93 protein-coding genes, 2 tRNA genes, 7 pseudogenes, 1 riboswitch and 1 other annotated feature are annotated in these 115,343 nt (G+C 31.8%); of the genes and pseudogenes, 31 read left to right on the top strand and 71 right to left on the bottom strand.

Features of this window, described 5'->3' with window-relative positions:
• Positions 1-123: 123 nt before the first annotated feature.
• The 3 genes from MHI13_RS00515 to MHI13_RS00505 all read right to left on the bottom strand — a co-directional run bounded on the left by MHI13_RS00515 (position 124) and on the right by MHI13_RS00505 (position 3,692).
• Entirely contained in the window at positions 124-657 is a 534-nt protein-coding gene (locus tag MHI13_RS00515) for a VOC family protein (protein ID WP_002449191.1), read from the bottom strand.
• 196 nt (positions 658-853) lie between these two features.
• A complete protein-coding gene (locus MHI13_RS00510) occupies positions 854-2,863 on the bottom strand; it encodes a catalase (protein ID WP_002449504.1) in 2,010 nt (669 codons plus the stop codon).
• Positions 2,864-3,071: 208 nt separating this feature from the next.
• Positions 3,072-3,692 carry a nitroreductase family protein gene (locus MHI13_RS00505; RefSeq protein ID WP_048787699.1) on the bottom strand — a complete coding sequence of 207 codons (621 nt, stop codon included), beginning with the start codon at positions 3,690-3,692 and terminating at the stop codon, positions 3,072-3,074.
• A gap of 306 nt (positions 3,693-3,998) precedes the next feature.
• Between MHI13_RS00505 and MHI13_RS00500 the strand changes: the two genes are divergently transcribed.
• Positions 3,999-5,375 (top strand): amino acid permease, encoded by a 1,377-nt coding sequence (locus tag MHI13_RS00500; protein ID WP_002488489.1) that lies wholly within the window; start codon positions 3,999-4,001, stop codon positions 5,373-5,375.
• Between the two features lie 78 nt (positions 5,376-5,453).
• Here the strand turns inward: MHI13_RS00500 and MHI13_RS00495 are convergent, their stop codons facing one another.
• From MHI13_RS00495 to MHI13_RS00470, 6 genes are all read right to left on the bottom strand, one after another.
• Positions 5,454-6,755 carry an NtaA/DmoA family FMN-dependent monooxygenase gene (locus MHI13_RS00495; protein ID WP_002449452.1) on the bottom strand — a complete coding sequence of 434 codons (1,302 nt, stop codon included), beginning with the start codon at positions 6,753-6,755 and terminating at the stop codon, positions 5,454-5,456.
• A 95-nt stretch (positions 6,756-6,850) separates the two neighbouring features.
• Positions 6,851-7,885 carry a 5-methylcytosine-specific restriction endonuclease system specificity protein McrC gene (gene mcrC / locus MHI13_RS00490; protein ID WP_049379039.1) on the bottom strand — a complete coding sequence of 345 codons (1,035 nt, stop codon included), beginning with the start codon at positions 7,883-7,885 and terminating at the stop codon, positions 6,851-6,853.
• Positions 7,882-10,002 carry an AAA family ATPase gene (locus MHI13_RS00485; RefSeq protein WP_070548111.1) on the bottom strand — a complete coding sequence of 707 codons (2,121 nt, stop codon included), beginning with the start codon at positions 10,000-10,002 and terminating at the stop codon, positions 7,882-7,884. The genes mcrC and MHI13_RS00485 overlap by 4 nt, the downstream gene beginning before the upstream one ends.
• A gap of 137 nt (positions 10,003-10,139) precedes the next feature.
• A complete protein-coding gene (gene brnQ, locus MHI13_RS00480) occupies positions 10,140-11,498 on the bottom strand; it encodes a branched-chain amino acid transport system II carrier protein (protein WP_070548114.1) in 1,359 nt (452 codons plus the stop codon).
• A 214-nt stretch (positions 11,499-11,712) separates the two neighbouring features.
• A complete protein-coding gene (locus tag MHI13_RS00475; RefSeq protein ID WP_002449204.1) occupies positions 11,713-11,937 on the bottom strand; it encodes a hypothetical protein in 225 nt (74 codons plus the stop codon).
• A 185-nt stretch (positions 11,938-12,122) separates the two neighbouring features.
• Complete coding sequence (locus tag MHI13_RS00470; RefSeq protein WP_070548117.1) at positions 12,123-13,115, bottom strand: metal ABC transporter solute-binding protein, Zn/Mn family; 993 nt, start codon at positions 13,113-13,115, stop codon at positions 12,123-12,125.
• Positions 13,116-13,254: 139 nt separating this feature from the next.
• On the opposite strand from MHI13_RS00470, the gene MHI13_RS00465 reads away from it, so the two are divergent.
• From MHI13_RS00465 to arsC (MHI13_RS00455), 3 genes are all read left to right on the top strand, one after another.
• Positions 13,255-13,386: a hypothetical protein gene (locus MHI13_RS00465; protein WP_256217923.1), complete on the top strand. Its 132-nt coding sequence runs from the start codon at positions 13,255-13,257 to the stop codon at positions 13,384-13,386.
• Positions 13,387-13,579: 193 nt separating this feature from the next.
• Positions 13,580-15,127: an SLC13 family permease gene (locus MHI13_RS00460; protein WP_049434179.1), complete on the top strand. Its 1,548-nt coding sequence runs from the start codon at positions 13,580-13,582 to the stop codon at positions 15,125-15,127.
• A 39-nt stretch (positions 15,128-15,166) separates the two neighbouring features.
• The gene (arsC, locus tag MHI13_RS00455) at positions 15,167-15,565 is read left to right on the top strand and encodes an arsenate reductase (thioredoxin) (protein ID WP_070548120.1); all 399 of its coding nucleotides are present in this window, start codon (positions 15,167-15,169) and stop codon (positions 15,563-15,565) included.
• Between the two features lie 69 nt (positions 15,566-15,634).
• Here the strand turns inward: arsC (MHI13_RS00455) and MHI13_RS00450 are convergent, their stop codons facing one another.
• The 4 genes from MHI13_RS00450 to MHI13_RS00435 form a co-directional block, all read right to left on the bottom strand.
• A complete protein-coding gene (locus tag MHI13_RS00450; RefSeq protein WP_070548123.1) occupies positions 15,635-15,835 on the bottom strand; it encodes a hypothetical protein in 201 nt (66 codons plus the stop codon).
• A gap of 194 nt (positions 15,836-16,029) precedes the next feature.
• A complete protein-coding gene (locus MHI13_RS00445; RefSeq protein WP_141744490.1) occupies positions 16,030-16,899 on the bottom strand; it encodes a mechanosensitive ion channel family protein in 870 nt (289 codons plus the stop codon).
• Between the two features lie 196 nt (positions 16,900-17,095).
• A complete protein-coding gene (locus MHI13_RS00440) occupies positions 17,096-17,608 on the bottom strand; it encodes a universal stress protein (RefSeq protein WP_017174722.1) in 513 nt (170 codons plus the stop codon).
• A gap of 85 nt (positions 17,609-17,693) precedes the next feature.
• Positions 17,694-18,158 carry a hypothetical protein gene (locus MHI13_RS00435; protein ID WP_049379049.1) on the bottom strand — a complete coding sequence of 155 codons (465 nt, stop codon included), beginning with the start codon at positions 18,156-18,158 and terminating at the stop codon, positions 17,694-17,696.
• A 191-nt stretch (positions 18,159-18,349) separates the two neighbouring features.
• On the opposite strand from MHI13_RS00435, the gene MHI13_RS00430 reads away from it, so the two are divergent.
• Complete coding sequence (locus MHI13_RS00430; RefSeq protein ID WP_017174720.1) at positions 18,350-18,682, top strand: membrane protein; 333 nt, start codon at positions 18,350-18,352, stop codon at positions 18,680-18,682.
• 320 nt (positions 18,683-19,002) lie between these two features.
• Here the strand turns inward: MHI13_RS00430 and MHI13_RS00425 are convergent, their stop codons facing one another.
• Both MHI13_RS00425 and MHI13_RS00420 read right to left on the bottom strand, forming a co-directional pair.
• The gene (locus tag MHI13_RS00425; protein WP_017174719.1) at positions 19,003-20,202 is read right to left on the bottom strand and encodes a GTP-binding protein; all 1,200 of its coding nucleotides are present in this window, start codon (positions 20,200-20,202) and stop codon (positions 19,003-19,005) included.
• Between the two features lie 286 nt (positions 20,203-20,488).
• A complete protein-coding gene (locus tag MHI13_RS00420) occupies positions 20,489-21,850 on the bottom strand; it encodes an SLC45 family MFS transporter (protein ID WP_037541663.1) in 1,362 nt (453 codons plus the stop codon).
• A gap of 417 nt (positions 21,851-22,267) precedes the next feature.
• On the opposite strand from MHI13_RS00420, the gene MHI13_RS00415 reads away from it, so the two are divergent.
• Together MHI13_RS00415 and MHI13_RS00410 are read left to right on the top strand one after the other, a co-directional pair.
• Positions 22,268-23,674, top strand: a complete 1,407-nt coding sequence (locus MHI13_RS00415) for a glycosyltransferase family 2 protein (protein WP_017174717.1) — start codon at positions 22,268-22,270, stop codon at positions 23,672-23,674.
• A gap of 303 nt (positions 23,675-23,977) precedes the next feature.
• Positions 23,978-24,178, top strand: coding sequence for a cold-shock protein (locus MHI13_RS00410; protein ID WP_017174716.1), 201 nt, complete (start codon positions 23,978-23,980; stop codon positions 24,176-24,178).
• 9 nt (positions 24,179-24,187) lie between these two features.
• Here the strand turns inward: MHI13_RS00410 and MHI13_RS00405 are convergent, their stop codons facing one another.
• A complete protein-coding gene (locus tag MHI13_RS00405; RefSeq protein ID WP_017174715.1) occupies positions 24,188-24,430 on the bottom strand; it encodes a TetR/AcrR family transcriptional regulator in 243 nt (80 codons plus the stop codon).
• Positions 24,431-24,578: 148 nt separating this feature from the next.
• On the opposite strand from MHI13_RS00405, the gene MHI13_RS00400 reads away from it, so the two are divergent.
• From MHI13_RS00400 to MHI13_RS00390, 3 genes are all read left to right on the top strand, one after another.
• A complete protein-coding gene (locus MHI13_RS00400) occupies positions 24,579-25,307 on the top strand; it encodes an ABC transporter ATP-binding protein (RefSeq protein WP_017174714.1) in 729 nt (242 codons plus the stop codon).
• Positions 25,304-26,389, top strand: a complete 1,086-nt coding sequence (locus tag MHI13_RS00395; protein WP_017174713.1) for an ABC transporter permease — start codon at positions 25,304-25,306, stop codon at positions 26,387-26,389. Before MHI13_RS00400 ends, MHI13_RS00395 begins: the two co-directional genes overlap by 4 nt.
• A 273-nt stretch (positions 26,390-26,662) precedes the next feature.
• The gene (locus MHI13_RS00390) at positions 26,663-27,610 is read left to right on the top strand and encodes a ketopantoate reductase family protein (protein ID WP_017174712.1); all 948 of its coding nucleotides are present in this window, start codon (positions 26,663-26,665) and stop codon (positions 27,608-27,610) included.
• A 460-nt stretch (positions 27,611-28,070) separates the two neighbouring features.
• On the opposite strand, the gene MHI13_RS00385 is transcribed toward MHI13_RS00390, so the two are convergent.
• From MHI13_RS00385 to MHI13_RS00355, 7 genes are all read right to left on the bottom strand, one after another.
• Entirely contained in the window at positions 28,071-28,553 is a 483-nt protein-coding gene (locus MHI13_RS00385; protein ID WP_002487267.1) for a YdhK family protein, read from the bottom strand.
• 19 nt (positions 28,554-28,572) lie between these two features.
• A complete protein-coding gene (locus tag MHI13_RS00380; RefSeq protein ID WP_019835048.1) occupies positions 28,573-30,006 on the bottom strand; it encodes a multicopper oxidase family protein in 1,434 nt (477 codons plus the stop codon).
• 14 nt (positions 30,007-30,020) lie between these two features.
• Positions 30,021-32,084, bottom strand: coding sequence for a heavy metal translocating P-type ATPase (locus MHI13_RS00375; RefSeq protein WP_070548250.1), 2,064 nt, complete (start codon positions 32,082-32,084; stop codon positions 30,021-30,023).
• Positions 32,085-32,793: 709 nt separating this feature from the next.
• On the bottom strand, positions 32,794-32,922 hold the full coding sequence (locus tag MHI13_RS00370; RefSeq protein WP_017175598.1) for a hypothetical protein: 129 nt from the start codon (positions 32,920-32,922) through the stop codon (positions 32,794-32,796).
• Positions 32,923-32,935: 13 nt separating this feature from the next.
• Entirely contained in the window at positions 32,936-33,820 is an 885-nt protein-coding gene (locus MHI13_RS00365; RefSeq protein ID WP_002454595.1) for a permease, read from the bottom strand.
• Between the two features lie 87 nt (positions 33,821-33,907).
• Positions 33,908-34,228: an ArsR/SmtB family transcription factor gene (locus MHI13_RS00360; RefSeq protein ID WP_002449352.1), complete on the bottom strand. Its 321-nt coding sequence runs from the start codon at positions 34,226-34,228 to the stop codon at positions 33,908-33,910.
• Between the two features lie 45 nt (positions 34,229-34,273).
• Positions 34,274-34,468 (bottom strand): hypothetical protein, encoded by a 195-nt coding sequence (locus tag MHI13_RS00355; protein ID WP_002441924.1) that lies wholly within the window; start codon positions 34,466-34,468, stop codon positions 34,274-34,276.
• A gap of 281 nt (positions 34,469-34,749) precedes the next feature.
• Here MHI13_RS00355 and arsD point away from each other — a divergent pair, with 281 nt between their 5' ends.
• The 6 genes from arsD to arsC (MHI13_RS00325) are packed head-to-tail and all read left to right on the top strand — an operon-like array spanning position 34,750 to position 40,486.
• The gene (gene arsD / locus MHI13_RS00350; protein ID WP_002449502.1) at positions 34,750-35,097 is read left to right on the top strand and encodes an arsenite efflux transporter metallochaperone ArsD; all 348 of its coding nucleotides are present in this window, start codon (positions 34,750-34,752) and stop codon (positions 35,095-35,097) included.
• Positions 35,084-36,805 (top strand): arsenical pump-driving ATPase, encoded by a 1,722-nt coding sequence (gene arsA / locus MHI13_RS00345; protein WP_017175596.1) that lies wholly within the window; start codon positions 35,084-35,086, stop codon positions 36,803-36,805. Before arsD ends, arsA begins: the two co-directional genes overlap by 14 nt.
• Entirely contained in the window at positions 36,805-38,469 is a 1,665-nt protein-coding gene (locus tag MHI13_RS00340; protein WP_002488499.1) for an FAD-dependent oxidoreductase, read from the top strand. The genes arsA and MHI13_RS00340 overlap by 1 nt, the downstream gene beginning before the upstream one ends.
• A complete protein-coding gene (locus tag MHI13_RS00335; RefSeq protein ID WP_001830569.1) occupies positions 38,466-38,780 on the top strand; it encodes an ArsR/SmtB family transcription factor in 315 nt (104 codons plus the stop codon). Before MHI13_RS00340 ends, MHI13_RS00335 begins: the two co-directional genes overlap by 4 nt.
• Positions 38,780-40,072 carry an arsenite efflux transporter membrane subunit ArsB gene (gene arsB, locus MHI13_RS00330; RefSeq protein WP_049415106.1) on the top strand — a complete coding sequence of 431 codons (1,293 nt, stop codon included), beginning with the start codon at positions 38,780-38,782 and terminating at the stop codon, positions 40,070-40,072. Before MHI13_RS00335 ends, arsB begins: the two co-directional genes overlap by 1 nt.
• A gap of 18 nt (positions 40,073-40,090) precedes the next feature.
• The gene (gene arsC, locus MHI13_RS00325; protein WP_017175594.1) at positions 40,091-40,486 is read left to right on the top strand and encodes an arsenate reductase (thioredoxin); all 396 of its coding nucleotides are present in this window, start codon (positions 40,091-40,093) and stop codon (positions 40,484-40,486) included.
• A gap of 138 nt (positions 40,487-40,624) precedes the next feature.
• Here arsC (MHI13_RS00325) and MHI13_RS00320 read toward each other — a convergent pair whose 3' ends face one another.
• From MHI13_RS00320 to MHI13_RS00305, 4 genes are all read right to left on the bottom strand, one after another.
• Positions 40,625-41,257, bottom strand: a complete 633-nt coding sequence (locus tag MHI13_RS00320; protein WP_049415103.1) for a hypothetical protein — start codon at positions 41,255-41,257, stop codon at positions 40,625-40,627.
• Positions 41,258-41,268: 11 nt separating this feature from the next.
• The gene (locus MHI13_RS00315; protein WP_049379373.1) at positions 41,269-41,652 is read right to left on the bottom strand and encodes a hypothetical protein; all 384 of its coding nucleotides are present in this window, start codon (positions 41,650-41,652) and stop codon (positions 41,269-41,271) included.
• Between the two features lie 355 nt (positions 41,653-42,007).
• Positions 42,008-42,781, bottom strand: a complete 774-nt coding sequence (locus MHI13_RS00310) for a hypothetical protein (protein WP_228452114.1) — start codon at positions 42,779-42,781, stop codon at positions 42,008-42,010.
• A gap of 830 nt (positions 42,782-43,611) precedes the next feature.
• On the bottom strand, positions 43,612-43,764 hold the full coding sequence (locus MHI13_RS00305; protein WP_079335331.1) for a TetR/AcrR family transcriptional regulator: 153 nt from the start codon (positions 43,762-43,764) through the stop codon (positions 43,612-43,614).
• Positions 43,765-44,198: 434 nt separating this feature from the next.
• Between MHI13_RS00305 and MHI13_RS00300 the strand changes: the two genes are divergently transcribed.
• Both MHI13_RS00300 and MHI13_RS00295 read left to right on the top strand, forming a co-directional pair.
• Positions 44,199-44,696, top strand: coding sequence for a GNAT family N-acetyltransferase (locus MHI13_RS00300; RefSeq protein WP_017175155.1), 498 nt, complete (start codon positions 44,199-44,201; stop codon positions 44,694-44,696).
• A 57-nt stretch (positions 44,697-44,753) separates the two neighbouring features.
• A pseudogene (locus MHI13_RS00295) lies at positions 44,754-44,972 on the top strand (IS5/IS1182 family transposase); the annotation flags it as partial.
• Positions 44,973-45,069: 97 nt separating this feature from the next.
• Here the strand turns inward: MHI13_RS00295 and MHI13_RS00290 are convergent.
• The 8 genes and pseudogenes from MHI13_RS00290 to cstR form a co-directional block, all read right to left on the bottom strand.
• Positions 45,070-45,255, bottom strand: a pseudogene (locus MHI13_RS00290) (SDR family oxidoreductase); the annotation flags it as partial.
• A gap of 63 nt (positions 45,256-45,318) precedes the next feature.
• On the bottom strand, positions 45,319-46,695 hold the full coding sequence (locus MHI13_RS00285; RefSeq protein ID WP_029376768.1) for an MFS transporter: 1,377 nt from the start codon (positions 46,693-46,695) through the stop codon (positions 45,319-45,321).
• Between the two features lie 24 nt (positions 46,696-46,719).
• Entirely contained in the window at positions 46,720-49,737 is a 3,018-nt protein-coding gene (locus MHI13_RS00280) for an NADH-dependent flavin oxidoreductase (RefSeq protein WP_017175153.1), read from the bottom strand.
• 82 nt (positions 49,738-49,819) lie between these two features.
• Entirely contained in the window at positions 49,820-50,725 is a 906-nt protein-coding gene (locus MHI13_RS00275) for an FAD:protein FMN transferase (protein ID WP_037541164.1), read from the bottom strand.
• 901 nt (positions 50,726-51,626) lie between these two features.
• A complete protein-coding gene (locus MHI13_RS00270) occupies positions 51,627-52,172 on the bottom strand; it encodes a YdhK family protein (protein ID WP_031869236.1) in 546 nt (181 codons plus the stop codon).
• Positions 52,173-52,189: 17 nt separating this feature from the next.
• Positions 52,190-52,387, bottom strand: a pseudogene (locus tag MHI13_RS00265) (heavy metal translocating P-type ATPase); the annotation flags it as partial.
• 169 nt (positions 52,388-52,556) lie between these two features.
• Complete coding sequence (locus MHI13_RS00260) at positions 52,557-53,315, bottom strand: sulfite exporter TauE/SafE family protein (protein WP_070548248.1); 759 nt, start codon at positions 53,313-53,315, stop codon at positions 52,557-52,559.
• Positions 53,312-53,572 carry a persulfide-sensing transcriptional repressor CstR gene (gene cstR / locus MHI13_RS00255; protein WP_049382303.1) on the bottom strand — a complete coding sequence of 87 codons (261 nt, stop codon included), beginning with the start codon at positions 53,570-53,572 and terminating at the stop codon, positions 53,312-53,314. Before cstR ends, MHI13_RS00260 begins: the two co-directional genes overlap by 4 nt.
• A gap of 138 nt (positions 53,573-53,710) precedes the next feature.
• Between cstR and MHI13_RS00250 the strand changes: the two genes are divergently transcribed.
• Both MHI13_RS00250 and cstB read left to right on the top strand, forming a co-directional pair.
• Positions 53,711-54,778, top strand: coding sequence for a DsrE/DsrF/DrsH-like family protein (locus tag MHI13_RS00250; RefSeq protein WP_070443575.1), 1,068 nt, complete (start codon positions 53,711-53,713; stop codon positions 54,776-54,778).
• An 18-nt stretch (positions 54,779-54,796) separates the two neighbouring features.
• On the top strand, positions 54,797-56,125 hold the full coding sequence (cstB, locus tag MHI13_RS00245; protein WP_145423099.1) for a persulfide dioxygenase-sulfurtransferase CstB: 1,329 nt from the start codon (positions 54,797-54,799) through the stop codon (positions 56,123-56,125).
• Between the two features lie 265 nt (positions 56,126-56,390).
• Here the strand turns inward: cstB and MHI13_RS00240 are convergent.
• The 3 genes and pseudogenes from MHI13_RS00240 to MHI13_RS00230 all read right to left on the bottom strand — a co-directional run bounded on the left by MHI13_RS00240 (position 56,391) and on the right by MHI13_RS00230 (position 60,659).
• Positions 56,391-57,200, bottom strand: a pseudogene (locus MHI13_RS00240) (Cof-type HAD-IIB family hydrolase).
• A 101-nt stretch (positions 57,201-57,301) separates the two neighbouring features.
• Positions 57,302-58,741 carry a 6-phospho-beta-glucosidase gene (locus tag MHI13_RS00235; RefSeq protein WP_070548244.1) on the bottom strand — a complete coding sequence of 480 codons (1,440 nt, stop codon included), beginning with the start codon at positions 58,739-58,741 and terminating at the stop codon, positions 57,302-57,304.
• A gap of 25 nt (positions 58,742-58,766) precedes the next feature.
• Positions 58,767-60,659 (bottom strand): beta-glucoside-specific PTS transporter subunit IIABC, encoded by a 1,893-nt coding sequence (locus MHI13_RS00230; protein WP_145423097.1) that lies wholly within the window; start codon positions 60,657-60,659, stop codon positions 58,767-58,769.
• 183 nt (positions 60,660-60,842) lie between these two features.
• Here MHI13_RS00230 and MHI13_RS00225 point away from each other — a divergent pair, with 183 nt between their 5' ends.
• The 6 genes and pseudogenes from MHI13_RS00225 (at position 60,843) to MHI13_RS00200 (ending at position 68,918) form a co-directional block, all read left to right on the top strand.
• Positions 60,843-61,547, top strand: a complete 705-nt coding sequence (locus MHI13_RS00225; protein ID WP_049437935.1) for a GntR family transcriptional regulator — start codon at positions 60,843-60,845, stop codon at positions 61,545-61,547.
• Positions 61,548-62,217: 670 nt separating this feature from the next.
• Positions 62,218-63,216, top strand: coding sequence for a substrate-binding domain-containing protein (locus MHI13_RS00220; RefSeq protein WP_049394528.1), 999 nt, complete (start codon positions 62,218-62,220; stop codon positions 63,214-63,216).
• Between the two features lie 88 nt (positions 63,217-63,304).
• A complete protein-coding gene (locus MHI13_RS00215) occupies positions 63,305-65,023 on the top strand; it encodes a glycoside hydrolase family 13 protein (protein ID WP_011274417.1) in 1,719 nt (572 codons plus the stop codon).
• Positions 65,007-66,332 (top strand): sugar porter family MFS transporter, encoded by a 1,326-nt coding sequence (locus MHI13_RS00210; protein ID WP_011274416.1) that lies wholly within the window; start codon positions 65,007-65,009, stop codon positions 66,330-66,332. Before MHI13_RS00215 ends, MHI13_RS00210 begins: the two co-directional genes overlap by 17 nt.
• A gap of 539 nt (positions 66,333-66,871) precedes the next feature.
• A pseudogene (locus MHI13_RS00205) lies at positions 66,872-67,264 on the top strand (hydroxyacid dehydrogenase); the annotation flags it as partial.
• Positions 67,265-67,499: 235 nt separating this feature from the next.
• Positions 67,500-68,918 (top strand): pyridoxal phosphate-dependent decarboxylase family protein, encoded by a 1,419-nt coding sequence (locus MHI13_RS00200; protein ID WP_340760972.1) that lies wholly within the window; start codon positions 67,500-67,502, stop codon positions 68,916-68,918.
• Between the two features lie 67 nt (positions 68,919-68,985).
• On the opposite strand, the pseudogene MHI13_RS00195 reads toward MHI13_RS00200, so the two are convergent.
• The 8 genes and pseudogenes from MHI13_RS00195 to MHI13_RS00155 all read right to left on the bottom strand — a co-directional run.
• Positions 68,986-69,168, bottom strand: a pseudogene (locus MHI13_RS00195) (MFS transporter); the annotation flags it as partial.
• A 204-nt stretch (positions 69,169-69,372) separates the two neighbouring features.
• The gene (locus MHI13_RS00190) at positions 69,373-71,127 is read right to left on the bottom strand and encodes a UvrD-helicase domain-containing protein (RefSeq protein WP_070548240.1); all 1,755 of its coding nucleotides are present in this window, start codon (positions 71,125-71,127) and stop codon (positions 69,373-69,375) included.
• Between the two features lies 1 nt (position 71,128).
• Positions 71,129-73,192 carry an ATP-dependent nuclease gene (locus tag MHI13_RS00185; protein ID WP_070548238.1) on the bottom strand — a complete coding sequence of 688 codons (2,064 nt, stop codon included), beginning with the start codon at positions 73,190-73,192 and terminating at the stop codon, positions 71,129-71,131.
• Positions 73,193-73,618: 426 nt separating this feature from the next.
• The gene (locus MHI13_RS00175; RefSeq protein WP_431978863.1) at positions 73,619-75,256 is read right to left on the bottom strand and encodes a DUF5906 domain-containing protein; all 1,638 of its coding nucleotides are present in this window, start codon (positions 75,254-75,256) and stop codon (positions 73,619-73,621) included.
• A complete protein-coding gene (locus MHI13_RS00170; RefSeq protein WP_070548236.1) occupies positions 75,249-75,623 on the bottom strand; it encodes a hypothetical protein in 375 nt (124 codons plus the stop codon). The genes MHI13_RS00175 and MHI13_RS00170 overlap by 8 nt, the downstream gene beginning before the upstream one ends.
• Entirely contained in the window at positions 75,613-76,704 is a 1,092-nt protein-coding gene (locus MHI13_RS00165) for a hypothetical protein (protein ID WP_340760971.1), read from the bottom strand. Before MHI13_RS00165 ends, MHI13_RS00170 begins: the two co-directional genes overlap by 11 nt.
• A gap of 133 nt (positions 76,705-76,837) precedes the next feature.
• Positions 76,838-77,191, bottom strand: a complete 354-nt coding sequence (locus tag MHI13_RS00160) for a hypothetical protein (RefSeq protein WP_049369696.1) — start codon at positions 77,189-77,191, stop codon at positions 76,838-76,840.
• Between the two features lie 206 nt (positions 77,192-77,397).
• Entirely contained in the window at positions 77,398-79,260 is a 1,863-nt protein-coding gene (locus MHI13_RS00155; protein WP_002504078.1) for a DUF6038 family protein, read from the bottom strand.
• Between the two features lie 614 nt (positions 79,261-79,874).
• Here MHI13_RS00155 and MHI13_RS00150 point away from each other — a divergent pair.
• From MHI13_RS00150 to MHI13_RS00135, 4 genes and pseudogenes are all read left to right on the top strand, one after another.
• A complete protein-coding gene (locus MHI13_RS00150; RefSeq protein ID WP_002484615.1) occupies positions 79,875-82,556 on the top strand; it encodes an MMPL family transporter in 2,682 nt (893 codons plus the stop codon).
• Between the two features lie 23 nt (positions 82,557-82,579).
• Positions 82,580-83,524 (top strand): glycine betaine ABC transporter substrate-binding protein, encoded by a 945-nt coding sequence (locus MHI13_RS00145; protein ID WP_002484621.1) that lies wholly within the window; start codon positions 82,580-82,582, stop codon positions 83,522-83,524.
• A gap of 349 nt (positions 83,525-83,873) precedes the next feature.
• On the top strand, positions 83,874-84,443 hold the full coding sequence (locus MHI13_RS00140; RefSeq protein ID WP_070548231.1) for a TetR/AcrR family transcriptional regulator: 570 nt from the start codon (positions 83,874-83,876) through the stop codon (positions 84,441-84,443).
• A gap of 210 nt (positions 84,444-84,653) precedes the next feature.
• Positions 84,654-85,328 (top strand): annotated as a pseudogene (locus MHI13_RS00135) (IS6 family transposase).
• Between the two features lie 100 nt (positions 85,329-85,428).
• Here the strand turns inward: MHI13_RS00135 and MHI13_RS00130 are convergent.
• From MHI13_RS00130 to serS, 19 genes are all read right to left on the bottom strand, one after another.
• Positions 85,429-86,247, bottom strand: a complete 819-nt coding sequence (locus MHI13_RS00130; protein WP_002484875.1) for a CPBP family intramembrane glutamic endopeptidase — start codon at positions 86,245-86,247, stop codon at positions 85,429-85,431.
• A 36-nt stretch (positions 86,248-86,283) separates the two neighbouring features.
• Positions 86,284-86,610: a helix-turn-helix domain-containing protein gene (locus MHI13_RS00125; protein ID WP_012085243.1), complete on the bottom strand. Its 327-nt coding sequence runs from the start codon at positions 86,608-86,610 to the stop codon at positions 86,284-86,286.
• Between the two features lie 223 nt (positions 86,611-86,833).
• On the bottom strand, positions 86,834-87,313 hold the full coding sequence (gene rlmH / locus MHI13_RS00120; protein ID WP_048760983.1) for a 23S rRNA (pseudouridine(1915)-N(3))-methyltransferase RlmH: 480 nt from the start codon (positions 87,311-87,313) through the stop codon (positions 86,834-86,836).
• A 419-nt stretch (positions 87,314-87,732) separates the two neighbouring features.
• Complete coding sequence (locus tag MHI13_RS00115) at positions 87,733-88,515, bottom strand: MBL fold metallo-hydrolase (protein WP_141744493.1); 783 nt, start codon at positions 88,513-88,515, stop codon at positions 87,733-87,735.
• Between the two features lie 273 nt (positions 88,516-88,788).
• Positions 88,789-89,580, bottom strand: a complete 792-nt coding sequence (locus tag MHI13_RS00110) for a two-component system regulatory protein YycI (protein ID WP_049382265.1) — start codon at positions 89,578-89,580, stop codon at positions 88,789-88,791.
• Positions 89,581-90,912, bottom strand: a complete 1,332-nt coding sequence (locus MHI13_RS00105; RefSeq protein WP_054105632.1) for a YycH family regulatory protein — start codon at positions 90,910-90,912, stop codon at positions 89,581-89,583.
• On the bottom strand, positions 90,902-92,728 hold the full coding sequence (gene walK, locus MHI13_RS00100) for a cell wall metabolism sensor histidine kinase WalK (RefSeq protein ID WP_048679004.1): 1,827 nt from the start codon (positions 92,726-92,728) through the stop codon (positions 90,902-90,904). Before walK ends, MHI13_RS00105 begins: the two co-directional genes overlap by 11 nt.
• Positions 92,729-92,740: 12 nt before the next feature.
• Positions 92,741-93,442: a response regulator YycF gene (gene yycF, locus MHI13_RS00095; protein ID WP_048787705.1), complete on the bottom strand. Its 702-nt coding sequence runs from the start codon at positions 93,440-93,442 to the stop codon at positions 92,741-92,743.
• A 488-nt stretch (positions 93,443-93,930) separates the two neighbouring features.
• A tRNA-Asp gene (locus MHI13_RS00090) sits at positions 93,931-94,003 on the bottom strand.
• Between the two features lie 5 nt (positions 94,004-94,008).
• Positions 94,009-94,083 (bottom strand) — tRNA-Glu (locus MHI13_RS00085).
• A 392-nt stretch (positions 94,084-94,475) separates the two neighbouring features.
• Positions 94,476-95,759, bottom strand: coding sequence for an adenylosuccinate synthase (locus tag MHI13_RS00080; RefSeq protein WP_017175614.1), 1,284 nt, complete (start codon positions 95,757-95,759; stop codon positions 94,476-94,478).
• A 277-nt stretch (positions 95,760-96,036) separates the two neighbouring features.
• Positions 96,037-97,437: a replicative DNA helicase gene (gene dnaB, locus MHI13_RS00075; protein WP_049415197.1), complete on the bottom strand. Its 1,401-nt coding sequence runs from the start codon at positions 97,435-97,437 to the stop codon at positions 96,037-96,039.
• A 108-nt stretch (positions 97,438-97,545) separates the two neighbouring features.
• Positions 97,546-97,992 carry a 50S ribosomal protein L9 gene (gene rplI / locus MHI13_RS00070; protein ID WP_002488452.1) on the bottom strand — a complete coding sequence of 149 codons (447 nt, stop codon included), beginning with the start codon at positions 97,990-97,992 and terminating at the stop codon, positions 97,546-97,548.
• A complete protein-coding gene (locus MHI13_RS00065; RefSeq protein WP_070548210.1) occupies positions 97,989-99,956 on the bottom strand; it encodes a DHH family phosphoesterase in 1,968 nt (655 codons plus the stop codon). The genes rplI and MHI13_RS00065 overlap by 4 nt, the downstream gene beginning before the upstream one ends.
• A gap of 27 nt (positions 99,957-99,983) precedes the next feature.
• Positions 99,984-100,895, bottom strand: a complete 912-nt coding sequence (locus tag MHI13_RS00060) for a YybS family protein (protein WP_054105630.1) — start codon at positions 100,893-100,895, stop codon at positions 99,984-99,986.
• Positions 100,896-100,984: 89 nt separating this feature from the next.
• Positions 100,985-101,953: a homoserine O-acetyltransferase MetX gene (gene metX / locus MHI13_RS00055; RefSeq protein ID WP_017175617.1), complete on the bottom strand. Its 969-nt coding sequence runs from the start codon at positions 101,951-101,953 to the stop codon at positions 100,985-100,987.
• A 71-nt stretch (positions 101,954-102,024) separates the two neighbouring features.
• A riboswitch (SAM riboswitch) is annotated at positions 102,025-102,125 on the bottom strand.
• A gap of 85 nt (positions 102,126-102,210) precedes the next feature.
• Positions 102,211-102,540 (bottom strand): AzlD domain-containing protein, encoded by a 330-nt coding sequence (locus MHI13_RS00050; RefSeq protein ID WP_017175618.1) that lies wholly within the window; start codon positions 102,538-102,540, stop codon positions 102,211-102,213.
• On the bottom strand, positions 102,537-103,232 hold the full coding sequence (locus MHI13_RS00045; protein ID WP_054105629.1) for an AzlC family ABC transporter permease: 696 nt from the start codon (positions 103,230-103,232) through the stop codon (positions 102,537-102,539). Before MHI13_RS00045 ends, MHI13_RS00050 begins: the two co-directional genes overlap by 4 nt.
• Positions 103,233-103,518: 286 nt before the next feature.
• Positions 103,519-104,802: a serine--tRNA ligase gene (serS, locus tag MHI13_RS00040; RefSeq protein WP_002488451.1), complete on the bottom strand. Its 1,284-nt coding sequence runs from the start codon at positions 104,800-104,802 to the stop codon at positions 103,519-103,521.
• Positions 104,803-104,878: 76 nt separating this feature from the next.
• Positions 104,879-105,082: a binding site (T-box leader), on the bottom strand.
• A gap of 270 nt (positions 105,083-105,352) precedes the next feature.
• Between serS and MHI13_RS00035 the strand changes: the two genes are divergently transcribed.
• The gene (locus MHI13_RS00035) at positions 105,353-106,165 is read left to right on the top strand and encodes an NAD(P)H-hydrate dehydratase (RefSeq protein WP_054105628.1); all 813 of its coding nucleotides are present in this window, start codon (positions 105,353-105,355) and stop codon (positions 106,163-106,165) included.
• A gap of 48 nt (positions 106,166-106,213) precedes the next feature.
• Here MHI13_RS00035 and gyrA read toward each other — a convergent pair whose 3' ends face one another.
• The 6 genes from gyrA to dnaA form a co-directional block, all read right to left on the bottom strand.
• Positions 106,214-108,868, bottom strand: coding sequence for a DNA gyrase subunit A (gene gyrA / locus MHI13_RS00030; RefSeq protein ID WP_019834693.1), 2,655 nt, complete (start codon positions 108,866-108,868; stop codon positions 106,214-106,216).
• A gap of 41 nt (positions 108,869-108,909) precedes the next feature.
• A complete protein-coding gene (gyrB, locus tag MHI13_RS00025; RefSeq protein WP_054105627.1) occupies positions 108,910-110,844 on the bottom strand; it encodes a DNA topoisomerase (ATP-hydrolyzing) subunit B in 1,935 nt (644 codons plus the stop codon).
• Positions 110,845-110,853: 9 nt separating this feature from the next.
• Positions 110,854-111,969 (bottom strand): DNA replication/repair protein RecF, encoded by a 1,116-nt coding sequence (recF, locus tag MHI13_RS00020; protein ID WP_017175622.1) that lies wholly within the window; start codon positions 111,967-111,969, stop codon positions 110,854-110,856.
• Positions 111,966-112,208 carry a S4 domain-containing protein YaaA gene (gene yaaA / locus MHI13_RS00015; RefSeq protein WP_170999996.1) on the bottom strand — a complete coding sequence of 81 codons (243 nt, stop codon included), beginning with the start codon at positions 112,206-112,208 and terminating at the stop codon, positions 111,966-111,968. The genes recF and yaaA overlap by 4 nt, the downstream gene beginning before the upstream one ends.
• 359 nt (positions 112,209-112,567) lie before the next feature.
• Complete coding sequence (dnaN, locus tag MHI13_RS00010) at positions 112,568-113,701, bottom strand: DNA polymerase III subunit beta (RefSeq protein ID WP_025987126.1); 1,134 nt, start codon at positions 113,699-113,701, stop codon at positions 112,568-112,570.
• A 289-nt stretch (positions 113,702-113,990) separates the two neighbouring features.
• Positions 113,991-115,343, bottom strand: a 1,353-nt coding sequence (gene dnaA / locus MHI13_RS00005; protein WP_049420565.1) for a chromosomal replication initiator protein DnaA, incomplete at its 5' end; no start/stop codon positions are given.

Here is a 115,343-nt window from a genome sequence, read left to right as displayed (position 1 = left end):
TTCTACTCCCTTAAACTGTCATTAAGCCATTTGATAGGCTTTCTAGTTTATTACCCTGTTTCTAGAAAATGTACACAAAATCGTCACTGTCGAAAAATGTAATGCACTACTGCGTCCATTTTATTACTCATCGTTACTTTTAGGAATAAATACCTTCGCTTCACTATCTTTTGGATAATAAAAACCATTAGGCACAGTTTGAAGTTCGATTAAGCTTCCCCATGGCGCTCGAATATAAACGGTTTTATTATTCTCTGTATTCTCATATTTTGTATTAGAATGTGGTTCAGATAGTGGCTCTCCTCCTGCCTGTTTGACACGTTCTAATACATGTTCAAATTCGTCACTTTCAATATAAAAAGAAATATGTGTAAAACCTATATCTTGTAGTGATTGTGGTTCATGTTGTTGAGCGTGTTGGAATTCAAACATTTCAATATTAGGACCACAACCAAACACCATCATGCGTTTATGAATAATTGAAGTTCCTTTTTCTAGCCCTAAGATATGCTCGACATATTCGCCACCTCTTGGTTCATCATTTTTAGTTTGACTATCATATGCAATTTTTCCATCTAGTCCCTGTTTAAAAAAAGCAGTGGCTTTTTCAATACTAGGAACCGTAAGACCAATATGATTAATACCTCGATTCATCATATCTCCTCCTTACTCAAAAGAGTGCAAGACAGCATTCATTTTGAATTTATCGTCCACTCCAGTAACGTATCTCCAACTTGTGTTGATTGAAAAGAATTTGGAACAAACGCATGTTCAATTCAATCATCGACTGCCAATATATTAAAAAAGCCTAAGACAACACATTGTGTCTCAGGCTTTTTCAAACAATCATTTCTTATTTTCTATCAAAATATCTGTAACGTTTGAATGCGTCAAGGATAGCTTGTGGTTCGCTAGATACTACAACACCAGGCGCATCTAAATCAATACGATTACTTTGTAATACATTTTTCGCTTCTTCAGTGATTACAACAGGTTTTTTATGATTATAGCTCATTTCAACAAAGTCAATCGCAGTCGGTAACATTTCTTTACCGTCTGAAAGAACGATTACACTATCAAATACTGTTGAACTTGCTGTGCTATAAGTTTCAGTAATACCAATTTCGTCATCATTAAGGTTTTTAGCTGTTTGTCCAACAAATGCATAGTTTAAGTCGTTGTTAACAAATACTTCTGCATATGATTTTAATGTTTCAGCGCTAATATCACCATTTACAAGCACTGCTACAGAGTGTCCTTTTAGTGGGATATCAAATTTTTCTAATGTTAATTGGCTATCTTTAGCATCTGATTGCACTTCTTCGTTTTCTGCCGGAACTTCTACACCTACATTATTTGCTACGTATTCAGCTAATTTACGATCAACTTTATTAATTTGATTAACAGCATTTTGCTTTACTTCTGTTGATTTACATTTACCAATTTCAAATGAAAATGCATCAGCTAAATGTTGTTGTTCTGCTTCAGTTAAGCTGTTTTTATATAATTTAGCTTGAGTATAGTAATCTTTGAAACTATCACTACGTTGACGTACTTTATAACCTTCTACTTTTTCATGATAATGCTCGAAACCACCTTGTTCTTTAGGTGTCGTATGAGGGTCATTATTGTTCAAGCCATTTTTATGGTAGGCTGTTTGACCTTGATGAATATATGATTGATGCATTGCATCGCGTTGATTATTATGAACGTCTGCAACTGGGCGGTTAATAGGAATTTGGTTAAAGTTTGGTCCGCCAAGACGAGAAATTTGTGTATCTGTGTAAGAGAATAAACGACCTTGTAATAATGGGTCATTAGAGAAATCAATACCTGGAACAATATGTGCAGGGTGGAACGCAACTTGTTCAGTTTCTGCAAAGACGTTATCTACATTACGGTTCAACGTCATTTTACCAACAATTTTCACAGGTACTTGATCTTCTGGCCATAATTTAGTTGGATCTAAAATATCAAAATCAAAGTCAAATTCTTGTTCAGGTTTGATAATTTGTAAGCCTAATTCCCATTCAGGATAGTCGCCTTTATCAATTGATTCATATAAATCTTTACGATGGAAATCAATGTCTTTACCATGTAAGATTTGTGCTTCATCCCATACTAAGCTTTCTAAACCTTGTTTAGGTTTCCAGTGGAATTTAACAAAGTAAGATTGACCTTCTTTATTTACAAGTCTAAATGTGTGTACACCAAAACCTTCTTGTTGACGGAAGTTTTTAGGAATCCCTCTATCACTCATTGCCCAGAATACTGCGTGCATAGATTCAGGGTTTTGACCAATGAAATCCCAGAATGTATCGTGCGCTGAACCACCTTGTGGCATTTCATTATGTGGCTCTGGTTTTAACGCATGTACGAAGTCAGGGAATTTAATTGCATCTTGAATAAAGAATACAGGTGCGTTGTTACCCACTAAATCGAAGTTACCTTCATCAGTATAGAATTTAGTAGCAAAACCACGAATGTCACGTACTGTATCTGGAGATCCTTTAGAACCTTGTACAGTAGAGAAACGCACAAATACAGGTGTTGTTTTTTCAGGGTGTGTTAAGAAGTCAGCACTTGTATATTCACTTAAATCTTCATACACTTGGAATTCACCATGTGCACCGAATCCACGTGCGTGTACCACACGTTCAGGAATACGTTCATGGTCAAAGTGCATCATTTTTTCACGGAAGTGGAAGTCTTCTAGTAAAGTCGGACCTCTATCCCCTACTGTCAGTGAATTTTCATCTTCACTTACTTTCATACCACTATTTGTAGTCATTGCTGTACCATCATTATTTTTTCTTAGAGCATCTAATTGTTGTTGTTTTTTGTTTTCATTTGATTGATCCATACTTATCTCTCCTAGATATAGATTGGTATCGTAAATACATTGTTATGTACATTGTTTCCTTATTACGGGATACAGTTAGTTATTCCCATTTATAAAAGAATTAATCATTTTAAAGAAAAAATATATTCCCATAAATTTTTATTTAAAGAACTTTCTTTTATAATCGTTTATGAAAATATATTTTTTGATATTTTATATTAAACTTTAATTATTGGTAATCTACTACCTTATCAACTGGCATTCTATATGATGTATGAGGTTCTTTTTCTTTCTTACCAATCGCAACGATTAACACTGGAACGTAACGTTCTAAATCATATCCGAATGCTTCGCCAATTTTGTCATGCTCAAAACCACCGATAGGGTTCGTATCATAGCCATATTGTTTTGCAACTAACATTAATTGCATCGCAGCTAAACTACTATCCACTTTTACGATGTCACTCATAACTTCACGTGAACTATTTTTGTAAGTATCCATTACAAAAGGTAACATTTGGTCTTTTACTTCTTGAGGCATATGTCCTTCCTCAACCGCTTTGTTATAGATAAACTCGCCTTCCTCATAACATTGTAAATCACCGAAAATAACAATCATCGCTGATGATGTATCATTTTGTGACGTATTAAAACGAATTAATGGACGTAATTTTGCTTTCGCTTCATCACTTTCTACAACAACAAAACGCCACGGCTGCATATTCACTGATGAAGGTGCTTTTGTTGCCTTGCTAATGATTTCATTCATTTCTTCATGTGGAATTTTATAATTTGGATCAAATCCTTTCACAGATTTTCTACTTTCCAATATTTCGTTAAAATCGTTCATTCATTTCCCTACTTTCATATTTTAATTACGTAACCTAGATTATTAAATAAATTGAAAATAAATAGAAGTAATTTGCTTATAGATTTAAAAAAACACTCAATTTAATACATTATTAATTATAGTTAATAATGTATTAACATTTATCTATTAGACTATTATTTGATTAACAATAACTAAATAGGGTATCCTTAACCTTAACAAATAAATAATTTGAAATTTAGAAAAATTATTTATGTTATAACAAAGGGTATTGGATTCAGTCATAAAGTTTCAGTCATAAGGTTACTCATGAAAGGGAAGAAAATTATGGCAGAAGATAAACTGCAAAGAGAGTTGAGTAATAGACATATTCAACTTATCGCTATTGGTGGCGCAATTGGTACAGGACTGTTCCTTGGATCAGGTGAATCTGTACATTTAGCCGGACCGTCTATTTTATTGACTTATGTTATTGTCGGTTTTGTATTATTTATGTTTATGAGAGCAATGGGTGAAATATTGTTATCAAACTTAGGATTTAAATCATTTGGCGATATCGCCCATCATTATATTGGACCAATTGCTGGATTTATGGTCGGATGGACGTATTGGTTAACTTGGATTATCTCAGGTATGGCTGAGGTAACTGCAGTAGCGAAATATGTAGGGTATTGGTATCCTACAGTACCAAACTGGCTAACAGCTGCATTTACTATCTTAGTATTAGTCGCTTTGAACTTATTCAGTGCAAAGCTATTTGGAGAGTTAGAATTCTGGCTGTCAATTATTAAAGTGATAACAATTGTAGCCTTAATCATTGTTGGTATTGTGATGATTGTGCTTGGAATGAAAACATCATATGGACAAGCAAGCGTAACGAACCTTTGGTCTAGAGGTGGATTTTTCCCGAATGGTATTCAAGGTTTCTTGATGGCATTTCAAATGGCTATCTTTTCATTTATTGGTATTGAGTTAATTGGAATTACAGCTGGGGAAACTAAGAACCCACACAAAACGATTCCTCAAGCAATTAACAATGTACCTGCGCGTATTTTAATTTTCTATATTGGCTCATTAGCAGTGATCATGTCTGTAGTACCTTGGGATAAACTAAACCCAGCAGACAGTCCTTACGTAAAATTATTCGGCCTGATTGGTATTCCATTTGCTGCCGGTATTATTAACTTTGTCGTTTTAACAGCAGCTGCTTCATCATGTAATAGTGGTATTTTCGCAAATAGTCGTACAATGTACGGTTTAGCAGGTCGTAAACAAGGCCCACCATTCTTGCATAAAACAAATAAACATGGTGTACCTCACTATGCTATTTTAGTTACATGCGGCTTATTAAGTATTTCAGTTATTTTAAATGCAGTATTTAAAGATGCAACAAAAGTGTTCGTTCAAATTACGATATTTTCAACAGTATTGAATATTTTAATTTGGACACTTATCATGATTGCCTATCTAAATTATGTCAAACGTAATCCTGAATTACACAAAGATAGTAAGTTCAAAATGCCTGGCGGAAAATATATGGCATTTGCGATTCTAGCTTTCTTCGCATTTATCTTTATTATCTTATTAATTAACAGTTCAACTAGAATTGGAGTATTATTTATACCCGTATGGGCAATTATTCTTTGGATTATGTATCAAAAATATAAAAAAGAATCAGACAAAGCGAAAGTTAAAATGGAATAATATAAAGAACATTTTAGACTTCCCCCTAATGGAGGAAGTCTTTTTTCATGATATCTATTAAATAAAAGAGAAGCTTAATTATAGTTTCTCTGTATTTATATTTAAATGGTCTTTTAACATATGACTTTCATATTCTTTTCTAAACACGCCACGCGCTTGAAGAACTGGAATGACTAAATCAATAAATTTTTCAAATGCGTTTGGATATGTTGGTGACATTAACATAAAACCATCACACGCTTCTTTTTCAAACCATTCAATCATTTCATCCGCTACTTGTTCCGGTGTCCCCACTATCGTTTTATGCCCTACCCAAGTACCAAATCGATCTAATACATCGCGTAAGGTAAGGTGTTCGGTCATAACAGCACGCTGTACAGCTTCATAAACAGATTTTATAACTTTTTTCTCTAATGCATCATAAGGTGGCAATGATGGCACAACTTCATCTAGTGTCCATTCACTTATATCTAGACCAATGGCTTTAGATAATTGTTTCTTGCGTTTTTCAAGTGGGATCATATCATCTAATTGTTGTTTAAGTTTATAAGCGTCCTTCTCATTCTCATCAACATAAACGGTGAGACCTGGTAATACAAGAGGTGGTTGACGATTTTCTTCCATGGCACGTTGATGAATGTCTTGTCTGAACTGTTGGCCATCTTGTAAATTCCATGCAATTGAAAAAATAGCATCCACGTGTCGTACTGCTAAATCACGACCTGGAATAGAAGTTCCTGCTTGAAATAAACGTGGTCGACCATATTTTGGTGTTGGAATGTTAATAGCTCCGGCAACTTGAAAATACTTTCCTTGATAATGAAGTGGATGAATATACTGATGATTTAAGCCAATTCCTGAGTTTTTGTGATTAACGATAGCCTCTACAGTAAATGATTCCCATAATTTTTTCATTACATTAATAAATTCATCTGCTCGTTCATAACGTTTTTCAAGATGTGGTAAAGCTTGCATCGAGTAGTTTTGTGCTTCTAAATCAAATTGAGATGTTACAATATTTGCCCCAATACGCCCATGAGATATTTGATGTAAACTTGAAAGCATACGTGCTGCAAGATAAGGTTCATAAAAAGAAGAAGAAATGGTACCTATCAAACCAATTGAATGTGTTTCACGTGAAATGGCAGCAAGCGCCGTTAGTGGTTCAAAATAATAAGAAATATGTCCCGTTTCTTCTCCAGATATATATTGACCATCACCTAAGAAGAATGCATCCAGTTTACCTTTTTCGGCTAATTTCGCTAACTTAATTTGAAAATCAATATCTCCAACTTCTTCAACATATGAATGTGGTAGTCTCCAAGAGGCAGGATGTAGACCTGTACTATAAGCTAAAACAGATAAATGCATGTGTTTCATTGTCATTAACCCCTTTGTTATAAGTCAAAATTGTCATTTTAATTTGCATATATCGTATATGAATTGTTGAAATTTTACAATATCTACTAACTATTTTATATCTTAAAATAATTATATACAATATCATCTAGTTGTTTAGCAATATGAATAAAATCTTGATTTAAATCCAATGTTTTGACACTAATCGTATTGCCACTCATCTGAAACGTATTATCAGGTACAAGTTGTTCATCCGTTTTCGCATACAATAACATCCCCGCAACATTTATCTGTTTCGATTTTAAGTGAAATGCTTCATTTTTTACATACGCAAATATTTGATATAAATTTCCAGAATGAATCGTTCTTGTATCAAAATACTGTTGTAACGTCGACGTATAATACTTTGTATCAATAATTAAACATTGTTTCCCATAAGTGAGCATGACATCACTTCTCATTGTCGGTAACATGTGACGATAATCATCATCAGTGGCCCATGGAATATGAGACGCGGTGACTTTTAACTGTGGAAATTCCTTTTTATAATAAGCCCTAACAAACCGTTCATATAAACGCGCCATCTGTTGTTCATCTTCGAACATCATCGTTTCTCTTGAACCGCTTCTTTCTGACTGAATTCGTCCTTGCGTAACAAGATAACAAATAGCCATTAACATACGATATGTTTCGTGATGACGATCAAATCGTAACTGCCAATCAATATGTCGATAATCTAATATATTTACTTGTTCAAAATATATCAGCAGTCGTTTTAACGCTTTTTTACGTGTGCGCGAAATATCTAATTTTAGAACATTAAGCATTGTTGTTTTTAAAATTTGATTCATATACGTATTAATTGAAAATTCATCATACGTGCAATTTAACTGTTTATGCATCATTGTTCCTTGTTGTATGGATGCTGTGACATTAATCTTTCCTCGTATCACATTAAGCGAGTCATTGTGTTCTAAATAGTCATGTTGAAGACCATATTTTAATTGACTCGATACGCCTTTAATCAAGAGCGCACTATATAAATCTGCCACATTATTAAATGATTCTGTTGCTATATGTTGATAGCCTTTCTTATTCAAAACTGTAAACGCGTAAGACAACATATAATAAATATTATGAATGTTAATCATTGAATCGCTTCCCTTAAACGTACCTTCCAACTATCCACTTTTGAAGGGTCGTCAAACCAATATTCTTTTAATAATGGTATCATTTCGAATTCAATAATATTTGATAATTCAGACTCTGTGACATCAACCATATTACTGAAATAACTATGGCCAATAACGAACCCCTCACCTAACATATCCTCATCTCGAATGTCGACATTCAGTGCTTGAATTGTATCAATTAATGCATCAAATTGTGGATTTTTTAAATTTTCTTGATAATGTTTAAATTGTATGGTTTCAAAGGCAGGATTCATATCAAAAAATGCAAATCGACGTCGTAGTGCATAATCAAGCATGGCTAAGCTTCGATCTGCTGTATTCATCATACCAATAATATAAACATTATCTGGAACACAGAATTTCTCATCTGCATAGAGTAATTCTATTTCCATTCCCCTCTTATCATTTTCAATTAACATAAACAACTCACCAAATATCTTACTTAAATTGCCACGATTAATTTCATCGATAATAAAGAAATGGTCTTTCTCATTATCTTCTTCTGCTTGCTTACAAAAATTGTAAAACGCACCGGTACGCAATTCAAAGCCAGTTTCAGTAGGACGATAACCCATCACAAAATCTTCATATGAATAGCTTTGATGGAATTGTACAAGTTTCACACGTTCTTTATCTTTAACACCTATCATTGAATAAGCCAATCGTTTAGCTGCATATGTTTTACCTACACCCGGTGGCCCTTGTAAGATGACATTCTTTTTTCTTCTAATTAATTGCACAAGCGTGTCATAGTCTTCTTCATTCATAAATACGTCGTCTAAGAATTGTTCTGCTGTATAAACAGGATAAGTCGTTTGTGTAGTAACCAAGCCATCAGAATGTTCCACTGAAAATAACTCATTAAATTTCCGAATCGTTTCACTATATGGCGTAATTTTAGTGAGCGTCTTATTTAATGTTTTGATTGGAATCTTCCAGTTTCCTTTCTCCTTCCAAACAAGCTGAATGATATTTTTATCATTTTTATATTGATGATTTGATGAAACAACACCCCATCCTACAATATCAGTCTGTCCTTTTTTCACATAAACAATATCCCCACGCTTCATTTCTTTACTAAATTCCCATATAGCATTAACCGTATGAATATAATGATGCTGATTGTGGTTCAATTGTTGTAATTTTTGATTAATCTCTTCTTTAGATGCATATTTCGAGAAATCTTCTAACTCGTTATATCCAATAGACATTTCTCCATTCTCAATAAAAGAAGCAAAATCAACATCTTGTGGTTTTGGAGAATAAATCCAATAATTCACGACTTCTAAACCCTTATCTGCATCGATATCTTTGACTTTTGAGCTTTGCTTGACTTCCTTTGATTTGCGCCATGCTTCATAACTTAAATCAATAAAATCATTCAAATAGTTATCCTCTTTTAAAAATAATTTTAATTTTTCAATCATCATTAAATACGTTGTTGCAGTTAATGATTGTTTTAAGTTAACTTCAAAATTGATATACTTTGTACTTATCTCGCTTTCTTCAAAAATATACCAAATCGCTCGAGAATCTAAATTGGCAAATGTGTCAGAATCAATCCAAAATAATCCACTGGTTAACTTACCCATACCGATTCCAGGCTGAGCCATCACTTGATTAAATTTTCTCTTAAAGTTATTTTCATTATCTTCGCTTTTATCTGATGAATACAATAAAGCAATTTCAAACAACGACCATAAATTTTCAATATCTTGTGCTTCACGATCATTCTTAAAATTATAAAATGTAGCACGTAAATTCATCACTGTCGGAATACCATCAAAATTTTGTGGTATATCTGCTTTCACATCAAATAGTTTGGCCATTTCTTCTATAATTTTAATTCTATTTTTTTTAGTCATAGAACTCTTATTAAATAATCCAAACACAGTAAATGGATCCATATCTATCATTTCATTATTAATTTCTAATTTAGGCATATTGATTTGAGTGTTAATATAAAGTTCTTGTATTTTCTCAATCAATTGATCACGACAATTTTGATATTCTAACAATTTATGAGCTAAGGCTTTATAAAAGATTGCCCATGTTTTATCTATTTTATAGTCCATCTTTATTTCTCCTCAAAATTATTATTATCTTCATTTTAATGCATTTTATAAATATATTTATACCTTTAAATATATAAAAAAATAAGCTATAAGATCGTATGATTTCAACTTCTTATAGCTTATAGTAAATGGCTTAATTATGCTTGAACTTCGTGTTTGTTGCCACGAACTTTATAGACAATAAGTCCGATAATAAATCCAATTAATGCTGGGACAATCCATCCCATACCAATATCAAAGAATGGTAAATAATTCTCAGCAAAACCGATTAATGATTGTGCGAAGTTCGTTTTCACAAAAGGTTCTGGACTCGCTTTAATACCATCAAAAAATGCAGCAATCACTGTAAATAATGTAGTAAAGCGGTACACAATTGGCGAATTATTAAATAAATGACTTACTAAGGTTAGTAAAATCAGTGTAATGGCTAATGGATAAATAAACATTAATACGGGTAATGAGTACATAATAATTTTTGTTAATCCGACATTCGCAAATATAAACGCCAATACACTAACCATAGTGGCTAATACAATGTAGTTCGTTTTAGGAAATAGTTCTGTAAATGTTTCTGAAAAAGCTGTAATTAAACCAATTGCCGTTTTTAAACACGCCACAATAATAATAAGTGATAAAACAATAATTCCGAAATTACCTAAATAATGTTGGGCAATTTGTGCAAGGGCAATGCCCCCATTTTCACTTACTTTAAATTCTCCAAGACTCATTGTTCCCATTACTGCAAGAAGTGTATAGATGACACCCATGCCAATAATGCTAATGGCCCCCGATTTCACTGTTTCTTTAGCAATATCATTAGGATTTGTAATACCTAATTTTTTAATAGTCGTTACAATAATGATGCCAAATGCTAGTGATGCCAGTGCATCCAATGTATTATACCCATCGATAAAACCTTTTAATAATACACTCTTATTGTAGTCAGGACTTATTGGTGCATGACTTATACTGCCCATTGGGTGAATCAATGCAAGTACGACCACGATACCTAATAAAATCAAAAAGACTGGATTTAAGAACTTGCCAATATAGTCTAAGATTTTAGAGGGTTTACGTGCAAAAAACCAAGCTACGATAAAGAACAACATACTAAAGACAGGTAAAATCCATTTTCCACTGCTTGGAGAAACAAATGGTGAAAAAGCAATTTCATATGATGTTGTTGCAAGTCTTGGTAAAGCAAAGAAGGGTCCAATAACAAGATAAAGACCAATCGTAAATATGTATGCATAAATTTTACTTACGCGTGAAGAAATTGCAAATACACCATTCGTCTTAGAAATACCAATCGCAATAATTCCTAAAAATGGTAAACCGATTGCTGTAATTAAAAATCCTAAATTCGCAAGTAATACGTTTGCGCCTGCCATTTGCCCTAGATGAAGTGGAAAAATTAAGTTTCCTGCTCCAAAGAACAAACCAAAAAGCATCGACCCAATAAAGAGATTCTCTTTAAATGTAAGTTTCTGTTTCATTGTCTTTCCTCGTTTCCCTCTTAAAGTCATAATAGATATTATACATTTTTTTAAAATCAATTTCTTTAGAATTTTTAAAAAAGTTAGATAATAATATAAAAAAAAACTTCTCTTTGCATGATTACATTCATTTTTTATGCAAAAAGAAGTTTTAAGTGTAACCTTATACTCATCGATATTTATCCTTAATTATATAATTTTTAGTTATACAGACTTAGCTAATATATGTATCTGCATGTTCAAGGCGATATGTTTCACCTTTTGCTTTAGCTTCTTCATAAGCTTCATATGTTGTATGTTTAACATCTTCAACTTTGTAATTTACCGTTTTCGCAAATTTCCTTACATCTTCTTCATTTTTGGCCAATACAAATACCGTTAAAATATTGTCATCTACAATGTCTTTATGGTGTTGGTAACGTAGTCTATAAATATTCATGACGCTGTCTCCTTCCAATCTATTAGTGATAAACCCTTACTTCATAAAAATAATAAATAATGCCCTACATATTATTTAAATTTAATATACCACTTTTTTTTGAAAAAGGAAGCCTATAAAAAAGAAGTAAGATAGAATTTACTTGATCTTCATATCTTACTTCTTTACTTTAATATACTTTAATTTTAAGATTCATTTTTTAAAGCTTTTTCAATAGCTTTAATATTTTTCTTCATAAATGATTGATACGTATTACTGTCATTATCTTGTTGTTTAGTATGAGAACCCATATTATAAAATGAAATTGTTTTTGCATGTGTTTCTTTTCTAACCGTGTCTGCAACTTTATTCGACACATTTTCTTCAGCTAGGATATAGTTTACCTTATCCTCTTTAATTTGTTTTACAATAGTTGTAAGATCTTTTTGACTTGGTTCTTCAGCATTCATATTTTCGATTCCTTCTTGCTTAAAACCATAGCGATCAGCTAAATAACCAATAGAATCATGTGAAATATATACTGTTTTACCTTCTTGACCTTTAACAGCACATTTCATATCTTTATCTAAATCCTTCAAATCACTAACTAATTTTTTATAATTCTTTTCATAGTCATCTTTATGTTTAGCATCTTTTTTAACTAATTCATCCTTTATATCTTTCGCAAATTGTTGACTTAATACAGGATCTAACCAAACATGAGGATCATATTTACCATGATGATGCTCATGTTCTTCGTGCTCGCCATGTTCTTCGTGTTCACCGTGTTCATGTTCATCCTCTTCGCCTTTTAACAAATCGGCTTTATTTAAAGATGATTCTAATGATAATGTTTTATTTTTATCATTCATCGCATTTGCAATTTTTTTAGCGACTGGGTCTAGATTATCCCCTGTATATACAAATAAATCTGATTTACCAATATCGACCATTTGTTTTTGACTCGGCTCATATGTATGTGGATCCATTCCATTCGGATAGACTGATTCAACATGAACGTATTTACCACCAATTTGTTGAGCAAAAGATTTCAGTGGATATACTGTCGTTTTTACCTCAAGCTTTTCATTGTTCTCTGATTTTTTATCTTTATCACTACCACTATTGGATGTTCCACAAGCTACAAGTGACAACGTTAAAATACTGATGAAGACTAACATTAAACTTTTCTTAATCATTTTCTTCTCTCCTAAATCGTAATTATTACGTTTTAATAATCGCATTTCATACCGAAATTGTCAATGGGCGATTAAAAAATAAAAATTACTAAATAATTATAATTGTTGTTTTACTACAGTCAGAAAAAGTGTTGAAACAATGAGTGGAGAATATATTGCTATAGATAAAATTAAAGATGATCAACATATCCATATTACTGAACCTAAAGAACAAACTATTAGTTTAGATCAAGTTAACAATATTAAGGAAAATGATTTCGGACGGCTTTAATATATAAGTAACAGAATGAAACAGAATTCCCATTGAATTCAGTGTTTCGCTCTTTTTCATCTCAATATTTCTATGATTATTAACTGTAATTAATAGTTTTTTGAAAATTTTGTGTATTTTAAAATGTAACTCCTAAAATAAAGCGCTTTCTTGTTAAAATAATAATGTAACTATTTTAAGGGAGACGATAATAATGACAAAGGGGAATCAAATCACTAATCAATCTAACAAAGAGAAATCAAATAAAGGATATAAACCCTTATGGATTGTGATTAGTTTTATCGTATTAGTAATTATTTTATTATTACCTACTTCAAGTAGCTTACCGGTCATGGCTAAAGCAGCACTTGCCATTCTTGCTTTTGCCGTAATCATGTGGGTTACTGAAGCAGTATCTTATCCAGTTTCAGCGACTTTAATTTTAGGTCTTATTATATTATTACTTGGCTTTAGTCCTGTTCAACATCTATCAGAACAACTTGGTCATCCTAAAAGTGGAGACACCATTCTTAAGGGAAGCGAATTATTAGGAACAAACAATGCTCTGAGTCTCGCATTTAGTGGTTTTTCTACTTCTGCAGTGGCACTTGTGACCGCCGCTTTATTCTTAGCAGTTGCCATGCAAGAAACCAATCTTCATAAACGACTAGCACTTTATGTCCTTTCAATTGTAGGAAATAAAACAAAACATATTGTTATCGGTGCAATTTTAGTATCAATTGTATTAGCCTTTTTTGTACCTTCTGCTACGGCTCGTGCCGGTGCTGTCGTACCCATTTTACTTGGAATGATTGCAGCCTTTAAAGTGAGTAAAGATAGTAAACTAGCATCACTTCTTATTATTACATCCGTACAAGCTGTATCGATTTGGAATATCGGTATCAAAACTGCGGCTGCACAAAATATCGTCGCTATCAATTTCATTAATCAAAACTTAGGCTATAACGTGTCTTGGGGTGAATGGTTTTTATACGCCGCACCATGGTCTATACTGATGTCTATTGCCTTATATTTCATTATGATGAAAGTGATGCCACCTGAACGAGATGCCATTGAAGGTGGTAAAGAATTGATTAAACATGACTTAAACGAACTAGGCCCAATGAGTGCTAGAGAATGGCGACTCATTGTCATTTCTATCTTATTACTGATCTTTTGGTCTACCGAAAAAGTACTTCACCCTATCGATTCAGCAAGTGTTACTCTAATTGCATTAGGTATGATGTTAATGCCTAAAATCGGTGTGATTACTTGGAAAGGCGTTGAAAAGAAAATTCCATGGGGAACAATTATCGTCTTTGGTGTAGGCATCTCACTTGGTAACGTTTTACTTAAAACAGGCGCTGCTCAATGGCTCAGTGATAAAACATTTGGATTAATGGGCCTAAAAGGGTTACCAATTATCGCAACGATTGCACTCATTACATTATTCAATATTTTAATTCATTTAGGCTTTGCGAGTGCAACAAGCTTATCATCTGCATTGATCCCAGTATTTATTTCATTAACTTCAACATTAGGTTTAGGCGATCATTCTATCGGTTTCGTTTTAATACAACAATTTGTGATTAGCTTTGGATTCTTATTACCAGTGAGTGCACCACAAAATATGTTGGCCTATGGTACGGATACATTTACTGTTAAAGATTTCTTAAAATCAGGTATCCCCCTCACTATTATAGGTTATATTCTTGTGATTTTATTTAGCTTAACGTATTGGAAATGGTTAGGATTAGTGTAGAATAAAGTCAGATTAATTTTATAGATAGAGAGGTTTATCATGACCAAAAAAACCATTTATTTTATTTGTACAGGGAATTCTTGTCGTAGCCAAATGGCTGAGGGTTTTGGAAAAGCAATTTTAGGTGATGAGTGGAATGTATATTCAGGAGGCATTGAAACACATGGTGTTAATCCTAAGGCAGTTGAAGCCATGAAAGAAGTGGGTATCGACATTTCCAATCATACCTCTGATTTAATTGATGATACGATTTTAAAACAGTCAGACTTAGTAGTAACATTATGCAGTCATGCTGATGCACATTGTCCTACTATTCCATCAGGTGTTAAAAAAGAACATTGGGGCTTCGATGACCCAGCCGGAAAAGATTGGTCAGAATTCCAACGTGTTCGAGATGACATTAAAAATGCAATTGAACAATTTAAATATAGAACATAATAAAACAGCAGTTTCTACGTATTTGACGTAGAAACTGCTGTTTATTGATATAGCCATGCTTACCAAAACTTACCAAAAGTCACTTTTTACAATATCTTTTCTCTCGATGTCTAAATTTGGAATGTCCCTCTCATTCGCAACCGCATCTTTATAATTTAAATTAAGTGCCTCAATAGCTTTATCAAACGTCACATTATCTTTACACATGTACTCCCATACATTTTTATTGATGTACGCATTACCATCATAATAAAAGTCTTTCACCCACATTACTTATCATCCCTTTCTATTTACTACAGTTCGATATTACACCTAAAGTGTAATGTAGGCAAATCTTAAATAATTAGAAATCATTAATTATTTATCCGTTTATATGATGATAATTAAATGAATTTTTGATCATTAAACGTTGTTATAAAGACCTTATGAAAAAATTTTAAAAACCTATGATGATAAACATTTGTTTATTTTTCTTCATCTTCTAATTTCACAAGTGTTGGTTTAGGCGTATGAATTCCTACATCATTAAAGTAACTTATGATTTCTTTTCTTAATAAACGTTGGCCTGGGAATTGCATGCCCGGTTTAACATGAGCTAATAATTTAATTACCATTTCATTACCATCAATACTATCTAAACCGAGTAGATCAGGTGCCGCAACGAACATATCGTATTTATCTTTTAATGTTGGTAAGAATGCTTTTAATTCTTTTTCAATAACGTCATAATCTTCATTTGGAGAAATTGGAATTGCAATAAGGGGTGATACATCTGTCTTAGAATAATTTACAATTTCACTAATTGTGCCATTAGGTAAGGTATACACTTCTCCAGTATCAGATTGAATACGAGTAGATCGTAATCCTATGGTTTGTACGGTTCCTTCTGCAATCGTTACACCTGATGAATTAATTTGAACATAATCGCTGACATCGAATTGTCCCTCAAAAATAACAAAAAAGCCGGTAATGATATCTTTTACAACAGTCTGGGCACCAAAACCAACGGCTAAACCAACGACACCGGCTCCAGCTAAAATAGCTGAGACGCTAATTCCAAAACGAGAGAGAACCGATGTAAGAACAATAAACCAAACAACATAACTAATTAAATTTTGAACAAGTGTTGAAAGTGTCTCACTTCTTTTAATTTTATAACGTGTCTTCTTCTTCTCATTGACTTTAAAAAATTTTGTTACTACTTTTCTAGAAATTGCAATAACAATCATACCTAATAAGATATAGGCAATAATAATTAAAATATTGGCTAGTAAATTTTGATAAAACTCTATCTTCGTTAATGGTTCAACAAATTTAATAAACAGTTGTTTCATTTGATTCACGTTGATATGATTCTCCTTTTATACTTATATTTTTAAATGATTGCGCGCCATTATTTAGAACACGACACTTAAATAAAAATGATACCATATTTTATATTTTATCTAAAATCATCACTTGATTTATACTTCCCATAAAAAACTTCATCCTCACTACTTCGTGAGAATGAAGTCATATATTAAATCATTATTATTTATGGTCTGAACTTTCAAAATATCGTCTTCTAAATTCTGGGGTTGCTACTTTTGATTCAAAGTCTTCTGGAATTTCTTCAGTACGTACGACTAATACATCACATGGCGCATGACGTACAATTGCTTCTGATACTGAACCAATCATAAAACGTTCGACTGCATTTAAGCCTGAAGCACCACACATAATTAAATCAACATTCAATTCATTTGCTAAATTTTTAGGAATAAGTAATTTCGGTGGGCCAAGTTCAAGTCGTGTTTCTACATTTGTCACGCCTTCTTTAACAGCGAGTTCTTTATAGCCTTCAAGTAATTTCTCAGAATACTCTTTAGACGGATCGAATTGAGATGCGTACACTTCATAAGCGGTATATGTTCTTGTATCAATCACATGCACAATCGTTAGCTTTGCATCATTACGTTTTGCTACATCAACGGCTTTATTAAAGGCCCATTCTGCTTCGTTTGATCCATCAACTGCAATTAAAATGTTTTTGTATGATAACATTTTAATCTCCCCCTTATCTGTTCTCATCTTTATTTTAGCACTATTTCAAAAAAATTAGTATTAATATGTAAAGCGCTTTCAAAATTTATATCATACGTTCTTCGCTATCAATTTGATACTGTAAGTAGGATAAAATAGCGCTATAACATCCTAATGATATCGTTAAAACAAATGGTAAAAGTTTGATTGATAACTCTCGGGTATGTTTAGAACTCGTTAATGTTAAATGATCAGTTAAAGCTTGCATATCTATATGACTAAAGCTTGCATAACTAATAATTACAAAAAAAGTTAACATCGCCATTAATTTCATTTTATTTACAAAGTCACTACTAAACTGAATCATTGAAAAAGCTAAAATAAGAATAATAATATTGAATATAACACTAAAAATAATCCACAACATAATAAATGTCGGATGATTTAATTTCTCCATGTTTAAAATATTTCCTTCGACCATTAAAGGTATTAAGAAACTAAATAAAATTGAAATGCTAAATGTAATGATCATTGTTAGTAATGCCCCTAACAGATTTAAAAATTCCCGCATAATATCCACCTTTTAAAAGTTAATATATTAATATTGTACAATTTAATACATTTATATGCTATATTCATCAAAATATTTAATTAACTATTTTCAACATCAACCTTATACTAACTTACAGTGTTGTAATTTTAGAATATCTTACTTACTATTTATTTTATTATATGTTTTTATAGAATTGAGGTGATCATGATATGCCAAATGAAAACTATAGAGAAAATGATATTTTAGGAGGCATTAGCTATTTAAGTGTCTTCTTTGCACCAGTATTATTTCCACTTATTGTATGGATCGTCGCACAACCACCAGCTTCGACCCATGCTAGAAATGCGTTATTCAATCACATCATGAGTTGGGTTATGGTGGTATTAGGATTAGTAACCCTATCTATTTCCCCGGCTTTTGTAAATAGTGAACGCGGTATCGGTTGGATCATTGCAATCCTCATCGCAGTTCTTTTCTTTATATGGGCACTTGTGCTATTTTTAAAAAATATCATTAGAGGTATTAAATTAATGATGCCATAAAAAAAAGAGGAAGTGACGATAATCTCGTCGTTTCCTCTTTAATTTTATTAATCTCTTGTTGTATGAAACTAAAAAATGACCAATCAAATATTTTAAACTTTATCGTTTTCAGTATAAAAAGCAATACTATAATGTTGTTTGTGAGAATTATATATATACTTTTATTCCATTATGATTGTCTACTGTAATTATAATAAGGTTTGGTCGTTTTAGTATTAGATTGCGCTTGCAATACTATATTACGAAAAGTAATATGATGTTTATATGAAAATTGTAATACATATTTTTATCATCATAACTTGTTTAATATCCATTATTTCTTAAGGTTTTCTTATTTTCCAATGATAAGGATCTTCAAGTTGATACCAATCAGAATTCATTTCGCTACTATTTAGCAGGCATTCATCGAGTTTTTTTTCGATTTTTTCTTGATCTAAGTCGGTACCAATAATGACAAATTGTGTATTTCTATCCCCATATTCAATATCCCAGCTTTCCGCTACGTCACGACGTTGAGCAAGTATCTCTTCACGTTTTTCTTTAGGCATTGATGCAACCCAATATGTAACTGGGCTGATATTACATGACGATCCTGCTTGTGACAGTAAACACGCAACCTCGTTATATTGCGCAAGCCATACAATACCTTTTGAACGAACAATGTTTTGAGGCATTTGTTCTAACCAATCATTGAAACGTTTCGCGTGAAACGGTAATCGTCTTGAATAGACAAACGAACTCATACCATATTCTTCAGTTTCCGGTGTATGTGCCTCATGGCCGCCTTCTGTTAGCTCCTTAATCCATCCTGCAGAATTGCTAGCTTTTTCAAAATCAAATCGTCCTGTATCTAAGACATCATTAATATCTACTTGAGACTGCGTTGTTTTAATTATTTTTGCATCTGGTTGTAATGTTCTAAGTATATGTTCTAATTTATCTAGCGCTTCATTTGTAACTAAATCTGTTTTATTCAATACAAGTACATCACAGAATTCAACTTGGTCTATTAATAAATCCGCAATTGAACGTTCATCTGTCACATCCGCACCTTGATTACGATCCACAAGTAAATCTTCAGAATGAATATCATTAACAAATCGATTCGCATCAACGACCGTAACCATCGTATCTAAACGACAAATCGAAGTGAGATCTATTCCCATCGCTTCATCGATATACGAGAACGTTTGCGCTACAGGTACTGGTTCAGAAATGCCTGTAGATTCAATAACGATATAATCAATATTGCCTTTATGTACGAGTCGTTCAACTTCTTTTAATAAATCGTCACGTAACGTGCAACAAATACATCCATTAGATAGTTCAACTAATTTTTCATCTGTTCTAGACATTCCACCACCATCAGCAACTAAATCTTTATCAATATTGACCTCACTCATATCATTTACAATGACTGCAATACGACGACCTTCTCGATGATTTAAAATATGGTTTAGTAACGTTGTCTTCCCTGAGCCTAAATAACCACTTAATACAGTTACAGGTATCTTACTCATTTGTATCTCTCCTTTTTAAATCGTAACTATTACGATTTAAATTGTACAGGGATATTTAAGATTGTCAATATGAATTAAATGAATGATGTATGATATAACTTTTCTATGGCGAGTGATTTACCGCGTATGTCCTCACCTATACTTCAAGGTTTGATATTCCTTAAAGGTATTACACTTTTAATGACATCATTATATTGTTTATGAAACATTGCTGATAGTTTTTTATAAAAAAAGAGCGAAAAATTATTTTTCGCTCTTACACATTATAAATAAATTTTTTAGTATTTCATTCAAATTTTGCGTTAATAAATTTAACTGAGATTGCACCCAGAAGCATCATGATTCCTGCAAATAATAACATCGCAGGCATTGAACTTCCTAATAGTGGGAAAAGTGCAAAGCTTACTACAGAAGCGACAATTTGTGGTAGACAAATACTTGTATTAAATAAACCTAGATAAGCACCTGAATTTTCTCCATCAATTGCTTCGGTTAATAGTGTAAATGGTTGAGTATTCATCGTTAAGTTATTAATACCAATAAATATAAATGAAATAATGAGTAACCATTGGTTATGAATAAAGAACATTGAAATAAGACCTAACCCACCAAAAATTAATCCAAAACTATACCAAAATTTTCTTTGAGAGGGTTTAGATTTTGCAATGACAAAACCAAAAATAACTGAACTTAAAAATTGTATACAGTATAACACACCATACCAGTTCCCTGCTGCTTGATATCCTGCTGAAGAAGGGTCTGTCGCATTCCATACATTTTTTGCTATTGCACCTGTTGAATACGTCCAGAGATACATTAATGCAAACCAGTTAAAAAATTGAACTACACTAATTTGCCAAAATTGTTTAGGCGCAGTTTTTAACAGTTGCCATAAATTTAATTTCTCATTCCTATTGTCATCTGAAATGCCGTGATAATAGTTATATGTTTTAGGTTCATATTCTTTAACGGAAAGAACCGTCCAAATAGAAGCAATGAGTAATACCGCTGCTGCAATATAATAAGCTATTTTTACTGTCATCGGTACTTCCCCTTTAGGCGCTACATTACTCATTCCCATAATTGTTAGTAAAAATGGTAATAGTGTAGCAATAATACCACCTAAATTTGAGAAGATTTGTTGCCATGACCAGGCCATATCTCTTTGTTTTTCGTTTACCATATCTCCAATAATCATTTTATAGGGCTGCATACACGCATTTGACGTCAAATCCATAAGTAACGTCATGATTGCACCAAATGACAACGCCATAAGTGATGCATATCCAAATCCAAACGAACCTGCATTAGGTAGTAGGACTAATACGATCGCTCCAATGGGACCAGCAATTAAAAGATACGGCATCCGACGTCCAAATCTAGTCCAAGTTCTATCAGAATAGTATCCAATAAGTGGTTGTACAATCATTCCTGCTAATGGCGGCAAAATAAAAAACCAACCTAAATTATTAGGATCGGCGCCGAGCGTTTGAAATATTCTTCCCATCATTGCTGATTGAAGTGCAAATGCCATGTTTACTCCGAAGAAACCAAATGTAATAGAAAAAATAACTGCTTTTTTTAAATAGGGTAGCGTAATACCTTGTTCTTCAGTATTTTTAGTATGTATTTGATCTGTATCTTTCATTTCTATCTCTCCTATTTATTACTTGATATAGTCATTTAATTCAATAATTAAATAGCTATATCAAATAACAATTTGTTGGAATCGTTTTCAACTGTAATTATAACATTTTTGAGTTTCTTTGAGAACGCTCGCATTTCCTATAAATAAATCAGAGTTCATTTTATTTTCTAATCTCATATATATCATAATTACCTAATTTAGGTATTTTTATAGATAATTAAAGATTATTGTGATGATAATAGATATATTAATACTTAAAAACAAAATATATAACATAATCTATAATTAGATTATTACAATAAATAACGATAGAAAAAATTGATTATATTAAATATAATTAGATTATTATTTGTATTTTAACTACTTTTTAAAATACATTAGATTATCAAAAAGATTACTAATTAAAGGAGTATAAAAATGAAGGTTATAAAGAGTAAAGAAATCAATCATAGGCCTAAAGTAAGTGTATTAATTAGTACGTATAACAAAGAAAAATTTATTAATAAAACATTAGATAGTGTCTTAAAACAATCGATGGATATGAGAGATTTTGAATTAATCGTGGTGGATGACTGTTCTACTGACCAAACCGTTGATATTGTTTCTAAAAAAATAGACAGTTTTTCTAATTACAAATTTATTCAATTAGATCAAAATTCGGGTACACCTGCGAAACCACGAAATTTATCTATTGATTTAAGTAAGGGAAAGTACATCATGTTTATAGACGGTGATGATTGGTTACCTGAAGATGCTCTAGAAAAGTTATATACACTTTTAAAAACAAACAAGACAGACTATGCTACAGGCTTAACAAAATATGTGCATAGTGATCGCATAGCTAGAAGTGGCGTTGCTCTATCTAAAATTGCATATAATAAAGTAGATTTAAAACACTTTAGAAAATCATTTTATCATTTAGCACCTGCTGGTCGTATGATTAAAGCTAGCGTCATTAAAAAGAATCATATTCAATTTCCAGAAATGATTTTTGGAGAAGATTTACAATTTTTCGCAGAAGTCTTTTTCAATACTAAACGTATTAGTACAACACAAGATGTGGTTTATTGTGCTAACCGTTACGACGATAATATTTCTTTAGTAAAATCAGAAAAATCAACACATATTAATCGTATGAAATGGCAAGGTGAAGCCTATCGTCACTTAATGAGTAAATATAAAAATAATAAATTAATGCCTAATTTACTATATCGTATTATTAATAAAGATGTTTTAGAAGCTAAATTCTATAAAAAAGGCTTTATTAAAAACATAAATGAGTTACTTCCTATTTTTCAAAATATCATTCATATGGTAGATGAACATTTCGATGCTTTAGACTATGCAGATGATGATTTAAACCGACAAGCCATCAAACTAATACGTGAGGGGAATAAAGAAGACATTATCAGTTTTGTTAAATTCTATCTTAAAAAAGATGATAAGCCGCTTCATGAGAAAAACGATATATATTACTATTCGTTTAAAGGAACACATTACAAAAAAAGAATGCATCCTACATTACTAAAAATCTCTCAAGAGAATGATAAGGTGTTCTTAAAAATACTTTCTAAAAACTCTGAGTTAAAGTATCTAGAAGTAAAACATCGAAAAGATCCAACTCAATTCATCGTATTAGATATTAAGAAACATCGTTTTAAATCTGAAGAATATACTGTTCAATTTACAACAAAGAATTTACCTGATGGAAAATTAGCTCTTACAGTTTTAGATAAAGATTTAAATGGCTCAGTTATCAAATCAGGCATGCGTTTTGATTTTTATGAAACTGTTGGTGGCAATTTAGGATATATTAAAAAGTAATTAAAATCTTAGATGTTTCGCCACCGTAGCATTCATTTTACATATATTTATTCGATATATGTAAAATAACGATCTTAATAAATTATAAATCTTAGTCTTGTTATCTATGTATTTTTATAATTCCAAAAGAAATTATGCTAAATTTCAAAATAATGCTGTACTTATTCATTCAAAAGGTGTATAGTTGGTTTCACGTAATAAAAGCTCGTATTTTGGATTGTAGTATATTTTTATAGAATATTCTCTTTTAATTTATGAATTTGTTACAAATATGATGTGCAAAAGCACTTGGAGGTATTCTATATGAATAACGGTACAGTTAAATGGTTTAACGCAGAAAAAGGGTTTGGATTTATCGAAAGAGAAGACGGTGACGATGTGTTTGTTCACTTCTCAGGTATCGCTACTGATGGATATAAAACTTTAGAAGAAGGTCAAAAAGTAGAGTTTGACATCACTGAAGGTCAACGTGGCGAACAAGCAACAAATGTTGTCCCTGTTTAAACATAAATTTTAGCACAAGCATGTATGTATACGTGCTTGTGCTTTTTTTATCATTTCTTTTTGATATTGATATAAAAAATCATCTTTATTTGTATAATGTTGATAAAAAGTCCCTCTACTAATACCACTTTCTCGACAAATATCTTTGACGTTTATATCTTTATAAGGTTTATCTTCTAATAGTCGAATCATACCGTTTTCAATTTTAGTTAATGTTTTATATACACGTTTATCTACAATGTTTTCATTCATTTACTGATTTCTCCTAAACAATATTGAACACTTATCATTGTTGTGTCTGATTATTTTTAATTAATACACTCTAACTTAGAAAATTAACTTATATTGACTATACAGTAATTAAACACAGTGTCAAATTCAAATAAGGAGGAAACATCATATGGCACAAACGATTGCAAAATTAACTGATGCAGTAAAGCAGTACGATAAACATAACGTATTAGATCATATTAGCTTAAATATTCAAGAAGGAGAATTACTCGGTCTCATAGGACCAAGTGGGTCTGGTAAAACCACGACAATCAAGTGTTTACTTGGTATGGAAAAATTGAATTCGGGTTCTACAGAAATATTTGGACAGCGTATGCCTAACCGTCAAGTGTTAAGCCGTATTGGTTATATGGGACAGAATACTGCACTCTATGAGTCATTATCTGCTAAAGAGAATCTTATCTTTTTTGGCCATCTAGCGGGAATAAAAGGTAAACAGTTAATAAAAAGCATTAACCACAATATGGAGCTAGTTAATTTAGAGAATGCACTAAATAAGACGGTTAATACATTTTCAGGCGGTATGCAACGTCGATTATCATTAGCCATTACACTCTTATCTAACCCAAGTCTCATTATATTAGATGAACCTACAGTAGGTATTGACCCTAAATTAAGACAACAAATATGGAATCAGTTAAAGTCTCTAACTAAACAAGGTAAAACGGTTATCGTTACAACACATGTCATGGATGAAGCTGAACGTTGTGATAAAATCGGCCTCATTGTAGAGGGTCGACTCTTCGCCATAGGTACACCAAATGAATTAAAACAAAAATTCAATGTTGAAACAATAGAAGAGGTCTTTATTAAAGCTGAGGAGGTTAAAAATCAATGAAACTTTTAGCAATGATTCAACGCGTCATCATTGAATTATTAAAAGATAAACGTACACTCGCACTTATGTTTTTAGCGCCTTTATTAGTCCTTACATTAATGTATTTTATTTTCAATTCAGATGAAGATACAACATTAACTATTGGTGTTGACCACTCAGTATCCACTCAAATTACAGAGGGTATTAAAAGTGACGATGTTAAATTTAAGGATTTTCCATCTAATCAACATATTAAATCTAAAATTGAACATCATCATTTAGATGCTTTTATTTATCAAAATAATCAAACCATACATGTTACGTACACTAATGAAGATCCAAGTAAATCCGCTTCGATTAAACAACTCCTTCATCAGTCCATTCAAAAAGATAAAATGAATGATATAAAAAAAGTAATGGTGTCTTTACCACAGTCTGCTAAAAATAAAGACGCTAAAGATATCCAATTAGAGAATACCTATTTATATGGTGATGAACATAGTAATTATTTCGATAAAATGTTCCCTATTCTTATGAGTTTCTTTGTCTTTTTATTTGTTTTTCTTATCTCAGGCATAGCACTTTTAAGAGAGCGTACAACTGGAACATTAGAACGTGTACTTGCGACACCAATTAAAAGAAGTGACATTGTTTTTGGTTACTTAATTGGATATGGGGTTTTTGCTATTATTCAAACTTTAATTATTGTATTTTTCTCAATATACTTATTAAATATCAATTTAGCAGGCAGTCTTACTTACGTTATACTTATTAATATTTTATTAGCTATTGCAGCATTAGTAATGGGAATTTTCATTTCAACATTTGCAAATTCAGAATTTCAAATGGTGCAATTCATACCTATTGTTGCTATTCCACAGGTATTCTTTTCTGGAATTTTCCCACTAGAAAATATGTCACCGTGGTTAAGTAACATAGGATACTTATTCCCACTAAGATACGCTGGTCACGCCTTAACAAACATTATGATTAAGGGTCAAGGATGGTCTAATATATGGTTTGATGTATTAATACTATTTGTTTTCATTATCATATTTACTACGATGAATATGATTGGTTTAAAACGATATCGAAAAGTCTAATATAACTTTCGTGTTAATTATAATCCTGATACTAACGTACTTAAATGAAACTAAGTATCAGGATTTATTTTTATTACATTTATATTCTTCTTTCAATAAACTATACACGTAATGATCTGAAAATTATCCTTATCACTATTGATTTAATAGAACATACATTTTTACTTGATGCATATTTGTATTCCAAAATAAATGAACACGAGGTAAAAAAAGTTTAAAAAAATTGTCTGTGTGAAAATACATACTATATAAAGAAAATAAGGAGTGTTAAGTATGGCTAATAAAATTGCAATTGCTGGTGCGGGTGCAATGGGAAGCCGTATTGGTACTTACCTAAAACAAAGTGGACAAGATGTTACATTAATAGATTACTGGAAAGATCATGTTCATCGAATAAATGAAAAAGGAGTAGAAGTTCAAACTGAACATGATACTTATACTGTTGAAATGCATGCCACATTCCCTGAAGAGGTCAATCAAACCTATGATATTATTGTACTTTTAACAAAATCAATGCAATCTGAACAAATGATGCAAATTTTAAAAGAGCAGGGAGCAATTAGCGAGGATACTGCCATCTTATGTATGATGAATGGTTTAGGCCATGACGAACGTCTATCACAATTTGTTCCAAAATCACAAATTTTCTTAGCCGTAACAATGTGGACAGCTGGATTACGTGGTCCAGGTCAATTGCTATTAGAAGGTGAAGGTTCAATTGACTTTCAACGTGCTGATGGTAAAAAAGACCCACGTACTCAAGAAATTGCAGATATCTTAAATCAAGCCCATTTAAATGCCACTATCAGTAATGATGTATTTAAAGCGATATGGTCTAAAGCTACGCTTAACAGTGTTTTAAATCCATTGTGCACGATATTAGATAAAACAATTGGTGAATTGGGCGCTTATGATCATTCTAGAGCAATGATACGCCCAATCATTGAAGAAATTGTCGACGTAGCACATGCTAAAAATGTAGATATTCATATTAACGACTTAATCTCGAAAATTGAAGCAGCTTATCCTGATCATGCACAAGGTTTACACTATCCTTCAATGCATCAAGATTATAATCATGGTCGTTTAACTGAAATAGATTACTTAAATGGTCAAATTGTGGACTATGGTAAATCATTAGGTATCGAAACTCCTAATAATGAACTGATTACTCATCTCATTCATCAATTAGAAATGAAGTTAAATATAAATGAATATTAAGTAATATGAAACGAACTAGATCACTTTGGTAAATGATTGAAAAATTGTTTACTCTTTTGATACATTTTTATGATTGTATAACCCCCTAAACTTATTATAGCTTAGGGGGTTGTTGCTTAATCATATATGTGAATTGAAAGCTAATCAATCTGATATGAAGTAACATATTTTAAGTAATATGATATATTTTTCTTCTAATTCTTGTCTCATTTGTTCTAAACTTGCTGAAAAACCGCATCACTTATGATAAGCGTCTGCGTATCGGTTAATGATGCGGTTTTTAATTATATAATTTCATTTAATAAGGTAATGAACAGTTTTTTGATAAATGTTATTCTTCTAAAATTCTTTTTAATTTACACACTAAAAAATATCCTCCTTAACAATAATAAGTTATTTAAATTATTGATTAAGGAGGATATTTTTATATCTATTTATTTCTCAATCTAGAACTAGATTTTTATCGTGCTTTCAGTTCATTTCCTGTCATCCATTTATGATTTTTAATGATTTTACCATTATCTTTGGATTTGTAATCAACCACGTAAACAGTCGTCTTTTTCACGTTATCTATATTGGCTGTAGCACCTTTCATACCAGACATATGACTTGCTTCTAATTTAACAGTATCGCCCTTACTAAATCCATCTTTAGGTGCATCTTTGATCTCTTCGTTTACGACCCATTTATGATTGTTTACTTTTTCATTTCCATTTGTGGGTTTATAACTTACAACATAGGCATATGTTTTATACGCACCTTTTACAGTAGCTTCTGCACCTTTCATACCTGGCATATGTCCTGCTGTAATCGTTACTTTATCTCCTACTTTAAATTCACCCTCATTAGTCGATGTCATATCTTCAGGAACTTTACTTTCATCATTATGCTTCATATGGCTCTCACTTTTTTGGTCATTAGTGTCTTTATCTTTTTTCATCATATTAAAATCTCCCTATTGATTAATTTGTTACTTTTACTTGACCCATCATTCCATTATCTTCATGCTCAAGTATATGACAGTGAAACATGTATGTTCCAGTATTTTTAAATACAACCTCTATTTTAGCTTTTTGTCCAGGTTCCAAAGATATAACATCCTTTTTACCCCTCATATCTTTTGGAGGTTTCTCCCCATCCACAGATAAAACTTTAAATTGCGTTCCATGGATGTGGAAAGGATGTTTCATACCACCCATTTTATCTTTGACGTTTTCAATTTCCCATACTTCTTTCTGGTTTAACTTTTGTGTAAAATCTATTCTGTTAGGATCGAATTTATTACCATTAATGGTAACATGATCATTCATACCTTCTAATTTTATTTTCTTACCTACTTTTGGTGTATTACTTTTGTTAGAACTTTTCTCTTTGTTACTAATCGGTAAAATTACAGTTTTATCATTATCAACCAGATTGATTTTCTCGCCTTTCATTTTAGATAAATCTATTACTATTTCTTTTCTTTCTGAAGGAGCTAAATTAATTTCTTTTAATTTTTTAGCGTTTTTTAATTGACCGCCATCTGAAGCAATATACTCAAAACTTTGATTATTACTTAGCTTAAGATTTAAATCTCGAGCATTAGAACCATTTAAAAGTCTCAAACGTATTTTCTCTTCTTTTGCTGTAAGTTTGGGGTTTACTATTCCGTTCACAAGAACAGTATCACCTTGAGTGCCATCTTCGTCTTTCGTTTTTGAATAATTTAATTTTTTAGATACAAATGTTTTATCTTGAATTATTATAGGCAAATCATTTTTTCCATAATTACTAGGATAATTATTCTTTTTACTATCTTCTATATATAATAATCCTGATAAGCCATTATAAACTTGTTTAGCTGTATTTGGAGAGGGGTGGGGGTGATACCATAACGTAGCAGAATCTTGATTAACCTCAAATTTTATAGTTTTTTCTTTTCCTGGTTTTATAACCTGAGAAGGCCCTCCATCCACTTTTCCATTTACTTCTAATCCATGCCAATGAAATGTTGTATTTTCATCTAAGTTATTTATTAACTTAATTTTAACTTTATCTCCTTTTTTTAATTTTAAAGTTGGTCCAAGTAAATTTCCATTGTAGCCTAGAGTATTAGAAAAATTATTTTTGTAAAACTCTGTCTTTCCTTTCTGAGCTTTTAATGTATAATTTTTATAACCATTGTTATCTTTTTTTGACTCTGCAACTTCAGGAAATATTATTTCATTTTTTCCTTGTGAAGAATTTAATTTCTTTCTTTCGTCATGATGTTTCATATTCATCATATCCATTGTATTTTTCTTATCTTCTTTCATGTTCATCATGTCATTCTTACTTTCTGCGAAAGTATCATTAGACGCAATAATTATTATGGAAAAAATTATAATTAAAATTGCAAAAACTTTATTATACATAAGGTTTACCTCTTTTATTTTAATTTTAATGTAAAAGCATTAATCGCTACTATAACTGTACTTAAAGACATTAATATTGCTCCTACAGCTGGTGATAATATTAACCCGATAAAAGCTAATGCGCCAGCTGCTAAAGGTACAGCAACAATATTATAACCTGCACCCCACCATAAGTTTTGCACCATTTTTTTCATAGTATTATTTGAAAGAGTCAAGAAATGAATGATATCTGATGGATTACTTTTAACAAGTATGACATCACCTGAATCCACTGCAACATCTGTGCCTGCACCAATTGCTATACCAATATCGGCTCTTATAAGACTCGGCGCATCGTTGATACCGTCTCCGACCATCATGACTTTATTACCGTCACTTTGATAATCTTTTATAATGCTTTCCTTATCTTCTGGCATGAGTTGTGCGTGGACATCACTAATACCTAATTCTTTTGCGACAGCGTGTGCCACTTCATTATTATCACCTGTAAGCATGACTGGTGTAATATTTCTTGATAGTAAATCAGCTACCATTTGTTTTGAGCTTTCTTTAATTTGATCTCCTTGAGCAATCATGCCAATGACTTGTTGATCCTCAATTAAATAGCTGATTGAATTACCTTGTTGAGCTAATTTAGTAAACAAGTCATCGTCATAATTAAGTTTATGTTTATCAAGATAAGAGACATTTGTTATTTTATATGTTTTATTATCAATTAGACCTTCTAATCCGACACCCGGAATATTATTAACGTCTTGTGGATTAGTAAATGAAACATTTTTACTTTTCGCAAAATCAACAATACTTATAGCTAATGGGTGATTAGATTGACTTTCTAATGAGGCGAAAAGGCTTAATATTGTATCATTACTCAAATCATTTTTAAAGCTCTCATAATGATTCACAGAAAAGTTACCCTCAGTTAAAGTACCAGTTTTATCCATCATTACATAATCGATATGTTGAGCTATTTCTACAGACTCTCTATTTTTAATAATTAAACCATTATGTGCACCAATTGAAGTCGAACGTGCAGTGACTAAAGGTATTGCCAAGCCTAAAGCATGTGGACAAGCAATGACTAACACAGTTACAAGACGTTCTAATGCAAAATCAACATCATTTTGAATGAGCATCCAGACAATAAAAGAAATCACGCCAACAATTACAGCAAAGTAGAATAAATAACCCGCTACTTTATCAGATAACAATTCAGCACTAGATTTATCATTTTGTGCTTGATTAACAAGTCCCATAACTTGAGAAAGATATCCATCTTCTCCCACAGCTGTAACCTTGACTTGTATTGTTCCAGACCCATTAATAGAACCCCCGATGACGTTGTCATTTTGATTTTTTTGTACTTTTTTAGATTCTCCAGTGACTAGGGATTCATCTATAGATGTTTGTCCTTGAACGATAATACCATCTGTTGGAATGCTTTCTCCGGCTTTTACTTCGACGATATCATCAGTCATGATGTCTGATATTTTAACTTCTTCGCGTTGGCCATTATCCATAACTTTAATCGCACTATTAGGTAACAGTTCTGCCATTTTCTTTAAAGCATCTCCAGCATTTCCGACAGCATTCATTTCTATCCAATGTCCTAATAGCATAATTAAAATTAAGGTTGCTAATTCCCAAAAAAAGTCCATTGTATGACCAGTTGCACTACTAAAGTTATTCATATAAAAAGCATACAAGCTATAAATATAAGCTACTGAAATACCTAGAGCAACTAAGGTCATCATGCCTGGTTTTTTTTCAGCAATTTCATCTTTACCACCAGACAAGAACGGTTTACCACCATAAAAGAATAAAATTGTACTTAATATTAACACTACCCATTCAGAACCTGGAAATGTGAATTGAAAAGGTAAGTTAACACCCATCAGTGGCGATAAAAGAATGATAGGTATTCCAAAAATTAATGAAACAAAAAACTTAACTTTAAAATTTCCATGATGATGTGCATGGCCACTATGATGATTATGTGATTCATGGTTATCATGATGCATGTGATTGGAATGATTCATGTGATTTTGATGATTATGCGCTTCACCATTATTATTCAAATTAACCCCTCCTAATAAAAATGTTATAGTAAAACTACTTATACTATAACATATACCCCCCTAGGGTATAAATAGTTTCGATTTATCTCCATTTATGGATTTATTTATATCATTCTGAAAATGATGTCTACACGTCCTACATTAGACCTTGTCATCGATGTTTAAAACAAGGTTTTAATTAAAAAATCTCATCTGAACTATCGCATGACAATACACTCTGACCAAGGTTAGCATTATCAACACAAATCATATATTACTATTCTTAAAGAAAATAACGCATTTCAAAGTAGGTCTAGAAAAGCAAATTGTCTAGATCATTATTTAATGAAGCCAGTAAATGAATTCATAATAAACTCATTTACTGGCTATTTTTCTAGTATTTATATTCAGTCTTTTCAAACTATATTAATCATTTTTTGATTCTCAAATTCTACGCCACAATAGCTGCATTTTATTAAAGATACTATATATTCAATCAATTTCAGAGTGAGTTATATACAACCTCATTTTTAGTTTTATTTATAATATGATTCTGCGTATCGGTTAATGATGCGGTTTTTAATTAACGTCTTTTTGTTATAAGTCTTAAAGAAATACTAAATAAACACATCATTTTCCTTAATTGAAACGAAAGAACGACAAATTCCATACTATTACATTGGAATTTGTCGTTCATTTATTAGAAGCATATATTTTACAGACTTCTAAATTAATTGTTACAACAACAATTATTATCCTGTTGCTCTTTTTCATTTTTTTCATTTTTTTCTTCAATTTCTACAGAACAACAAGATTGTTCCTGAGGTTTTAATTTTTTTAATACGTCTTTGACTCCCATTATCTCACCTCCTTTAAATAACGATGTTCACCATCAAACCTGTAGAAATAGCTACAACTAAAATGGCGATAACGAATGAGATTACAAATTTTTTCTTGAATAGTTTCGATAATAATACAACTTCTGGAATACTTGCACCAGCACCACCAATGATCAAAGCAACAACTGTCCCAAGCGACATTCCTTTTGAAGCTAATGCTTCAGCTATAGGTAACATGGTTTCAGGTCTAATATACATAGGAATACCTATAATAGAAGCAATAAATACGGATATAATGCCACCTCCACTCGCATATTTAGTAATAAATGTTTCGGGTACAAAGCCATATATAAAAGCACCAATAAATACACCGATAAATAAGTAAGGAATCATTGGATATAAGAATGCCCAAGCATCATTTAATGCTTGTTTAAAACGAGATCCATTTTTATTAGCGAAAAACCCATCGCCTTTAACATTTACACCTTTATAACTTTTAGATAAATTCATTTTTGAAAATACTAGACCCGTTAAGACACTAAAGATTGCTAGTACAATAAAATAAACAACAGCAACTTTCCAACCTAATAAGGCCCATAACATAAATATCATTAAGGGATTCATTAAAGGTGACGCAATTAAAAAACTCATTGCAGGACCAAATGGAACTTTAGAATTTAATAAACCTGCAAGTATAGGAATTGTAGAACAAGAACAAAATGGTGTCATCGCACCAAAAGCCATTCCCAAAATATAATTAATAGCTTGATTAGGTTTACTTAAAAAGTATTTTATTTTTTCTTCTGAAACTATCTGCTGGATGATACTTACAATAAAGCTCACGATGATAAATAGTATGAATAGTTCAAAAAACAACATCACAAATGTTTTTATAAATTCCATAATTGAATCTAACATGAATATAATGCCTCCAAATTTAATTAATCAATATTTCTTGATGTATTAATCAAAAAAAATTGATTAATACTACATTAAAAAAGATACTTAAAGTATCTTACAACAAGTATCTTCATTTAAAACAACCTGTATTTGCTGCTCATTAATTTTATAATAATTCCATGTGCCATGCTTTTCAGCAATAAGAACATTTGCATCTACTAATTTTTTTAAATGATAAGAAAGTTTAGATTGTTTTATATCTAATAACTCTTCTAAATCACATACACATAATGATTTATTGAAGCTTTGGCTAATTTGATTTAGTATTTTTAATCTGATTTTATCGGCAAGTGCATTAAACATATTTTCATAAAAGTCAAATTGTTGATCTTCACTCATATCAGTCTTTGCTTTAATAACTTCCATAAAAGACCATCCTTTTTATAATATTTCATTGAGTTTATATTATCTTTATTTCAATTCTTGAATTGCTTGTTTATAGTTATTTTTTGTTGATTCTCCATACTGATTAATGTTCCCTTTAAAAAACTCCTTTTCCATATATATTGTAGCTTCTTTTAAATTGATTTCTCTTGATAGCATAACAAGATTTAAATAACTTACAAAATAACCAACAGTTAAAGTACTTGCATGGTTTACTCGCAATCAAGCACGCCTCCTTATTGTCAACGTAGTTTTATATCATTTAATACATCAATTTTTTTTGATGTATTAAATGTAAATCAATATCCATATTATCGCAAGAAGAAAACCTATAATTTTACATAAACTTAGGTATTGCTCACAGAAATACTAAAATAATTTTTTATAAATTGTATTATTAAGAATTAAATTTAGTAAAATTTTTAAAACTCAAATAAAAACATAGACATCCATCTATATAGATGTTAGTCTATAATCGTAAATTAATTAATGAGGTGAGTATAATGTTAAATATTGAAATATACGAAGAAGCTATGTGCTGTTCTACTGGGGTATGTGGTCCAGAACCGGATGAAACACTAATAAAAGCGAACCAAATCAATGAATATTTAAAACAAAATCAAATAGAAGTTCAACGTTATAATATGAATAATAATCCGAATGAATTCATTAAAAATCAAGAAGTTATTCGTTTAATTCAAGAAAAAGGTGATGAAGTTTTACCAATCACTTTTATAGAAGGCGGTATAGCTAAAACGGGCGCTTATATTACCCAAGAAGAAGCCGATGAAATCATTACAGTTAATCAAATGAGAAATGGAGGATGCTGTGGTGGAGATGGATGCTGTTAAATACTTAAATAAATTGAATTTAGATAACATTGAGTTAACAAAATATTTGTTTTTTACTGGTAAAGGTGGCGTAGGCAAAACAACGATATCAAGTTTTATTGCTTTAAACTTAGCAGAGAATGGAAAGAAAGTAGCTTTAGTAAGTACTGATCCAGCTAGTAATTTACAAGATGTATTTCAAATGGAATTATCTAATAAATTAACTAAATATCAACCTATACCTAATCTCTCTATAGCCAATTTTGACCCGATTGCTGCTGCAGACGATTATAAAGCACAATCTATAGAACCTTATGAGGGTATTCTACCAGAAGATGTGCTTTCTGAAATGAAAGAACAGTTAAGTGGTTCATGTACAGTTGAAGTAGCAGCATTTAATGAATTTACAAATTTTTTATCCGATAAAACTTTAGAACAAGAATTTGATTTCATTATATTTGATACAGCTCCTACAGGTCACACCTTGAGAATGCTTGAATTACCTTCTGCATGGACAGATTATTTAAATACAACGAGTAATGACGCTTCTTGCTTAGGTCAATTATCAGGTTTAAATGAAAATAGAGTTAAATATAATTCAGCACTTGAAAAACTACGTAACCAAGATGATACGACCATGATGTTAGTTGCGAGACCTACTCATTCTTCTATATATGAAATTCAAAGAGCGCAACAAGAATTACAACAACTGTCAATTTCTAAATTCAAAGTAATCATTAACAACTATATAGAAGAAAGTCACGGTTTAATTTCGAGTCAGATGAAATCGGAACAAGATAAAAACATTAATCATTTTACTGAATGGTTAAATAACAATCATGCTTATTACGTTCCATATAAAAAGCAGAAAGAAGAAGGTATAGAAAGTTTAACGAATCTATTAAATGATGATAACTTAATTGAAAATGATGACTTTATTGTTGAAGATCATCCGCAATTTAATAAATTAATCGATGAAATTGAAAATAGTAAAGTTCAATATTTATTTACAATGGGAAAAGGTGGCGTTGGTAAAACGACAGTAGCAACGCAATTAGCTACAACGTTATCTAATAAAGGATATCGTGTTCTTTTAGCAACTACTGACCCTACTAAAGAAATTAATGTTGAAACTACAAGTAATTTAAATACTGCTTATATTGATGAAGAACAAGCATTAGAAAAGTATAAAAAAGAAGTACTAGCCACAGTGAATGATGATACACCACAAGACGATATTGATTATATTATGGAAGATTTAAAATCACCTTGTACAGAAGAAATAGCATTTTTCAAAGCCTTTAGTGACATTATGGAGAATCAAGACGACATGGATTACGTCATTGTAGATACAGCTCCTACAGGCCATACTTTGCTGTTACTTGATTCTAGTGAAAATCATCATAGAGAATTAAAGAAAAAATCAACTCAAACTACCAGTAATGTTGAAACATTATTACCTAAGATTCAAAATAAAAATTTAACACAGATGATAATCGTAACACTAGCAGAAAAAACACCTTATTTAGAATCTAAACGTTTAGTAGAAGATTTAAATAGAGCTAATATAGGCCATAATTGGTGGGTTGTTAATCAATCGTTAGTTACGCTAAATCAACGTGATGACCTTTTTAGTAACAAAAAAGAAGATGAATCATTTTGGATAAACAAGATTAAAAATGAAAGTCTTGATAATTATTTTGTCATACCTTATGGGGGGTTATCATAATGAAAAAAATTGTAATCATCGGTTCAGTTGCTGCCGGTACAAGTGTCGCGGCTAAAGCAAGAAGAAATAGTGAAGATGTGGAAATTATCGTTTTTGATAAAGATAATGATATTTCGTATTCAGTATGTGGTATCCCCTACTATATAGGCGGTAATGTATCTGATATTGATGAACTCACGCCAAGAAATGCTAAATGGTTTAAAGAGCGCTTTAATATAGATATTTATACAAAATATGAAGTGAATCAGATAAATGATACTGATCAAACAATAACTGTTACCAATTTAGTAAATGATGAAAAGATGATTCAAGAATATGACGAATTAGTATTAGCAACAGGCTCATCGCCTAAGGAACTTCCTCAATTAAATAGCGAAGAATATAACAATGTATTTAAAGTTAAGAATATTAATGATGCGAAAGCAATTTATAATTATATTGAGAGCAATGATGTTCAGAATATAACAATCATTGGTGGTGGATTTATTGGTCTAGAAATGTTAGAACAATTATCTAACTACAATACTTCAATTATTCAACGCAGTACTTTTATGCCTCATTTAGACTACGATATCAGTTTTATGATTCAAGAATATATTGAAGATAAAGCTAACGTATATACCTATAATGAAATAGATAGTATTGATTATGATGAAAATCATACAATAAATAGAGTAAGCTTAAAAACTGGCGAATTAATTGATACAGATTTAATCATTATTGGGATTGGTGTCACACCAAATACTAAATTAGCTAAAGAAATTGGTATTAATATTGGAAAATCTGGAGCAATACAAACCAATAAGTATTTTGAAACAAATATTCCTCACATATATGCAATTGGTGATGTAGCAGAAAGTTATAATTTAATTACTGGTGACCCTATATATAGACCGCTAGGTTCTACAGCAAATAAAATGGGACGTATTTTAGGAGATCGATTAACTGGTGGAAATCTAGAACATAAAGGCATTTTAGGAACAGGCATTGTTCGTATATTTGATATGACAATTGCCCAAACAGGCTTAACTGAAAAAGAAGCTATTGATTTAGATATTGATATTGACGTATTACACAATGTGAAACCGAATCGTCCAGAATATATGCAAGGCCAAGAAATGGTAATTAAAGCTATATTTGATAAAAACAATTCTAAATTACTGGGTGCTCAAATTATTGGGTATGAAGGTGTAGATAAGAGAATAGATGTACTAGCTACTGCTATAACGTTTGGCGCCCATGCAGAAGATTTATTTCATTTAGATTTAGCATATGCGCCTCCTTTTTCTACAACTAAAGATCCTGTTATTTATACAGGGATGATTGGACACAATATTACTCGAGGACGCAAAATTATAACGCCTGAAGAAGTCATAAAACAAAATAATGACTTATTGATTTTAGATGTACGTTCTCCAAAGCAATTTGAAGTTAATCATGTTGATGGAGCGATTAACGTCCCATTGAAAATATTGAGAAGTTATGCAAAAACATTAGATAAAAATCAAAAGATAGTGACTTATTGTAATAAAGGTACTACTGGGAATGCTGCACAAAACGTACTTATTAATTTAGGTTTTAAACAAGTGTTTAATTTGTCAGGTGGTAATAAAAATTATCAACGTTATAAAAGGTTTCAAGTAGAAAGGAAGAAGAAAAATTGAATTATAAAAAAATTTCACAATACTTAAAAGTGATTGCTGATAGTAGCCGCCTTGAAATATTAGACTTGTTATCTTGTGGTGAATTATGCGCTTGTGATTTATTAGAGCATTTTTCTTTTTCTCAACCCACATTAAGTCATCATATGAAAGTATTAAAAGACAATAATTTAATTACATCCAGAAAAGATGGTAATAAAATTTTATACAAATTGAATCATGACGTATTGGATGACGTTACATCACGACTGACTCTATTGAGTTCCAGTGCTGGCCCATGTATATGTGAAACAGTAGAGAAAGGTGAGTGTTAATGATGACGATATTAGCAATCACAATATTTGTATTAACGTTAATTTTTGTTATATGGCAACCTAAAGGTCTAGATATTGGTATTACTGCATTAATTGGTGCTGTAGTTGCTATAATCACTGGCGTTGTAAGCTTTTCAGACGTACTAGAAGTTACTGGAATTGTTTGGAATGCGACTTTAACTTTTGTTGCAGTTATTCTTATTTCACTCATATTAGATGAAATTGGATTCTTTGAATGGTCTGCCATACATATGGTAAGAGCATCAAAGGGTAATGGCTTGAAAATGTTTATCTTTATCATGCTCTTAGGTTCAGTTGTAGCAGCCTTCTTCGCAAATGATGGTGCGGCTTTAATACTGACGCCTATTGTTTTAGCAATGGTACGTAGTTTAGGATTTGATAAAAAAGCGATATTCCCATTTATTATTGCTAGTGGTTTTATCGCAGATACTACGTCTCTTCCATTAATTGTTAGTAATTTAGTTAATATTGTTTCTGCTGATTACTTTGATATTGGATTTGTTGAGTACTTCAGTAAAATGATTATACCTAATATATTCTCTTTAATCGCAAGTATTCTTGTCTTATGGCTTTATTTTAGAAAGTCTATCCCAAGAAAATTTGATGCAGTAAATATTAGAGAACCAAAAGAAGCGATTAAGGACAAAAAGCTTTTTAATATCTCATGGATTGTACTCACTGTATTGCTAGTTGGTTATTTAATAAGTGAGTTTATAAATATTCCAGTATCAATTATTGCTGGTATCATTGCTTTAATATTTGTATTATTAGCACGTAAGTCTAAGGCTGTGCATACGAAACAAGTAATTAAAGGTGCGCCATGGAATATTGTTTTATTCTCTATTGGTATGTATCTTGTGGTATTTGGTCTAAAAAATGTGGGCATCACAACGCTTCTTAGTGATGTACTAACAAATATTTCAAATTACGGCTTATTTAGTGGTATCATGGGCATGGGCTTTATAGCTGCATTCCTTTCATCCATTATGAACAACATGCCAACTGTTTTAATAGATGCAATAGCGATTGGTCAATCTCAAACAACAAGCATACTCAAGGAAGGCATGATTTATGCGAATGTTATCGGATCTGATTTAGGACCTAAAATAACACCAATTGGTTCGTTAGCAACACTTCTCTGGTTACATGTGCTTACTCAAAAAGGTGTTAAAATTTCTTGGGGACAATACTTTAAAATCGGTATTATTATAACGATTCCGGTATTATTTATCACACTGTTAGGGTTATATCTAACACTTATTATTTTCTAAAAAAAGAGGAAACTATTTATGGATAAAAAAACAATTTACTTTATATGTACAGGTAATTCATGCCGTAGCCAAATGGCTGAAGGTTGGGGTAAAAAAATCTTAGGTGACGAATGGCAAGTATATTCTGGCGGTATTGAGGCACACGGTGTCAATCCGAAAGCAATCGAAGCGATGAAAGAAGTCGGAATTGATATCTCAAACCATACTTCTAATTTAATTGACAACACTATACTAAACCAATCCGATTTAGTAGTAACTCTATGTAGTGATGCTGATCAAAACTGTCCTGTATTGCCGCCTAATGTAAAAAAAGAACATTGGGGATTTGATGATCCAGCAGGCAAACCTTGGTCAGAATTCCAACGTGTTAGAGATGAAATCAAAGCAGCCATTGACTCATTTAAGGCTAGATAAATTTTAAGCGTCTCAATATCATTGAGACGCTTTTTTTAATATGCCATTTTAGACGATTACAGAGTTTTAAAATGATGAGCACACTTTAACTTTATTAAAATTCCCTTCTATTAAGAACGTTGAACGACTCAATGTGAGTTATTGCAATACACTATTTTTAATTTTCACTTTCTCACCGGTTTTAATTTTATCGTATTGCTTTTTCGGGACAACAACTAAACGTTTGCCTTTATTAGTTTGAACGGTAATGGTATATAATTTCTCATGTGCTTTCATTTGTTGTTTCAACATGTTTTTTTGGTATTCAACATGATTGGTTTTATTTTTATACATACCGGATGTAATAAAATAAAAAAATAACCAATTATTATAATATGAAGTGGCCATAAATTGTGACGCATATGAGCCCCCTGGTCTGTATCGATGTCTTGTAGACACCATTGATCGTGCTTGTTGAGATTGAATTTTACCAGTATCTTGTTTGAATTTTGATGATTTGTTATTATATGTCATACTATTTGTTCGACTAGCTTGTTGCGCTGCACGTTGACTTGATTGTTTTGCAACTCGTGAAGCATTCATCGTACTTGAACGACTCATTGACGAACTTGAAGACGTTGAGCTTCTAACTGCAGAAGATGACGAACTACTACTCGAACTTGAGCTACTCGTGCTTGATGTTACAGCTTCTAAATTTGTAGACAATATACAAAGCGAGAGCACATTAAAGATTATCATTATACTTATCATTTTTAATACTTTATGCTTCACCCACTCACCTCTTACTCTTTAGATACTTCATCTTTAGCAGTAACTTGTCCTTCAATATCGTCATCGCCATAAATCATATATGGTGGACGATAGACATGAATCTTTTTACCATCTTTAATTATATAAGGCTTTTTATTTCCATCATTTAAAATATGTTCATAAACGTGTTCTAAATCCGTCTTTTGTAAATGTGATTTACCATTTTTATCTTTATATTTTATTTCCACATTGGGTGTATCTTCTGAACCATTATTTAGCACTTCATAATACTCATATGTATATTTCTCTGACTTTTGACTATCTTTAGAAGGTTCTTTCTGTTCTCCCGATGTTCCACAAGCTGCTAAGATAAAAGACAAACTCAGTAGACTAGCTAATAATATTATCTTTTTCATAAACACTCTCCTCTACTCATTTGCATTGTAACATTCTTATTCCATTCATTTCCAAGTGAGGGATATATAACTTATTTTATCTTTAACACTTTTATATACATTTTAATATATCAATTGTAAGTTATTTCATTTTTAATTATTTTTGTTAAACTATATTTAAAATCATCGATCACTTTTACTTATAAGTTTAACTTTTAAATACAAAATATGGTAAGTAAGGAGAGATAGCTATGTCAATATGGTTTGTTTTATTACCCTCACTATCTTTTTTAGCCGTTATGATCATAGGGTATATTTGTACTAAAATCTTTATTCGCTAATATACGGGTCGCCTTATACTATCGCTATACTTCACTTATTGTGTTTGCTTATTGATCACACATTGTAAGTAAATGGCTAGTAATATTTCTTTCTCTACTCTAGTGCTGTGAATGTGTATAGTGTGTTTTTCGCCTCTTTTTTTAGTTCGCTTGCTTTTTGAAATATCTAAAAAACTACGCTTTGCGGTTAATACTACGTCATTCTCAAATGTAATTTTGGTTTCATTACTAAAAAATGGATTGCTTACATCAAATACCTCAGATTTGTAATTAAACGTATAAGGAATTTGTTGCTTTCCCCCACTTTTGAAAAACTGTTTCATCTCAAGCGTGCCTACTTCTTCATTATTCAAATACATCGTATATTGAGGTCTATTAGCCACAACATTTGTACGAATTACTTTTACATTGTTCTCACTAGAAGTCATATATAGACTATATTTTGTTTGAACACCAAAGAGACTCAATAATTTATGAAATATATTAACAAAAACAGGCTTATACGTTATTGTCTCGTTACCGTATATCACATTGCTTTGATTCTCAATGATATATAGAGGCATTTGTACAAAGAATTCTCCCGCTTTAAAATCTTTATTATTGAGATTTTTATTAATGAGTGGATGCTTTTTTTGTAAATGTTTTCTAAAAAGTAAAACGCCTATTATAATTATAGTAACTATTCCCCAAACTAACCATGTACTCCAAAGTGGAACCTTGAATAATGATGATTTTCCCACAAGTACTAAAAACGTGTTTATTAAGTTAAATATGAGAAGCACTATCCATATCAGTGCTTCACGAAACATCGTCATTATTCATTTCTCCTTTATTTAATAAGTAAGTTTATAATATATCATGCAATCTATTTTTTTATTGCTTTTGTGAGGTACTTTTGCGTATCGGTTAATGAGGCGGTTTTTTATACTTATATAAATTTTAATGGTTCTTATACTTTTTTATATGAACTTATTGTATCACTAACTAATCATCTTATTGAAAGACAGAAACGTAATTATTAGTTATTGCGGAATCCGGAATGTAAAGTTTCTGAATACGTGAAAAAAGACAAATTCTATTGAGTTGTATAAAATTTATCTCTACCTGTTAATTATATTTTTGGTTAGATTATTTATTTTTCATGTGTTCTTCTTTCATTCTCACAAATATCACGTCATGACCTGTTTTTAGAATAACTATTTCTATCATTTTTACCAATTTCAATATATTTTTCTAAATCTGTAAAATTCATATTTCTATTTCTTGAATCCAATGTTCACTTAAAAATAAAGTTTAAAACTTGTTCTAAAAATTCCATTCTAGACAATTTCTATGTATGTTTTGAATAATAGTAGAAGTCTGAAGAAAAACAATTGAGCATTATATCAACCTTAAAAGTCAAGACTTTCAATATTCTTTTTTTAAATTGCAATTTAATCAAATCAGCTAGTGAATGATAAAATGGAATATGGATTAAGGATCCAGCAGGGTTTGAGGACTTTTCAATAAACGATAGAATTGTAAAGTTTGTCTCTTTTAAATTCAAAAAATAGCTTAAAATGCCAAAAACACGTTAATAAGGAGAATTATTTCTATGTTTTTCTAAATACGTATCAATTTCTTGAAATATAGCTTCAACCTACTTGTCCATAACTGATTCGCATAGACGTGCCTTGCTCTCAAAATGTCGATATAATGTCCTCCCACCTACACCAGCATATTTAGCAATATCTGACATCTTCATTTTTGTAATATCTATATTGCTATGTGATAACTCAATTGTTGATGACATAATTATATTTTTATTTCGTCTGCATCACTTCTAATTTTTTTTGGTCCCCATGTCAAACTTAATATCCCTTTCCTTATTTAATGTTTTATTTCCAACGATACTTAACAATGATTTACAGGCAATTATTAACCAATCTCTATTAAAATGAATATCATACTACTTACAATAAAACTAGAGCATCCTTCACTTTTACGGTGAGGGAAGCCTTATTATTTATTTTTTTATTATTACTATTAATATATTTATTCTTAATACAATCAAATATGAGAATTTTATAGGTTTCATAGTAAGAGTAATCAATCGAGAATAACAAGAAAATGAGAATTAGTATGTGATGAATTAATTGTTAAAATAAAGTGTTCACAGTGAATGATGACTTATTCGTTATTTATATTTATAATGCAAATATATGAGAAAATTTTGGGAGTGGAATTATGAAACTAAGAGCATTAGAGTATAGTGATTTACTTTTTGTTCATGAATTAAATAATGAATATTCTATTATGGCTTATTGGTTTGAAGAACCTTATGAATCCTTAACGGAACTTCAGTATTTATTTGATAAGCATTTATTAGATGAATCGGAAAGACGTTTTATCGTTGAAGATGAAAATCAAGTCGTAGGGATTGTTGAATTAGTAGAAATTAATTACATCCATCGTAATTGTGAAATACAAATAATTATTAAACCTGAGTTCAGTGGTAAAGGTTATGCAAAATTCGCATTCGAAAAAGCGATAAATTATGCATTCGATATATTAAACATGCACAAAATTTATCTATATGTTGATACAGATAACAAAAAAGCTGTGCATATATACGAGTCACAAGGATTTAAAACTGAAGGATTACTCAAAGAACAATTCTACACTAAAGGTAAATATAAAGATGCCTATTTTATGTCATTATTGAAATCTGAATATATTTTGTAGCATAAAAAATAACTCATATATTTATTTAGGTAGGTTCAAAACTAAATTACTAGAACGGGTTTCATTCGAATATCCATTAGAGGAATAAATAAAATTAAAAGAGAATTTGGATTTGTATGAATGGCACTCAATATAAGAAAAGTAGCAGCTCAATTGATCTGAAAATAATCAAAAAATTATAAAAAAGACAATTTCTATATTATTTCAATAGAAATTGTCTTTTTTGACTTATCCAGAGACTTTATGTCTCAGACTCATCATCCCACTCTCACATGAATGCATTGAGTTGACATTTTGTATAAGCACACAATCATTATATATAAATATTTAAACGCTTTTTTATCCGTTAATTACCATGACGAAGTATCCCTTTTTATCTATACACTAATCCACCATCAGTTAAAATGAATTGACCAGTAATATAGTCAGAATCATTAGAAGCTAAGAATGATACTAAGTTTGCAACAACGGATGGTGCTTGATATCTTCCAAGCGTAATTTCTGAAGAAAAAGCTTCAAACGCATCTCCTATTTCAAGACTATCATCAAGTTTAACTATTTATTCATCATACAACATACGATCAAAATTCAAGCAATGATATTTACTACGCCAACTCCCGATTTAAGCATCTACATTCTTTCTAGGAATTAAACAATACGCGGCAATAAATGCGATAAACACTAAACCTGCCCCCACGATAAATGCGATTGTAGCTGCAAATTGTGCTGGATGATTGACAGACAATGCTGTATAAATTGTAGTTATAACAGCGATACCGAATGCTGCACCGAGTGTAGAAGTCATTTTGATAATTCCTGATGCAGTACCAGCTTTTTCTGCCGGAACATTAGATACAGCTGTAGATAGCGCTGGTGTCGCAAAGAAACCTAATCCTAGACCTATAAAGATAAATCCGATGCACGCCACAATATAGTAAATCATGTTAGGCAACGAAGTGAAGGCTAAAAGTATAATACCCACTGTAATTGATAAAGGACCTAACATAAGTGGCAATTGTGGCCCTCGATTTTGCATAAAACGTTCACCTACACGTATCATTAACAAACTACACAACATATATGGAATTGTAATTAAACCCGCTTGTGCGCCTGTTAAATGTTTATCATCTTGAACATAGATATTAAATAATGCAAGTGAGCCTATATCCATATTCACCATTAAATTAGCTAATGTTGTGCCAATATAAATATTATTTGAAAATAAACTAAAATCTATGAAAGGTTCATTTTGACGTTTTTCAAATATATAGAAAGCTATTAATGTCACAATGAATATGGCAATTAATATTACAATAATAGGATTTAACCATCCAATTCTATCACCTTGCGTTATTACTATGTTAATACTTAACATCATAATGACAAAAATAATGATACCGATAATATCAAATTTTTTATTATGTGCAGATTCATCTTTAGATTCTGGTATGCCTTTAAGCAATATTAAGGCAAGAATTGAGAAAATGATTGACAACACGAAAATCCAACGCCACCCAATAAAAGTGGCTATCATTCCAGCAAATAGTGATGCTAATCCTGTTCCACCATATGAACCAAATGACCAATAACTTAGTGCCTTTTGTCTTTCTTCACCATGAAAGAATGAATTAATTAACGCAATAGTTGCCGGAAGTAGGCATGCTGCAGATAAGCCTTGTAACACACGACCTACCAATAATAAAAGTGGCGCATGAGATATAATCAATGCAATAGACCCAAGTATACTAAGTATCAAACCTGCGTAAGTAATTTTAACTCGACCTATCTTATCAGATAAACCTCCTGCTACAACTATAAACACACCAGTTAAGAGTGATGTAAGACTGACCGCAATGTTAACAATACTCATATCTACATCATAGAAACGTTGCACATGTGGTGCGATATTCAAGAAAGACTGTGCAAATAACCAATATGTGAGAATCCCTAAAATAATCGCTACAATGAGTTGTTTTCCTTTATTAAACTGTTCACTCATCATTAAACGCCCTCCTGTTCTCCTTTATTTCATTACAGCACTTTGACCGGCAATGCGACCAAAAGTGAAAATATCTGCCAGTGCATTACCACCTAAACGGTTACCTGCATGTATACCACCAGCAACTTCACCAGCTGCATACAATCCTTTAATGATATGACCTTCTACATCAACGACTTGTGCATGTGTGTTGATTTTTAAACCACCCATAGTATGATGTATTGCAGGTTTTCGTGGTGTCGCATAGAATGGTGCTTTTTCGATTTTTAAATCAAATGCATTTTTATTAAAATCTTCATCATGTCCTTGTTCTACGAAAGTATTATATCTTTCAATCGTATTCACAAAAGTAGTTGTATCTATGTTTAATTTTTGAGCTAACTCTTCTAAGGTATTAGCCTTTATTAAAGTGCCATCTTCTAATTCTTGATTGATTTTGTCTTCAGTCGTATTCATAGCTAGCGCTTTAATATTTGCGTCTGCAATAATATAGAAGATACCGTCTTTTTGTTCTAATGCTGCCTTAGATAATACATCTCTACTTTCAAATTCGTTAACAAAACGATGTCCTTCCTTATTAATGAAGACGAAGTTTGAAGGTGTCACGATTAATCCTGTGAATAATGCACCTGTCTTAGGATCAGAAATCGGCATCATTTGAGAGAATCCCATACCTACAATGTCAGCGCCTGCTTGCACACCTAAACGTATACCATCACCTGTAATTGCAGGAGAATTTGTTGTTTTAATATCATCTGGAATGTTATCCCAATACGTATTATATTGTTGTATCATTTTAGTATTCGCTCCAAAACCACCTGTGGCCAACACTACGCCGTGACGAGTGTGAATCTTAACTTTAGCACCATTTGCTTTACGTGCTTCAATACCAACAACTTGATTACCTTCTTTAATTAATTTTTCTGCAGTAGTTTCTGTAAAAATACGACCATGATGATGTTTAACGTAATCTCCTAGATTTTCAATGTACTCTAAACCTTGTGCTTTCATTGGTTTATGACCACGACGCCATAGTGCACCAACAGGCATATCTACAAATGAACGATCAAAATGTACCCCTTTATCTTTCAACCAGTATACTGATTCCAAAACATTATCTGTGAGTGTTTTAACTAAATCATAATCACCTGAAATTTCGACATTATTACGATCTTTACGTCTTCCACCTAGATACGTTTGAATGCGATGTAATTCAACAGAATCGAAAAGATAATCATCTTTATTGCTACTTTTTTCAAGGTAATCTTTAATTTGACGCTTTAAAGTATTGAAATCTTCAAGATAAGCCTCATCTATATCCTTTTCATCATGATTTAATAACTGTATCAATGTGTCTTTTTCACCAGCGAGTGCAGGGAATGCACTTTGCCATTTAGGCTCAGCAGCATTGACTTGACCACCTGTTCGGATGGTATTGCCACCTATAGCCGCAAATTTCTCAAGCATGATGACTTCTTTTCCTTCGTCTAAAACCGTAGCTGCTGCACTTAAACCAGCACCACCTGTACCAATCACGACTACGTCAGTCGTCTCTTCAACGACCTCATCAGACCACTGAACAACTGGTTTAGGACGTGCTCGTAAAATATCTGGATCTTCGCCTGCTTGTTCAATTGCATCTGCAATGCCCTGCACGATGCCTTCACTTGTTACTGTCGCACCTGATATGACATCGACATTTAACGTTTGTCCATTGATGATATCTTGAGGTAAACGTTCAAAAACTGGGTTCGCTATACCTTCAGACTCTCCACTATCATCTACTTCAATACTTACAATTTTATCTTCCGACAATTGAACTTTCATTGGTAGATTGCCATTATGACCTTTTGCATAAACATGATACGTGCCTTTGTTAAATTTCACTTTTTTATTTTGTAGTGCTTTTAATCTTTCATATTTACGATGTTCTTCTTCTTTATCTAAAATCATGAAGTCCATCACTTTCCACAGAGGAGATGGTATGTGAAGTACTTTTTGGTCATGTATATCGACAAATTGTTCAACTTCTTCGTTTTGTGAAATTTTATCCGTCCATTGAGGTTCTATTAAATAGGCTTTTCCAACGCTTAAAAGATCATAACCGAGTTCAAGGGCATGTTCTGCATCTTTTCGTTGCGCAATACTACCAACACCAATTAATGGAATTTGTGCCAACTGTGCACTTTTCATTTTATGATATTTATTAATTAAAGGTTCTGTATCTTCTTGATTCACTATGGACGTACGTTGGTAACTGTTTGCTGATATATGGAAGTAATCGGGTTCATATTTTGCTAAAGTATTTAGTAAAAACATTGTATCTTCAAAACGTATGCCTGGCTCTTCAATTTCTTCAGGTGAGAATCGATATCCTATTATAAAATGAGAGGCTTCATTTTCAGCAACGACATGTTGAACTTTTGTTAGTACTTCGATTGGGAATCGCGTACGTTTTTCACGACTGCCTCCCCATGTATCTTCTCTTCGATTAGAATGCGGAGAGAAAAATTGTTGTAATAAGTATGTGTTGGCACCATGAATTTCAACACCATCAAATCCTGCTTCTATAGCACGACGTGTCGCTTCTCCGAAATCTTCTATCATCTGATTGATTTGAGCATGTGTCATTTCTCTTGGTGGTACCGCATCAGGTCTTAATGCTGCAATAGGACTCGCAGATATGGGTTGTTCACCTTCATTGAACTTAGGATTCGCCATTCTTCCAGCATGATAAAGTTGTAAAATCGCTTTTGACCCCTTAGATTGAATCGCTTCTGCTAGACGTTTAAGTCCAGGTATTTTGTCATCGTTATCAATACCTATAGCCCCTGGGAAGCCTCTCCCATGGTTTTCAACAAAACAACTTTCAACAATAATTGCTGAAGCATCACCAGCCCTAAATTGATAATAATCAATCATTTCTGATGTAACACTTCCATCAAAATATCCAGCTTGGATAGTCATGGGCGCCATTAATACTCTATTTTTTAATTCGGCACCACATTTAAATTTAAAAGTATCAAATAATTCTTTACTCATAGCAATTCCTCCTAAGACATTGTGATTTTTTTCACATTTATACTTAAAAATAAAATACTCTTTATGAGTATTCTTTAAAATTTTATAAATACCTCTGCATTTTTGAAGTCATTAAAACGTTTCCATCTCTTGTCACAATGATGCCTTCAACACCATCTATGAGGTTTAATAATTCAATATTTTGTTGTGATTGACCAAAACTACAAATTGTACTCCATACCTCGCCATCAATCCCATGATCAGATATGATTGTCACGCTAACGATATCATTATCTACAGGATATCCTGTATTGGAATCCAAAATATGATGAAATAATTGATGTTCCTGTATGAAATAGCGTTCATAGATGCCGGAAGTAACAACTGATTGATGCTCTACATTTAATGTAACGAGTGATAATGCATCTTTATAAAAAGGATTGCGTACACCTACATGCCATTTTTCTAAAGTTTCCGGTTGTCTACCAATTGTTAAAACATTACCACCTAAATCGATAATGGCAGAAGCTACACCATGAGATAAAAAGTATTGCTGTAATTGATCAGCAAAATAGCCTTTTACAATGGCTCCTAAATCAATCTCCATTCCTGGTTGTGTAAGAAATACTTCATGTGTCTTTGAATTTAGAACAAGATTTTCAGGATTCATACACATTAAAGCGCGTTGTATATCTTCTTCTTTAGGTTTCAATGCATCTTTGAAACCAATTTTCCATAATTTAACTAATGGCCCTATCAATATGTTCATCTTAAAATTAGAAGATAGTGTAATTTCATAACCATAACGTATCATGTTAAACATCTCAGGATTAACCTTGACTGGTGCGATACCTGCATGTTGATTCACATTCATCAAATCTGATTTTGGATCATTAGCACTAAATTGAGATTCCCAATCATGAATTTTTAATTCAGCTTCTTGAAGTAATGTGTTCGAATGTTGATGTTCAATCGATAAACGTATCACCGTCCCCATTGCTTTAATCATTAGCGTTTCCACTTTTGATTCCCCCTCTATACGTGTATCACAACGCTAATATGTATATAAAATTTAAAAGTTATTTTAAATGAAATTATTACTTTAGTTTCTACATTCATATTAACACAATTTCAAATATTTGATTTTTACTTATTTAGATGTTCATAATTATGTCAAAAGTTAATCAAAGTATAAATTTTACTATTTTAAAAAATTCTTTATTATATATTTTTAATAAAAAAGAGTAGAACAGAAGCCATACAGAATTCTTTATTCCACTCTTCACACAGTACTATGATCTGTAACAACAATTATTGATATTCCATTAGTATATATGCTGTATACCAAAATAAAATAAGAAAGCATTTCCTTTAGATTCTTATAGTTCTTAAAAATATCTAATTCCTTTAAATCATTTATATTAGAATACCCACTGTAAAGAATACTTTCTTTTTTAGCAATTCTAAATATTTCATCTTCGCTAATAGATAGAAATATTGTTTATTCCATTCATCATATAATTTGAAATCATATGAGCTTAGAGTATGTATATGTAATAGTGTCTTATGGTATTTACCAAAATTTATTTTATCCTGTTCTTTCATCATCTTATAGGCTTTTTTCTACTTCTATGTCTTTCATTCGACACTCTCCAAAGATATATTTTCCATAATCTATTTTTTAGTTTTATTTATGATATGCTTCTGCGTATCGGTTAATGATGCGGTTTTTAATTATATAATTTCATTTAATAAGGTAATGAACAGTTTTTTGATAAATGTTATTCTTCTAAAATTCTTTTTAATTTACACACTAAAAAACATCCTCCTTAACAATAATAAGTTATTTAAATTATTGATTAAGGAGGATATCTTTATATCTATTTATTTCTCAATCTAGAACTAGATTTTTATCGTGCTTTCAGTTCATTTCCTGTCATCCATTTATGATTTTTAATGATTTTACCATTATCTTTGGATTTGTAATCAACTACGTAAACAGTCGTCTTTTTCACGTTATCTATATTGGCTGTAGCACCTTTCATACCAGACATATGACTTGCTTCTAATTTAACAGTATCGCCCTTACTAAATCCATCTTTAGGTGCATCTTTGATCTCTTCGTTTACGACCCATTTATGATTGTTTACTTTTTCATTTCCATTTGTGGGTTTATAACTTACAACATAGGCATATGTTTTATACGCACCTTTTACAGTAGCTTCCGCACCTTTCATACCTGGCATATGCCCTGCTGTAATCGTTACTTTATCTCCTACTTTAAATTCACCCTCATTAGTCGATGTCATATCTTCAGGAACTTTACTTTCATCATTATGCTTCATATGGCTCTCACTTTTTTGGTCATTAGTGTCTTTATCTTTTTCATCATTATTGGAGCAAGCTGATAATATTAGTAATGATCCTAATATCATAAAAAATAATTTTTTAATCATAATAAAACTCCTATCTTTTATTTTAATTTTAATGTAAAGGCATTAATTGCAACGATAACCGTACTTAGTGACATTAAAATAGCACCTAAAATCAAGCCGATAAATGCTAAAATACCAGCTGCTAAAGGTACAGCAACAATATTATAACCTGCACCCCACCATAAGTTTTGCACCATTTTTCTCATAGTATTATTTGAAAGAGTCAAGAAATGAATTCATAATAAACTCATTTACTGGCTATTTTTCTAGTATTTATATTCAGTCTTTTCAAACTATATTAATCATTTTTTGATTCTTAAATTCTACGCCACAATAGCTGCATTTTATTAAATATACTATATATTCAATCAAGTTCAAAATGAATGTTGTCCCACTCCCATGTTTTTAAAATATCAACTTAATAATTGCAATGACGATTAAAATACATATTATCGTTTTTTGAATATAGTCAGGTATTTTCTGGCCCATTTTCATACCTAGAGGCGTAAATAGTATACTACCTAAAATTAACGGTATTGCACTATTGATAGGAATATAACCCTGTAATAATTTAATCATAAATGCTCCAATAGAAGAGATGAATGCAATTACAATACTATTTGTAACTACCATGTTCATTGGTAATTTAAATATAACAAGTAGTACTGGAATAATAATAAATGCGCCACCAGATCCTACAATACCAGATACCAAACCGATGATACCACCTATTGTAATTAAAAGTAGACGATTAAACTTAATATGACTAGTAGATGGTGTAACTTTTATAAACATTAGAATAAGAGCTAGTAATGCAATAATAATATAAACCGTATTAACAAACTGAACATTTATTAAATTCGCTAAGATTGCACCTAGCATACTACCTATTACCATTCCACTTCCCATATTAAGTATAAGCGTTCTAGAAAAATTTTTATTTTTATATGCGTTTAAAGATCCACTCAATGTACTAAAAAACACCTGACTTGAAGTTAATCCTGAAGCAATATAAGCACTATAAGTAGGTAAACCAAATAATGGTGGTAATAATAAGAGAGCTGGGTAAATAACAATGGCTCCCCCTATACCGACTAATCCAGAAATAAACCCTCCTAAGATACCAATAACTAACATTACTATAATTGTTGTTATACTTATCATTTACTTTTTACCAATAATTCAACTGCTTCATTAATTAGTGCCTGAGAATCTTCACTATTTTCTTCAGACATTTTGACGCATTCTACTAAGTTTTCACTAATGATAATACCCATTAACCGTTGAATAGAACTTTTAGAGGCACTTAATTGACTAATGACGTCTTTACAATTTTTTTCTTCCTCCATCATTTTAATGACTCCATTAAGCTGTCCTTGTATGCGATGAATACGATTAATCATCTTTTTATTATATTCCAATATATTTCACTCCGCATTTATTTTTAATAATTACATCATATTGATTAAATTTTAGTTTGTCAAATACCCCCATAGGTATTTGACAAACTATCTAATTCGTTATAATATACCCCCATAGGTATTTAAAAGGAGGTAATTATGTCACAATATAAAACGAAACACATTAATGATTTCACTAAAAAAGAATTACAAGAATTGGGTTCTAAGGGTCAATTAATTGACGTTCGACAGCCTGAAGAATTTGAATTAGGACACATTAAAAATGCTTTATTACATTCAGTTGAAAATATAGAGACTTTTAAACAAAGCAAAAATAAAACTTACTATATCTATTGTAAAAGTGGTAATAGAAGTAGAAAAGCCAGTCAATTTCTTGCACAACGCGGATACGATGTGGTGAATTTAGACGGAGGTTATACCGCATACGAACAACAACATCATAATGATAATTTATCTAAAGTAAAAGAAGATAGAGAAATTAAAGATAATCGTAAGATGTTCAATTATAGTAATCTACAATGTCCAGGACCTATTGTTAATATTAGTAAAGAAATCAAAAACATCGCTATTGGTGATCAAATAGAAGTTGTTGTGACTGATCACGGATTTTTAAATGATATTAACAGTTGGGTCAAACAAACTGGACATACACTTGTTAGACTCAATGATTCTGGTAATGAAATTCGCGCTATTATTCAAAAAGAAGAAAATAAAAATATAGAAGTGACACACACGAAAAGTGGAACAACGATTGTTTTATTTAGCGGCGAGCTAGATAAAGCAGTTGCAGCAATGATTATTGCTAATGGTGCTAAAGCTGCAGGTAGAGATGTAACCATCTTTTGCACATTTTGGGGCTTAAATGCACTTAAAAAAATTCAAAGTCAACGCATTAAGAAAAAAGGTATTGCAAAACTTTTTGACTTCATGCTTCCAAATTCACCAATTAACATGCCTATTTCTAAAATGAATATGTTTGGTTTAGGCAATCTAATGATGCGTTATGTCATGAAAAAGAAAAATGTCGATACTTTACCTTCTCTTATTGATCAAGCGGTTGAGCAAGGTGTTAAACTTATCGCTTGTACAATGAGTATGGATGTGATGGGCATTACAAAAGAAGAATTACGCGATGATGTAGAATACGGTGGCGTAGGTGCATATATTGGATATACAGAACAAGCTAATCACAATTTATTTATATAATTAGAAAGGAATGATATTATGTTTTTTAAACAATTTTATGATAAACATTTATCTCAAGCATCTTATTTAATCGGTTGTCAAAAAACTGGAGAAGCCATGATTATTGATCCTATTCGTGACTTATCTTCATATATTCGAGTTGCTGATGAAGAAGGTTTAACCATTACTCATGCAGCTGAAACACATATACATGCAGATTTTGCTTCAGGAATTAGAGATGTTGCTATAAAGTTAAATGCTAATATTTATGTATCGGGTGAGAGTGATGACACATTAGGTTATAAAAATATGCCTAACCATACTCATTTTGTTCAACATAATGACGATATTTATGTAGGAAATATAAAATTAAAAGTGCTTCATACACCGGGTCACACGCCAGAAAGTATAAGTTTTTTACTTACTGACGAAGGTGCTGGAGCACAAGTTCCAATGGGACTATTCAGTGGTGATTTTATTTTTGTAGGAGATATCGGTAGACCTGATTTACTAGAAAAAGCGGTTAAAGTAGAAGGATCATCTGAAATAGGCGCTAAACAAATATTTAAATCGATTGAAAGTATTAAAGACTTGCCAGATTACATTCAAATTTGGCCTGGCCATGGCGCTGGTAGTCCTTGTGGTAAATCTTTAGGTGCTATTCCAACATCTACTCTTGGCTATGAAAAACAAACGAACTGGGCTTTTTCTGAAAATAACGAAGCTACCTTTATCGATAAACTCATTTCTGACCAACCTGCACCACCACATCATTTTGCACAAATGAAAAAAATTAATCAATTCGGTATGAATTTATATCAACCTTATACGGTTTATCCAGCTACAAATACAAACAGATTAACTTTTGATCTCCGCAGTAAGGAGGCTTATCATGGTGGACATATTGAAGGTACAATCAATATTCCATATGATAAAAATTTCATCAATCAAATTGGCTGGTATCTAAACTATGATCAAGAAATTAACTTGATTGGAGACTATCACCTTGTTTCAAAAGCAACACACACCTTACAACTCATTGGATACGATGATGTTGCTGGATATCAATTATCTCAATCTAAGATTCAAACACGTTCCATTCATAGCGAGGATATTACAGGTAACGAATCACATATATTGGATGTACGTAATGATAATGAATGGAATAATGGCCACTTATCTCAAGCGGTTCATGTACCACACGGCAAACTTTTAGAAACAGATTTACCTTTCAATAAAAACGATGTTATTTATGTACACTGTCAGTCTGGCATTAGAAGTTCTATAGCTATTGGTATTTTAGAGCACAAAGGTTATCACAACATTATTAATGTAAATGAAGGTTACAAAGATATACACCTTTCTTAATATTTATACTAATGAAGAAGGACTATAAGTAATTAGATATAGCTTATAGTCCCTTTTTATATTATTGGATACATATCTATTTAAAAATCATTTATGTATCCTCGCTTTATATCATTTAATAAATATTTTACATAGTGCATACCTTTTTTGTTTATTGATGTGTTCAAAAAACATAACAGTAATTCTTATAAACCTCATATGTTCTGATACGTTCAAAATCCCTTTATGATGCGGTTTATCGTATAAAAGTTAATTACGTATTGTTTCAATCACTATTATTATCGTCATTTATAAGTAATGTATTCATGTTTCTATTACGCCATCTCTATCATTATTAATTGAACTTAAATTTGCTTTACTTTTAAGTTCTGGATACGCGTTGTCCATAGCAACTTTGTATCGTGCATGCCTAAATAAAGGAATATCATTTAAACCATCACCAAATACAATCGTTTGTTCACTACTGATATTTAATAAATTTTGTAAAAAACGAATTGTTTTTCCTTTATCAACGTCTTTATGTGTGATATCTATCCAATTCTCTTCTGCAGCTATGATATAGAGATTGTCTTCGTATTTACTTAAACCTTTAACATGTTCGAAACACTGACCTTGTGAATCAAAAATAGTAACTTTTAAAATATCCTGATCAATCGTATTAAATCTTTTACAAAAGTTATTTTCTCATATGAACCCAAAACCATGTCTCGTTCTTTTTCGGAAATATGTTGCTCAGCATAAGCCATACCTTCTGTGCAAACAACAATCACTAGATTACATCAATAGCTTTAATTGTTTCAATCACTTCAAGTCCAAGTTGATTGTTAAATGTTTTAGTATAGATATTCACTCCATTAATTTTAATTCATGAAGCACTGTCTCCGATAATAAATAAATCTTTCGCTAAGTCCTCAACAATCGCATCTACACGTTCATTTTGTTTCCCAGTACAAAAGGCTAAACGAATACCTCTATTCTTCAATTTAATCAATAGTCGTTGAAATTTTTCACGATTGAAACTACCTTATGAATTTAAAAACGTACCATCCATATCTGTTACTATTAATTCAAAAATAATACCCCTCTTTTATATTTTTTTACTTTATATAGAAAAACACCTTATTAAAGCTATAACAAGGTGTCTTTTCTATTTAATTAGTCATTGATATAACCAAATTATAATTCTTCACCATTTGATTCAATAACTTTACGATACCAATCAAATGAATCTTTTTTTGTACGTTCTAATGAGCCATTTCCTTCGTTGTCACGATCTACATGAATTAATCCATAGCGTTTTTTCATTTCACCGGTTGTAAATGATACGATATCAATAATACCCCAAGGTGTATAACCTATTAAGTCTACGCCGTCTTTATCTACTGCTTCGCTAGCAGCTTGAATATGTTTACGTAAATATTCAATACGATAGTCATCATGAATATGTCCATTTTCATCAAATTCATCTACAGCACCAAAACCATTTTCAACAATAAATAACGGAATTTGATAACGATTATATAAAGCATTCAGAGTGTATCGTAAGCCTACCGGATCAATAGCCCAACCCCAATCACTCTTTTTAATATAAGGATTGTCTACTGAATTTGGTAATCCTCCGTTAACAACATTATCATCTATGCTTACTTCATTATCATGTTTCACTACTGTAGACATATAATAACTAAAACCAATATAATCCACTTTACCCTCACGTAAAATTTCTTCATCTCCGTCTTGCCAACCAATATCTAAACCTTCACGTTCAAACATTTTCTTTGCATAACCTGGATAGTAACCACGTACATGCACATCTGGGAAGAAAAAGCGCATTCGACTTGCTACTTCGGCTTCCATAATATCTTCTGGATTACAACTATACGGATAAATTGGTACATGTGAAATCATGGCACCAATTTCAAATTCAGGATTAATTTTCTTACCTATTTTAACAGCCTTGGCACTTGCGATTAATTCATTATGTGCTACTTGGTATAAGACTTCTTCTTTATTATCATCATCTGTCAAAGAGACACCTGAATTCGTCCATAAGAAAATTGGATTATTAATATCCATTTGGTTATTAATTTCATTGAATGTCATCCAATACTTCACTTTATCTTTATAACGTTTAAATACCGTTTCTGCAAAATGAGCAAAGAAGTCTGCTACTTTACGATTTCTAAAGCCACCATATTCACGTGCTAAATGTAATGGCATTTCAAAATGTGAAAGTGTAATTACAGGTTGAATATTATATTTCAACAATTCATCAAATAAATCATCATAAAATTGTAAACCTGCTTCATTAGGTTCTTTTTCGTCTCCATTTGGAAAAATACGTGTCCATGCGATTGATGTTCTTAAACATTTTAAACCCATTTCACTAAATAGTTTTACATCTTCTTTATAACGATGATAAAAATCAATTCCAACATGATTAGGGTAATACTTATTTTCTTCGACATGTTTTGTAATTTCACGTGCTTTACCATGAGCTCCCGCTGTCATTACATCAATGACGCTTAATCCTTTGCCATCTTGATCATAGCCACCCTCAAATTGATTGGCTGCTAAAGCGCCACCCCATAAGAAATTTTTTGGTAATTTAGACATCATTTAAAACTCCTTTTCTGATTTATTATTTTTTAATTACAGTAATCATCTTATCTTTCACTTTTATGTTTTGAGAATCAGTTACAAAGATTTCTTCAAATTCACTACTATTTGTAATAAGTATCGGTGTAGTAATGTCATAACCTTGTTCTTTAATATAGTTTGCATCAAATTTTAAAATCGGTTGTCCTACGTCAACTTTCTCATTTTCAGAAACAAGTAACTCGAAGCCTTTACCATTTAATTTAACTGTGTCTAAACCAACGTGTATTAAAAGCTCAATACCATCTGATGACGTAATTCCAATAGCGTGCTTACTGATCGTTACCATACTAACTGTTCCAGCAATAGGAGCTCTTACTTCATCACTTTCAGGTTGAATTGCTAGTCCTTTACCCATCATTTCTTCTGCAAATATAGGATCATTAACCTTAGATAATGGAACAATCGAACCATTCAATGGTGAATATATATCACTTTCAAGATGATCATTAGAAGTCATTGTATCTTGGTTTATTTTGTTTCTTTCTTCATCTTCTACTTGTTCAGTTGTATCTTCCCCATAACCAAACACTTGGATTAGAATAATAGGTAGAATAATAGCAATTATTGAACCAATCAGAATCCCCCATATAGATGTTGGATTATCTGGACTATAACCATTTACAACAGTAATTGGACCAGGTAAACCAGCATATGCATAATATTTCGGTTTAAAGAAACTAGCAATTAAGGCGCCAATCCCCCCACTAATACATGCAATAATAAATGGTTTTTTAAAACGTAAGTTCACTCCATATATTGAAGGTTCTGTAATACCAAAGATACCAGTAATACCAGCTGATAATGATACTTTTTTTAGTTCTTTATTTTTAGTTTTAAAGAATACACCAATAACTGCACCAAATTGAGAAATAACTGCAATTGTTTGGAAGGCTTGGAAGGCATCGCTTTTATACTGTTCAAAGTTTGCTAAAACCATAGGTGTGATGCCCCAATGAACACCAAAAATAACGAATACTTGCCAAAATGCACCAATTAATAAACCAGCTAACCATGGCGCTACAGCTACTAACCAATTAAATCCATGAGCGATACCATGCGCAGCTCCAGAAGCTAATGGACCAATAATTAGTAATGTTAATGGAACCATAATTACAATACTAAAAAATGGTACAAATAATGGTCTGATTACTTCATGAATATACTTATTTAAATATTTCTCTACATATGACAAGACCCATACTAATAATAACGGTGGCAATACAGATGACGTATAACTTGTTTCACTTAGAGGAATACCAATAAATGTAAATGATTTACCGCTACTAATTTTTTCAACAATATCTGTTAAGTCTGGACTAACTAATGCAGCACAACATGCTACAGCAATATATGTATTTACTTTAAAATGTTTTGCTGCTGTAATGGCAATGAATATAGGTAAAAATGTAAATGGTGCCCATGAAATAAAATTAAAGACTTCATAAGTTCCTGTATTTTCAAATGTTGGGAAAAATATCTTAGCTACGATCAAAATCCCTTGCAAAATCCCGGCTGCTGCTAACACATAGATGAATGGAGCAAACACCGCTGACATAGTTGCAATAATACGATTTATAATTGTTCCTTTTTCACTTTCATCCTCAGTTGGTTGTTGATTTTCTTCACCAACCAATCCTTCAAATTCTTTATATACGCTAGCAACCGCATTACCAATAACTACTTGAAACTGTCCATTATTTTCAACAACTGTTACTACACCATCTAATGCTGATACTTTCTTCTTAGCATCAGGTACAGAACGTTTCAAAACAATCCGTAATCGCGTTGCACAATGTGTATAATTGACAATATTTTCCTCTCCACCTACTGCTTCGAGAATTTCGTTTGCCAATCGTTTATCTTTTTCACTCATAACAAACCCTCCCAATTGGCTTCTTATTAATTTCCATCCATTAATGAAAGCCTTTTCATTTTTAATTATAATTATACCGGTACAATTTGTAAATATTTTTCTTTAATTATACCGGTATAATTTACTAAAGCATTATATATTTTGCTATAATATATGAAAATTATATTTGAGGAGCGCAAAGCCATGTTAAAGTATGAACATATTGCTAAAGAAATTAATGATTCTATTTCAAACAACGAGTTTGCTGTCGGTGATAAGCTTCCAAGTGTAGAAATGTTGAAAGCAAAATACCAAGTAAGTAAAAGTACTATTATTAAAGCACTAGAAATATTAGAAAAGGAAGGAACTATTTATCAAACAAGAGGTAGTGGTATCTATGTACGTAATAAAAAGAAATCTGGATATATTAATCTTTTAAAAACTAAAGGATTCTCAGATAATTTACACGAGCATCAAATTACAAGTAAAGTTTTAACGCTTCAACTTATTCGTCCAGATAACAATGTAAAAGAACATTTACGTTTAAAAGATAAAAATACTCACGTCTATTATGTAGAACGTATTCGTTATCTAGATGACCATCCTCTATGTATTGAAACATCCTATTTTAATACAGATTTAGTTAATCATTTAGATAATCAAATTGCTGCAAGTTCAATTTTTGAATACCTTCAATCTCAACTTAAAATTAATATTGGCTTTTCTGATATTTATTTTTATATTGATTTTCTTTCTGAAAGCGAAGCTCCAAAATTGAGTCTTAATCCGAATGATCCATGTATGCGTCATGAATTAACATTTTATACTACTACTGGTATACCTTTTGATTATTCAAATATTGTATATCATTATAAATATGCCAACTTCTTTATTCCTATAGAAAGTTGATTGGATATAAAAATTCTGTTAAGCGTTTAACGTTCTCATTACTACAAAAATCAATTAAACAGTACTATAGATAATTTCAATAAAATCATTGTTAAATCACTGTATTCTCTACGAAGTGTTTTTTAGCACTTCGTTTTATTTTTCTCCAAGTATTTTATTCTAACTATTTCCCTATATACTTATACATTTTCTTATTTAAATTCTATGGCATACCAATTTTATGTAAAAATTAGTATAGATGTTAACTAAAATAATAAAAAATAAAAAATGTAGTAGATAAAACTATAAAATTTCGATAAAATTAATTTGCTAAATTTTAAATATTTCAAACAAAGGAGAAAATGAATAAAAAAATTATTAATATTCTATTAATTGCAATACTATCCATCATATTTATTGGTTACAAAGATCCACTATTATTCTCTAAAAATTTCACAAAACATTTTGAAATCAGCGCTTCTGAATATCGGCGCCAATTTGCCAATCAATGAGCCAAAGGAAATCAACTTTTTAATTAATATATTACACAATTTCGTTAATCCTCTTGTTAATCGTTCTTTATTTCTAGAAAAAGCTTAGGTTTATATGTACCGTTTCAATATATTTCTATATATTATATAATGATTTTAATAGAGCTTTGTAAATTTATTAAAGAAACGAAGGGGCAAAAATGTCGGTAACTATTAAAGATATTGCAAAAATAGCTAATAAAACACCTTCTACAGTTTCAAGAGTTTTATCCAATGCTGGTGGTTATAGCTCTAAAACTGAAAAAGAAATTAAGCGTATAGCAGAAGACCTAGGTTATAACAAGAATCTAGCTGCAGAAGAACTTGTTAAGCAACACGGAAAAGTAATTGGTGTAATGATGATGGATGCAACGACTAATTTTTCTGGTGACATTATTAATGGTATTGAAAAGCAAGTTACTGAAGAAGGTTTTAGCGCTATATGGGTACACGCTGGCTATCAAGATGCAGAAAGGCAAAAAAAAGCTTTAGCGCTACTTTTTGAACGTAGAGTGTCTGGCATAATTATTATTTCATTGACTTTAGAAGAAAGTAATTTCACATATTTAAAAAACATGAATATTCCATATATCTATTTATCAGTTAACCCTAAAAATAACGCTCCATTTATCGCTTCGAACGATTTTCAAATGGCTTATAAAGGAACACAGTATTTAATTAATAAAGGACATCAAAAAATTGCTTTTACTGGTATTGATTTTGACGAGAAAAACATTGGATCAGAACGAATTAAAGGATATCAACAAGCCCTACAAGACTATAATATTAAAGGATATAAAAAATGGATCATTGAAGGTGATTATAGCTATGAAAGTGGTTACGTCAGTGCAAAAAATAAATTGACAAAGATGAATGTAAGCGCTACACTAGCTGCAAGTGATGAAATAGCACTAGGTGTAATAAATGGGTTATCTCTTGTTGATATTTCTATTCCTAAAGATTTTTCGGTAATGTCTATAGATGGGACAAGCATCTCTCAAATGTATCGCCCACGTTTACATTGCGTTAGACAAGATTTCTTTAACATTGGTTTTGAAGGTGCAAAAGCATTAATTAATACCATTTCTAATTATAAACCTCTTAAATCAAGTTATATCCCTTTTAGTTTAATAGAAGGTGAAACAATTAAGCACATTTAAAAATCTAAGTTTTTAACTTAGATTTTTAATTATTATTTTTACTCAAACGTTTGAGTAAAAATTTCTCTTTATAGAAAGGATGTTTTTTATGGAAAAAAATTGGTGGAAAGAAGCAGTTGTTTATCAAATATATCCACGTAGTTTTAAAGATAGTAACAATGATGGCATAGGAGATTTACAAGGTATCATACAAAAATTAGATTATCTTGACAAACTTGGTATTGATGTTATTTGGTTAAACCCAATTTATGAATCTCCAAACGATGATAATGGATATGATATTTCTAATTACAAGAAAATCATGAATGATTTTGGAGATATGAATGATTTTAATCAATTATTAGAAGAAGCACACAAAAAAAATATAAAGATTATTATGGATTTAGTAGTTAATCATACATCAGACGAGCATGCATGGTTTATTGAGAGTAGAAAAGATAAGAATAATGCTTATAGAGATTACTATATTTGGAAAGATGGTGACGATGGTAATTATCCGAATAATTGGCAAAGTTATTTTAATGGCCCTGCGTGGACATACGATGAAACAACTAATCAGTACTATTTGCACCTATTTTCAGAAAAACAACCTGATCTTAATTGGGACAATGAACAACTAAGATCCGAAGTTTATGATATGATGCGCTATTGGTTAGACAAAGGCGTTGATGGCTTTAGAATGGATGTTATAAATATGATTTCAAAAGATCCAAATATCCCTGATGACCCTAACATATCTCAAAACCTTGAACCAAATTCAGCTTCATTTATTGCAAACGGTCCTAATGCGCATCGTTATATAAATGAAATGAATAAAGAGGTTTTATCAAAATATGACGTAATGACAGTTGGAGAAATGGTGAATGTACCGATTGAAGAAGCATTAAAATACACTGGTTCTGAGCGTAATGAATTACAAATGATTTTCCAATGGGAACATATGTCACTAGATTATGATCCTATTAGAGGTAAATGGAATAATCAAAAAGTAAATTTAAGAGATTTAAAAGAAAGTTTATTTAAGTGGCAAGAAAAACTTCAAGGTATTGGATGGAACTCATTATATTGGAATAATCACGATAACCCAAGATGTGTTTCCCGCTTTGGTGATGATCGACCAGAATATCGTAAACTTTCGGCTAAAATGCTAGCTACCACATTACATTTATTGCAAGGCACACCATATATTTACCAAGGTGAAGAAATCGGTATGACAAACATTCACTTAAATCATATTGAGCAATATGAAGATATTGAAACATTAAACGCATATAAAGAATTAGTCGAAAATAAAAATTCTATAACTAATTCGCAAATGATGAAATATATTCATTTTGCCTCTAGAGACAATGCACGCACTCCTATGCAGTGGGATTCAACAAAAAATGCTGGATTTACTGACAGTACACCTTGGTTCGTAGTTAATGAAAATTATAAAAATATTAATGTAGAAGCATCATTAAATGATAGCGACTCTATATTTTATTATTATCAAGCACTCATCCAATTAAGAAAGCAATATGAAATTATCGTTTATGGCAGCTTTAAAGCAATAGATAGAAACAACAGCAAGATATTCGCTTTCGAGAGAACTTTAAATGAAAGTAAATTATATGTTGTAAGTAATTTTACAGACGAAAAAATAAATACTAATTATAGAATTGAACAAAATGAAAATAAAAAATTGTTAATTGGAAATTATGGTGAACCTATCCTAAAAAATACATTACGTCCATATGAAACGAAAGTGTATTTAATAGACAATATAACAAGTGAAAGTGTGGATAACAATGGAATTCAAAGTTAATAAAAAACTCATTTTTGTACTAGGTGCACTTGGCGGTTTACTCTATGGATATGATAATGGCGTAATTTCAGGAGCTTTACTATTTATTAATAATGATATTCCACTTACTAGCTTTACCCAAGGATTAGTTGTATCTTCTATGCTAATCGGTGCTATTATAGGCGCTGGCTTGAGTGGTCCGATTTCTGACAAATTGGGGCGCCGTAAAGTTGTATTTATTATTGCTATCATTTACATTATTGGTTCTTTATTAATGGCAGTTGCAAATAGTGTCGATTTATTAGTGATAGGACGACTTGTTATAGGTTTGGGTGTTGGTAGTTCAACAGCTATTATACCTGTATATCTTTCTGAAATGGCCCCTACAAAATTCAGAGGTTCCTTAGCCGCATTAAACCCTTTAATGATAACTATTGGTATATTAGTAGCTTATTGTACAAACTTTTTATTGGCTGATGCAGAAGCTTGGAGATGGATGATTGGCTTAGCAGTTGTACCAGCTATCATATTATTAATCGGCGTTATATTTATGCCTGAAAGTCCGAGATGGCTATTAGAAAACAAATCTGAAACAGCAGCACGTCACGTCATGAGCTTAACATTTAAACAACATGAGATTGAAAAAGAAATAAACGATATGAAAAATGTAATTCATAACTCAGAATCCGCATGGAAATTACTCAGAGCAAAATGGGTACGTCCAGTACTTATCATTGGCTGTTTATTTGCATTTTTCCAACAAATCATAGGCATTAACGCAATTATATATTATACACCACTTATACTAACTAAAGCTGGATTAGGAAGTTCAAGCTCTATACTTGGAACAGTTGGTTTAGGAATAGTCAATGTTTTGGTAACAATTCTCTCTATAGTTATCATCGATAAAATTGATAGAAAAAAATTACTTGTAATTGGGAATATTGGGATGATTATTTCACTTTTGATAATGACAATTACAATTGCTACTATGGGTATTACTCAAGTTGCTTGGATTATTATCATTTGTTTATCGTTATTTATACTATTCTTTGGCGCAACATGGGGGCCAATTATGTGGGTAATGTTGCCAGAAATGTTCCCTACACGCGCTCGAGGTGCAGCTACTGGTATCGCTATTGTAGTATTACAAATAGGAACACTTATTATTTCTCAAGTATTTCCTATCCTTGTTAATATGTTAGAAGTACAATATGTATTCTTGATTTTTGCAGTTATAGGGGCATTAGCACTCATTTTTGTAGTTAAATTCTTACCGGAAACGCGTGGTAAAAGTTTAGAAGAAATCGAATTACAATTACAAAACTAAAATTGTAATATTAGTGTAAAAATAATGATTTTAAAATTATTTAATTATCCGATATCAAGTATAATTAAATATGAAATTTAAGGCTGAGACACGATATGATATAGCCCTTTCAAACTAGACGATGTACAAATCGAAACTATAAGGGAGTAATATATCAAGATTCTGTCCCAGCCTTTTATTTTAAGAATATCTATTTATGTCTCATACTCTTTCATATAGCGATCAAACTTAAATAAGCATATTCAATCCTTTATTTCTTCTTTATAAATTCCTATTTTACTAATCTTAATTTATTACAATTTATTTTTGAAACATACATAACCGAAAATCTTGTACTTAATACCCTTCCCCCTACGCTCTCTTAAACGTTATGTTTCTGTATCTAACGTTTAGGAGGCTTTTTATATTCTGAAATTTGTTTGTTTCAGACAAAAAACACCTACTACTTCATCATTTTAGACATACCTAATCACTAGGCACATGCTAAACTTAAATTAAATATTGCGAAACTTTTCACATAATCAAAGGAGACGATTTTTATGAAAAAAGTTTTTATAGCAGGCGCAATTCCAGAAACAAGACTTAATCAACTCAAAAAACATTTTGATGTTGATATGTACACAGGTGAAACGTTGATTTCTCAAGAACTGTTAATCCAAAAAATTCAAGATGCAGATGCATTAATCACTTTATTGTCTACCCAGGTAAGCCGACAAGTTATTGAATCGGCGCCAAAATTAAAAATCATTGCAAATTATGGTGCTGGTTTTAATAACATTGATATCCAAGCAGCTCGCGAACACCATATTAATGTTACGAATACACCTATAGCTTCTACAAATGCAACAGCTGAGTTAACAATGGGAATCTTATTGGCTGTCGCTCGTCGTATTCCTGAAGGCGATCAACTTTGCCGTAATGAAGGGTTCAATTTGAAAATCACAGATGATAATCTGCAAGTCGATTACCCTCGTCAATTTCTGAAAGGCGCACATGCACCGAGTGTTAAAGCACAGCACGTTATTCATTGGGGCGACACCTTCTGGGTTTCGTCGTTATGGTTAGCGTGGTTTTATTAATATCTGCTATCATTTATATTGTAGTAAAACGTCGTAATTAATACGTCTGTCTTTTATTAAAAATATAATTGAAGGAGAGAGTATGGAAATGGAATTCAATGAGAACAATATCGACTTAGAGACGATTATCAGAGATGAAGTTAATAAATATTTATCTAGAGATATTGGAGACTTACCTGCGACACAACAGGCACCGCTCGAGTTGAGAGAGAAATATGAAAAGATGGAAGTGCCGAATAAAGAGCGAGATATCTATGAAGTACTCAAAGATTTAAATAATGAAGTGCTGAATTATTTATATCGTCCGAACCATCCACGTTCATTCTCATTTATACCAGGTCCAGCATCACGTCTATCATGGCTTGGAGACATTTTAACAACAGCAAATAATATCCATGCCTCTAATTTTGCCAATGCGACGCTGCCAATTAATATTGAGCGTAATTTAATTAACTACTTGGTAGGAAAAATCGGTTATGAGATCAAACCGGCCGGTGGTGTCTTTGTATCTGGCGGTTCAATGGCCAATTTAACAGCTATCGTTGCGGCTAGAGATGCACAGGTAGAAATGGAAGATATTAAAAAAGCAACCGTTTATCTTACATCTCAAACGCATCATTCTGTAGGCAAAGCCTTGCATGTTGCAGGCTTCCTTAAAAATAATATCCGCAGAATTGAGTACAACGATGACTTTACAATGAATACAGATAGCTTAAAAGCCGCAATTGATAAAGATATTGAAGAAGGTTATAAACCTGCTATGGTGATTGCGACTGCAGGCACGACTAATACAGGTTCTGTCGATGATTTCACCACACTTGGAGATATTTGTGATCACTACAATCTATGGCTCCATGTAGACGGTGCTTATGGACTATCACATATCTTATCCGATAAAGCACAACACTTATTTAAAGGCATTGAACGTTCAGATAGTGCCAGTTGGGATGCTCACAAATTACTGTTCCAAACATATAGTTGCGCTATGGTAATCGTGAAAGAAAAGAATCATCTGCTGCAAAGCTTTGGCGAAGATGCTGAGTACTTGGATGATATTGCTTCAGATGATGATGTGATTGATCCAGAAATGTTAGGCATTGAACTTACACGCCCTGCACGTGCTTTAAAATTATGGATTACTCTGCAAGTCATTGGTGAAGATGAAATTATCGAGCGCATTAAATACGGCGAAGGTTTAGCAGAATATGCAGAAGAATACGTGTCAAGTCTCGATAACTGGCGTATTATCTCACACGCTAATCTTTCCATTGTGAACTTCAGATATGAAAACAGTGATTTAACTGAAGCACAAAATAATCAACTCAATAGCATGGCTGCGCAAAAAATTGCAGATTCTGGTTATGCCATTGCTTATACCACAGTATTGAATAACCAACGTGTCATTCGTTTATGTACAACGAACCCATTAACGACACATGATGATATCAGAGAAACAATAAATCGCCTTGATCAGTATATTGGTGATTACGATATGAAAGATGCTTAATCAAAAATACTTCTTAATAGTAAGTAACCCCCAAAAAGTTGAACTTTTTAGGGGTTCTTTTTTCTCTTTATGAGGATTGATTATCTAAGTGTAACTTAGCATCTTTAGCAGGTTTTGCTGGTGTGATACGTCTACCTTTTCCTAAAATCATTTGAATAATAGAAGAAACGAGCATGATAACATTAAAAATAATCATTAAGAAAAATACTTTGTGATCAGCGTTGATGGCTACATCTTGCATCTTCTTCATCTTTCAATTTTAGTGGTTCAAATTTTGGATTAGAATCTTTCAAAGTGTTCAATCTATTTACTTCTTTTAACTGTAATTTAGGAAAATCTATTATCTCTTCATTTTTATAAGTCTTAGCAAATATATTTTCTTTTTAATCGTTTATAGATTTTATGCATTATTAAATTATAATCAAGCAATATATTGAATTTAAATGTTCTTAGATTAGGTTATTTGTAGAATATTTACATCATAACGTTCCTTAATTTTCTTTTGCTCATTAATATCAAGATAATCAAATTGTAAAAAAAGTTTCTTCTTTGCTCGACTCATAGCTACATAAAATATACGATGCTCTTCATTGTTCATTAAATCTGGTTTCAAAAGTAGACTTAAAGTGTCTTTATTACCTATAACAAATACATTTTTGAATTCTGCTCCTTTAGCTTTGTGAATAGTAATATGGTTGCTTGTATCTTCAATAATATCTACACATATAGCCACGTTTTTATATAAAACTTTTTCGTAAAAATCTTTTATTTTTCCCTTATTAAACCCCGAAATCTTAAAATCTAAAAATCTACATGCTACATTGTAAAAATCCATTAACGTACCATTACTGTATTCCTCATAGTTATTAATCATATTTAATAGTGAATAAAGAGCTGTTTTTTGGGGATTATTTTTATTCTTATAAATCGAATTGATTATTTTCAAAGCGTCTTTATACTTAGTATTCTTAGCTAATTCAATGGCTTTAATAAGTGAAACAATAATATTCTTTCTTTGGGTGTTACTATCAATTTCTTTAAGTTTTTCAATTAACTTTCTATCAAGATTATTTCCTTCCAAGTTTATTTTCATTGCGTTAGAGGTAATATTATCTCTAGACAATGAAATAAGTGGTTCATTACAACAATTATTAATAGCCTCATTGTAAGTTTTATTTCGATTTCCAATCATTATTGAAACATCGCTATTCTCAATGCCACTACATGATTCTTGTCTAATGTCTTTCCTAATACTATTTAAAAAGGTAACTATTTGCTCTGAACTCCTATGGTTTTCACTAATAGTATGAGAATTTATTGACTCAACTTTAAAATTTTCAAATAAAGCAACTTGTGCGCCCTGAAAACCATAAATTGCTTGTGCTTTATCTCCGATAACCCCTACTATACAACCCCTCTGTCTTATTTTATTTATAATAAAATCTTGAATTTGATTAGTATCTTGAAATTCATCAATAAAAAAATAGGGATATTTAGCACATAAAACAGTAAGGATAAATGGATAATATTTAATTAATTTATATGAGAAAAATAAAATATCATCATGATCGATAATCCCGTTCATCCAATATATTTTTTTATAATTTAATAATTCTTTTTCAAGTATTTTTAGATTTATATCCTTTATTTTTTGCCATTTTTCTTTTTTTTCATCGTATACTAACGCTTTGGAGTTTTCACAAACAAATTGTATATCATCATTCTTATAAGAAAGTTTCATAGATAGAAGCCAGTTTTGTAGAGACTTATATAATGTCGGAATAGTCAATATTTGTTTTTTACTATTAGGATGTTCCAATCCTTTAAAGTCTCCATTTTCTACCCATTTATTTACGTATTTTCTAATCACAACCGGATCATCATGTCCATTTAATTTTCGTATACAAACTCCATATTCTTTTGGTAAAAAAGAACAATACGGTTTAACTACGTTTCTATACAAAAAGCTGTGTATTGTAGATACATCTACTCTGTTTGAAACACTTTTTCCTAACCTTTGCAAAACTGTCTGAGCAGCTGTATTTGTATAAGTAATACACGCTATTTTTTTCATACGTTCTAGCTTTTCAGAAGTTTGTATTACATTTGTGATGTGATTTACCAAAAATTCAGTTTTTCCAGCACCAGGACCAGCCTGTACTTTAAAATCTTGTTCTATATTTAATTTCGTTTGAGCATTAATAATCATATTATTCACACACCCATTCAATTGCATTTGCTATATATTCAGGTACTATAAACTCTTGATATTCATCTTGATTTTTCAATTCTAAATTATCTTTTAGTACTGAAGCTAATTCTAGAGCATTTTCACCCTTTCCTACAGAATTGAGATATCTAGATGCTATTAATGCTTTCTTTTTTTCCTCTTCATTCCAGTTGTCTTTTGTCTCGTTTAAAGACTTTATTATTCTCTTATTTTCACTAGACTTTGGTAATATATCCATTAATTTTTGTAAAGATACTTCTTTTTTATAGTGATCCATTAATTCTGCTAGCTCTTGACTATTAGAAATCGAGTCTGTAAGTAACAGATTTAATGAAGGATTGTCAAACATAAGCTGGTACTCAAATGTTTTTCCATATTTATTAGGTTGAACAAATGCTCGTATATTACTGTGCTCATTATTTAGATATTTATCTAGAGAATTATTAGTTGAATAATCAAATTTATCTAAATCCATTTCATATTCAAAAGGATAGCATGCTTTAAAATTATTTTTTTGTTCATTTTCATTTTTTTCTTTTCGCATTGGATCTAAATCTGTTATACAAGAAACCTTACGATTAATTGCATATTTATTATTACTATCAAACAAAGATAAAAAATGATTGAAATATCTCCCGCTTACATTTATTACTGCAACATGATTTTTTTCTAACGGTTTATTTAAATAGTCTGCAAATATATGTAATAGTAATTGTTCTGCTATACCTTCCACAAATATTACCTTTTCTGCAAATAGCATATTTGACTTAGTGGCATCTAAAAACCGTTGCACGTACTTCTTACTTTTAATATTCTTACCAAAAACTTTTCCGGGATAACTAACATTAGTTTTACTACCATCTGTGTAAAGACAAATAATATCATCAATATTTGTAGATGAAGAAATATGTGTTGAATGAGTAGTTATGAAAATCTGCTTTACCTTTTTTTCTCTGATGTTATTTTTTAAAAATTTAATAAATTCATTTTGCATAGTAGGGTGTAGATGGGCCTCTGGTTCTTCAATAGCTAGTATTGGAAATACTTTCGCATTACTACCTAGAAAATTCCCATCAGAATCAGCTTGCATTTTAGACAATAGCAAAGCCATGAAAATTAAATTATTGTAGCCCAATCCGTTATGAGTTATAGGTAAAGTCATTCCAGTTTCATGCTTAATTATCAATTGCAATACAGTATAAATTTCACTTTCTGTAAGATTACCTTTAAAACCCGGTGTTGATTTATCATAAGATGCTCCTATACCATTTGTATAAGACAAAATTTTTTGATTCCCACTATCTAATCTTTTATGAATAGTTTCAATCAAATCGTTAGAATTATCAGAAAATTCTCTTCTTCTTTCTTCTAATTTTTCTTTCTGTTCCTCTTCTGTGATTGTTTCATCAGATTTTATATCGTAATCTATAAAAAAATCTATTACATTTTTTAATAAAGTATTTTTACCACTAAACATATCTCTCTCTACATCTCTTATTGCGTCTAAAAATTGAAAATCAAATTTATTTAAACTATCATTATCTATAGGAATCTGATGTTCTGGATTACCCACCCAGATTTTATTAACATACAACCTAATAAATTGGCTTCTAATTAAATTCCATATTTCTTCTTTTTCATCTATATTTTTTACTAAATCTATGTAATTTTTTTCCTCATCTTTTGGTAAAAAGAATTCATATTGTATTCTAGCTTCATAAGGTTCTTCTAATTTAGTTAGCCAATTACTTACCGTAATTAACTCATCAGACATCAATTTTTCATTTTCAGACTGTGTCATACACACTGAAATTACTATTTTCGGAGCCTCTTCTTTTAAAGATTCTTTTGTTAAAGAGTTATTAAAATCTTCCACTGACAGTTGTTTTCTAACTGAACCGTCAAATATTAAAGATAAAGCACGTAATAAATTTGATTTTCCCGAATTATTATGTCCGATTAATACATTAACGCCCTCATGGAAATCAATATCGATATTATCAAAATTTCTAAAATTCTTAATTTTAACACTAGAAATGTACATCTTTTTTTCTCCAGTTCTCTAAAAAATCTGCCAATTATTTGTTTCTTTTTAACTGAAAGCTAAAAGCAGAAATTATATTACATCAAATAAAGTTAGCAAGCTATTGACTACATTTAAATTTTTTATTAATTGAGTTAAAAATACCCAATTTATTTAGTCTTATATTAACAATGGCAACAATATCTACAATAACCACAATCTTCACAAAGATAAGAATATGAATCTTCACATTTGTAACACCATCCACCTCTAAATCTTTTATCGTATCGTTTTAATTTATATTTTTTATTCATTTTAATTCACTCCTGTTTACTAATTTAAGATAATAATAATCTATATTTTTTTGATAGTCTAGATAAATTAAATATTAATAAAATACTACACAATCATCTTCTATTTTTTGCTATAGTTGATTTAACATTAATTTTAAGAGGTGTTATTAATGGCCACTATAGGTTTTGAAGAAAAATTATGGCAAGCTGCCGATAAATTAAGAGGAAGCATGGATGCTGCTGAGTATAAAAATGTAGCATTAGGTTTAATCTTTTTAAAATATGTATCAGATTCTTTCCATGCTAAATCAACCCAATACTTATTGCCATCATTTAGTATGCTTTTCACATTAAAATTAGCTTGAACCAATTTATTAATTACTTGAGAACTTAAATTAGTTTTTGGTTTGATGATATTGTTGATGTTAGGCGCATATACCCTAGAACCCGACTTACGAACGATTATTTCCTTCAGCAAATCAATGCACGCTTTCTGACTTGCAATACTTGCTGACTTACTAGGAACAAATTCATATCCAAAATTTAACCAATCATGTGTAATTTCAGTAACTCGTTCATTTTCAAGACGTTCAATATCTTCACTAATCATTTGCTTGTACAAATACATCAAATAGAGGAATATGCCTTTCTTTTCACTCTGCAACTTATTAATTAAATCCGGATCAGCTTTATCAACATAATGTTCACAAGGTATAATGGCAATACGTCTTTCTAATGCTTTTGAGTGCTCAGATGGAAAGTTTAGTACAGCATTAGTATTAAAAATCAGTTTTAAATCTAATGTGACTTCTACTTGTGTCTGTCCCTTTCTATCAACATGGATAGGTTCAACTGAAAGTAACTTCTTAAAGTCATTTACTACCTCCTCATTGATTCTTGCCTTACCAATTTCATCACTTGCCATTAATCGTTTCCCAATTAAGCTTTCTTTATCAAAACGTCCACCAAGTTCATTTAGCGTTTTTGATATAACGTCATTTTGATGAAAGAATGATTTCAACAACTTTATATATACTGATTTTCCATTATTAGCAGTGCCATACAGAATCAAACCTCTTCGTAGTTTGGTATTAGCAGTAAGCAGTATTGCTGTATGCTGTATCAGAAAGTGCTTTAAATCGGTATCAAAGTTAGCAAGCTCTAGCATGTATTTACTGAAGTGATCAGGTATATTTTCATTTATAACATCACCTTTATCTATTTCTATATTCAAGCGTGTTTTAGGGAATATATCTATACAATTTTTAACAACTTCAAATGTATTTAGATTAAACATGTTAGGACCACAACCAATATACTGCTTATCCTCAACAAGCTCTTCTACATCTGTTGATTTTTGTAGACCATCAACCACATTTCTTAGTGTACTTTGTGAAGGTTTGTAATCGATAAATAGTACTTGTATCATTTTACTTACCAACCCTTGTAATTCATCTTTATTTATCTTTTGCCAACCGTTAGCTTTGAAAACAAATAATTCTGAATTAAAACGTTTAATATGAAAAACCTCTATCATCATTGCCATTAGTACTGTATCATTGGGTTTCTTCTGAATACCAAAATAGCTATAGATATTAGGTCGGTAATCCTTATCTTTAGGGATATTAAGTTGTAACTTATCAATAAGTTTGCTATATATTGCTTCACCTTGTGCCGTTTCTTCTATCTCATTACCAATACTAAGGGTTAGGATAGCAATCAGACCGTCAAGGTCGATTGCCTCCTTATTTTCACTTAACAATTGTTCTGCTAATTTCATCGTATTATTCATTTACTTTATCCTCCATATTATTTTCTAATGGTGCTACATCACGTACAAAATAACGACCTTCGTATTCACCAACAAGTATTAAATGTTCATGATCTATATAGGAACCATATTTAGTATGACTAGGACTATAATTACTATGACGTTTTAGCCACTGAAAAATAGAAATTTGATTATCACTAGGGTTTAAAGCAATACTTCTTCGAACATTATATATTTGGCCATGTAGAACTACTTCATAAGTAAATACATGCTTGTCCTCTTCATAATTTGATGGTTCAACAGAATACAGTTTCGCAACGTAAATATTATCTTTAACTAACTCTGATGCTGATGGTATTGATAAACTTTGTCCTCTATTATTTATCATTATGATTTCCTCCTAATTGTTCAATTGTGGTATGAGCAAAGTTATCTCCAAACAAATGATTGGCACTTTTTTCCATTAATTGTCTAACACGCTCTGCAACTTCATCTGTATTACACTCAATCATAATAGCATCGTGAATTGGGAGCATAATTCTGAAATCCTCTTGATCCCGCTGATGTTGATATACTTCCCATAAGATATTCTTAAAGATATAACTAGAAGCTGTTTGAATATATAGCCCCATAATACTGCTTCCATGGCAATGCTTCATATCGTGAGTAATACCATAAGGCATCTTCATTATCTTTTTATTATCAATTTGTTCTTTTAGCTTGATTACATTGCTAAACTTGCTCATTGCTTTATTCCATTCATCTTCTGATATATATTGATTCAATTTAAATTTGTCGTTCATGTAATTTCCACCAAACAAGAATGAACCTATGAATGCACGTTTCACAAGCTTACGATGAGTTGCTGGAAGAGATAGGTTATTGAGTAATGTGTCATATAAACCTTGACTGCCATTTAGATACTCTTTTAAATGATTATCATCCGCCAAATAAGCTACGACAGAAGGTTCAAATGATTTAAAATCAATGATGAACACTTTTTTAAAATGATTAGGTAGTATGAGTTGTTGAACCTTTTTTGGTAAACCTTGAACGTTAAATTGCTTAGTTGTAATACGATGAGTCCGTGTACCAATTAAAGAAATTTTAGTATCCAACTTTTGGTTACCATCAATGGCTGATTCTAGTGCATTGAAGTTTTTATCTAATTTTTCCCGATGACTACCACTTTTAGCTTTATTTAAAAATTGAGTTTTTACTTTAGACAGCATTTGAGTGTTTAATTTAAATCCATTAGCTTCTATATCTTGTTTTAGAGGAGCTAGTTCCTGATGAATATGAACATATTTGTCTAACTCAGTTTTATCCTCTGGAGCAAGATCGTTACACTTTTCTGCTGAAGAACGAATAAACTGCTCCTTTAATTTCAAACATTCTAATTGATCTGATTTAAATTTAATCAACCACTCTTGCGTTTTAGTACTTTCTGGTAAAAGCACTATTTTCATTTTAAAATTTTCTGAATTTTTACTTTTACTATTATTCATCATCCTGATACATTCTCCTTCTTTTATCTATTTAATAATTTAATTTTAATAAGATGGTCTCAATGCTATTATTAAGCATTGAGACATGTAATTTTTATCTTTTAAATATTTTATATTTAATGTTGTCCTCCTCACCTAATTCATACAAAGAGCATCGACATTCAAAATACAAATCAAAAAGATGATTAATTACAAAAATTTCCTCGTCGTAAATATCTGAATAAACATCGTCACCAATTTCATCTAATATACTATTGCAAGAAAAATATGATCCTCTTGGTAGCATAAGCCCTGTACCAATCATTAAAGTAAGAAGTGAATTAGCACGCTCACTTAATTGGAATACAATATTAGAGCTAAATCCATCGGGAAAAACAATCTGACCTTCAAATTTATGTTCACTTTTACTTTCACCATACTGGTGAGTTAATCTAACTTCTTTACACATTAGGCAACTCTCCTATATCAAAATTAATTTAATTCAATTCCCGGGAATTGATATAAGCAACGTTGCTCGGTTATTATCATAATCCATATTTTTTTATTAATCAGGAGCATATCCAAAAGTCATAATTAGGGGGGAGCGATTAGATAAATTTAATTTTTTAACAAAAAAAGACAAACCTTGTAACAAGATTTGTCTCATACTTAATTTTAATCAGTATATTTACTGCTATTATATAATTCTTTTTTTATTTTTAAATACATTAATTCTTTTACTAGCTCGCTTATTCTATCTGTGAATATATTAGTATTTTTAAGTTTATAATTATAAATTTCATTAGTTACTAGTGGTTTTCCATTAATATTATCTCTATTAAATATACTTATTTGTCGTTTCATACTTCTAAGTTCTTTAAGAAATGGATGAGTATAAGACGTATATTGATTATGATTATGTATATCTTTTTTTAAGAGTTGTAAACCAAGATGATCGATAGCTTGATTTAGATGATTTATTCCTTCTTGAATTTCTCTGTCAGGAGTAAAAGATTGAGTACTGCTAATAATATTTTCCAAAGAAGACTGTGCAAAATATTCCTTTGAATAAAGATTTTTAGCATCTAAAAATTTTTTATTATCTGATTGAAGGGTTTTTAGTAAAATTTGATCAATAAAAGGTATCTTGAAATTATATTTATCAATAAGTACTTCTTTTGTATTAATAGAAGTATTTGATGATGTATTTATTGAATCAGTATCTTCTTCGATTATTTCATGTTCATGAGCTATACTAGAGTAATTAATAAATTCATCATATAAGGCATTAAAATCATCACTTTTACCACTCAAAATTAATTCTTTCAATGAATGATACCCAGATACTATATTATTATCACAAGTGATAATCGAATCATCATTACTTCTCAAACTATTAATAAATTTATTATAATTTTCTTTTTCATCTTGATGCTCAAATAGCACCTTCTCAATAGCACTACTTAATTTCTGATATAAAATAACATTTTCATAAAAGTTACTTTCTTTCACTGCATTAAAAAATGTAATTAGTTTTTTTTCTAGAATATCACTTTCTACCGCTAAACGTTTCATAGTTTGAAAAGAAAAATCTGTATCTAATACTTTTTTTAGTTTTCTGAATTCTATATCCTTTACTTCTTTTATTCCTAATTTAAAAAAATCTTCGAATTCTTGTGCATTACTTTTTGACATAGATTCATTAATAGCATCAATATAATCTATATTATTAGGAGTAGTAGGTAAGGGATATTTTTTTAATAGTTTTATAAGACTACTTAATATTTGATATTCCAAGGAGTTAAAATTGTAATTGAACTGATTATTTTCTGCCTTACCATGATAATTATCCGGTTGATATTTTGAAATGTCTATACCAAATATCTTGTAAAGTAGCTTCATTTGGTTAGTCATAGTTTTTTCAGATAAGCCAACTTTTTCACGAACATGTAATTTTTTAAATTCCATATCATCACTTTTATTACTTAAATAAAAATAACCGACATTGGTTCCCTCATTTTGATTTATATTTATATAAAGTTTTATATATATAATAGATACAAGTTGATGAGCTTTCTTTTTCGTTTTATAATTTTTAAATAACTTTTCCAATTCATTAAATAGTTCATTCTTTTCTTCATCATTTAAACTAGTTTTCTTTAAATCTAATAAAATTAATTCTTTAATATTAAGAACTTCCTCAATCTTAGTTTGCATTTCATTAAGTTCTTTACTTTTGAGTTTTATCTTTATTTTTTCATTATCAATACTTAATTTTTCATATTGAATAATAAAATTATTGTATTTTCCAACTTCCCTTTGTAACCTTCCTAACTCATTAGTGGTAAATTTCGAGGTAAGATTAAATTCTGTTCGTTCTAATTTAATATTATAATCCCTTAAAATATTATTTATATTGGTGATAATTTGCTCATCAATTGGTACTACAAATTGAAAACCTCTTTCTTCCTTGTCTGAATTAGCTGAATTTGATATTTTAGAATTTTGCTTATTTAATGTCCTTTCTTTTTTACCCATTTAGCTTTCTCCTTAATTAATCTATTTTATATATTCAATTAAAAAACTACTTAATTTAATACTATGATTTCTCTTTTATTAAATATAATGTATAAAATTATATTAAAAAATAATATATGTAAATAGTACCATATATTGACTATCAAAAAATGAATGTTGAAAATAGAAATGTCTTGCTGACTAAGATAATTCAACATTTTACTTATAGGCGATAAAACAAATGAAAGGTTCTGTTGCAAAGTTAAAAATCATGTAATATTTATACTGAAAAACGAAAAATAATTAATACTAACAAAACTCTTTACTGTTAAAACAATATTTGCTTTTATAGTTTTGTATAGATGTGCATATAATTTTAACTTTGCAACAGAACCTTTTCTTATATATCCCCTTAATACACGCTATTTTAACCGACAATTTTTCCAAAGTGTTGCATTTTCCAACGACGTAAAACTTTTAATGGTACCGAACGTGGGTATAACTTGTTACATTATCAAATGCAACATTTTAAATATGCTTAATTTGAGGTATCGATTTAATGTAATTGCTCACAAATCATCAACACACTACCCATACTTTAAGCGATATAAATTAATGAAATAGGGGGAAATGTCTTGGCAAAGCTATTATACAAACTAGGAAAATTTATAGCTAAGAACAAATGGCTAAGTGTTATAGGATGGCTTGTTATACTAGGTGTCATTATCACGCCATTAATGATAAACTCACCGAAGTTTGACAGTGACATCACTATGAACGGCCTTAAGTCATTAGACACAAACGATAAAATTAGTAAAGAATTTCATCAGGACAGTGAGAAAGCCTCGATGAAAATAGTCTTCCATTCTAATAAGAATGATGGACTCAATAATAAAGATACTAAGAAAGATATTGAAGATGCTTTAGACAATATCAGACAAAATGATGATTATATCCAAAATATCTCTAATCCATATGACAGTGGACAAGTTAATGATGAAGGCGATACTGCTATCGCTAATGTAAGTTATGTAGTTCCACAAACTGGATTAAAAGATTCTTCTAAACATATCATCGACAAAGAATTAAAAGATGTAACTGACAACCACAATGTGCAAATTGAAAAAACTCAAGGTGGCGCTATGAATGCTGAACCTGGTGGTACATCAGAAATTGTCGGTATTGTCGTAGCATTCGTAATCTTACTTATTACCTTTGGTTCACTTATCGCAGCTGGTATGCCAATTATTAGTGCAATCATCGGTTTAGGTTCAAGTGTTGGTATCATCGCATTATTAACATATATCTTTGATATTCCAAACTTCACTCTTACACTAGCTGTAATGATAGGTTTAGCTGTTGGTATTGACTACTCACTCTTTATTCTATTTAGATTTAAAGAACTTAAGAAAAAAGGTGTCGATACTGTAGAAGCTATCGCAACAGCAGTGGGTACAGCAGGTAGTGCTGTAATATTCGCTGGTCTTACAGTTATGATTGCTGTTTGTGGTTTATCACTTGTAGGAATCGACTTCTTAGCGGTTATGGGATTCGCTTCAGCGATTAGTGTGTTATTTGCGGTATTAGCAGCATTAACACTATTACCTGCCCTAATCAGTATCTTCCATAAAAGTATTAAAATTAAAGATAAACCATCTAAAAGTAAAGACCCTAAAGATCATCCTTGGGCAAAATTTATTGTTGGTAAGCCAGTTATCGCTGTTATTGTAAGTTTAATTATTTTAATTTTAGCTGCTATACCAGTCAGTGGCATGCGTTTAGGTATTCCAGATGATAGTTTAAAACCAACTGACTCATCAGAATACAAAGCCTATAAATTAATCTCAGATAATTTTGGCGAAGGTTATAACGGACAAATTGTCATGTTAGTAAATACAAAAGATGGTGGAAGTAAAAGCACTATCGAACGTGACTTAAATAATATGCGTAGCGATTTAGAAGACATTGATAATGTTGATACAGTTTCAAAAGCACAACTAACCGACAACAACAATTACGCATTATTCACAATCATTCCTGAAAAAGGACCGAACTCACAGTCAACAGAAAATCTAGTATATGATTTACGTGATTATCATAGCCAAGCGCAAGAAAAATATGACTATGGCACTGAAATTTCAGGACAAAGTGTTATTAACATCGATATGTCAGAAAAACTAAACAACGCTATTCCAGTATTTGCAGGCGTTATCGTTGTATTAGCATTCTTCTTATTAATGATTGTATTCCGTTCAATCTTAGTTCCATTAAAAGCAGTACTAGGCTTTATCCTTTCATTAATGGCTACACTAGGTTTCACAACATTAGTCATTCAACATGGCTTTATGGGTAGCTTATTTGGTATTGAAAACACAGGACCATTACTTGCATTCCTTCCAGTAATCACAATTGGATTGTTATTCGGACTTGCCATCGACTACGAGCTCTTCTTAATGACACGTGTACATGAAGAATACAGTAAGACTGGCGACAATGATCATTCAATCCGTGTAGGTATCAAAGAAAGTGGACCTGTTATCGTAGCTGCTGCACTTATTATGTTCAGTGTATTCATCGCATTCGTCTTCCAAGATGACAGTGCAATTAAGTCAATGGGTATCGCATTAGGTTTCGGTGTGTTATTCGACGCATTCGTCGTACGTATGACATTAATTCCAGCATTGACGAAACTCTTTGGTAAAGCTTCATGGTACCTTCCTAAATGGTTAGGTGCAGTATTGCCAAACGTTGACGTTGAAGGTAAAGCTTTAGAAGAAGATAAACATCACGACACATCTTCTGAAAAAGGTCATGTCAACGATAAAAATAATGAATACGCTAGACAAGACAAAGATAACTATGTTTATCAAAATGACAAACGTAACCACAATCGCAATTATAATGACGAAGATTATAACCGTTCTGTGCATTTAGATAATCATCATGACCAGCATCATCGCCAACATCATTATGATAATCAACGTGATGATATCGACTATGAATCACTTTATACTCAAGATGGCGACCATACTCATCATGATGAACGTAATTATAATGATCGACACTATCAAGACAATTACGATAGTAACGATGATTATCGTCATAACAATCATGATCATCAAAATGATAACCATGATTATCATGATTCAAATTTCGATAAAACAACAAACTTATACAAAGAATTAACTGATAGCAATATTGATCAAGATGTATTGTTCAAAGCATTAATGTTATACGCTCGTGAAAACAACAAAGGTGTTTACGATAGATATAACCGATCATCTCAACATCGTCATGATGACGAGCTTAGAGACTAATATTAAAAAGGAGGAAACACGTTATGTTAAAACGACGTAGTTCGAAATTCTTAGGACTACTAGCTACACTAGCCTTAGCCATAGTGCTAAGTGCTTGTGGTAATAGTGGTAGCAGTAGTGGTTCATCAGACGATAGTCAAACATCACTTGGTAATAAAGAAATCGAAATACCTTATATCGCGAGTGATAATTCAACACCACGTTCACTAGTTATAGCAGAAGTATTGAAAAAAGCAGGTTATGATGTAACAACTACACCAGTAACAGCAAGTGGCCCGTTATATGCTGCTGTATCAGAGAACTCTGATTCATTCCATGAATCAGGTATCTTCCCTACTACTGATAAAAGTTACTATGATAAGTTCAAAAGTAAATTAACAATTTATGATGATAAACATTTAATTGATAACGCAAAAGTAGGTTTAGCCGTGCCTAAGTACGTGCAAGATGTCGACTCAATTAGTGACTTAAAAAACAGTGACTTCGGAAAATCTGTAGATTGGACAATTCAAGGCACAGACGCACGTAATGGCGTTATGCAAGAAACTAAAGATGAACTTGATAGTGACAACTTGGATAAATATAGCTTGAAAGAAAGTTCTGACCAAGACCAATTCAAGAAAATTCAATCTGCTTTTAAACAACAAGAACCTATCGTCTTCACAGCAATGGAACCTAGCTGGTTCTCTAAAGAATTAGACGTTAAAATGTTGAAAGATCCAGACAACATTTATGGTAATAATAATCAACATATTGACTTAGTATTTAACAAAGACTTTAAAGAAGCACATCCAGCTGCATACACAATTGCAACACGTATGGCAGATGATTGGAGTAAATCTGACGAAGACAAATTAGCTAAAAAAATCTTTGTTGATAACAAAAATCCAGAACAAGTAGCTAAAGACTATGTAGATGATAATGATAATAAAGTAGATGAATGGTTAGAAGGTATTGAGACTAACTAATTACAAAGTTAAGAAAGACAAATAAAGAATTTGCTCGTTTGGTGTAGCATATTTAAAACTCATAATGCAAATTTACAGTAGCAAATCGAGTTGAGAAGGCGCTTAAGACAAACTCTTCTCAATCGTAGCTATTATTGCGAGGGGGTGAAACTAAACTCAGTTTCGCTCCCACTTTTTTATATCGCTCCTATAGTATTAAACGTTTCAAATAACTTATTTACTCTTTTTTTATAAACAAATTTAAACGTAGTATCAGTTATTATGTTTGGAAAAATCAACTTTATTGTGATAAATTACTCTTATTACGTCAGGCTATCTGACTAGATTAAATAAATAGGAGAATCAGATAATGCCGTCAGCAAATCAAAAGCGCATGATTAAACATATTCATGAAACAGTGTTTATACTTTTACATGATTATCATTTTGATGAAATCACGGTTCAAAAAATATGTGATATTGCAGAAATCAACCGCAGTACGTTCTACAGATACTTCCAAGATAAATATGAATTACTCTACACTTTACCTGACTTTATTAGACAACAAATTATAGCTAAAGGTGACACATCAGCAGACATTACAACCCCTGAATCATTTGAAGACTTTATCTATTACATTGGTAATAATAAAAAGATTTTTAAGCATCTATTAGTTTCGTCTCGACAGGCAGATGTATTTAGAAGTTTAACGAATGTGAGTCGCGAAATGATGTTAAATAACTCAACTCGTAAGCGTGACCCCTTAGCGCAAAAGATTAGAGAAAGTAAACATCCTGAAATTGTAGCTGACTTTTACAGTAGTGGTGTAATAGAAGTACTACGACGTTGGGTAGAAAATGACTATAACTATACAGTTGAAGAAGTGTTTGAAACATTAAATAATGTGCTTGAAACATCATTATATTGTTATGATAAATAAAAGCAATCTCACATAAATTAAGAGTGAGATTGCTTTTTTGTCATTTGCGTTTTTTAACGTCTACTGTCTTATAAACCATAAAAATACTATTAGCTATGATTAATAATGCTAGAATGACCATTGGCCAAATACCTATATTAATCATATTAAATATGATTCTGTTGCAAAGTTGAATTTATAGTATAATTTTAATAAAAAGGAGTCTTTTGTATGAACTATTTCAGATATAAACAATTTAACAAGGATGTTATCATTGTAGCCGTTGGCTACTATCTAAGATATGCATTGAGTTATCGTGATATATCTGAAATATTAAGGGAACGTGGTGTAAACGTTCATCATTCAACGGTCTACCGTTGAGTTCAAGAATATGTCCCGATTTTATATCAAATTTGGAAGAAAAAGCATAAAAAAGCTTATTACAAATGGCGTATTGATGAGACGTACATCAAAATAAAAAGAAAATGGAATTATTTATATCGTGCCATTGATGCAGAGAGACATACATTAGATATTTGGTTGCGTAAGCAACAAGATAATCATTCAGCATATGTATTTATCAAACGTCTCATTAAACAATTTGGTAAACCTCAAAAGGTAATTACAGATCAGGCACCTTCAACGAAGGTCGCAATGGCTAAAGTCATTAAAGCTTTTAAACTTAAATCTGACTGTCATTGTACATTGAAATATCTGAATAATCTCATTGAGCAAGATCACTGTCATATTAAAGTAAGAAAGATAAGATATCAAAGTATCAATACGGCAAAGAATACTTTAAAAGGTATTGAATGTATTTACGCTCTATATAAAAAGAACCGCAGGTCTCTTCAGATCTACGGATTTTCGCCATACCACGAAATTAGGCATATATTAGCCAGTTAAGGGAACAACGACATGATAAAAAGGTAATTAGCTATATTTTTCTAACTTTGCAACAGAACCAACATTACTATCCTATAATTTACGACCATTTAGTAAAGAATTAAAATGTCTTTTTAGCACTAATAATAACTATAATAACTGCAATATAACTACATATTGAAAGTAATGATGTATCCATACCATAGTTTCCACCTGTAATTAGTACATTTTTTGTATCTAATATATACTGATATATTCCCCAATGATCATCTTGAGTTGTAATATTTAATAAACCATTTATATTCCAAAGCATATGTAATATAGCAGAGGCCCATATACTATTAAACGTCCATGCAGTCACTGCATACATTATTCCAGCAATTGAGCCACCTATAAGTAGTAATAATAAATTTTCTCCCTTTAACTCTCCATTAAATAGATGAACGAGAGAAAATAAAATCGAGGGTATTATAATTCCAAATAAAATTCCATATTGTTTTTCAAAGTATCTCATTAGTATTCCTCGAAATACCATCTCTTCTAATATAGGTGCAGCAATACCAGTAATTAAAAATGCGCTAAAGAACATCTCCATAAATCTGACGCTTGTTGAATAATGAGGTACTATCAATTTACCAGGAATAAATAATATATATATTAAATCAATTACTAATATCAAAATTAATCCTATAAGAAAACATGACTTAAAAAATTTTACTGGTATTATTCTATACTCTCTCATATTGCTTTTAAGAACAATTTCAATGAACCATTTTACTGAAAAATATGAAAGTACTATATATGTTAATGCATGTAAAATATATTCAATACTCCAAATGCTCGCAATATGCCAAAGCATTGAAATATTTTGAACAACAACAGACAATACAAAACATAATAAAATAATTAATAATGTCTTTAATAATTTTTTGATTTTCATAATAAAACCTCCCAAAATATTTGAGAGATACTTACATTAGTTTGAAAAAATTTGTCCTATTGTTCCACAAATTATAATTACTATAATAATAATTACCCACCATTTTTCAGACATAAATGCCCAAAAGTTCATTTCATAATAGTTTTTATTATCTTTTTTAATACTATTGTCACTTCCTGTAATGAGATAGTCTGTACTAACAGAAAATAATTGTGACAATTGCATAAGCATATTTAAGTCTGGCTCTGAAATACCTTTTTCCCATTTAGAAATTGTTTGTCTTGAAGTATTTAATTTTTCAGCTAGCTCTTCTTGTGTATAATTATGTTGCTTGCGTAAACCCTTTATTTGTTTACTAATCATAATGTAAGTCATCTCCTAGCTTCATTTTAAAGTGATCGAGGCTATCAATCTGTCCTCAAATTGTAGCATTCTGGAACTATATTGTTGCAATTTGATTATAAGTATTTACATTTTAGTTTACAAAGCTATAGTTTAGCATTATTGTAGGTTAACTACATTTTATAGGAGATACTATATACTTAATCAATTTCAAAATAAGTTATACGCAACTTATTTTTTAGTTTTATTTGTGGTACGCTTCACCTCTCATAATCTTAAATGCTCGATACACTTGTTCGATTAAGACGACGCGCATCATTTGGTGTGGGAAGGTCATTTTGCTGAATGAGAGTGCGTAGTTGCTGCGATTTAAGACGTCTTGATGTAGTCCGTTTGATCCTCCAATGACGAAGACGAAGTCGCTTTGTCCTTGTGTCATGCGTTGTTGTAGTTCTTTAGCTAAACCTTCCGATGACAACATTTTACCTTGTATTTCTAATGTAATAACGGTAGCTTGTGGTTTAATTTTGGCTAATAATCGTTGTCCTTCTTTTTCTTTGACTTGTTCAATCTCTTTATCGCTCATAGTTTCAGGTGCTTTTTCATCCGGTACTTCAATCATCTCAATTTTAGAGTATGCTCCGAGTCTTTTTTCATATTCAGCAATCGCTTGTTTCCAGTATTTTTCTTTTAATTTGCCGACAGCTAAAATAGTAATTTTCATTATAGTCCTCCGTGTTGATAATAGTTATTCGACTTATCCACAAGTTATCAACTTGTTAACAGAATTCCCTCTAATTATAACAGGAATGCATATAAATTCTGTGGAAAATTTGAGATTTATCTACAAAAATGTCACATATACACTATTTTTGTGGATAAGTCTGTGTATAATGTGAGTATTTCTGTGTGTATTATTCACAATAGTGGATAACTTTCTTTAAATTTGGGGATAACTTCCCGACCGTCTTTTATATTTATTCACAGATTCTAGCTAAATCGCACTATTTATCCACCTTTTAATGAATATTCATGTATAGTCCAAATTGTTAGATCATAACTTTAATTTTTTCAAAAAAAGAGCTTAATAAAAACCTCATATTTCCTTAAGGCTTTCATTAAGCTTCATACTTCTTTTCAATTCTATAACGTATAAATCGGTGTCGCTTGTGCTTTATCTGTATCACATAACAATACTTCTTTTTCAGTATCGATATCATGTTCATTTAGTACTTGTCCAACGCTCATTCGTGCTAAATCTTTCATATTATTATCACGAGATAAATGTGAAAGATAGATACGTTTCGTATTACCTGTAATCACATCCGCCATCGCATGTCCTGCATCTTCATTTGACACATGTCCCATATCACTTAAAATACGCTGTTTCGTCTTCCAAGGATAACGACACATGCGTAACATATCTACATCATGATTACTTTCAAACATAAATGCGTCACTACCTTGAATCATACCTTTCATTCGGTCTGACACATAGCCAGTATCTGTAATCATCGTAAATTTCTTATAGTTATTATGAAAAATGTAAAATTGTGGATCAATCGCATCATGAGAGACATTAAATGATTCTATATCAAAACCTGCAATAGATTTTGTTTCATAGGGATTGAAAATAAATTTTTGATCCATCGGAATTTTATCGTCTTTTTTCTCAATCGCTTTCCAAGTTTTTTCATTCGCATACACTGGTAAACCATATCGACGTGCAATGACGCCAAGTCCTTTAATATGGTCGCTATGTTCATGTGTCACTAGGATACCATTCAGATTCTTTATATCTCTATCAATCTGACTAAATAAATCTTCCATCTTTTTACCCGTAAGACCGACATCTACTAATAGACTGCCTTTCTCACTTTCTACATAAGTCGCGTTTCCTGTACTACCGCTTGCTAATACGCTCATTCGAATCAAGATGGTTCATCCTTTCTCATTATCTTAAAATTAATTATTTAGAGTGCCTTCAGTCTAATTATTTTATATTTACTCTTTTTCTAAAAAAATATAGTTTCGAACTTGTATCTTTGTTCGAAACTTTCCGCTCTAAAAGTACTTTTATATTATACTATACCAACCTGTAACTAAAAATTCCAATTCTCTGTTTATATTAAATATGTAAGAGCAAAACAGCGGGCAACTTTGACCGCTGTTTTGCTCTATTTAAAATGATTCATTTTTCTAGTTATCAATCACTTTTGGATTGACTGAAGTGGCTTCAACATAATATTTTTTCGTTTCTTCTTTACCTTTATGTTTCACTTTGATTTCCCAGTTTGCTTGTAGTAATTGAACGTTGGTTTCTCTTACTACTGAGTAATATCCTAATCTTGCATCTAATACTTCATCGCCAGCTTTTAAGTAACGATTGAAATACAAGCTTTCAATTGCTTTACGCGGCGTAATGACTTGCTTCTTAGGATTATTGTCACCTTTTGCAGGTTCAATTTTACTCATTAATGTTTGTTTATACATTGTCGCTTTACCATCGTCTATATTAAAGCGAAGGCGTGCTTTATTGTTATTAAGCAATGGGTACCCATCATACGTTTGTTCGTAAGTGACTGTATTTGAATTAATATCGCCAAGTTGATAGACCTTACCATTATAAATATGATTGATAATGTAATCTTTTAAATCGCTGAGATTACGATCACTTACATTTACAGTATTATCTACGTCACCGCTTACTGTGAAACCAGAATCACTTGTTTCTAATGAAGATTTATTTTCAGCGTATGATTTAAAGTTTTTAGAAGTAGCAGTAATCATTTGCATCTTCGTACCACTTACATCTTTATTTAATACATCTGTCGATACTTTAATCTCTTCTTGCTGGAAGTTGACTTCATTATCGCTTTCAGTTTCATTAATTTGCGATTTAGTCACCTTATTAATATAAATCAGAATGAGAAAAATATTGACTAGAACAAACACGAAAATAAACAATGTTTTGGTTAGTTTCCAGTTCATTTATTCAAGCCTCCCATCCTGATATACATACCATTCACCATCATACTCAACATACCACGTTGGAATAAATTCACTATTACGTTGTACTTCGATGTCATCTTTATCTGGCTGATCATCTTCTTTATAGCCAACGATCATATTCGATATTTTTTCAAAATCAATATTATGATTGTTCGCAAGTGACGCACGCACAGTTTCCAAACTATCTAATGATGTCGTTGCACCTTCTAAAGGCACGCTTGAACGTAGAAGAGCACGTTTATAGTCATAAATTCCTTTTTCTCCCCAAGTCACGTTAATTTCATTTAACTGCTGATCATTAAATGTAGGATGTCCATTGAGGAATAATTGATAGGTTAATTCTCCTGACATATTATCCGTATTGAACAGACGGAAATCATCGTTAAAGAAACCACCATGATTATTAATATATTCGAATGTACTTGGAATGGAGGTATCCATATCTTTCGAACCTGATTCATCTTCAGATAAGTTTTTATAATGGTACTTTTTACTGTCATCATTATAGTTTGCGACGCCGGTATTATTATTATATGTGGTTGAACCACTTTTTCCGCTTCGAATAATGACAGAATCATCAAATAAAATTGAGTTCATCGTTTCGACTGAAATCGTATCATATACCATACGATATGAGCGTAGGTCTTTTGGATGTTTCGGCGCAAAAATATGCGTTGATTTATCAATCGTCGTCTTATTCGTAATCACTTCCGAATAGGTTTCCATATCTTTTTCTAAATGATGAATGGTTTTAGTAAATGGCGTTGCCTTAGCGTCTATCGTCACTTTCATGACTTGTTGATGACGTTTACTCAGCGCATATAATTCTAAATCACCCTTAGGATTTTTATCAATTAAAATTCGATTAAAGCTAAAATGTTTAGGAATTTTAGCTGAGTTATTAAGTACTTGACCTAAATAGGTTGTTAGTGGCATATCATACGTAAAATCCAACACGACAAAATCATGGTCTAATATCGGAGTTTGCAAATTATACCCTTTTTGCATTAATTCCACTTTACTCACTTCATGATCTTTGAGTGGATCAATAACTTGAGCGAGTTGAGATCTTGATGGTGTCAATCCTTTTACTTTATCTCCTTTAACTGACACAACTTGATAAGGTGAAATCACTGTGTCCATCTTTGCAGCTAAAGGTTTACCAATGGTTTTAGTATTATTTTTTTTACTATCCGCGCTGTCTAAATTATTTAAATCTGGAGTAAAGTTCCAAATCATATACGTAAGGACAATACTCATCATGACTAAAAGAAAAAGGATAACTGATTTAATATGTTCCTTACTGTTCATCCCAATCACCGTCGTCTATCACTTCACATGGAAGAGTAATAAATATCGATGTGCCTTGTCCTTCAACACTGTTTGCCCAGATACGACCATTATGTGCTTCGACAATTTCTTTTGAAATGGCCAGTCCAAGACCTGTACCACCCATTTTACGTGTACGTGCTTTATCTACGCGGTAGAAGCGATCAAAGATTTTATCTACTTTATTAATTGGAATACCGATGCCATTATCTTTAATACGAATGGTCATTCGATTATAAAGTGCATTTTGTTTCACGTGGAACTCGACACGTTTATCTCCACGAGAATATTTCATCGCATTCGTAATGACGTTATCAAATACTTGTGTCATCTTATCTGGATCTATTTCTGTGAAAATCGTTTCATTTGGAATTTCACGTACAAACGTTGTATCTTTCGCTGCCATTTCATGTCGATTAATAATTTTATTAATAAACATATTAAAGTCGACAATTTCTTTTGTAATTTGTTCTGTCTCATTATCCATTTTAGATAATTGAAGTAAGTCATTTACTAGTCGAATCATACGTACCGTTTCTTCACGTGTGACTGAAAGGAACGATGGCGCAAGATTTTCATCTTTCCAAGCGCCTTCTTCAAGTGCTTCAATATAACTGTTCATTGATGTTAACGGCGTACGTAATTCGTGTGATACATTGGCAACGAATTCGCGACGTTCACGTTCCACTTGTTGTTGTTCTGTAACATCGTGTAATACGGCGATATAACCATTAACAAATCCCGTATCTTGTACAATCGTGCTAAAGTTGACACGTGCAATAATACCTTCTTCTTCGTTCATATCAATTAAGATACTATCATTATTCTCTTGAATTTCTTCTAATGAAAAATCGCCTTCTATTTTTAAAACATTTAGCATGTAATAACCAATGAGATCTTCTTTCGCCATACCTAACATTTTAATCGCCATATCATTCACAATACGAATACGACCACGTCGATCCGTCGCAATGATACCATCACTCATATGTGTGATGACAGAATCGAGTCGACGTTTTTCACTTTCTGTATTCGCTTGGGCTTCTTGTACACGTTTAGAAAGATTATTAAACGCAAGCGCAAGTTCACCAATTTCGTCATTACCATAAATCTTAACACGCTGTGTATAGTTCCCTTTCGACATTTCAACTGTTTGGTTACGCATATCTGTAATCGGTCGCGTAATCGTTCGCGCAATAAAGAAACCGAGTATAACCGTGATAAATAAGGAAATAGCCGTACCAATAATAAAGATTTGGTTAATATTGTTAAGCTGGTTATATACATCATTAATATTTGACTCTATGTAAATATTACCGATCACATCATTGCTATTCTTAACTGGTAAGTTGTAAATCCAAATCCGTTCTTTACCATGACCATAGTCTTTTAAGACGTTATGACTATTTGCTTCGCCAAGAGAGATTGCTTTTTGAACAGAGTTATCATTCACTTTTTGATTAATTAAGCTATGTGATGATAACTTCGCTGTAGCCATTATAATTTGATCTTTATCAATAAAGCGAATTTCTTCAATCTCTTGTCGATTAGCGTATTCATTCAGTAGCGATTGAACTTCCTTTTGTGCATTTGAAGGATTATCTTTATAAATACGCTCAATATTGACTTCGAGTTGTGTCGCATATTGTTTAATATTCTTCATGAAATTATTTGTTAATTCTTTTTCTAAACTATTAGTGAAATACAGACCAATAATCTGCATTCCAATAATAATCAGTAAGACATAAACAATAACGAGTTTTGTGTGAAGGGATTGGAGTTGTTTCAGCCACTTCATCGTTTGCAACTCCTAATCATGTTGTTGGAGGAAGTATCCAACGCCTCGACGTGTCACAATATATTCTGGATGAGATGGATCGTCTTCAATTTTTTCTCTTAAACGACGAATGGTTACATCCACTGTACGCACGTCTCCAAAATAATCGTAGCCCCAAACCGTTTGTAATAAGTGTTCACGTGTCATAACTTGACCCATATGTTTTGAAAGATAGTGGAATAATTCAAATTCACGATGTGTTAATTCAATATCCTCACCACGTTTTTTAATTGAATAAGCATCGGGATAAACCACGATATCTTTAATCGCAATTTCATTCGTTGTACCTTCAGATTCTTGCGCAGGTTGAGAATAGTGACGTCTTAAGTTTGCTTTCACACGTGCAATTAATTCACGTGTACTAAATGGTTTCGTCACATAATCATCAGCACCTAATTCAAGGCCCAATACTTTATCAATTTCTGAGTCTTTCGCTGTTAACATAATAATTGGCATTTCGTATTTTTTACGTACTTCACGACATACTTCCATACCATCACGACCTGGTAACATAATGTCTAACAATACGATGTCTGGCTCTTCTTCATAAATTAAATCGACTGCATCATTACCATCATAAGCGCAATGAACTTCATAGCCTTCTTTTTTTAAATTAAATTCTAAAATATCCGCAATTGGCTTTTCATCATCAACTACAACAACTTTTCTAGCCATATCTATAAACCTCATTTCTCAAATTGTAGTTTAAACCTTAATGTTTATTATATTTTGAGTAAAACATTAACTGTATTATATGGCGCTATCTTACGTCTTAACGCACGTTTATCTACTATATAATTTAACATTAATATTCACTTAATTCTATTTTCATATTTAAAATTATAGAATAACATTAATTTAAAGTTTACCACTCTCGTTTTATATTACAAATAAGTTGAGCGCCTTGAATATTGGACAAAAGTCGTAGGAAGACAGAAACGGTACAATGTTACAAAATGATGATAGAGGATAATCGTTGAAAATTAAGAGTGATATATAAAAGATGTATAAAAAAAGAGAGAAATATTAAAAATATATTGCGACGTCACCTATTTGTAATACGCACATCGTTTTACTCATGATAACGTCTATATATTTATAAAAATAAAGACGCAATATTAAAAAAGCATAAAAAAAATGCCTACCCTTTTGGATAAGCAATACGGTCTCGACGGGAATCGAACCCGCGATCTCCTGCGTGACAGGCAGGCGTGTTAACCGCTACACTACGAGACCTAAAATGGTGACTCCTACGGGACTCGAACCCGTGTTACCGCCGTGAAAGGGCGGTGTCTTAACCGCTTGACCAAGGAGCCGTTCTTAAGCACAAGATAGATTATAGCATAGCTTTTATTTTAAAGACAAGAACTTTTTTACATAATTTTAATATTTTTTTATAATTCCTTAATTTTTAGAAAAAAAGAGTTGTTTTGAAGGTATATTACATAACAATATACTTTTTTTCTTTACTTTTACATTATTAATTCATATTCAAATTTAAATGATATGGTTATCATTATCTTATTTTATGTATATAAAAAACGTTGCTAAAGTGAGTCACTTTAACAACGTTAGATGTATACAATTAAATGTTTTATTATTAACGGGCTTCGAAACGTAATTCTCTCATCCATCATATGCTAATCTCTAAAATCAAAAACCGATTTTCGCTCTTAGCACGTTATTGCTCTAGGTTTATACGCTTTTCTTACCATAATTTTTCTAATAGGTTTGTTTGCTCACGGTCAGGGCCTACAGAGAAGATTGAAATATGAACGCCACATAATTCAGAAATACGTTCTAAGTATTTACGTGCGTTTTCAGGTAATTCTTCTAATGTACGACAACCTGTAATGTCTTCCGTCCAACCAGGTAATTCTTCGAAGATGGGTTTACAACGACGTAATTGATCTAAGTTTGCTGGATATTCTGTGATTGTTTCACCATCTAACTCATATGCTGTACAGATTTTAACTGTATCTAAACCTGTTAAAACGTCAATTGAGTTAATAGATAAGTCTGTAATACCACTTACACGACGAGAGTGACGTAATACAACTGAGTCGAACCAACCTACACGACGAGGACGTCCTGTTGTCGTTCCATATTCACGACCTACTTCTCTAATATGATGACCATCTTCATCGAATAATTCAGTAGGGAATGGGCCATCACCTACACGAGATGTATAGGATTTACATACACCAATCACTTTAGATACGAAGGTTGGACCCACGCCAGTTCCTACTGTCACGTTACCTGCAACAGGATTACTTGACGTTACGAAAGGATATGTACCATGGTCGATATCTAACATAACACCTTGTGCACCTTCAAATAAAACCTTTTCATCAGCTACGAAAGCGTCATCCAAAATTTTAGCTGTATCTGTAACGAATTCTTTTAAACGTTGACCAGCGGCATAGTATTCATCGAACATTTCATCAAAGTGTGGACAAGTTTCATTAAACATCCCTTTGAAATATGCATTTTTAATCTCAATATTTTCTTTTAAACGTCTTTCAAATGTATCTTTTTCTAATAGATCAGCCATACGAATACCAATACGTTGTGCTTTATCTACATAAGCTGGTCCAATACCTTTTTTCGTTGTACCGATTTTATTATCGCCGCGACGACGTTCTTCATATTCATCTTGTGCTAAGTGATACGGTAAGATGACTTGCGCACGGTTTGAAATACGTAGATTATCTGTAGAAATACCACGTTCATTTAAACCGTCTAATTCTTTTAATAATGCAACAGGATCTACAACCACTCCATTACCAATCACTGCTAATTTATCTTTATAAAAAATACCTGATGGTACTAAATGTAATTTGTATGTTTCTCCACCAAACTGAATGGTATGACCTGCGTTATTACCACCTGAAAAACGCGCAATCACATCTGCTTGTTCTGCTAAGAAATCTGTAATTTTACCTTTACCTTCGTCTCCCCATTGTGTCCCAACTACTACGATTGATGACATGTGAGCACCTCCAAAGTTTTCTCAATTAACCACTAAGTATTCTATCAATACGTTTCATATAATGCAAATAAAAATCGAACATTAAAAATAGCATTCACATCAGTCAAATAAATACGTATTTTTTATTAAAAAACCTTTAAAATTGTTAATTTACCAGTATTTCAAGACAGTTTTACAAATGTTTAATACACATACTTCACTTAACTTTATTTTTTAAAAACAAAATAAAAACCGTACATTTATATTAAAAATAATAATAATGTACGGTAAAATTTTTTTATGACATGTCTGCATGTGCATAATCAATGTCTGTAAATTTATTATATTGTTTCATAAAGTGTAACTTCACTGTGCCTGTAGGGCCGTTACGTTGTTTAGCAATAATAATTTCAATCTCACCATTATCGTCATTTGATTGAGGTTCGAAATGAGTACTATCGTCATCTTCTTCACCATCGCCTCGATTATAGTAATCATCACGATACAAGAACGCAACAATATCTGCGTCTTGCTCAATTGATCCTGATTCACGAATATCACTCATCATTGGTCGTTTATCTTGACGTTGTTCTACGCCACGAGATAACTGACTCAGTGCGATAACCGGACATTCTAATTCACGAGCGATGGCTTTTAACGTACGTGAGATTTCAGAGACTTCTTGTTGTCTATTATCTGAAAAACGTGAGCCACTCCCTTGAATAAGTTGTAAATAGTCAATCACAATCATATCAAGACCATGTTCTTGTTTAAGACGACGACACTTTGATCGTAAATCTGTAATACGAATTCCTGGTGTATCATCAATAAAAATCTTTGTTCTCGATAATTTACCTACTGCAATCGTAAATCGATTCCAGTCTTCTTCTGTCATTGTCCCTGTTCTTAAACGGTTAGAATCTACATTTCCTGAACTACAAATCATACGTGTCGCAAGTTGATCAGCACCCATTTCAAGTGAGAAAATACCTACTGTATAGTTATCTTCATGAGTAGCTACTTTTTGAGCGATATTAAGTGCGAAGGCAGTCTTACCTACAGAAGGACGGGCTGCTAAAATAATTAAATCATTTCTATTAAAGCCCGCAGTCATCTGGTCTAAATCGCGGTATCCAGTAGGAATACCCGGCGTTTGCCCACTATTTTGATCAAGTTCCTCTGCAGTCTCATATACTTGACCTAAGACATCTCTAATATCTTTAAATCCATCACTTTGACGGTTTGCTGAGAGTTCAAGAATACGTTTTTCAGCATCACTTAAAATAGCATCTAATTCAAGCTCATTATTATACCCATCATTCGCAATGCTATCAGCTGTTTGAATTAATCGACGTTTAAGCGCAAGATTAGCAACTATATTTCTATAGTATTCAATATTACGTGTCGTCGGTACATTATTCGATAATTCAGCTAAATATTGAGGGCCACCAGCCTCACTTAATGTACCTTCTTTCGTTAATTGTTCCATTAACGTGACTACATCAATCTCATGAGCATCTTCGTTTAAGTTCATCATTGCTCTAAAGATATGTTGGTGTGCACCTCTATAAAACGACTCAGGAAGTAATACCTCCTGAGTCGAACCTATTAATTCTGGATCTAAAATAATTGCACCTAAGACAGACTGTTCAGCTTCATTGTTATGGGGCATTTGTCTTTGATCATACATATTATCCATCAATCATTACACCCATCTATCTTAAAATTTTCGACATGCTAGTGCAACATTATATCTTTCTATGAATTGCTTTTAAAAGAATGGACTACCTATTTGTCCTAAATCTTTTTATTTTTCTACAGTGTGTACGCGAATTGTACCTTCAACTTCTTTGTCTAATTTAACAGGTACATTAGTATAACCTAACGCGTGAATACCGTGTGGTAAATCCATTTTACGTTTATCAATTTTAATATCGTGTTGATTTTTTAATGCGTCAGCAATTTGTTTTGTACTAATAGAACCAAACAATTTACCGCCTTCACCAGTTTTAGCGCTTACTTCAACTTCGATATCTTCTAATTTTGCTTTTAATGCTTTAGCATCATCGATTTCTTGTTGTCTATCCGCTTCAGCACGTCTATTTTGTTGTTCTAATTGTTTTAAATTACCAGGTGTTGCTTCAACAGCATATTTATTTTTTAATAAAAAGTTATTTGCGTAACCTACTGGCACGTCTTTAACTTCACCTTTTTTACCTTTACCTTTAACATCTTGTGTAAATATTACTTTCATGTATCTTCACTCCTACTCATTTGTTCAGTAATTGCTTGTTGTAATTGCTCGATTGCTTCTTCTATAGTGACACCTTTTATTTGCGTTGCAGCATTTGTTAAGTGACCTCCGCCACCTAAGGCTTCCATTGTTAATTGAACATTAATACCACCTAATGAACGTGCTGAAATACCAATTAGATTATCTTCACGTTTCGCTACAACGTAAGAAGCTTCAATGCCTTCTAAACTTAACAATTCATCCGCAGCTTGTGCAACTGTTACAGGATGATAGATTTTATCATTAGAACCGTGAGCAATTGCGACACCGTTATCTTGAACTTCCACTGTGCGTATCAATTCAGAACGATTAATATACGTATCAACATCATCTTTAAGGAATTGTTGCGTTAAAATTGTATCCGCACCATGCGCACGTAAATAACTTGCCGCATCAAACGTTCTTGACCCTGTTCGTAATGTAAAATTACGTGTATCAACAATAATACCTGCATACATAATTGTAGATTCTAAACGTGATAACCGTTGTTCTGTTGGCTGATATTCTAATAACTCTGTGACAAGTTCTGCAGTTGAACTTGCATAAGGTTCCATATAAACGAGTAATGGATTTGAAATAAAACTTTCTCCACGTCTGTGATGATCAATGACTACTTTACGATTCGCTTTATTTAGAATATTTTCATCTAATACCATTTCAGGTTTATGTGTGTCTACCACAACAACCGTTGTTTTTGACGTCATCATATCCCAAGCCTCATCAGATGTCACAAATCGTTCTTTCAATTCAGGTTTTTTATCAATTTCTTCCATCACACGACTTAATGTTGGATCGATATCTTCTTCATTAAGTACCACATATGCTTCTAAATTATTCATTGACGCAAATCGAGATACTCCAATAGCTGCGCCAACCGCATCTAAGTCAGGACGTTTATGTCCCATAATAATCACTTTGTCGCCTTCAGTTAAGATATCTTTCAATGCGTGAGAGATAACACGTGCTCTAACACGTGTTCGTTTTTCCATCGGGTCAGTCTTACCTCCGTAAAAACGAACATTACCATTCATGTTTTTAATTGCAACTTGGTCTCCTCCACGACCTAAGGCTAAATCAAGTCCTGATTGAGATAATTCACCAAGTTCAATTAAATCTTCGGTACCTTCACCAACACCAATACTTAATGTCAATTGTGCACGATAGCCTACACTTTTTTCACGTAACTGACTTAGAATGTCAAAATTAGAATCTTCTATTTCTGCTAAGATTTTTTGGTTTAAATAAGCTACGAATTGATCTGAACTATAACGTTTAAAATAAATGTTATATTCAGTTGCCCATCGACTAATAATACGTGTCACCATTGAGTTGATTTCAGAACGTTGTGTGTCATTCATATTTTGTGTAATTTCATCGTAGTTATCTAAAAACAACGTTGCAATAATAGGCTTTGATTCTTCATATAATTCATTTGTATGTACCTCTTCTGTAATATCGAAGAAATATAAACAATGCTCTTCTTCAGAATAACGTACATGATAATGGTACTGACCATGTTCGATTTCTATTTCTTGTACTCTTTCAAGTTGCTTAAGAATATTCGGAAAAACTTCATTGACTGGTTCTGAGATGACATTCGTTTCTAGATGTTCAGACATATATTGGTTGATCCATTCGATGTGATCGTCAGCATCAATCACAACTAAACCAATTGGCATGCGTTTAATTGCTTTATTACTTCCTGCTGAAATATGACCACTCAGATTATCCACATAATGATCCATTTTTGATAATGCTTGTTTAATCAATACCGCACTAATGACGATCATAATGATTAAAGCAATCGCCGTAAACGTTGCAATTAAAGGTTTAAATATAAACCCTACAATAACAATTGCAATTGCCGTAAGCACCATCAAAATGTAAGGAATAAGCAATGCTTTTTTAGTGGATTGACGGTTCATTCTTCCACCTCTATTCACTTTTTAAAGTCATTTTTTAATCATTCGTTTTAAGTTAATTCCTAAATCAAGTACGCCAAGTAATGATACGATATGCGTAAAGGGTGAAATCACTGTCCCCACGACCATTAATAATATAGATACCGCATCAGGTAATCGTTTGGCCTTTCCAAAGAAATGAATCAAACTCAATCCTTGGATATACATTAATAATGATAACACAACTTCGAAATTCAATACGATACTTTGGAATATACTTGGTTTCATCGCAAACATCACACATACTAGCACAATCATGTAAATCCATAATAATGTGCGATTCATCTGCCAAGCAAATAAAGGTCTAAACATAGGTGTTGCTACTTTGAATTTGCGTAAAATTGGAAATGTAATGATGATATTAATTAAAACTAAAAGAAAGACAATAATAATGATGTAACTTGGAAGTTGAACAGCCATTTGACGAAATCCTTCTTCTAAGATGATCTTATAATCCGATTCAACGCCTGAATTTACAATCGCATTGTTCATTGCGTCTTTTGCTGGTTTAATCAATATTTCGGTATTTGGAATCTTTTTGAACGCTTGTAATAACATAAATGCAATTAACGTCACAATACTTATATATATTGTTGTGATATATAAGATGCGTTCTTTAGATGTACGTTCTTTTAATAATTGGCCAATTACAAAACTTAGTAATAAAACTAGAATCATGGCACTTAATACAAAGGTATTCCCTAATAAGGTCGTGATGACTACAGTGAGTAAAGCTCCAATTCCAAATGTAGCAATTGATTTATGCCACATGATAATCCCTGGAATGGTAGCGAATAAACATAGAATCAGACCAATTATTGGCAATACATACGTAACTAAAGCAACTGCTACAAGCACGATAGTTCCTATAATCATTGCTTTAGGATGTACTTTTGAAAACACATTCGCCACTCCTATACTTTTTTGACTATAACGTCTATTTTAACCTCTATATTCAAATTAAACAAATGTGTTAACTGTTCTCTTATCTATTATTTTCGTTTGAATTTCGAAACTTTTAAAAAATGATACAAGTTAGGCGCCCAGTCATTAAAATTAAGTAAAAAACCATCATGGCCTACGTTGTCTGGAACAAAAAAGTGACGATGATATTTAAAACGTTCTCCTACTGCTCTGACTTGATCATCTGGATATAACAAATCATCTGTAAAGCCCATAGTTAGTACTTTTGTATTTAAAGATTGGAAGACCTCATCCACATCATCGCGCTGACGATCAAGATGATGACTATCTAAGACATTTAACATCGTTAAGTAACACGATAAATCGTAGGATTCTTTAAACTTATTACCTTGATAACGTTGATAATTGACTACTTCATCTGGTGTGAAACGCGCGTCATAACTTTTTGAAGAACGATAGGTTAAGAATCCAAGTTGTCTTGCAATACTAAGTCCCTCTTTACCTCCAATATGAATCGCTTCACGTGCAATTTCATTGAAAGCACGACTGTATGAAGAAGTTTTATCTGTAGCTGCTAAGATGACTGCCTTATCTACTTCGAATTGATGATTATATAATAATTCCATCACTTGCATGCCACCTAAACTGCCACCAATTAAAATATCGATTTTAGTAAATCCAAGGGCCTTTATTCCCAATTCAATTGCCTTAACTATATCTCTTAATGTGATGGTTTTAGGAAAATGAGCATCGTTTAATGGGGAGCTTGAACCAAAAGGACTTCCAATAACATTAAAAGTAAGAAACTGATAATCATAGATTGGCATATAACCACCATCAATGATTTCACGCCACCATCCAGGATGTTCATCTGTACCATAAGTTAAATGATTCCCAGTCAGAGCATGACAAACCACAACAAGCGGTTGTCCCGAATAACCTACGTGCTCATAACGTAATTTTAGATTCTCAATTGTTTCACCTGATTCTGTTGTAAAAGCACCTAAATGTAATGTATCTACTGTATAATTTGTCATGCTATGCCTCCTTAGAATAAAAAAATCGCTTCCACTCTTAATTTTAAAAGTATGAAGCGATAATACTTTAGTACTTATCATTCGAGTATCTCGTTGGTTGTAGCACCGTACAATGATTTGTCGGTTGCTGAAGCTTCATAGGGCCAATTCCCTCTACTTCTCAAAATAAGAGTATCTATATATTGATTGAATGGTTTAATTTAAATTTATTTTAATACAATTGTCTGGTTAACTTCAATGCGCAGTAAATAAATGGATTAAAAGAACCATCGTATACCTGCAATGAATATAATACCTACAATAATAGTAATGGTTAGACTACGCGTCACAACTGCGATAATGACTGTAGGAATGGTTGCTACAATGAATGGAATATTTAATTCAAAGCCCTGCATGCCTTTATGTTGAACGATAAAACTATCAATAACTAACGCAGTGAATAATGAAATCGGAATAAATGACAGCCATTTGATGACTGTTTCTGACAGTTGAATACGTGAAATCATTAAAAAAGGTACGACACGTACAATTAATGTCACTAATCCACATAAAACGATGAGTAAAAGCATATGTCCAGTTATCGTCATCGATCCATCACCACCCCAAGTGTTGCAGCACAAATTGATGTAACAAGAATAGCCACATAAGAGGGCATCAACCAACTTAAAATGAACATCATTACAATAACGAACGCAATTAATACGATATATATACTTATTTTGGAACGTGTAATCGTTTCAAATTGAGCCATAGCCAAGAAAATAAACATAGCTGTAATCGCAAAGTCTAACCCTAACATTTCAGGATGAGAGATGTATTTCCCAAAGATTGCCCCTAACACACAAGCCATTGCCCAAAATGAATAAGCAGTAATATTTAATCCATGTAACCATCGGTCATTAATTGTTTCCCCTTTTAAGTGTGGCGTTATAGCAACCCCAAAGGTCTCGTCAGTAAGAAGAGAAGACAAAGCTAAACGATTCCATATACCATAATCTTTATAATTAGGTGATAATGTCATAGACAATAAAAAGAAGCGGGAATTCACAATTAACGTTGTTAACACGATGGCTGATATAGGTGTACCAGTAATAACTAAAGCACAAATAATAAATTGTGCTGCGCCTGCATAAACCAATAAACATAACAGAAGAATTTCTAGAACACTAAAATCCTGAGAAGCTGCCACGATGCCAAATGATAGTCCTATACCGATGTATCCTAGTAGTGTTGGAATACATTCTTTGACTCCTTGTTGAAATGTTACATGTGACGTCATGTTAGCTCCCCCTTTATATATGTATTTTCAAATTGACTATATATTTTAATTAAATTCAGTCTAATATAATCTAATAGACGCTTCAATATCTTTAGACGTCCGTTTGAGTGAGGTTAGAGAGAAGGGCGTTTAGAAATATTGATACTTCAATGTTTTAAAAATATCAGAAATTTTCGATATTTTTAAATTTACCTTTCTCAGGGCAGTCTTATTTAATATAAAAATAAATAAAGCGATAGAGGACTATGTCACTCTATCACTTTATGAGTTGAATTCTATTTAATGATTAGTTGACTGGACGAATTTCTGTTTTGCCGCCCATAAATGGTACAAGTGCTTCTGGAATTGTAATTGAACCATCTTCGTTTTGGTAGTTTTCTACGATAGCAGCAAATGTACGACCTACTGCAAGTCCACTACCATTTAATGTGTGTACTAATTCTGGTTTAGAAGAAGCATCACGTTTGAAACGAATGTTAGCACGACGAGCTTGGAAATCAGTACAGTTTGAGCAAGAACTAATTTCTTTGTAGTCATTGTAACTTGGTAACCATACTTCTAAGTCATATGTTTTACTTGCGCTGAAACCAATATCTCCAGTACATAAGATCACGCGACGATATGGTAATTTTAATTCTTCTAAAATTGCTTCGGCATTTTGAGTCATATCTTCTAATGCATCCCAAGAATCTTCAGGTTTTTCAAAACGCACCATTTCAACTTTATCGAATTGATGTAAACGAATTAAACCTCTTGTATCTCTACCAGCTGATCCCGCTTCACTACGGAAACATGCAGTTTGACCAGTGAATTTTTCTGGTAACACACCAGGTTGGATAATTTCATTTCTATAGAAGTTTGTTAATGGCACTTCTGCAGTTGGAATTGTATATAAGCCTTCTTTTTCAACTTTGAATAAATCTTCTTCAAATTTAGGTAATTGGCCTGTACCAAACATTGTATCTGCATTTACCAATTGAGGTGTCATCATTTCTGTATAACCATGTTGTGTTGTATGTTTTGTTAACATATAGTTCATTAATGCACGTTCTAATAAAGCACCATCTTTAGTTAAATAAACGAAGCGCGCACCTGATACTTTTGCAGCACGTTCGAAATCAGCCATTTTTAATTCTTCTACTAAATCCCAGTGCGCTTTTGGTTCAAAATCAAATTCACGAGGTGTACCCCATTTTTTTAATTCAACATTTTCAGTGTCGTCAGCACCTTGTGGTACATCATCTGCAATTAAGTTTGGAATACGAATTAAGATATCACGAATTTTGTTATCTACTTCATTTAATTTTGCATCATTTTCTTTAATTTCATCGCCTAATTCACGCATTTCTTTAATGACGTCATCCGCATCTTCTTTGTTACGTTTTTTTTCAGCGATTTGATCACTTACTTTGTTACGACGTGCTTTCATTTCTTCTGTTTTACCAATTAAATCACGACGTTGATTATCTAATTCTAATACTTCATCAACAACCTTTGAATCATCTCCTCGTAATTCAATTTTGCTCTTAACTTTGTCCGTTTCGTCTCTGAACTGCTTGATGTCTAACATATAATATTCATCCTTCCAAAAAAATTTATATTGAGTGACCATAGCGATTTAAAATAAAAAAAGACCACGTCCCCATACAAGGGACGTGGTCTACGCGTTGCCACCCTATTTAACAATTTAATTAAATAAACTAAATTGCACTCCACTATCGATAACGGTTAAAACCGATTGTTCAATATAAGTAGGTAGATTCGCATAAAAATTAATTACTTGTTTACACTAACCACAAGCTCTCTGAAATTAATACCCTTATGTTACTTAGCCTACGAACAATACTTTATTAACTTAATTTTAATATAGCAAAGTCATATATAATTTTCAAGCAGTTCCCTCAACCAAATATAACAAACTACATACGTTAAAATTCTGTCAATTTTAGCATTTATAAATTTATTTAAAATAGTGTTGACGAAACGCTTAAGCAGGTATAATATTTTCTATTGTATTTAAAACGCACATGATATTTTCGCTTGTCTTAATAACTCATCATTTCATTGATTTAATATATAGAAGTTATGACTTTCGAATCTAAATAGGGAGGATTCATCATATGGAAACATTAACTAATGTGACAATTCCTAAACGTAATGACGAAACGCATAAAGGTGATTATGGAAAAATTCTTTTAATTGGTGGTAGTGCAAATTTAGGCGGAGCAATCATGTTAGCTGCCCGTGCATGTCTTTTTAGTGGAAGTGGTTTAATTACTGTAGCCACACATCCTACTAATCATGCAGCCATTCATTCACGTTGTCCTGAAGCAATGGTAATAGATATTAATGATACTAAAATGTTAACAAAAATGATTGAGAATACAGATAGTATTTTAATTGGACCAGGTCTTGGCGTTGATTTTAAAGGAAATAATGCGATTACTTTCTTACTACAAAATATTCAACCCCACCAAAACTTAATTGTAGATGGTGATGCAATTACAATATTTTGTAAACTTAAACCTGATATTCCTACATGTCGTGTTATCTTTACACCACATCAAAAAGAATGGGAACGTCTAAGTGGTATTCCTATTGAAGAACAAACGTATGAAAGAAATAGAGAAGCTGTGGATAAATTAGGTGCTACTGTAGTACTAAAAAAACACGGTACAGAAATCTTCTTTAAAGATAAAGAATACAAATTATCAATTGGCACACCTGCAATGGCTACAGGTGGTATGGGTGATACATTAGCTGGTATGATTACAAGTTTTGTAGGTCAATTTGATAGCTTACAAGATGCCGTTACGAGCGCAACTTATATTCACAGTTATATTGGTGAAAAACTTTCTGAAAAAATGTACGTCGTGCCCCCTTCAAAATTAATTAATCAAATTCCTTATGTAATGAAAGAATTAGAAAGATAAATAATAAAAATAAGACTTCCCTATATGTGAGAAGTCTTATTTTTATATTTAATTCTGATCTGAATCATTCTCAATATCTTCATTTACACGATCCATGAAATCTTGTCTTACTTCGATGCGTTCATCATCTTCATCAGATTCAGTATGCAAAGCGTTACCAGGTGTCGTATCATCTATCACTTGTTCATTTGCACTTTCTGTAGTTTGGGCACTCGCATTTTCTGTTTGTTGTGCCGCTTCAGTCGCAGCTTCATCTTCAGTTTTATCAATGACTTTCGCAACGGTTGATACAGCTTGATTATCGCCTAATTTCATTAATCGCACACCTTGTGTGGCACGGCCATTTTGAGAAATATCTTCAACTTGTAGACGAATAATAATGCCACCATCCGTTACAATCATTAAATCTTCTTGACCACTTACCGTTGTAATACATACCACATTACCATTACGTTCTGTAATTTTAGCCGTTTTTATACCTTTACCACCACGATTAGATAAACGATATTCACTTACAGGTGTTCGTTTACCATAACCTTTTTCAGTAACGACTAGAACTTCATCTTCACTTTCAGCATAGGCTACGTCTAAACCTACGACTACGTCATTTTCTCTTAGAGAAATCCCTCTCACACCTGAAGCTGTACGACCTAGTGGGCGTAAACTATTTTCAGGGAATCGAATTAATGAGGCATGTGCTGTACCAAGTAAAATATCTTGTTTACCATCAGTAAGACGAACTGCAATCAATTCATCATCTTCTTTAAAGCCAATCGCAATTTTACCATTCTTATTAATATGAGAGAAATTGCTTAATGCAGAACGTTTAACAATACCTTTTTTAGTAGCAAAGACTAAGAAACTGTTCTCATCTTCTAAATCTCTTACGGCAATCATCGTACTAATCACTTCATCATTTTCAAGCTCAATCGCATTAATGACTGGAATACCTTTAGATTGACGAGATAATTCAGGTACTTCGTATCCTTTCAACTTATAAACACGGCCTTTATTCGTAAAGAATAAAACATTATCATGTGTACTTAATGTTACAAGTTGACTGACAAAGTCTTCTTCTAAGGTATTCATACCTTGTACACCTCGTCCACCTCTGTTTTGTGAACGATATGTAGATACAGGTAAACGTTTAATATAGTTGTTATGACTTAAAGTGATGACAATTTGTTCTTCAGGGATTAAGTCTTCATCTTCTAAGTGATCTAAACCACCCAATTGAATTTCAGTACGACGTTCGTCACCGAAACGTTCTTTAATTTCTGTAAGCTCATCACGAACAAGTTGAAGTAATACATCTTCATTTGCTAAGATCTCTTCTAATTCTGCAATATAACTTAATAATTCATTATACTCATTTTCAATTTTATCGCGCTCTAACCCAGTTAAACGACGTAAACGCATATCTAAAATGGCTTGAGCTTGACGTTCAGACAATTTAAAACGTTCTTGCAATGTTTCCATCGCCACTTTATCTGTGTCAGACTCACGAATAATAGAAATAATTTCATCAATATGATCCAGCGCAATTCTTAAACCTTCTAAGATATGTGCACGATCTTTCGCTTTTTTCAAATTGTATTCTGTACGACGACGTACAACTGTTTTTTGATGTTCTAAATATTCAACAAGCGCTTCTTTTAAGTTAATTAATTTAGGTCGACCATTCACAAGGGCAATCATATTTACACCAAATGATGTTTGTAATGGTGTATGTTTATATAAATTATTTAAAATAACATTTGCATTGGCATCTTTACGTACATCAATAACAACTCTTACCCCTGTACGTAAACTTGTTTCGTCACGAAGATCTGTGATACCTTCAATTCTTTTCTCACGCGCTAATTCTGCAATTTTCTCAATCATTCTTGCTTTATTCACTTGATATGGAATTTCAGTCACAACAATACGCTGACGACCACCGCCACGTTCTTCTATTGATGCACGTGCACGCATTTGAATTGATCCACGACCAGTTTCATAGGCACGTCTAATGCCACTTTTACCTAAAATTAAGCCAGAAGTTGGAAAATCAGGACCTTGAATATCTTCCATCAATTCTGAGATTGTGATATCAGGATTTTGACTTAAACGTAAGACTCCGTCAATGACTTCTGTTAAATTGTGTGGTGGAATATTTGTAGCCATACCAACCGCAATACCTGAAGCACCATTCACTAAAAGGTTAGGGAAACGAGAAGGTAAGACTTCGGGCTCTCTTTCTGTACCATCATAGTTATCTAAGAAATCAATAGTATCTTTATTGATATCACGTAACAGTTCTAATGTGATTTTGGTCATTTTTGCTTCGGTATAACGCATTGCCGCAGCACCGTCACCATCCATTGAACCAAAGTTACCTTGACCATCAACAAGAGGATAACGATAGCTAAAGGTTTGTGCCATTCTTACCATAGCATCATAAATTGAAGAGTCGCCGTGTGGATGATATTTCCCCATAACGTCCCCAACAATACGTGCTGATTTTTTATAAGGTTTGTCTGGAGTCATTCCTTGTTCATTTAGACCATATAAAATACGACGATGTACAGGTTTTAAACCATCACGTACATCTGGTAATGCACGTGAAACGATAACGCTCATCGCATAGTCTAAAAATGATTCGCGCATTTCGTTGGTTATATTTCTTTCATTAATTCTTGATTGTGGTAGAGAATCAGCCATCAAGATATCCTCCTTTTATAGTCAGTTCACATTAAGTTAAATTAGAAATCTAAATTAGCATAAACTGCATTATCTTCGATAAATTGTCTACGATTTTCAACAACGTCACCCATTAACATTTCAAATGTTTGATCCGCTTCTACTGCATCTTCAAGTTTTACTTGTAACATCATACGATTTTCAGGATTCATTGTTGTTTCCCATAATTGATCGGCATTCATTTCACCTAAACCTTTGTAACGAGAAATTTGCCATTTTGGAGTAGGATTTAGTTCAGCTTTTAATTTATCCAATTCACGATCGTTAAAGACGTAATATTTTTGTTTACCTTGTGTTAGCTTATACAATGGTGGTTGAGCGATGTATACATACCCAGCCTCAATTAATGGACGCATAAATCTGTAGAAGAATGTAAGTAATAATGTACGAATATGCGCACCATCTACATCAGCATCTGTCATGATAACAATCTTATGATAACGGGCTTTAGAAATATCAAATTCGCCACCTATGCCTGTACCAAATGCTGTAATCATTTGACGGATTTCATTGTTATTTAAAATACGATCTAAACGTGCTTTTTCCACATTTAATATTTTACCTCTCAACGGTAAAATCGCTTGTGTTTTTGAGTCACGACCTTCTTTTGTAGACCCCCCGGCAGAGTCACCCTCAACTAAGAAAATTTCACTTTCATCAGGATTTTTACTTGAACAGTCTGCCAGTTTACCAGGTAAACTTGAAATTTCTAATGCTGATTTACGACGTGTCACTTCACGCGCTTTTTTAGCTGCTACACGTGCTCTTGACGCCATGATTCCTTTTTCAACAATGATTCTTGCAACATTTGGATTCTCATATAAAAAGCGTTCAAAGTGTTCTGAAAATAATCGATCAACGATTTGACGTACTTCAGAGTTACCTAATTTCGTCTTCGTTTGACCTTCGAATTGTGGATTACCATGTTTTACAGAGACGACTGCTGTTAAACCTTCACGTGTATCTTCACCTGAAAGACGTTCTTTATCATCTTTAATAATCTTACTTTGAGTTCCATAACTGTTTAAGACACGTGTAAGTGCACGTTTAAAGCCATCTTCATGTGTACCACCTTCATATGTGTGGATATTATTCGCATAGGATAATAAGTTTGTAGCATAACCGCTATTGTATTGTATTGCAATTTCTACTTCGATATCATCTTTTGACTGATGAATATAAATAGGTTCGTCATGAATAGGTTCTTTATTTTCGTTCAGTAATTCAACGTAAGATTTAATACCACCTTCATAATGATACGTGTCTTCACGTTGTTCTTCATCTTCACGTTCGTCTCTTAGTGTAATTGAAATACCTTTATTTAAGAATGCTAATTCTCTAATACGTTTTTGAAGTGTTTCATAATTATAAACTGTTGTTTCTGAAAAGATTTCACTATCTGCTTTAAAGCGAATCACTGTACCTGTTTTATCCGTACTACCTATTTCTTTAAGATCAAATTGAGGCACGCCTTTTTTGTATGCTTGATGATAAATTGTTTCATTACGGTGTACATACACTTCTAAATCTTGTGATAACGCATTTACTACAGATGAACCTACACCATGTAGTCCACCAGATACTTTGTATCCGCCACCACCGAATTTACCTCCGGCATGAAGTACAGTAAGAATAACTTCTACTGCGGGACGTCCCATTTTTTCTTGAATATCGACAGGAATACCACGACCATTGTCAGTCACTTTAATCCAGTTGTCATTCTCAATCACTACTTCAATTTGATTAGCATATCCAGCTAGCGCTTCGTCAATACTGTTATCAACGATTTCCCATACCAAATGATGCAAACCTCTTTCTGAAGTTGAGCCAATATACATACCAGGGCGTTTACGTACCGCTTCAAGTCCTTCTAATACCTGTATTTGTCCAGCACCATAATTATCTGTGTTGTTTACATCTGACAATGTATTCACCATCACTTTCTATTACTTAATAATTTCACCTTGATTAATTCGGTAAAGTTTCGCATTATTCATGATTTCATGATCAATACCGTCTACCGATGTAGTTGTTACGAAGGTTTGTACTTTATGTTGAATTGTACTGAGTAAATGCGTCTGACGAGAATCATCAAGTTCACTTAAGACATCGTCTAATAATAAAATCGGATATTCTCCGACTTCAATGTTCATTAATTCTATTTCTGCTAGTTTAATTGATAAAGCGGTTGTTCTTTGTTGACCTTGAGATCCATAGGTTTGAGCATCCATGTCATTCACATTAAATCCTAAGTCATCTCTATGTGGACCGTATAAACATACTGCTCTATCCATTTCACGTTGTTGATATTCATTCAATAACGTGATGACTTCATCTAATAATTCACTCTTATTTTTACTTGTATCGCTAAGTTTAATACTTGGTAAATATTTTAGAGATAATGTTTCACGTTGGTTCGTAATACCAGCGTGGATAGGCTGTGCTAAAGCCTCTAATTCTTCAATAAATTGCTCACGTCTTAAAGTGACATTAAGCGCATATTGTGCAAATTGTTGATTTAAAACCTCTAGCATCGTTTTATCTGTTTTTTGACCAAGTTGTAACTGCTTAAGATAATTATTTTTTTGTTTGAGAATACGTTGATATTGAGCTAAATCGTTGAGATATACTGCAGAAATTTGCCCTAATTCCATATCTATAAATCGTCTTCTAATTTGAGGAGAACCTTTAACAATATTTAAGTCTTCAGGTGCAAAAAGAACCACATTTAGATGTCCAACATACTGTGTTAGTCGACTTTGTTCCAAGTGGTTCACTTTAACTTGTTTACCTTTTTTAGTTATATACATCGTTAATGGCATGGTTCCGTGTCTATAACTTAGCTCACCCTCTATTTTAGCATACTCAGAGTTAAACCGTATAAGTTCCTTGTCATTGGAGGTTCGGTGACTTTTAGCTAAAGCAAGGACGTAAATTGATTCAAGTAAATTTGTCTTTCCCTGTGCATTTTCTCCAATAAGAATATTCACTTCAGGATGACAATTTAACGTAACCGCTTCATAGTTACGATAGTTTTCTAATTGGAGTGTTTTAAGCTTCATTGCTCACCTTGATGAATAATAATAAATGAATCGATATCTGGAATATCAGGGAAGTCGATACGATCTTGGTCAGCTAGCTTTTTTCCACGACGTGTTTCACGTTCGCCATTTAATAAAACATCGTAATCTTGTAAGAACCATTTTGCTTGTCCACCTGATTCGATGATACCTTCTGTTTTAAGAAATTGACCTAACGTAATCTCGCCTTCAACTATTACTTCTTGAACCAAAATAATCACTCCATTTCTTTATATATCATTACTATATTATACCTTTTTTAGGAATAAATTTCATTTAAAATGAAGTGTGAAACCGCTTACTTTTAAATAAGTTTTTGTTATTTTAAATTGTTATGTAAAAAATAGATGATTTTTTGAAATTATGACAAAAATAATCAGAGACAATATCTCAATTTTTAATTTTAAGGCCTATTTCAGCGAATATAATGAGTTGTAGATAAAAACCACGTTTTACTAAATTTAGCTTCACTATGAACCTCTGAGATAGTTTAAAATTACTGTTTTAATCAATAAAAAAGTAGAACAGTAATTCAATAAGAACTCTGTTCTACTTTAACTTTTTAATTAATCTTTAATGACTAGTATGTTCTGATTGGTAAAATGAGTTGAGTGACTGAATCATCTGCTTTTGGTTTTAAGATAAATGGTTTCATCGTACCAAAGAATTCTACTTCAACTTCATCATTATCAATTGCTTTTAATGCGTCCATCATATATTTTGAGTTGAATGAAATTTTCAAATTGCCACCTTCAACATCAGTTGCTGTAACTTCTTCTTTTACTGTACCGATTTCTGGTGATGTAGATGATAATTCTACAACCTCATTTCCAGTACTTAATTTAATTACGTTATTTCCGCCTTCACGTGCAAGTAATGACGCACGATCTATCGCATGATAGAATTCTCCGTTATCTAATCCTAATTTGATTTCATAGTTTTCAGGGAAAAGACGTGTTGTATCAGGATAATGACCTTCTAATAAACGTGAAATAAAGTTTACGTTACCGACCTTGAACAATACTTGATTAGATGCAAAGAAAATATCGATGTCTTCATCATTATCACTCATAATTTTATTTAATTCAGATAATGCTTTACCTGGAATAATAACATTTTTATTTTCCGATTCATCTTCAAGCTTTAATTTTCTTACAGCCAAGCGGTGTGAATCCGTAGCAGTGCATATTAATTCATTATCTTGTATAAGCCAGTTCACACCAGTTAAAACTGGGCGTGTTTCTGAGGTGGACACTGCAAAGTTTGTTTGCGCAATAATGTTTTTAAGTACTTTTACAGATAATTGAATTGCATCATCACGTGATACTTGCGGTAATAATGGATATTGTTCAGGATCTAAACCACTTAAATTAAATTCTGAATGTCCTGATGTGATAAGGGTTTGAAACTGTTCATTTGTTGATAGTTTAACATCTTTGCCTGGTAATTTTTTAATGATGTCAACAAAGAAACGACCAGGAAGAACCACTGATCCAGTTTCAGTAATATCAACAATATCTTCTCCATCTACTTGTTTAGGAATCGTGATTTCAATTGAAATTTCTGAGTCAGAACCAGTTAAGATAACGTTATTATCTTTAGCATCAATTTTGATACCTGTTAAAATTGGTAAAGTTGTTCTTGGTGAGATTGCCTTTAATGTATCATTCAATTGTGTGATAAAGTAATCTCTTTTTATTGTAAATTCCATTATTAATTTAAACTCCTTCCAGTCGTTTATACTTAAATTATATAGGTTTTAAAATCATAGTAATAGTAGTAGGGCTTGTGGATTAGTGGATATCTCATGAAACACCTTTTATATCAAAGTTATGCACATGTGGATAAGTTGTTAATGATGTGTATTACTTTTTCACATTATCCACAATTTAACCTTTTCTAGATTCTTGCTATATTTATAAAATTATTTAGAAGCACAGTCATCTTTGATATTGAATGTCATATTTTAGCAATGCTGTTATATAACAGATTCATATTTCCTATTACTGTTTACGTATTTCTTTTTCTAAATCTTCGACTTCTTGTTTGAAAATTGGATCCGCCTTAATATCATTCGAAATTTTTTCGTGTGCGTGAATAACTGTAGTATGATCGCGTCCTCCAAATTCCTCACCAATTTTTGGTAATGAAAAATCAGTTAATTCTCTAGATAGATACATTGCAATTTGTCGTGGATATGCAATCGACTTTGTTCTTTTCTTAGCGCTAAAATCTTCGATGCGTACATTGTAATAATGTCCAACTACTTTTTGAATATCTTGAATCGAGATTTTTTTAGATTTGGGAACTTGAATAATATCTTTTAATGCTTCAGCAGCAAGTTCTGTTGTAATCGGTTTACCTTGTAATTTTGAATAAGCAAGTAAACGCGTTAAAGCTCCTTCAAGTTCACGAATATTTGATTGAATTTGATTTGCAATATAATTCAATGCTTCTGCTGGAATTTCTAAGTTCTCTTCTTCGATTTTTTTCTGCAAGATAGCCATACGTGTTTCATAATCTGGTGGCGTGATATCAACAATGAGACCCCATTCAAATCGAGAACGTAAGCGATCTTCAAGTTTTGCTATTTCTTTAGGTGGACGATCACTTGAAATAACAATTTGTTTTTTATTTTGATGTAATTCATTAAATGTGTGGAAAAATTCTTCTTGTGTTTGTTCTTTATTTTGAATGAATTGAATATCATCAATTAATAATACATCGATATTTCTATATTTTTCTCTAAATGCTTCAGGTTCATTGTTACGAATGGATTTAATAAAATCATTTGTAAACTTTTCGCTTGAAGTATAAAGCACTTTGGCATTCGGTTTATTACTTAGTACGTGATGACCAATGGCATGCATTAAATGCGTTTTTCCTAATCCTACGCCTCCATAGATAAATAATGGATTATAAGCTTGTGCAGGTGCTTCAGCTACAGCTAAGCTTGCTGCATGTGGGAAGCGGTTGCCAGGACCAATCACAAATGTATCAAACGTATTATGCGTATTAAATTGATCGATATCATCATGGCTATTATCAATGGCAGACGTTTTGTTTACAGTATTTGATTGTTTACGACTCGTTTCATCAAGTTCAGCGAGTTGTTCAGCAGTGTAAAATTTTGGATCAACTTCATAACCAATGATGTCTTTCATAATTGTTTGAATTACATCTTTATAATTTGAGTTTAACCAATCAGCATAAAACTCATGAATAACAAAGATGTAAGCAACATTGTCGCGAATTTCTTTAAGTTCAGTGTCTTTTAAAAACGTATTAAACGTTGTTTTCGAAATCTCTGACTCAGCTACTTCTAATACCTTTTTCCAAATTTCTTGTTCCGACAT

This window comes from Staphylococcus sp. FSL K6-0223 (assembly GCF_038008285.1).
The sequence above is the reverse complement of the archived record's forward strand: the minus strand, read 5'-3'. Positions and strand labels throughout refer to the sequence as shown.

Coding starts and splice junctions, on each gene's coding strand:
- MHI13_RS00515 (WP_002449191.1), bottom strand. CDS start 657: ATGATGAATCGAGGTATTAATCATATTGGTCTTACGGTTCCTAGTATT.
- MHI13_RS00510 (WP_002449504.1), bottom strand. CDS start 2,863: ATGGATCAATCAAATGAAAACAAAAAACAACAACAATTAGATGCTCTA.
- MHI13_RS00505 (WP_048787699.1), bottom strand. CDS start 3,692: ATGAACGATTTTAACGAAATATTGGAAAGTAGAAAATCTGTGAAAGGA.
- MHI13_RS00500 (WP_002488489.1), top strand. CDS start 3,999: ATGGCAGAAGATAAACTGCAAAGAGAGTTGAGTAATAGACATATTCAA.
- MHI13_RS00495 (WP_002449452.1), bottom strand. CDS start 6,755: ATGAAACACATGCATTTATCTGTTTTAGCTTATAGTACAGGTCTACAT.
- mcrC (WP_049379039.1), bottom strand. CDS start 7,885: ATGATTAACATTCATAATATTTATTATATGTTGTCTTACGCGTTTACA.
- MHI13_RS00485 (WP_070548111.1), bottom strand. CDS start 10,002: ATGGACTATAAAATAGATAAAACATGGGCAATCTTTTATAAAGCCTTA.
- brnQ (WP_070548114.1), bottom strand. CDS start 11,498: ATGAAACAGAAACTTACATTTAAAGAGAATCTCTTTATTGGGTCGATG.
- MHI13_RS00475 (WP_002449204.1), bottom strand. CDS start 11,937: ATGAATATTTATAGACTACGTTACCAACACCATAAAGACATTGTAGAT.
- MHI13_RS00470 (WP_070548117.1), bottom strand. CDS start 13,115: ATGATTAAGAAAAGTTTAATGTTAGTCTTCATCAGTATTTTAACGTTG.
- MHI13_RS00465 (WP_256217923.1), top strand. CDS start 13,255: ATGAGTGGAGAATATATTGCTATAGATAAAATTAAAGATGATCAACAT.
- MHI13_RS00460 (WP_049434179.1), top strand. CDS start 13,580: ATGACAAAGGGGAATCAAATCACTAATCAATCTAACAAAGAGAAATCA.
- arsC (WP_070548120.1), top strand. CDS start 15,167: ATGACCAAAAAAACCATTTATTTTATTTGTACAGGGAATTCTTGTCGT.
- MHI13_RS00450 (WP_070548123.1), bottom strand. CDS start 15,835: ATGTGGGTGAAAGACTTTTATTATGATGGTAATGCGTACATCAATAAA.
- MHI13_RS00445 (WP_141744490.1), bottom strand. CDS start 16,899: ATGAAACAACTGTTTATTAAATTTGTTGAACCATTAACGAAGATAGAG.
- MHI13_RS00440 (WP_017174722.1), bottom strand. CDS start 17,608: ATGTTATCATACAAAAACATTTTAATTGCAGTTGATGGATCAAACGAA.
- MHI13_RS00435 (WP_049379049.1), bottom strand. CDS start 18,158: ATGCGGGAATTTTTAAATCTGTTAGGGGCATTACTAACAATGATCATT.
- MHI13_RS00430 (WP_017174720.1), top strand. CDS start 18,350: ATGCCAAATGAAAACTATAGAGAAAATGATATTTTAGGAGGCATTAGC.
- MHI13_RS00425 (WP_017174719.1), bottom strand. CDS start 20,202: ATGAGTAAGATACCTGTAACTGTATTAAGTGGTTATTTAGGCTCAGGG.
- MHI13_RS00420 (WP_037541663.1), bottom strand. CDS start 21,850: ATGAAAGATACAGATCAAATACATACTAAAAATACTGAAGAACAAGGT.
- MHI13_RS00415 (WP_017174717.1), top strand. CDS start 22,268: ATGAAGGTTATAAAGAGTAAAGAAATCAATCATAGGCCTAAAGTAAGT.
- MHI13_RS00410 (WP_017174716.1), top strand. CDS start 23,978: ATGAATAACGGTACAGTTAAATGGTTTAACGCAGAAAAAGGGTTTGGA.
- MHI13_RS00405 (WP_017174715.1), bottom strand. CDS start 24,430: ATGAATGAAAACATTGTAGATAAACGTGTATATAAAACATTAACTAAA.
- MHI13_RS00400 (WP_017174714.1), top strand. CDS start 24,579: ATGGCACAAACGATTGCAAAATTAACTGATGCAGTAAAGCAGTACGAT.
- MHI13_RS00395 (WP_017174713.1), top strand. CDS start 25,304: ATGAAACTTTTAGCAATGATTCAACGCGTCATCATTGAATTATTAAAA.
- MHI13_RS00390 (WP_017174712.1), top strand. CDS start 26,663: ATGGCTAATAAAATTGCAATTGCTGGTGCGGGTGCAATGGGAAGCCGT.
- MHI13_RS00385 (WP_002487267.1), bottom strand. CDS start 28,553: ATGATGAAAAAAGATAAAGACACTAATGACCAAAAAAGTGAGAGCCAT.
- MHI13_RS00380 (WP_019835048.1), bottom strand. CDS start 30,006: ATGTATAATAAAGTTTTTGCAATTTTAATTATAATTTTTTCCATAATA.
- MHI13_RS00370 (WP_017175598.1), bottom strand. CDS start 32,922: ATGGGAGTCAAAGACGTATTAAAAAAATTAAAACCTCAGGAACAATCT.
- MHI13_RS00365 (WP_002454595.1), bottom strand. CDS start 33,820: ATGTTAGATTCAATTATGGAATTTATAAAAACATTTGTGATGTTGTTT.
- MHI13_RS00360 (WP_002449352.1), bottom strand. CDS start 34,228: ATGGAAGTTATTAAAGCAAAGACTGATATGAGTGAAGATCAACAATTT.
- arsD (WP_002449502.1), top strand. CDS start 34,750: ATGTTAAATATTGAAATATACGAAGAAGCTATGTGCTGTTCTACTGGG.
- arsA (WP_017175596.1), top strand. CDS start 35,084: ATGGATGCTGTTAAATACTTAAATAAATTGAATTTAGATAACATTGAG.
- MHI13_RS00340 (WP_002488499.1), top strand. CDS start 36,805: ATGAAAAAAATTGTAATCATCGGTTCAGTTGCTGCCGGTACAAGTGTC.
- arsB (WP_049415106.1), top strand. CDS start 38,780: ATGATGACGATATTAGCAATCACAATATTTGTATTAACGTTAATTTTT.
- arsC (WP_017175594.1), top strand. CDS start 40,091: ATGGATAAAAAAACAATTTACTTTATATGTACAGGTAATTCATGCCGT.
- MHI13_RS00315 (WP_049379373.1), bottom strand. CDS start 41,652: ATGAAAAAGATAATATTATTAGCTAGTCTACTGAGTTTGTCTTTTATC.
- MHI13_RS00310 (WP_228452114.1), bottom strand. CDS start 42,781: ATGTTTCGTGAAGCACTGATATGGATAGTGCTTCTCATATTTAACTTA.
- MHI13_RS00305 (WP_079335331.1), bottom strand. CDS start 43,764: ATGTCATCAACAATTGAGTTATCACATAGCAATATAGATATTACAAAA.
- MHI13_RS00300 (WP_017175155.1), top strand. CDS start 44,199: ATGAAACTAAGAGCATTAGAGTATAGTGATTTACTTTTTGTTCATGAA.
- MHI13_RS00285 (WP_029376768.1), bottom strand. CDS start 46,695: ATGAGTGAACAGTTTAATAAAGGAAAACAACTCATTGTAGCGATTATT.
- MHI13_RS00280 (WP_017175153.1), bottom strand. CDS start 49,737: ATGAGTAAAGAATTATTTGATACTTTTAAATTTAAATGTGGTGCCGAA.
- MHI13_RS00275 (WP_037541164.1), bottom strand. CDS start 50,725: ATGATTAAAGCAATGGGGACGGTGATACGTTTATCGATTGAACATCAA.
- MHI13_RS00270 (WP_031869236.1), bottom strand. CDS start 52,172: ATGATTAAAAAATTATTTTTTATGATATTAGGATCATTACTAATATTA.
- MHI13_RS00260 (WP_070548248.1), bottom strand. CDS start 53,315: ATGATAAGTATAACAACAATTATAGTAATGTTAGTTATTGGTATCTTA.
- MHI13_RS00250 (WP_070443575.1), top strand. CDS start 53,711: ATGTCACAATATAAAACGAAACACATTAATGATTTCACTAAAAAAGAA.
- cstB (WP_145423099.1), top strand. CDS start 54,797: ATGTTTTTTAAACAATTTTATGATAAACATTTATCTCAAGCATCTTAT.
- MHI13_RS00235 (WP_070548244.1), bottom strand. CDS start 58,741: ATGTCTAAATTACCAAAAAATTTCTTATGGGGTGGCGCTTTAGCAGCC.
- MHI13_RS00230 (WP_145423097.1), bottom strand. CDS start 60,659: ATGAGTGAAAAAGATAAACGATTGGCAAACGAAATTCTCGAAGCAGTA.
- MHI13_RS00225 (WP_049437935.1), top strand. CDS start 60,843: ATGTTAAAGTATGAACATATTGCTAAAGAAATTAATGATTCTATTTCA.
- MHI13_RS00220 (WP_049394528.1), top strand. CDS start 62,218: ATGTCGGTAACTATTAAAGATATTGCAAAAATAGCTAATAAAACACCT.
- MHI13_RS00215 (WP_011274417.1), top strand. CDS start 63,305: ATGGAAAAAAATTGGTGGAAAGAAGCAGTTGTTTATCAAATATATCCA.
- MHI13_RS00210 (WP_011274416.1), top strand. CDS start 65,007: ATGGAATTCAAAGTTAATAAAAAACTCATTTTTGTACTAGGTGCACTT.
- MHI13_RS00200 (WP_340760972.1), top strand. CDS start 67,500: ATGGAATTCAATGAGAACAATATCGACTTAGAGACGATTATCAGAGAT.
- MHI13_RS00190 (WP_070548240.1), bottom strand. CDS start 71,127: ATGATTATTAATGCTCAAACGAAATTAAATATAGAACAAGATTTTAAA.
- MHI13_RS00185 (WP_070548238.1), bottom strand. CDS start 73,192: ATGTACATTTCTAGTGTTAAAATTAAGAATTTTAGAAATTTTGATAAT.
- MHI13_RS00175 (WP_431978863.1), bottom strand. CDS start 75,256: ATGAATAATACGATGAAATTAGCAGAACAATTGTTAAGTGAAAATAAG.
- MHI13_RS00170 (WP_070548236.1), bottom strand. CDS start 75,623: ATGATAAATAATAGAGGACAAAGTTTATCAATACCATCAGCATCAGAG.
- MHI13_RS00165 (WP_340760971.1), bottom strand. CDS start 76,704: ATGAAAATAGTGCTTTTACCAGAAAGTACTAAAACGCAAGAGTGGTTG.
- MHI13_RS00160 (WP_049369696.1), bottom strand. CDS start 77,191: ATGTGTAAAGAAGTTAGATTAACTCACCAGTATGGTGAAAGTAAAAGT.
- MHI13_RS00155 (WP_002504078.1), bottom strand. CDS start 79,260: ATGGGTAAAAAAGAAAGGACATTAAATAAGCAAAATTCTAAAATATCA.
- MHI13_RS00145 (WP_002484621.1), top strand. CDS start 82,580: ATGTTAAAACGACGTAGTTCGAAATTCTTAGGACTACTAGCTACACTA.
- MHI13_RS00140 (WP_070548231.1), top strand. CDS start 83,874: ATGCCGTCAGCAAATCAAAAGCGCATGATTAAACATATTCATGAAACA.
- MHI13_RS00130 (WP_002484875.1), bottom strand. CDS start 86,247: ATGAAAATCAAAAAATTATTAAAGACATTATTAATTATTTTATTATGT.
- MHI13_RS00125 (WP_012085243.1), bottom strand. CDS start 86,610: ATGATTAGTAAACAAATAAAGGGTTTACGCAAGCAACATAATTATACA.
- rlmH (WP_048760983.1), bottom strand. CDS start 87,313: ATGAAAATTACTATTTTAGCTGTCGGCAAATTAAAAGAAAAATACTGG.
- MHI13_RS00115 (WP_141744493.1), bottom strand. CDS start 88,515: ATGAGCGTATTAGCAAGCGGTAGTACAGGAAACGCGACTTATGTAGAA.
- MHI13_RS00110 (WP_049382265.1), bottom strand. CDS start 89,580: ATGAACTGGAAACTAACCAAAACATTGTTTATTTTCGTGTTTGTTCTA.
- MHI13_RS00105 (WP_054105632.1), bottom strand. CDS start 90,912: ATGAACAGTAAGGAACATATTAAATCAGTTATCCTTTTTCTTTTAGTC.
- walK (WP_048679004.1), bottom strand. CDS start 92,728: ATGAAGTGGCTGAAACAACTCCAATCCCTTCACACAAAACTCGTTATT.
- yycF (WP_048787705.1), bottom strand. CDS start 93,442: ATGGCTAGAAAAGTTGTTGTAGTTGATGATGAAAAGCCAATTGCGGAT.
- MHI13_RS00080 (WP_017175614.1), bottom strand. CDS start 95,759: ATGTCATCAATCGTAGTAGTTGGGACACAATGGGGAGACGAAGGTAAA.
- dnaB (WP_049415197.1), bottom strand. CDS start 97,437: ATGGATAATATGTATGATCAAAGACAAATGCCCCATAACAATGAAGCT.
- rplI (WP_002488452.1), bottom strand. CDS start 97,992: ATGAAAGTAATATTTACACAAGATGTTAAAGGTAAAGGTAAAAAAGGT.
- MHI13_RS00065 (WP_070548210.1), bottom strand. CDS start 99,956: ATGAACCGTCAATCCACTAAAAAAGCATTGCTTATTCCTTACATTTTG.
- metX (WP_017175617.1), bottom strand. CDS start 101,953: ATGACAAATTATACAGTAGATACATTACATTTAGGTGCTTTTACAACA.
- MHI13_RS00050 (WP_017175618.1), bottom strand. CDS start 102,540: ATGACGATAACTGGACATATGCTTTTACTCATCGTTTTATGTGGATTA.
- MHI13_RS00045 (WP_054105629.1), bottom strand. CDS start 103,232: ATGACGTCACATGTAACATTTCAACAAGGAGTCAAAGAATGTATTCCA.
- serS (WP_002488451.1), bottom strand. CDS start 104,802: ATGTTAGACATCAAGCAGTTCAGAGACGAAACGGACAAAGTTAAGAGC.
- MHI13_RS00035 (WP_054105628.1), top strand. CDS start 105,353: ATGGAAACATTAACTAATGTGACAATTCCTAAACGTAATGACGAAACG.
- gyrA (WP_019834693.1), bottom strand. CDS start 108,868: ATGGCTGATTCTCTACCACAATCAAGAATTAATGAAAGAAATATAACC.
- gyrB (WP_054105627.1), bottom strand. CDS start 110,844: ATGGTGAATACATTGTCAGATGTAAACAACACAGATAATTATGGTGCT.
- recF (WP_017175622.1), bottom strand. CDS start 111,969: ATGAAGCTTAAAACACTCCAATTAGAAAACTATCGTAACTATGAAGCG.